Raw genomic sequence first — 113,422 nt, forward strand, 5'->3', positions numbered from 1 at the left:
CTCGCTCTCTTTGCCGACTATCGCTTCGGGTTCATCACCCGCGCTGTCGCCGTTGAGCAAGGCGTCGATCTCTGCCTGTGAAAGAATGCTATCGCCCATAGTGATTACCGCAGTATGAAGGCGGTGAACAGCACGTCGCTGACCACCTGCTTCGGTTGTCCCTTAACCAGCGGCGGGCTGAGCACGTCCTTAATCTGCGCCACCAGCTGTTGCTTCCCTTGTTCATTGGCCAGCTGGCCCGCTTCCTGACGGGAGAGCAGCATCAGCAAGCGGCTGCGCACTTCCGGCAGAAAATCGTTCAGCTGACGGCGGGTACTTTCGTCCGGCAGACGCAGCGTGAGTCCGATATACAGCACGCGATCCGGGTTGTTGTCCGGCGTCACCAGGTTGACGGTAAAGGTGTCGAGCGGCATGAACACCGGCGCGGCCGGCGGTTGCTGTTTGACGGCGGCCGGTTCGGCGCCGTTTTTATGCTGTTGCAGCAGCCACCAGCTGTAGCCCGCGGCGCCACAGGCGACGACGCTGATCAATACCAGCAGGATGACCAGAAGGGAGCGTTTCGGTGCTGCCGGAAGGGTGTTCTGAGACATAGCCAAATCTAATTCCTGTTGTTCCACCCGCAGCCTGCGAGGCGGCGGGCATGGCGCGCGGCAAAGCCGCACGCATGACATGTAAAGGTATTATCGCGTCTATCACGGCGTGCAATAGCCTGAATAGACGCGCAAATGGGTGCCAGCTTGGGCGTTTGCGGCGGCTCAGGCGAAAATATCGACGCCGTTGACCGCACTGGCCATGCGCTGCAGCGCCACCGGCGCGCTGACGCCGTCGGCGGCCGCAGCCTCACCGCCAGCATGTTCAGCATAGCTGGAACGCCCCTGGCCGTTGGACGCCTGCTGCTGCCCCTGTTGCCATTGCGGGGTGGACTCGCCGCCCACGCTGCTTTGCCCCAGGTTGATGCCGCTCTCCGCCAGCGCGTGACGCAGCTGCGGCATCGCTGCTTCCACCGCCGCGCGCACCTGACCGTGGGCGGAGGCAATGTGCAATTGCGCCTGCTGATCGTCCAGTTTCAGCGTGATCTGCAAGGCGCCCAGCTCCTGCGGGTGCAGGCGCAGCTCGGCACTTTGCTGGCCGTTGCGGTGGAACATCAGCACCTGTTGGTTCAACGCCTGCTGCCATTCCGGGCTGCCCAGCTGCGCGTTGAGCTGCGGCGTAGGCGGTGCGGTCACCAGTGCGCTGGCCGGTGCGGCCGTTTGCGTTGGGCTGGCGGCGGCCAGGGCGACGGCATGGTTGAGCGTCGGTTGCTGCTGCGCATCGCTCGCCGGCAGCGGCTGTGCGGTACTTGCGCGCTCACCGCTGGTCGGTTGCGGGAGCGCCGCCTTGGCATTATCGTCGCCGGTGGCCGGCGTTTTCGCGCCTATCAGCGACGGAGCAGGGGATGCCGATGAACGCGCGGCGGTTTTATCACCGGCCGCCGCAATGTTCAGCAGGCCATTGCCGGGCTGCAGTGCAGTCGCCTCGTCAGCGTTTTCCACCGGCAGCGAACGTTGGCCTTCGGTCGGTTGCGCCTGGGCGACGAGCGCGGCCGGCAGCATGGCGTACAGCGCCTGCAGCGTTGCGGCATCCAGCTCTTTGGCGGCGGCGATCGGTGGTTGCGCCGGTTTGTCGCCGGCGGTGGGTGCCTCGGCTTCGGCGCCTTCAGGTGAAAGCGCATCGGCTGGGGTGGCCGGGTTCTGCAGCAGGCCGCCGCGCTCGCCGAAGGTGGCTAGCAGTTGATTGAGCTGGTTGCGGCTCAGGGCCGGGGCGCGTTCCTCGTCCGCGCTCAGCGCGACCGGCGGCTGTTTGCCATCGGCGGCGGGCGCGAAACGTGCGCCGAGCAGCTGGGCGAAGGCCGATGACAACTGGCTCTCATCCAGCGCCGACGTCAGTTCGGCCAGGCCGCCGGCGTCGCCGGGTAAGGCCAGGCCGGGCAGGGCGTTCAGATTCATGGGTTGATATTCCTTTGTGCACTGCGTTGAGCGAACTCATCCATCAGTTTTTGATCCCGTTTGTTCTCCTGCTGCTGCTCCGCATTTAAGGCGCGGGTATGCAGGGTCTCGAAAGCGTTCAGCCGCTGTTGTTTGTCTTGCCATTGCTTCACCGCATGATCCACTTTCTGCCCCCACTGCAGCAGCTGCTGGCGGTGCTGGTCGATGGCCTGTTCCAGCGTGCCGATAAACTGCTGGTAGTTTTGCCAGCTAGAGCTGTCCATGCCGTCGCAAAGCGTATGATTCAGCTTCTGGCGGTATTCGTCCTGATAGTTGAGCAGCATCGACAGCTGTTGCTCTGCCGCCTGCTGCGCCTGCCGTACCTGGCCCAGCTGTTGCGCGGCCTGTTCCACCGCATCCTGCGCCAGATCTCGCAGGGTAATCAGGGGAGATTGTGATTTCATCGCTGTGCGCCTCTGGTGACGTTAAACAATCAACTGCTGCAGCTGTTGACAGGCTTCATCGTAGCCGCTGCGTTCAAAGATGCCCTGTTGCAGGTACGCTTCCATCTGCGGGTACAGCGTCATCGCTTTGTCCAGCAACGGATCGCTGCCGGCCGCGTAGGCGCCGACGCTGATCAGATCGCGGTTGCGCTGATAGCTGGCCAGCATCTGCTTGAAGGTGCGTACCCGGCGATAATGCTCTTCGTCGATCAGCGACGTCATGGCGCGGCTGATTGACGCTTCGATGTCGATAGCCGGGTAATGGCCGGCTTCCGCCAGGCGCCGGGACAGCACCACGTGGCCGTCGAGGATGGCGCGCGCCGAGTCGGCGATCGGGTCTTGCTGATCGTCCCCTTCGGTCAATACGGTGTAGAAGGCGGTAATGGAACCGCCGCCGCTGATGCCGTTACCCGCGCGTTCCACCAGCGCAGGCAGTTTGGCGAAGACCGAAGGCGGATAGCCTTTGGTCGCCGGCGGTTCGCCGATGGCCAGGGCGATCTCACGCTGCGCCATGGCGTAGCGGGTAAGGGAGTCCATGATCAGCAACACGTGCTGCCCGCGATCGCGGAAATCTTCGGCGATGCGGGTGGCGTAGGCCGCCCCCTGCATGCGCAGCAACGGCGATACGTCCGCCGGCGCAGCGATCACCACCGAGCGCGCCCGGCCTTCGGCACCGAGAATGTTCTCGATAAAGTCTTTGACCTCGCGGCCGCGCTCGCCGATCAGGCCAACGACGATCACATCCGCCTGGGTATAACGGGCCATCATGCCGAGCAACACGCTCTTGCCGACGCCGGAGCCGGCGAACAGGCCCATGCGCTGGCCGCGACCGACGGTCAGCAGACCGTTGATGGTGCGCACCCCCACGTCCAGCACCTGCTCGATCGGCGTGCGCTGCAAGGGGTTGAACGGCGCGGTGATCAGCGGCGCGCGGTAACCGGTTTCCGGTGAAGGCAGGCCGTCGAGCGGTTTGGCGCTGCCGTCCAGCACCCGTCCCAACAGGGCTGGGCCGAGCGGCAGCTGTTTGCCGGCGCTTTGGCCTTCCGGCGCGATGCGGGCGTAAACCCGCGCGCCCGGCACGATGCCTTCGACTTCTTCCAGCGGCATCAGGAACAGCCGCTGGCCGTTGAAGCCGACCACTTCGCTTTCCACTTCCTGCACTTCACCGGCGTCGTGCCGTTCGATGAGGCAGGTCGCGCCGAGCGGCAGCTGCAGGCCGGTAGCCTCCAGCACCAGCCCGGTCGCGCGGGTCAGGCGGCCGTAGCGGCGCACCGTCGGCGCGCGGGCGATGCGTTTTTCCAGCGTATCCAGAGAACTCAGCCAGCGGCCGAGACGCGCGGTCATCAGACTTCTCCCGGTGCCGCCAGGCGGCACAGTTCATGCCAGCGCGTCGCCAGGCTGGCGTCGAGATCGCCTTCCTCTGCGCTGACTTTGCAGCCGCCCGGATGCAGTTCGCCGTCCGCCAACAGGCGCCAGCCGTGCAGGCTGAGGGTAACCCCCAACTGTTGCTCGACGCGGGGGTAGTCGTCCGGGTGGACCCGCAGCTGCGGCTTGCCGTTGAACATCGGCTCCTGCTGGATCAGCTGTTGGATCTGCGCGAGCAGGGCGGTGCCGTCGCACACCGGCGGCTGGCCCAGCACCTGTTTGGCGGCGGTCAACGCCAGCTGCATCAACCGTGAAGCGATCACGCTGTCGAGCGCGTCCAGCGTGTGCTGGAATTCGGTAACCAACTGCTGCCAGTGGGCGGTCAGCGGCTGTTGCTGCTGCTGCGCTTCCAGCAGCCCTTGCTGACGGCCTTCTTCCAGACCGGACTGAAAACCGGCTTCATAGCCTTTTTGCTGGCCGTCGGCATAGCCCAACTGCTGGCCCTGTTGCTCAGCCTGCAGCCGCAGCGTCGCCAGCTGCTGTTGCAATTCGGCCTGCGCGTCCGGCGACGGATCGCTTTGTTCGAGATCCGGCAGCGGCGGCAGGTCGAACGCCGGTTTCTGTTCGCCCAAATCGTTGAGCGACCAGGGCTGCCAGGGCAGGGTGTTAATGCGATCAGACATAGGTGTCCTCGCCGCCGCCAATGATCATTTCGCCGGTTTCCGCCAGGCGTCTTACCACCAACAGGATGGCTTTCTGCTCGTTCTCCACCTGCGACATGCGCACCGGCCCACGGTTGGCCAGATCGTCGCGCAGGATGTCGGCGGCGCGTTGCGACATGTTCTTGAGGAACTTCTCGCGCAGCGGTTGTTCGGCGCCTTTCAACGCGATCAGCAGCGACTCGCCTTCCACTTCCTGCAGCAGGCGCTGGATGCTGCGATCGTCGACTTCCACCAGGTTTTCGAACAGGAACATCTCGTCGATGATCTTCTGCGCCAGCTCGCCGTCGTATTCGCGCATCGCGTCGATGACCGCTTCTTCCTGCTGGGTTTTCATCAGGTTGATGATCTCGGCGGCGGTGCGCACCCCGCCCATTTTGCTGCGCTTGAGGTTCTGGCCGTCGAGCAGGTTGTTCAGCACTTCGGTCAGCTCCGCCAACGCCGCCGGCTGCACGCCGCCGAAGGTGGCGATACGCAGCATCACGTCGTTGCGCAGACGTTCGTCGAACAGGGCCAGGATATCCGCCGCCTGGCCGCGTTTGAGGTGCACCAGAATAGTGGCGATGATCTGCGGGTGTTCGTCGCGGATCAGATCGGCAGCGCTCTGCGGCTCCATAAAGTTGAGCGTTTCCATGCCGGTGGTGGTCTCGCGCGATTCGAGAATGTCTTCCAGCAGGCTGGCGGCGCGCTCTTCGCCCAGGGCCTTGACCAGCACCGAGCGCAGATAGTCGCTGGCGTTGACGCTCAGCGCCGCGTATTGCTCGGCGTCGTCTTCAAACTCGGTCAGTACTTCGCCGAGCTGTTTGTGCGAAACCTGGCTCATGCCGGCCATGGTGCCGCTCAGCAGCTGTACTTCGCGCGAGGAGAGGTGCTTGAACACCTCCGCCGCGCGATCTTCACCCAGCGTCATCAGCAAGATGGCGCTTTTGTCGGTTCCGGTCAGGCTCATATCTCGTTACTCATCCATTGGCGGATTACCAGAGCGACCACGCGTGGGTCTTTATCAGCCAGATCGCGGATCCGCTGGCTCTGGACTTCTGCGCTGACGCGCTGCTGCGATTTACGACGCTGCGCCAGCTCCTCGTTGCTCGGTTTGCCGCTGTCGGCCGGTTTGGCGGCAGGGGCATTGGCGGCGGCGATGGCGGCCTGTTGCGCCGCCTGGCGCTGTTGCAGCTGTGGCCGCACCAGTTTGCGCCACAGCAGCCAGGCCACCAGCAGCACCAGCAGATAGCGGCCCGCGTCGATCAGGCGATCGATAAACGACTGGCTTTGCCAGAACGGCAGTTCGCCACCGGTCACCTGACTGTCGGTAAACGGCGTGTTGACCACGTTCAGGGTATCGCCACGGCTGCTGGAGTAGCCCATCGCTTCACGCACCAGCGCTTCGATCTGCGCCAACTGCTCTTTGCTCATTGGCTGCGGTTTGCCGTCTTTATCTACGCCGAGGTAGTTGACTACCACGGCGACCGACAGGCGCTGCACGGTGCCGGCCTTTTGCTGGGTGTGGCGAATGGTGCGGTCGAGTTCGTAGTTGGTAGTCGCGTCGCGACGGGTGTTTTGCGGTACGCCGTTGGCCGCCGCGCTGCGGGTGGTTGCGGCGTTTTGCGCGGTGGCATTGGCATTGTTGCCTGCGGCGTTGGCCGGCTTGACGGTCTCAATCGGCGCGGTGGCCGGTGCGCTTGGCTGATTGGACAGCGCGCCTGGCACGCCGCCCACCTGTGGCCCGCCGATCTGCTCGCTCAGGCTGGTTTGCTGAGAGCGAATAGCGGCTTTGTCAGGCTGTTGGTTAGGTTGGTACTGTTCATCGGTTTGCTCGCGCGTGGCGAAGTCGATCTGCGCCGTGACCTGCGCGCGCACGTTGGCGCTGCCGACCACCGGGGCGAGGATCGCCTCGATGCGGCGCTGGAAGCCGTTTTCCACTTCGTTGGCGTATTTCAGCTGCGAGGCGTTGAGATCGCGCCCGGTGCCGTCGGACTGCGTCAGCAGGCGGCCAGCCTGGTCGACCACGGTCACGTTGCCCGGCGGCAGGCCGGCGACGCTGCTCGACACCATATAAACGATGGCGTTGATCTGGCCGTCGTCCAGCGCACGGCCGGGTTGCAGGGTCAGCGTCACCGACGCGGAAGGGGATTTCTGTTCGCGTACGAACAGCGAAGGTTTCGGCAACGCCAGGTGAACGCGGGCGTTTTGCACCGGCCCCAGCGACTCGATGGTGCGCGACAGCTCGCCTTCAAGGGCGCGCTGATAGTTGATCTGCTCGCTGAACTGGCTGATGCCGAATTTTTCCTGATCCAGCAGTTCGAAACCGACGGCGCCGCCTTTCGGCAGCCCTTGCTGCGCGAGGCGCAGACGGGTTTCATGCACTTTTTCCGCCGGGATCAGCAGCGCTGCGCCATTTTCGGCAAAGCGATAAGGGATATTCATCTGCGTCAGCTGGGTGACGATGGCGCCGCCGTCGCGGTCGTTCAGATTGCTGTACAGCACGCGGTAGTCGGGGCTTTTCACCCACAACAGCAGCGCGACGACGATCGCGATCGCGGCGGAAGCGGCGACCAGCAACGGAATTTTCGGGTTGGCGCGCAGACGATTCCAGATGGCTTGCAGGCCGTTGTCGCGGCTTTCGCCGGCGGTTATCGAAGCACTCATTTTAGGTCTCGTCCTTCAATGGCGCTCACGATCCCGTATGGGCCGCTGAGCAGCTCCCTGCCAGGCTGATGAACGGTATGGTTAGCGTTGTGTGACAAAACAGACTCCCTGATACACATATCTTCTAAATAGCGGCGCTCCCATTTCTGGGCAGGCCATTATTCGCCTTATCAGACGATTCCGATTGCCCGATAAGCCGGGTTTTTTGCAGTTAATTAACCGCTTTAGGTCTCAAAACGCTGTGCTAGGGTGTGCATCATTGGAGAAGTGCAGGGTGAAAACGTCACCCGGCGAGACGAGATGATTGAGGATCAGATGGCGATTCAGGGCATTGAAGGGGTACTGCAGCAGATGCAGACCATGGCGGTTCAGGCCGGCAAGATGGGGCAGAATGCGGCGCCGCAGGGCGTCAGCTTCGCCAGCGAACTGACCGCGGCGCTCGGCAAGATCAGCGAGACCCAGCAAACGGCGCGCAAACAGGCGCAGGATTTCGAACTGGGCGTGCCGGGCATCAGCCTGAACGATGTGATGGTCGATCTGCAGAAATCGTCGGTGTCTTTACAGCTGGGCGTACAGGTGCGCAACAAGCTGGTGGCGGCCTACCAGGATATTATGAATATGCCGGTGTGATGAACGTGCCGATCATTTTTCAGTGAAATTTGGGTCGGCGCTGTTACCCTATAGCGACGGTCATTTATCGGGATAGGATGATGTACAAATCGCTGTATCTTGCTCTGGGTATCATGGCGTTGTCTGGATGCGCCGGGCAAAACGATGACTATTCATCGGCACAAAAAAATGCGGCTCATCAGGACGCCGGCAAAGAATGGAAAGCGTTTGTCGCGCCACTGTCGGTGAAAACGCAGTCGCCCGGCGAGCGAGAAATGAAACGCGCTGCCCGGCAATACTGAAGTCACGACTTCAGCCAATAGGCAAAAAAAACCAGCTATCGAAATAGCTGGCTGAAGGTGCGATAAAACATTTATGTATGTGATGTAGGAGCGTCGACGCCCGCTCGAAATGGTGCCGACGTGGTTATCATATTTGTTATGTTATAACAAATCAATGCTGCTGTGCGTTTGCTTCAGCCTGCCAATTCTGCGATCCGCTCGCGGGCGTTCGCCAACCCCTGAGCGAGGCCGTGCGGTTTCATATCCAGCCCTTCGGCATAGATAAACTGCACGTCGCCGATCCCCATCAGCCCCATCACCGAGCGCAGGTACGGCGTCACGGCGTCAGTCGGCTGGCCGGCGTGTATGCCGCCGCGTGAACTGAATACCAGCGCATTGACGCCTTCTACCAGCCCCACTGGGTAAGTGGCGGTATAGTTGAACGTCACCCGGGCGCGGGCCACCAGATCGAACCAGTTTTTCAGCTGGGTTGGAACGTTGAGGTTATACATCGGCGCGCCGATCAGCAGCAGATCGCTCCCTTTCAGTTCGGCAATCAGCCGGTCGGAGAGCGCTACCGTCGCTTTGGCGCGTGGGCTGATGTTTTCTGCGCCTCGCAGCGCATCGAACAGCTCGCCGTCCAATGCCGGCAGATCCAAGGCCGCCAAATCGTGTTCGACGATCTGATCTTCATATCCTTTGGCCCGACGCGCCGCCAGATAGTGGTCAATCAGGTTATTGGTCTGCGAGTCGTTTCCCATAATGCTGGATTTGAGTACCAGTATTTTTTTCATGCTGTTGTCCTCTGACGGTAATCTGTGGTTTTCACCGGGACTCCGGAATGACTGCAGGTTACCATTGCCTGATGCTCACCAGTGGTGATAGGTTTTCACTTAATTGATTCCAATTTGGAAGCAGTAAAATGAAAAGCGATCTCAGCGCACTGCCGGCGTTTGTTGCCGTAGCGGAAGGCGGCAGTTTTGCCGCCGCCGCAGAAAAACTGCATCTGACACGTTCTGCGGTCAGCAAAATCGTGTCGCGTCTGGAGGCGCGGCTCGGCGTGATGTTGTTTATGCGCACGACGCGCAGCCTGAGCCTGACGGATGAAGGGGCGTTGTACTACGAGCACTGCCGGCAGGCGTTGGCGAACGTTCAGGCGGCGGAAAACCAGTTGGACAGTGGCAAGATGCAGGTCCGAGGCCGGCTCAGGATCTCGATGCCGGTGTTGTTCGGCCATCTGTGCATTGCACCCTTGATGACGGCACTGGCGAATGAGCATCCCTTACTGACGCTGGAAATTTCGTTCAACGACCGCAGGATCGATCTGATCGATGAGGGGTTCGATCTGGCGGTTCGCATCGGCGAACTGGCGGACAGCGGCAGTTTGGTTGCCCGGCGCTTGGGCGAACACGGCATGCTGCTGTGCGCCTCGCCCGACTACCTGCGGCGCAGTGGTGAACCGAGCACGCTGGACGCGTTAAGCCAACACCAGGCGGTGGGGTATCTGCACGCCGGCGCCGTGTTGCCCTGGCAACTTCGCGGCGAAAACGGTGAGCTGCAGTCGTTCAGGCCACCGGCCAAGATGATGATGGATGACATGCAGGGGATCGTCGATGCCGTTTCCGCCGGAGCCGGTATTGCCTGGCTGCCGGAGTGGCTGGTACGCGAGCGGCTGATGGCAGGGACGCTGGTGGAAATCATGCGCGGTGGATCCAGCCTCAGTTTTCCGGTGAATGCCGTGTGGCCCTATATGCCTTACCAGCCGCTCAAGGTGCGGCTGGCGGTGGAAAAACTGGTGGCGGAGCTACCGGGGAAATTGGCGCTTGTGGCACCACCGGTATTGCCGTGCTAATGGCCGGTGTCGCAACCGACAAGGAATGGGCGCTAATCTACCGAATAGAGGGGCGAAAACGGTGCTGTCAGGCTTATTGAATACGCAGGTGACCGTTTATTATAGCCTGATTAGTAGGGTTATTATTCGAGGCAGGTCAATGAGCACGAAAAGCGAATCCAGATGGCGTCTGATCAGTATTTTAATGCTGACGGTACTTGCCGTATTAATTGGCGTTCTGGTTAAACTGGACTGAAGTCTGACCAGGCGATAAAAAGCCTGGCCGTTTTATTGTGCGGCAAGTAAACGCATCATGTCTTCTTCATACAACAATACCAACAGCCACAGCCCCAACAACGTGATTGCTAGAGAAAATAATCGCTTTTCATTACGCATCATTTATTTCGCTCTTCGGCGGATGAACGTTGCGTAGCGTATCTCGGCGGTGTGACAATCGTTAGGGATCTGTGTCAAATAAAGCCATTTTGTTACGCGTCTATTTAGGTTTCTCCGGCGACCAGCGACTCAATGCCTTGAGAGCCGGGTTCCATAATCCTTTGATGACCGCGAATAGCGGTAGGGGCGAAACCGAAACGTTTGCGAAAACGTTCGGCGAAACGTGATGCGCTTTCATAGCCGACATGTTGCGCAATGGCGGAGATCGGCCAGTCGGTCGACTGCAGCAGGGCCAGCGCGCTACTCATGCGCACGTCGATCATCAGATTACGCAATGCGGTATTTTCCATCGACAGTTTGCGGCGCAGCATCACTTCACTCATCGACAGGCTTTCCGCCACTTTGGCCGCCGTCCAAATGCTGTGCGGATCGGTTGCCAGGCAGCGACGCACGCGTTGGGTGAGGTCTTTGGCTTCGTTGTGGATGAAGCGAATGCCGAACTGGGCCAGCCACAGCAGAATTTCCAGCATTTTGTGCCGCACGATGATGGTGGGAAACCGCTGCCGGAGCGCCAGCGCCAGGCTGGTCGTCTCAAAACTGTGCTTCAGGGCGCAGGGCAGGTTGCGCAGCGCCAGGACGGCATCGAACGGCATTGGCGTCGGCGCTTCCTCAGCCGGAGGCTGAATCGTGAGCAGCCGTGGATCGCAGGTCAGCAACTGGCAGCTGAAAACACCTTCTGCGGATGGGCCATTAATAATATCCACCGTTTGCCCCCCGTCGATAATCAACAGCTCGCCGGCATGAGCCACCACCTCGTGTTGTTGCCAGCGTACGCGCTTATGGCCTTGTTGTATCAGATACAGATGTGGTTGCTCAAAATAGACTGAAGGGAATAATAATTCAGTATGCTGAATGATGTGCGCTGAGGCGCCAATTCCTGGACAGAGATTAATTGTACGTTCCATCGATATTCATTTCGCAGCCATTATCTGAGAATATCTTTACGCTTTGATCCGCGTTGGAGCAACATTTTTCCATGGGCCGTGAAACACAGCGGCGTGTTTTATCTATCAAAAATCAATTTCCTGCTGAACAGAAAACGTCCGTGTCGGGATAATGTTTATCCATTAAAGTGAGAGCCAGGCTCGAAGCGCGCATTTTACCAATTACCCATAAACTGAATAATTCAAATGCCATAGATTAATATCCTAACGTAACCCGAGAGTAATAGCGCATAGTGCTATTTAATCCATTTTCGTCAGTATTGTCGATCTTATCGGACCTGTGGTTCCCCCAGCAACAGCGCACGATCATGAAACTGGCCGTAGGTATTGTTGACCACGTTCTGGCGCGTGGACTGTTCGATCAGCATCTTCAGCTCATCCATCCGCTGCTGTAACAGACGTTTGAGCTCGGTTTCGTTGTCGAGGATCTGTTGCAGCTTATTGCGCAGCATCTCCTGCAAGGCCATTGACGGGCCGGCTTGCCCGGTGAAGGCGGCGGTTTTTTCCACCGCCGTCACGTAAGCGAATTCGAGCTCGACGAGCTCCTCCCAGCGCCCGGTTTGCGCCAGCGCGATCATCTGGCTGCTCAGGCTATAAATTTGTTGATAAGCGGCTAACAGCTGCTGTTGACGTTCCATTACATGGCGTCCTGCGAAGGTTGGTAGTTAGGGCCAATCTGGCGCCAGGCGTCGGCGATGTTTTCCAGCAGTTTGACCACTTCGGCGATCGCCGCTTCGTCGTTGTGCAGGTTGGCCTGCATCAGCCGACGCTTCATATAGTCGTACAACGCCGCCAGGTTTTCGGCGATCTCGCCGCCCTGCTGAGGGTCGAGGCCGCTTTTCAGACCGTTGTCGATGATATTGATGGCTTTGGACAGCGCCATACCTTTGCCGGCGATATCGCCCTGGTTCATCAGGATGCGTGCGCGAAGCAGGGCGCTGAGCGCCCCGTCGAACAACATCACGATTAACTGGTGCGGGCTGGCGCTCATGGCGCCGCTTTCCAGACTGACCTGCGCATAGGCCTGAGTGCCGCTTCTGTTATACATGTTGTTTCTTTACCTGTTACCTGGTTAAGGGATCACTTTGCCGAGAACTGCTGTTGTAAATAGTTACCTGTGCTGCTCAATTTGGACATCATGGTATCCAACTGAACGAACTGCTGCTTATAGCGGTCGATGGTGTTCTGAATGCTGGCCGTGACCGTGGTGATCTGGATGTTCAGGCGATCGAGATTGGTGTTGATGCTCTTGGTCGAGTTCTCGATGATGCCGCCGGCCTTGATGTAATTTTGGATATCGTTGTGGATCTGGGTGGCCATACCGGTGTCTTTGCCGTTACCGGCGAAGAAGTTGGCGACCTGCTCCGGTTTTTCGTCGATGGCTTTGTTCAGCTTGGTGCTGTCGATTTCCAGCTTGCCGGTTTTGACGTTGGTGGTGATGCCGAGGTTGCCCAGGCCTTTCAACTCCGGGTTGTCTTGAGCCGAGCTGAGAGCGCTTTTGATCGAGGACTGGATACCGCGCAGGGTGTTGTCGCCCAGCAGCGCGCCGTTTTTGGCGTTCTGCGCTTCACCGGGTTTGACCGGGGTGTATTTGGTCAGTGAGTTGAAAGTGTCCAGCAGTGTGTTGTAGTTATCCACCCACTCTTTAATCTTGTCGGCGCTGCCGCTCTTGTCGATGCCGATCACCAGGTTTTGCGGTTCACCGGCCTTGGTGGTGGTTTTCAGGTCGAGCGTTACGCCCTGCAGGGCATCGGCGATCGAGTTGGTGCTGCGCTTGATTTTCGTGCCGTTGACGACGATTTCCGCATCCTGACCGGGCACGGTTTGCTTCATCGCGGTGCTGCCATCTTTCGGTGGATTTTTAGGATCGAAGTTGAGGATGGCGCCGAGCTTGTCATCGTTATTAACCTGCACCGCAATGGTGTTTTTTTCGCCGGGCGTGGTGGAGCTCAGTGCCAATTGATAGTCGTTGTCGCCGACGCGCATGATGCTGGCGGTGACGCCGGATTTCGATTTATTGATGGCGTCGCGCATCTCGACCAGCGAGGTCTGATCGTCGCTGAGCGGGATTTTTGTTTCTTTCGGCGGGTTGCCTGCTGTGATGCTAATCGAACGATCGCTGCTGCCCGGATTACCCAACTTGGCCTGCTGGTCGGCGATTGGCGCCTGTGTGGTCAGCGTTTGCGGCTGTGCCAGTTTCAGCACTTCGATTGAATAGTTGCCCGGCACCGATTTATCGGTGGTAGTCACGGTAAACTGATCGTGCTTGGTGGCGGTGGTGTTGTTGAAGAATTCCGGCTTAGCCAAATCTTTGCTCAGATTGTCAAACTTCTCCAGCGAGCTTTTCAGCGTGCCGTAAGCGGTCAATTGGGCGTTATAGCTGGTTTGCTGGGTGGTATAGGGCGTCAGGCGCTGTTGTTCCGCTTTGGTCAGCTTGTCCAGCAAACCGTTGAGGTCGAGTCCTGAGCCGATGCCTAATGAACTGATCGATGCCATTCGTGCTTCTCCTTGGTAATGACTTTATTCGCTTTACGCGTTATCGGCCCAGCGGTGAAAAAGTTTACCGAAAAAAATAAAAAACCGATGGCGCAATAGAAGAGGGAAAAGCTGCGTTATTTCTGCCATTGCCGCAAGCGCAAAAATTTTTAAAAAATTGCTAAAGGTTGTTAGGGGAGGGCCGATACCTGAGGGGACGGTGGTTGACGCCGTGGGCAAACAAGCCCGAACCTTTTAACTGTGTTGCGAAGAACGCAACTGACTCGTAAGGAAAGCAAACAATGGCACAAGTAATCAACACTAACAGCCTGTCGCTGATGGCGCAGAACAACCTGAACAAATCTCAGTCTTCTCTGGGTACTGCGATTGAGCGTCTGTCTTCCGGTCTGCGTATCAACAGCGCGAAAGACGACGCTGCGGGTCAGGCGATCTCCAACCGTTTCACCGCTAACATCAAAGGCCTGACTCAGGCTTCTCGCAACGCCAACGACGGTATCTCTCTGGCGCAGACCACTGAAGGCGCACTGAACGAAGTTAACGACAACCTGCAGAACATCCGTCGTCTGACCGTACAGGCGCAGAACGGGTCCAACTCTTCCAGCGACCTGCAGTCCATCCAGGATGAGATCTCTCAGCGTCTGTCTGAAATCAACCGTATCTCTGAGCAGACCGATTTCAACGGCGTGAAAGTATTGAGCAGCGATCAGAAACTGACCATCCAGGTTGGTGCTAACGATAACGAAACCATCGATATCGAACTGAAAGACATCAACGCCAAAACCCTGGGCCTGGAAACCTTTAGCGTTGCCGGTGGCGTGGATAAAGGTAAGATTGGAGCAAATGTTACTGAGGTTTCTACCGGTAAAAGCATTGCTATCGACACCAACGGTAAGAAAGCGGGTGGTGATGATCCGGCAAAATACGTTAAAGATGATGCAACCGGCGACATCTACGCAGCAGATACCAAAGGCGATTTCTATAAAGCCACTATTGGCACCGATGGCAAAGTTACCACCATCGACACTACTGCAGCTGGTGCAACTCTGAAAGGTACTTTGAGTACTGCCGCATCCGTTTCCAGCATTCAGGAAAAAGTGGCTGTGTCTGGCGACAAAGCTGACACCGACAACCTGAAATCTTACGACAACGGTAAGTCTTACATCATCGAAGACGCCGGTAAATACTTCAAAGCTGAAGTGGCCAAAGACGGTAAAGTCACTCGTGGCGCAGAACTGAGTTCCGAGCCAAAAACTGCCGATCCGCTGGCAACCCTGGACAAAGCGCTGTCTCAGGTTGACTCCCTGCGTTCTTCTCTGGGTGCGGTACAGAACCGTTTCGATTCTGTTATCAACAACCTGAACAGCACCGTGAACAACCTGTCCGCTTCTCAGTCCCGTATCCAGGATGCTGACTACGCGACCGAAGTGTCCAACATGAGCCGTGCCAACATCCTGCAACAGGCTGGTACCTCTGTTCTGGCACAGGCTAACCAGTCTACTCAGAACGTTCTGTCCCTGCTGCGTTAATCGTCTCTCCCGATTAACTGTCGCAAAGAAACCCCGCTTCGGCGGGGTTTTTTTATGCTCGCGCACCGCGCGGTTATTACATGGCGCAAATAAAGCCTGTTTTGTGCGACTGTTCAGCCGATTGGCATTTCGCCCCCTACGCATAATAGCGCTGACTCTCTTATCCGCAGGTTTAAGACATAGTGAGCGATCTGTATACCGCCGAAGGCGTGATGGACAAAAATTCTCTCTGGCTGCGCTACGTGCCGTTAGTGCGCCACGAGGCGTTGCGCCTGCAGGTCAGGCTGCCCGCCAGCGTGGAGCTTGACGACCTGCTGCAGGCCGGGGGAATCGGGCTATTGAACGCCGTTGAGCGTTATGACGCCCTACAGGGAACCGCCTTTACCACCTATGCGGTGCAGCGCATTCGCGGCGCGATGCTCGACGAGCTGCGCAGCCGCGACTGGGTGCCGCGCAGCGTGCGGCGCCATGCGCGCGAGGTCGCGCAGGTGATGCGGCAACTGGAACAGCGTTACGGCCGCCCGGCGAGCGAGACGGAAGTGGCGCAGACGCTGAATATCTCGCTGGATGAGTACCGTCAAATTCTGTTGGACACCAATAACAGCCAGCTTTTCTCCTACGACGAATGGCGCGAGGAGCATGGCGAAAACGCGGAACCGATGCTGGAAGGGCATGAAGAGGCCAACCCGCTGCATCACCTGTTGGAAGGCAGCCTGCGCCAGCGGGTGATCGACGCCATCGAGGCGTTGCCGGAGCGCGAAAAAATGGTGCTGACGCTGTATTACCAGGAAGAGTTGAATCTCAAAGAGATCGGCGCCGTGCTGGACGTCGGGGAATCCCGCGTCAGCCAACTGCACAGTCAGGCGATCAAACGGCTGCGTGCGCGGCTGGCGAACGATACCTGACGGCGGCCCGCCGCCCCTCAACTTGATGACCCATGCGACAACCGGACTGCCCCTTATGCCAGGAATACTGTTAAAGAAACGGCCGCTTAGCCGTTACCTGAAAGACTACAAGCACAGCCAGACCCATTGCTCCCAGTGCGGCAAACTGTTGGACCGCATGGCGCTGGTGTTTCGCGGCAAGATTATCAATAAAGAAGCCATCGCGCGCATGGATCAGCCGATCGACGATGCGGTCTGGCAAAACGTGCAGCACGAGCTGACCGCGCTGTGCCGCTTTTGCAGCGAGATCTCCTGTAACAGCCACCCGAGCTATTTCGACATCATGGCGTTCAAGCAGTATCTGTTCGAACAGACCGAGATGAGCCACAGCACCATCCGCGAGTATGTGGTGCGGCTGCGTCGGCTGGACGAAATGCTGGTGGCGCGCAACTATCCGGCGGATAAATTCGCCAGCAGCGCCAGCCATCAGCGCATTATCGACGATCTGCCTACCGCGGCGCACAACAACTACCGCATTGCGCTGCGCAAATACGATCAGTATCTCGCCTGGCAGCGCAGCTACTGAGATTTTCCCCGGCCGCTGGGCCGGGGTCTGCGGATCCCCCCGTGATAAAGGATGATTATTCAGTTCACATCTGCTAAATCTATCGGTTATCAGATGTTGATATTCGATTCCCTGGGGGGAAGTAGTGAACCTGCAACAACGACTGGCGCAATTTCCGCGTCTGGATCTGGTTGGCACCGCCACACCGCTCGAAAAGCTGTCCCGTCTCTCCGATTACCTCGGCCGCGAAATCTACCTTAAACGTGACGATGTCACTCCAATGGCCATGGGCGGCAACAAGCTGAGAAAGCTCGAGTTTCTGGCCGCCGATGCGCTGAGGCAAGGCGCCGATACGCTGGTCACCGCCGGCGCCATTCAATCCAACCACGTGCGCCAGACGGCGGCGGTGGCGGCGAAGCTGGGCCTGCACTGCGTCGCGCTGCTGGAAAACCCTATCGACACCCGCGCGGAAAACTACCTGACCAACGGCAACCGCCTGTTGCTCGGCCTGTTCAACGCCGAGGTGGTGATGTGCGAAGCGCTGCACGATCCGCAGCAACAGCTGGCAGAACTGGCGACGCGCCTTGAGGCGCAGGGGTTCCGGCCTTACGTGGTGCCGGTGGGCGGCTCCAATGCCCTGGGCGCGCTGGGATATGTGCAGTGCGCATTGGAAATCGCCGAACAGAGCCAACGCAGCAACGTGGCGTTCAGTTCTGTGGTGGTGGCGTCCGGCAGCGCCGGCACTCACGCCGGGCTGGCGGTGGGGTTGCAACAGCTGCTGCCGGAAACCGAGTTGATCGGCGTGACGGTCTCGCGCACCGTGATCGATCAACTGCCTAAGGTGGAGCAGATCCAGAAAGCCCTGGCTTGTTCGCTGAATATCGACGAGCTGGCGCCGATCGCGCTGTGGGACGATTATTTCGCGCCGCAGTACGGCATGCCGAACGAAGAGGGCATGGCGGCCGTGCAGCTGCTGGCGCAGCAAGAGGGCGTGTTGCTGGATCCGGTATACACCGGCAAAGCGATGGCCGGTTTGATCGACGGCATCGCCCAGCGGCGCTTCCGCGATGAGGGCCCTATTCTGTTCGTTCACACCGGTGGTGCGCCGGCGCTGTTCGCCTACCATCCGCAGGTGTAAAAAACGCTTGTTATTCCATTTTGAACTATATTTATAAAGTTATATTCCTTTATGCGGGCGGTCGCACTGTTAAAGTGCTGATATCAAAAAAGATAAATAACACACAGGGGTGTTTATGATGTTTGCGAAAGTTCGTCGTCAATGGTTGTTGGGCGTGGTGGGTATTGCGTTGGCCGCCGGTGTGACGACTCAAACCTACGCCGCTGATAACCTGCTGCAGCAGGTGAAACAGCGCGGCACGCTGATCGTCGGGCTGGAAGGCACCTATCCGCCGTTCAGCTTCCAGGGTGAAGACGGCAAGTTGACCGGTTTTGAAGTGGATTTCGCCAACGCGCTGGCGGAACATCTGGGCGTGAAAGCCAAGCTGAACCCGACCAAGTGGGACGGCATGCTGGCGTCGTTGGACTCGAAACGTATCGACGTGGTTATCAACCAGGTGACGCTCTCCGATGAGCGCAAGAAGAAATATGACTTCTCCACTCCGTATACCGTTTCCGGTATTCAGGCGCTGGTGAAAAAGGGTAACGAAGGCACCATCACCAAGCCGGAAGACCTGAAGGGCAAGAAGGTCGGCGTTGGCCTGGGCACCAACTATGAGCAATGGCTGCGCGAGAACGTGCAGGGCGTAGACGTGCGCACCTACGACGACGATCCGACCAAGTATCAGGATCTGCGCGTTGGCCGCATCAACGCCATTCTGGTGGATCGCCTGGCGGCGCTGGATCTGGTGAAGAAAACCGGCGATACGCTGGCGGTAGCCGGCCCGGCGTTCTCTCGCCAGGAATCCGGCGTGGCGCTGCGCAAGAACAACCCAGAGCTGCTGGCCGCGATTGACCAGGCGATCGCCGAGATGCAAAAAGACGGCACGCTGGCGAAGATCTCCGAGAAATGGTTTGGCGCGGACGTAACTAAATAATGCACGAAAGTATTCAACTGGCGCTGGATTCAGCGCCATTTTTATTGAAGGGCGCAATACTGACGCTTCAGCTCAGCCTGGGCGGTATGGCGCTAGGCTTGTTGCTCGGTTTTCTGCTGGCGCTGATGCGCCTTTCGCCGCTGTGGCCGCTGTCGTGGCTGTCGCGTATTTACGTGTCGCTGTTCCGCGGCACGCCGTTGATTGCCCAGCTGTTTATGATCTATTACGGTCTGCCGCAGTTCGGCATCGAATTCGACCCTTTCCCGGCGGCGCTGATTGGCCTGTCGCTCAATACCGCCGCCTACACCTCGGAAACGCTGCGCGCGGCGATTTCGTCGATCGATAAAGTGCAGTGGGAAGCCGCCGCCAGCATCGGCATGACCCGTTGGCAAACCCTGCGCCGGGTGATCCTGCCGCAGGCGGCGCGCACCGCCTTGCCGCCGCTGGGCAACAGCTTTATCGGCCTGGTGAAGGACACCTCGCTGGCCGCCACCATTCAGGTGCCGGAACTGTTCCGCCAGGCGCAGCTGATCACCTCGCGCACGCTGGAAGTGTTCACCATGTACCTGGCGGCATCGCTGATTTACTGGGTGATGGCGACCCTGCTTTCCGCACTGCAAAACCGTCTGGAAGCCCACGTTAATCGCCAGGATCAGGAGTAACGCATGAGTGCCATTGAAGTTAAGCAATTGACCAAGCAGTTCAAGGGTCAGACGGTGCTGCATGGGATCGATCTGGCGGTGGACGCCGGTGAAGTGGTGGCGATCATCGGGCCGAGCGGTTCGGGGAAAACCACCTTGTTGCGCTGCATCAATCTGCTGGAGGAGCCGGATTCCGGCACTATTCGCGTCGGCGATATTCAGATCGACGGCAGCAAGCCGCTGAGCAAACAGAAAAATCAGGTGCGCGCGCTGCGTCAGCAGGTCGGTTTCGTGTTCCAGAACTTCAACCTGTTTCCGCACCGTTCGGTGCTGGAAAACATCATCGAAGGGCCGGTTATCGTTAAAGGCGAGGCGAAAGCCAGCGCTGAACAGCGCGCCCGCGCATTGCTGGCCAAAGTGGGCCTGAGCGGCAAAGAGGCGGCTTATCCGCGTCGGCTGTCCGGCGGGCAGCAGCAGCGGGTGGCGATCGCGCGCGCGCTGGCGATGCAGCCGGAGGTGATTTTGTTCGACGAGCCGACGTCGGCGCTCGATCCCGAGCTGGTGGGGGAAGTGCTCAATACCATGCGCTCACTGGCGGAAGAGAAACGCACCATGGTGATCGTCACCCATGAGATGAGCTTCGCCCGCGACGTGGCCGACCGGGTTATCTTTATGGATCACGGCCGCATTGTTGAACAGGGCCCGGCCAAAGCGCTGTTCGCCAATCCGCAGCATCAGCGCACCCAGCAATTCCTCGACAAGTTCCGGAATCAATAAGGCGTCGGGGGCGTTTCCCCCGACCGCATTCACTCCGCTTTCAACCATTCGTTTCGCGCGGCGGCGGCGAGAAATCCGCTGCGACTGCCGTATTCCGAATATTGCCGATCCCGAAAGTCAATGCGTCTCGTAGCGCTCTGACGCGGCTTTCAAACAGAATAATCCGTCTATGTTGTTATCGTCCAAGAGCGACGCCCCACCCTGTAAGGATAATAAGGCGCTAACGGCTGATCGGCCTGCGGGCAATAAAAAACCCTGCACGAGTGCAGGGTTTGCGTAGCGGTGAGCCAATCAGGCGGCCATGCATGGCCGCCTTGGCGATGCGTTAACCGATGGTCATCAGGCTGGCGTTACCGCCGGCGGCGGCGGTGTTGACGCTCAGCGAACGTTCGATCAGCAGGCGTTCCAACAGGATGTTGGTTTCACCGTGGGCGAAGCCCTGCACCGAAACGATGGCGCCGCCGCGCTGCGCGATCTGCTCGCACAGGGTGCGCAGCTGGTCGGCATCGCCGTGGTAGATGGCGGCGTCGAACTCGACCTTATCCTGCTGCCAGTCTTTGCTGAAGGCGATGCGCGCCTGCACATCGTTCGGCAAGCGGCGGAACAGATTGCGCTGCAGTTCCGCTTCCGGCCACAGCACGCAGCTGCCAACCGCCAGCACGGCGGCCAGTTGGGTCAGCGCGTCGGTTTCGTTATCCGCCAGGCACAGCACGCGTTCACGCGGCAACAGGGCATAGGTATTGCGCTCGCCGGTTGGGCCCGGCAGCGGGCGTACGGTGCCGCCCTGGCCCAGTTCCGCATAGCGCTGCGCCAATGCCGCCAGTTCGCCGTGTTGGCTGGTGACCGCCCATTTCTCCAGCGATTGCAGCGCACCCAGCAGCTGCGGCCGTGCGGTGGCTTCCATCGGGCGCTCTTCGTCCTGACGGTGCAGCGTACGTTGCAGCGCGTCGTCTGGGCGGTTGGCCAGCAGACGGTACAGGTACAGCGGACCGCCGGCTTTCGGGCCGGTGCCCGACAGGCCTTCGCCGCCGAACGGCTGCACGCCGACCACTGCGCCGACCATGTTGCGGTTGACGTACAGGTTGCCGACCTTGGCGCGTTCGGTCACCCGGGCGATGGTTTCATCGATACGGGTGTGAATGCCCAGCGTCAGGCCATAACCGGCGGCGTTGATCTGATCGACCAGCGCGTCCAGATTGTTGCGCTGGAAGCGCACCACGTGCAACACCGGGCCGAAGATCTCTTTCTGCAGCTCGTCGAAGCTGTCGAGCTCGATCAGCGTCGGCTTGATGAAGGTGCCGCGCGCCCACTCTTTCTCATCCTGCGCGCTGCCTTTGGCGGCCTGGTACACCTTGCGGCCTTTGGCACGCATCGCTTGGATGTGGCGTTCGATGCCGGTTTTGGCTTCGGCGTCGATCACCGGGCCCACGTCGGTCGACAGGCGCTCCGGATTGCCCATGCGGCATTCGGCCATCGCGCCGCGCAGCATTTGCAGCGTGTGCTCGGCCACGTCTTCTTGAATGCACAGGATACGCAGCGCGGAGCAGCGTTGGCCGGCGCTGTCGAAGGCGGAGGCCACTACGTCAGTCACCACCTGTTCGGTCAGGGCGGAGGAGTCGACGATCATGGCGTTTAGGCCGCCGGTTTCGGCGATCAGCGGCGTCGGACGGCCTTGCGGATCCAGACGGCCGGCGATGCTGCGTTGCAGAATGCCGGCGACGTCGGTGGAGCCGGTAAACATCACGCCGCGGACGCGGGCGTCGTTAACCAGCGTTGAGCCGACGGTTTCACCCTGGCCCGGCAGCAGTTGCAGCACGCCTTGCGGAATGCCGGCCTCCAGCAGGATACGCACCGCCTGCGCGGCCACCAGCGGCGTTTGCTCGGCCGGTTTGGCCAGCACGCTGTTGCCCGCCGCCAGCGCGGCGGCGATTTGGCCGGTGAAGATCGCCAGCGGGAAGTTCCACGGGCTGATGCAGACCACCGGGCCCAGCGGGCGGTGGCTGTCGTTGGCGAAGTCGTCGCGCACCTGGCCGGCGTAGTAGTGCAGGAAGTCGACCGCTTCGCGCACTTCGGCGATGGCGTTGTTGAAGGTTTTACCCGCTTCACGCACCAGAATGCCCAGCAGGCTTTGCAGCTGGCTTTCCATCAGTTCGGCGGCGCGTTCGAGGATCGCGGCGCGCTCCGTCGGCGGCGTAGCGAACCAGATTGGGCCGGCGGCCGCGGCGGCGTCGAGCGCACGGCTGACTTCGCCTTCGGTGGCTTCACGCACGTAGCCGACCACATCGCCTGGCTCTGCCGGGTTGATCACCGGCTGCTCGACGCCCTGATCCAACTCGGCATCGATGATAGGTTCCGCGCGCCATGGATGGCTGGCGCTGGTGAGCAGGGCGCTGGACAGCGAAGCCAAACGCTGTTCGTTGGACAGATCCAGGCCGCTGGAGTTGGTACGTTTCTCGCCATACAGCTCGCGCGGCAGCGGAATGCGCGGATGCGGCAGACCAATCTGGCCTTCGCTGGCCGCCAGCGCTTCCACGGCGCTGACCGGATCGGCCACCAGCTCGTCGAGCGGCAGGGTGGCGTCGGCGATGCGGTTGACGAACGAGGTGTTGGCGCCGTTTTCCAGCAGGCGGCGCACCAGGTAAGCCAGCAGCGTTTCATGGGTGCCGACCGGTGCATAGATGCGGCAAGGGCGGTTCAGTTTGCCGTCGGCCACTTTGCCCACTACCTGTTCGTACAACGGTTCACCCATGCCGTGCAGGCATTGGAACTCATACTGGCCAGGGTAGTAGTTATTGCCGGCCAGGTGATAAATGGCGCTCAGCGTATGGGCGTTGTGGGTCGCGAACTGCGGATAAATCAGGTTCGGCACCGACAGCAGCTTGCGGGCGCAGGCCAGGTAGGATACGTCGGTGTACACCTTGCGGGTGTAAACCGGATAACCTTCCAGGCCATCCATTTGGGCGCGTTTGATTTCGCTGTCCCAGTAAGCGCCTTTCACCAGACGGATCATCAGGCGACGGCGGCTGCGCTGTGCCATGTCGATCACCGCGTCGATGGCGAACGGGCAACGTTTTTGGTAGGCCTGGATCACGAAGCCGATGCCGTTCCAGCCGGCCAACTGCGGCTCGAAGCACAGTTTCTCCAGCAGATCGAGCGAGATTTCCAGTCGGTCGGCCTCTTCGGCGTCGATGTTGATGCCGATATCATACTGGCGTGCCTGCAGGGTCAGCGACAGCAGGCGCGGGTAAAGCTCTTCCATCACGCGTTCGTACTGCGCGCGGCTGTAGCGCGGGTGCAGGGCGGACAATTTGATGGAGATGCCGGGACCTTCATAGATGCCGCGGCCGTTGGAGGCTTTGCCGATGGCGTGGATCGCCTGCTGGTAGGAAACCAGGTAGGCCTGGGCGTCGGCCTCGGTCAGGGCGGCTTCGCCCAGCATGTCGTAGGAGTAGCGGAAACCTTTTTCTTCCAGCTTGCGCGCGTTGGCCAGCGCCTCGGCGATGGTTTCGCCGGTCACGAACTGTTCGCCCATCAGGCGCATCGCCATGTCCACGCCTTTGCGGATCAGCGGCTCGCCGCTCTTGCCGATAATGCGGTTCAGCGAGCGGGACAGATTGGCTTCGTTATGGGTCGACACCAGCTTGCCGGTGAACAGCAGGCCCCAGGTGGCGGCGTTGACGAACAACGACGGGCTGCGCCCGAGGTGCGAATGCCAGTTGCCGTTGCTGATCTTGTCGCGGATCAGGGCATCGCGGGTCGGTTTGTCCGGAATGCGCAGCAGCGCTTCCGCCAGGCACATCAGCGCTACGCCTTCCTGCGAGGAGAGGGAGAACTCTTGCAGCAGGCCTTGCACCATGCCGGCGCGGCCGTTTGCACTTTTTTGGTTACGCAACTTCTCGGCGATGCCGTAGGCCATTTTGTGAGTAGCCTGAGCAAGATCGGCAGGTAATCGCGCCTGTTCGAGCAACATCGGCACCGCTTCGGTCTCCGGGCGACGATAGGCGGCGGTGATGGCGGCGCGGGTCACCGATTGCGGCAGAATTTGTTCGGCGAAATCGAGGAATGGCTGGTGTGACTCTTCCTGCGCTTGCGGCATAATGTCGTCCGCTTCAGGCTGGCCCACAGCGGCCAGCGCTGGAATTTCAGGAATATCGGTACCGCTCTCGAGACGCTCGAGGTAATTAAAGATGGCCTGCTTGATGAGCCAGTGCGGCGTGCGATCGATGCGCTGCGCGGCGCTCTTGATCCGGTCGCGTGTTGCCTCGTCGAGTTTCACGCCCATTGTGGTAGTGCCCATGCCTATCCAACTCCTGTGTTTAGAACCTATCCCATCAGGCTAGACAAACAGCAGGCTGGAAAGCCTGTTGGGATAGGTTCGTGTGATGTGTGGTGTCAAGAATGCAGACAATATCCTGCATGTTGCAACTTTGTGCAACCTTGTTAAATCAGGCGGATGAACGAAGTGTGAGTTTCATCGATTTTTTAACACAGGCAGTTGGCACGAATGTTGCGTTATTGAGCGAACGCGGCGGGGTTTATTACGCCGTAGGCGCTTTACCTTGCGGTATATGAGGGTAATAGCAGGGTGCAACTCATTTTGTTTGTCGTGAGTGCAACCTTTGAGCCCGGTAAATGTGACGCAGGGTAAACTTTGTGTAACTTTGTTGTTAAATATCTTGTTGGTTGATGAAAGGCTCATCTAGGATAACCGACGGTCAACAATTACGGGCAGAAACTATTTTACCTGCACTTGCTCGCAGGCTGCGCCACGTTCCGGCGCGGCGGCCAGTGAAATGCATTGCGCGTGGGTTTACCGGCGCCGGCTTGGCCGGAGCGAAACGCGAATAATAATGAAAGTGGAGAATTAAATGACAATGAGCACACCTATGCTGGTGACCTTCCTGGTGTACATTTTCGGGATGGTGCTGATCGGCCTGCTTGCCTACCGGGCAACCAACAACTTTGATGACTATATTCTCGGCGGTCGCAGTTTGGGCAGCGTGGTGACCGCGCTGTCCGCCGGCGCTTCCGACATGAGCGGCTGGTTGCTGATGGGCCTGCCGGGCGCCATCTTCCTCTCCGGCATCTCCGAAAGCTGGATCGCCATCGGCCTGACCATTGGCGCTTACCTGAACTGGAAGCTGGTGGCAGGAAGGCTGCGCGTACATACCGAAGCCAACAACAACGCCCTGACGCTGCCGGACTATTTCACCAGCCGCTTTGAAGACAACAGCAAGTTGCTGCGGGTGATCTCGGCCATCGTCATCCTGGTGTTCTTCACCATTTACTGCGCCTCCGGCATCGTGGCCGGCGCGCGCCTGTTCGAAAGCACCTTCGGCATGAGCTACGAAACCGCCCTGTGGGCCGGCGCCGCGGCGACCATCCTGTATACCTTCATCGGCGGTTTCCTGGCGGTGAGCTGGACCGACACCGTGCAGGCCAGCCTGATGATTTTCGCGCTGATCCTGACCCCGGTGATCGTGATCTTCGCCGTTGGCGGCATCGATACCTCGATGCTGGTGATCCAGGCACAGAACCCGGCCAACCTTGACATGCTGAAGGGGCTGAACTTCGTCGCCATCCTGTCGCTGCTGGGTTGGGGCCTGGGCTACTTCGGCCAGCCGCATATCCTGGCGCGTTTCATGGCGGCGGATTCTCACCGCACCATCCGCAGCGCGCGTCGCATCAGCATGACCTGGATGATCCTGTGCCTGGCCGGCACCATCGCCGTCGGTTTCTTCGGCATTGCTTACTTCGCCAATAACCCGGATCAAGCCGGTAACGTGTCGCAGAACGGCGAACGCGTGTTCATTGAACTGGCGATGTTGTTGTTCAACCCATGGGTGGCGGGCGTGCTGCTGTCGGCGATTCTGGCGGCGGTCATGAGTACCCTGAGCTGCCAGCTGCTGGTGTGCTCTAGTGCGATCACTGAAGACCTGTACAAGGCATTTCTGCGCAAAGGCGCCAGCCAGCGTGAGCTGGTATGGGTCGGCCGCGTGATGGTGCTGGTGGTGGCGTTGATCGCCATCGCGCTGGCGGCCAACCCGGAAAACCGCGTACTGGGCCTGGTGAGCTATGCCTGGGCCGGTTTCGGCGCCGCCTTTGGCCCGGTGGTGCTGATTTCGGTGATGTGGTCGCGCATGACCCGCAACGGCGCGCTGGCCGGGATGCTGGTCGGTGCGGTGACGGTGATCGTCTGGAAACAGTATGAATGGCTGGGCCTGTATGAAATCATCCCGGGCTTTATTCTGGGCTGTTTCGCCATCGTGGTTGTGAGCCTGATGGGCCGCCAACCTTCCGCCACCATGACCGAACGTTTCGATCAGGCGGAAGCCGAGTACAAAACGGTATAACGCTGTTCGATGTCAGTCAGCAAGGGGCGCGCAGAGCGCCCCTTCTTTTTGCCTGTTCGCCACTGTCACTCAGCTGTAACACCTGGCGACATTTGATTAGAAAAAATCACGCTTGCGCCTCTTGTATTTCTTCTTGGCAGAATGATAATCACTCTCGTTGTATTTTACGTTTCTTTACAGAGTTGCCGCCGCTCATTTCGAGTCAGTTTTCTCTGCCGCCGCGGTCTTTTCAGGGGTGTTTATTTATGTTCGTTCCCTTTCTTATCATGTTCCGCGAGGGGCTGGAGGCTGCGTTGATCGTCAGCCTGATCGCCAGCTACCTGAAACGCACGCAGCGCAGCCAATGGCTCGGTGCGGTGTGGATCGGCGTGATTGTCGCCGCGGCGCTGTGTCTGGCGCTCGGCATCTTCATCAATGAGACCACCGGCGAGTTCCCGCAAAAACAGCAGGAGCTGTTTGAAGGCATCGTGGCGGTGGTGGCGGTGCTGATCCTCACCTATATGGTGTTCTGGATGCGTAAGGTGTCCAAATCGGTCAAGGTGCATCTGGAAGGCGCGATCGATCAGGCGCTTAACGCCGGTAAAGGGCAGGGTTGGGCGCTGGTGGCGATGGTGTTCTTCGCCGTAGCGCGAGAAGGGCTGGAGTCAGTGTTCTTCCTGTTGGCGGCGTTTCAGCAAGACGTGGGCGCCGCGGCGCCGATCGGTGCGGTGCTCGGGCTGGTTGCCGCCATCGTGCTGGGCATGATGATTTACTGGGGCGGGGTGAAGCTGCACCTGGCCAAATTCTTCAAATGGACCAGCCTGTTCATTCTGTTCGTCGCCGCCGGCCTGGCCGCCGGGGCGATCCGCGCCTTCCACGAAGCCGGTCTGTGGAACCATTTCCAGGACATCGCCTTCGATTTCAGCGGCACCCTGTCGACCCATTCGCTGTTCGGCACCCTGCTGGAAGGCATTCTCGGCTATCAGGAAGCCCCAACGGTCAGCGAAGTGGCGGTCTACTTCCTGTATCTGATCCCGGCGCTGATTTTCTTTTTCCTGCCGCAGCGCTCGGAGCCGGCAGCGGCCCCGGCGCAACGTAAAATCAATCATTAATGTTTAATAGGGAATCTCGTATGTCTACTCCGTTATTTCGCCGCAAGGCGTTGCACGCAGCATTACTGGCTATCCCGGCGTTTGCGCTGAGCATCGACGCCTTGGCGGCGGACGTGCCGCAGGTCAAGGTCACGGTCAACGACAAGCAGTGCGAACCGATGCAGCTGACGGTGCCAGCCGGCAAAACGCAATTTGTGGTGCATAACACCAGCCAGAAAAATGTCGAATGGGAAATCCTGAAAGGGGTGATGGTGGTGGAAGAGCGCGAAAACATCGCGCCGGGCTTCACCCAGAAAATGACCGCCACGCTGGAAGCGGGCGAATATGACATGACCTGCGGGCTGCTGAGCAATCCGAAAGGCAAACTGATTGTCACTGCGGCGGCCAACGGCGCTACCGACGGCAAGCCGAGCGCGCTGGATCTGGTTGGCCCGATCGCCGAATACAAAGTCTACGTCACCAAAGAAGTCGATGGGCTGGTGAAACAGACCAAGCTGTTCACCGACGCGGTGAAGGCCGGTAACGTGGAGCAAGCGCGCAAGCTGTACGCGCCGACCCGCCAGCACTATGAGCGCATCGAGCCGATCGCCGAGCTGTTCTCCGATCTGGACGGCAGCATCGACGCCCGCGAAGACGACTACGAGAAGAAATCGGCGGATCCGAACTTCACCGGTTTCCACCGTCTGGAGAAGGCGCTGTTTGCCGACAACTCCACCAAAGACATGGGCGCCTACGCCGATCGCCTGTACCACGACACCGTCGAGCTGCAAAAGCGCGTGAGTGAACTGACCTTCCCGCCGAGCAAAGTGGTGGGCGGCGCAGCCGGGCTGATCGAAGAGGTGGCGGCCAGCAAGATCAGCGGTGAAGAAGACCGCTACAGCCGCACCGACCTGTGGGACTTCCAGGCCAACGTCGACGGCGCACAGAAGATAGTCAACCTGCTGCGTCCTTTGCTGGTCAAGGCCAATAAGCCGCTGCTGGACAAGATCGACGCCAACTTCAAAACCGTGGACACCATCTTGGCGAAGTACCAAACCAAAGACGGCTATGAGTCCTATGAGAAGCTGACCGATGCCGATCGCAATGCGTTGAAAGGGCCGATCACCACGCTGGCGGAAGATCTTTCCCAACTGCGCGGCGTGTTGGGTCTGGACTGAGGCATAAGGTTATGAGCAACAAGGTAGGCCCGAATAACGGGCCTCATCCGCACTCTCAGGGGGCGGCATCGCCTTCGCGGCGCCGTTTGCTGCAAGGGCTGGGGCTGGGCGCACTGGCACTGGGCGGCACCCGTCTGGTGCAGGCGGCGGACAAAGCGGCGGAGCCGTTGGCGACGCCGCAGGATGAGCGCTGGCAGAAGCAGCCGTTTTATGGCCGCCATCAGGCCGGGGTGCTGACGCCGCAACAGGCGGCGATGATGCTGGTGGCGTTCGATGTGCTGGCGACCGACAAAGCGGGGCTGGAGCGCCTGTTTCGGCTACTGACCGATCGCATCGCCTTCCTGACTCACGGCGGCAAGGCGCCGGAGGTGGACGCCAAACTACCACCGCTCGATTCCGGCATCATGGGGCCGGAGATTTACCCGGACAACCTGACCATCACCGTCTCGGTCGGCGCATCGCTGTTCGACGAACGCTTTGGTCTGCAGGCGCACAAACCGCTGAAATTGCAGAAAATGACCCGCTTCCCCAACGATGCGTTGGACGCCGGGCTTTGCCACGGCGACCTGCTGCTGCAGATCTGCGCCAACACCAACGAAACCGCTCTCCACGCGCTGCGTGACATCATCAAGCACTCGCCGGATCTGCTCAGCGTGCGCTGGAAGCGGGAAGGGTTCATCTCCGCGCACGCGGCGCGCAGCAAAGGCAAAGAGACGCCGATTAACCTGTTGGGGTTCAAAGACGGCACCGCCAACCCGAAAACCGACGACAAACCGCTGATGGATAAGGTGGTGTGGGTCGGCGACAGCGTCGGCGAACCGGCGTGGACGGCGGGCGGCAGCTATCAGGCGGCGCGTATTATTCGTTTCCGCGTCGAGTTTTGGGATCGCACGCCGCTGCAGGAGCAGGAAACCATTTTCGGCCGCGAGAAGCACAGCGGTGCGCCGCTCGGCATGAAGCATGAACATGACGAGCCGAATTACGCGAACGATCCCGACGGTAAGGTGATCCCGATGGACGCGCACATTCGATTGGCTAACCCCCGTACGCCGGAAAGCCAAAGCAACCTGATGCTGCGGCGTGGCTACAGCTATTCGCTGGGGGTATCCAATGCCGGGCAGTTGGAAATGGGGCTGCTGTTTGTCTGTTATCAGGCCGATCTGGAGAAAGGCTTCCTGACGGTGCAAAAAAGGCTGAACGGCGAAGCGTTGGAGGAATACATCAAGCCGATTGGCGGCGGGTATTTCTTCGTGCTGCCGGGCGCGAAAGAGAACGGTGACTATCTGGCCAGCGGCCTGCTCAAGGCCTGAACCCGAAATGACGAGGCGGGATCGCCTGCCTCGTTTTACTTTGTTTTGCCTGCCGTACGGAAGATTGAGCGTCGAAACTCAATTCAACACCTGGCCTATGGATTAAAAAGCACGCACCGCGTGCGCTTTTGTGGTGTGCAAAATTTAATCAGGAAACCAAAGTGTCATTCGCACTGTTTAATTATAATTTATTGATATTTATAGATTATAAATTCTTGTGGAATGACGTGTCGTGCGTGATATAGTGTTTTAGCGATAACTAAAAACAAAAAATATAAATTTTTTTACATTTTAGTAACGCGACAGGATTGAATGTCATTATACTGTAATCATCTGGCGGTAGTTTTCACACGGTGCACAGCTTGAAGCTGTAAATATCACTGCGGGGATCGCTAATGGTAAAGTCCTTGGTTGGGCTGGAAAGAAAAAATAACACATCTCCCCTGATTTCTCGTTGTAACGAGGGTTCTCTCTCCGACTCTCTTTTACCGGCAACTCCGCACTCTTATCGCTACCGAATCTCACCACTTTTTACTCCACGTTTATTGATGCAGTCCGCGTTGTCCCGTGAAAAAACGGCGCTTAAGCGTTGCCGTCAATTCACATTGTCCCTTGGCTCTTATTGGCTCGGAGGAGGCCAAAACCTAATACGTGTGTGAAACATAATCGCACGGCCTGGCCGTTGCGGTAGGTGAAACAAACTGTAAGGTGCCACTATGGGTAGACAGAAAGCAGTGATCAAAGCACGTCGTGAAGCGAAACGCGTTATTCGTCGTGACGCTCGTAGTCATCGCCAGCTGGAAGAAGAGTCTGTGACCTCGCTGGTGCAAATGGGGGGAGTCGAGTCTATCGGCATGGCGCGAGACAAGCGCGATAGCTCACCCATCGAGGCTAGAACCGAAGCTCAGGGTCATTACTTATCAGCCATAGAGAATAAGCAGCTGATCTTCGCCACCGGCGAAGCGGGCTGTGGCAAAACATTTATCAGCGCCGCCAAGGCGGCGGAGGCGCTGATCCATAAAGAGGTGGATCGGATTATCGTTACCCGTCCTGTTTTGCAGGCGGATGAAGACCTCGGTTTCTTGCCGGGGGATATCTCCGAGAAGTTCGCCCCTTATTTCCGCCCGGTGTATGACATTCTGGTACGTCGTTTAGGATCTTCCTTTATGCAGTACTGCCTGCGCCCGGAAATCGGCAAGGTAGAGATTGCACCGTTTGCTTACATGCGCGGACGCACCTTCGAAAATGCGGTCGTTATCCTGGATGAAGCCCAGAACGTGACCGCCAGCCAGATGAAAATGTTCCTGACCCGCCTGGGGGAAAACGTGACGGTTATCGTTAACGGCGACGTGACCCAGTGCGACCTGCCGCGCGGCGTGAAATCCGGCCTCAGCGATGCCCTGGAACGCTTCGAAGAGGACGAGATGATCGGCGTTATCCGCTTTGAAAAACAGGACTGCGTGCGTTCCGCTTTGTGCCAGCGCACGCTCAACGCTTACAGTTAACCTATCCGCTAATGGAAAGGCCGCTTCGGCGGCCTTTTTTATCTCCGCAATTTCCTCTCTCGTTTAACCTTTGTGTAAATTATTGTGGTTTTCTGTATAGATTTTCGTTGAGTTAGCGTTAATGATTAATGGGTTCCAGATTGGCGCGCAATTTGCCTGTGCCGCCAAAAGGACATTATCTGGGGTGTGCGCCGCGCGGCGCATAGCGTGTGGGTTCCTTGATGCGATTCAAACATGAAATACATCATTCTGATTTTGCTTATTTTATGCGTCGTCTATGTGCATTACCGCGGACGGGTGCGCTACAACGTGTGGCGACAGCTGTCTGACCATTCCACTTTTACCGCACCGTTGAACGTTTTCATGTATCTGTTTTCCCGTGTGCCGACCACGCCGTACCTGAAGCCGGAGCAGTTCCCTGAGCTGGCGGTACTGCGGGAGAACTGGGAAACCATCCGCGACGAAGGACAGAAGCTGATGGAGATCCAGCAGATCAAGGCGTCCGATCAATTCAACGACGCCGGTTTCAACTCGTTCTTCAAGACCGGTTGGAAGCGCTTTTACCTGAAATGGTATGAAGACAGCCATCCTTCCGCTATGACCCTGTGCCCGCAGACCACGGAACTGCTGCGCAGCCTGCCTTCGGTCAAGGCGGCGATGTTCGCCGAACTGCCGGACGGCAGCCGTTTGCCGCGTCACCGCGACCCTTATGCCGGTTCGCTGCGTTATCACCTGGGGTTGATTACCCCCAACGATGACCGCTGCTTCATTGAGGTGGACGGTGAGCGCTACAGCTGGCGCGACGGTGAAGGGGTGATGTTCGATGAAACCTATCTGCACTACGCGGAAAACCAGAGCGGGCAGAATCGTCTGATCCTGTTCTGCGACATCGAACGGCCGATGCGCTACCGCTGGGCGCAGGCGGTGAATCACTGGCTGGGGCGCAACCTGATGAGCGCCGCCACCGCGCCGAATGAAGAGGGCGATCGCACCGGCGGCGTCAACAAGATGTTCAAATACATCTATGCGATACGCCGGGTGGGGAAACGCCTGAAGGCCTGGAACCGCACCGGTTATTACATCATCAAGTGGATTTTGTTCGGGGGGATCGCCGCGGCGATATTCTTCTCGGTATAACGAAGGCAGGGGCGCACAGAGTGCGCCCCTTTTTGATCAGGCGAAGATAGTCATCATGTAGGCGGCGAACAGCGCCAGGTGGGCGGTGCCGTTCAGCACGTTGGTGCGGCCGGTCGAGAACGACAGCTGGCACAGCAGCAGCACCGTCAGCATCACCACGATATGCGGCGTTTGCAGGCCGAAGATCAGCGTCTGCCCGGTCAGGGTGGCGATGATGGTCACCGCCGGCACGGTCAGGGAGATGGTCGCCAGCACCGAACCGAAGAACAGGTTCATGGCGCGTTGCACCTGATTGTTCAACACGGCGCGCAGCGCGCCCAGACCTTCCGGCGACAGGATCAACAGCGCCACCAGGAAACCGGTGAACTGCGCCGGTGCATTCATCTTGGTCAGCAGGCCTTCCAGCGGATTGGCGTTGAACTTGGTGACGGCGATCACTGCGATCAGGTGCACGATGAGCCAGGCGGCGTGCCAGGCGCTGCTGTGCGAAGAGGGCTTGCCGTGATGCGGATCGCCATCGTCGTCTTCATGCTCGTACACGAACAGGCTCTGGTGGGTTTTGGTCTGGATCACCAGGAACACGCCATACATGGCGGCGGAGATCAGTGCCACCAACAGCGCTTGTCCGGTGCTGAAGTTGCCGCCCGGCAGCGCGCTCGGGAACACCAGCACGATCACCGCCAACGGGAAAATCGCCATCAGGTACTGTTTGATGCCGCCGAGGTTGACGTACTGGGTGGCGAACTTGCGCCCGCCGAGGAGCAGCGCGAAACCGACCAGGCCGGCGGAAACGATCATAATGATGGAATACAGCGTGTCGCGCATCAGCGCCGGTGCGGCGTCGCCGGTGGCCATCAGCGCGGAAATCAGGCTGACCTCGAGGATCACCACCGACAAACTGAGGATCAGCGAGCCGTAGGGTTCGCCCAATCGGTGGGCCAGCACGTCGGCGTGGCGCACCACGCTGAAGGCGCTGCTGAGGATCCCCACCAGCGCGAGAATATTGATGCCGACGATTAGCGGAAAGTTATCGGTGCTACCCCATAGATTTAGCACTACCAACGCGGCGATAGGGAAGATCAGAGAGTATTCGGTGTGGCGAGATTTGGTGGATCGGCCAGGATCGTGTTGCGACTTCATGAGGGTGGCACTCCTTCTCAAACAGCGTAGCCCGTCAGCGCCGGTTGCCGTGATACGGCAACTCTGCGTTTCCAGTAGGTATTTTATATTAGGATACACCCACGGCGCCGGTGTGATGTTGTTTTTATCTGAGAAAGCAATTGCTTGCTTTATGTGATCAGGGTAGCAAAAAAACCGCACGGGGTGCGGTTTTATTTACTTACTTTTACGCAATAACGCCAAGTTTTAACGTTAGATTTGAGAAAAGTGATGTTTACTTGTTTAGTACTCGGTTAATCAAGGATGATGAGACGATCAGTCGTCAATATTATCCATGATTTCATGCCGTTTATTGTGGTAACCCTCTTCATTTAGCCCCTCACGCCAGTAAGGCACAGCATAAAGACGATTACGATCGCATTGACGTTCACGGCGTAGGTAGCGGCGCAGCTCTACCACCAGGCGATCTTCACCGGCGAGCCAGAAGTGGGTATCGCTCTGCGGCACGGATTGCGCGCGGAACCGAGCGACCAATTCGTCGGTTTTCTCTGTGCCGCCGACAACCCAATTCACCTCAACGCCGGCAGGCTTTTTCAGGTCAATGACGTCAGCGTTGCTGTCGACGCGGACGAAAGCGCGTCCGGCGCTGTGCGGCGGCAGGTTTTCCAACAGCGCGGCCAGCGCAGGCAGTGAGGAAGGATCGCCCGCCAGGGAGTAGAAATCGGCGGCCGGCAGCATCGGTTTGGGGCCGCCTGGGTTGCTGATGCCGATTTTATCGCCGGCTTTCGCCTGGCGCGCAAAGTCGACCGCCGGGCCCTGATGGTCATGAATGGCGAACTCGATGTCCACTTCCGCCAGTTCCGGGCGCACGGCGCGGATGGAATAGGTGCGCACGATCGGGCGTACGGCATCTGCGGCCCAACGCGGGCCGTTTTCGGTCAGCGTCGGCAGGTCCGGCTGCGTCTGGCCGGCGAGCGGCAAAAAGACTTTGATGTGTGCAGCGGCGGCATTGGCCGGGTAGTAACGCAGATCGGGGGCGGTAAAGGTAATGCGGCGCAGGTGCGGCGTAATGTCCTGTACGCGGCTGACGGCGATCAGGTAGGGGGCGCGTGAGCGAGGGGCTTCGGTAGTCACGGGGATCTCCTTATAGTTCGTTTGGCGGTGAGTATAACATGTCGTTTGATAATGAGAATTGTTTGCTAATTGAGACGAAACCGCATGTGGGCTAGGCTTAAGGTTCACTCATCCTGAAAGGGGAGGCCATATGCCCTACCACAGCACGAACGACTTGCCGGACAATGTGAAGCATGTGCTGCCGGAACATGCGCAGGCGATCTATAAAGAAGCGTTCAACAGCGCCTGGCAACAATACCGCGATCCCGATGACCGGCGCGGTGACGACAGCCGTGAAGAGGCGGCGCATAAGGTGGCTTGGGCGGCGGTCAAGCAAAGCTATCGTAAGGGCGATGACGAACGTTGGCATAAAAAGTAACGAATTATCACGCAGCAAAAATCGCGCAGACATTATGTGGAGCCCGGCAATTAATATTATTGCTGCTCAGTACAAATACTTTTTCACTTTAACGCCGCTTTGTAACTTGATTGCACGTCAGGAAAAGAATAAGGTCATTCTTATAAGGCGCGGTGATTGAATTAATAAAAATCCGCAGCCGAAAATAAAACATCAAAGGTTCAGCAGTGGCGAGGGAAGGCGAGAAATCGTATTCCCGGGAGGTAATATCAGTGTTAACGCGAGATTTTCTGCAAAAAGCGGATTGCAAAACTGCATTCGGCGCTATTGAGGAGTCGTTGTTGCTGACGCCTGAACAGCGTGCAGCCTCGTTGGATTGCACCTTATCGCGCCGGCCGGGTCACAGCCCCGTATGGATATTCGGTTACGGTTCGCTGATGTGGAACCCGGTTTTCGAATCGGAAGAAGTGCGGCCGGCCAAACTGCAGGGTTGGCACCGGGCGTTCTGTATGCGCTTGACCGCCGGGCGCGGCACGCTGCATCAGCCGGGGCGCATGCTGGCGTTGAAGGCCGGCGGTCACACTACGGGCCTGGCCTTTCGCTTGCCGGAAAGCAAACTGCGTGAAGAGTTGGAGCTGCTTTGGAAGCGCGAAATGGTGACCGATTGCTACGTGCCGACCTGGTGCGAGCTGCAGTTGGATGGCGGCGAGAAGGTTACTGCGTTGGTATTCGTGATGAACCCGCAGCATCCGCTGTTTGAAGAAGACACCAGCTACCAGGTGATCGCGCCATTGATCGCCAGCGCCAGCGGCCCGCTGGGCACCAACGCGCAATATCTGTTTGCGCTGGATAACGAGTTGAAGCACCACGGCATGCAGGATGATTGCATCGGCGATCTGGTGCGCTGCGTGCAGCAATGGCTGCAGCAGAACCGCACCGGCGGCATCGGCAGTGGGGCCACCGCCTGAGGCTGCTGCGGGAATGCGAACGGTGAGGGGCTCAGCATGCTGAGCCCTTTTTTTATATCTAATGCCTATATTTAATAACTTTAATTTGCACAGTGATTGAAGGCATGTTTTTATTGTGGTTATCTATCCCTTTATTTTTAAAGTCATTCGCTGTTTTTTGTCAGTTTCCCATCCCCTATGCGAAGCAGAATGATCGACTTAGTATTAAATTGCATAAGTAAAGGTTATTTCTTATTTGTTCAGCCCCGCGGGACTCCGTATCAATATGGCTAACGCTACTGGAAGAAACAGGGAGACGGGGATGAACTTTCAACAATTAAAAATTATTCGTGAATCGGCGCGCTGCAACTACAACCTGACCGAGGTCGCCAATACGTTATTTACCTCGCAGTCCGGCGTCAGTCGGCATATTCGCGAGCTGGAAGAAGAGCTGGGCATCGAAATATTCATTCGCCGGGGCAAACGGCTGCTGGGCATGACCGAGCCCGGCAAAGAGCTGCTGGTGGTGGCGGAGCGCATTCTCAACGACGCCAATAACATCCGTCGCCTGGCGGATGTCTTCAGCAGCAACGACTCGGGCCAGCTGCATATCGCGACGACGCACACCCAGGCGCGCTATAGCCTGCCGGGGGTGATCAAAGAGTTTCGCGCGCTTTATCCGCGGGTGCGGGTGGTGCTCAATCAGGGCAGCCCTGAGGAGATCGTCTCGATGTTGGCCGCCGGCGAAGCCGACATCGGCATCGCCAGCGAACGGCTGATGAGTGACGAATCGCTGGCGGCGTTCCCTTACTACCGCTGGCATCACACCATCCTGGTGCCGGAAGGGCACGAGTTGACGCGTCAGCCGCAGGTGACGCTGGAGATGCTCAGCACTTTGCCGCTGATCACTTACCGGCAGGGCATTACCGGGCGCGCGAAGCTGGATGCGGCGTTCAAAGCGGCGGGCCTGACCCCGGACATCGCGCTCAGCGCACAAGACTCCGACGTGATTAAAACCTATGTCGAACTGGGATTGGGCGTGGGCGTGCTGGCGGACATGTCGTATGAAAAAGAGCGCGATCGCGGGTTGGTCAGCCTCAACGCCGAGCATTTGTTTGAACCCAATACGGTATGGCTGGGCCTGAAACGCAGCCAGCTGCAGCGCAACTATGCCTGGCGCTTTATCCAACTGTGCAACCCAACGCTGTCGCTGACCGAAATCAAAGACAAGGTCTTCTCGTCGCAGCTGGACGCGGTGATTGATTACCAGATTTAACCGATAAGCGGCAGGCAATTCCTGCCGCGCATTCTGCATTGCCCGCCTAATAATCAAAACCCCATCTATATACATAAAAAGAATATCTATAGTGATTTAAGTACCTTCAGCTGCCGATCGCGCTCGCATACACTCGCAAAATTATTATAAATTCCATCCGCTTGGAGAGTTTCAGATGAAAGCGCTCGTTCCTTCTTTGCTGTTTTTGGCCGTGGCGGCCAGCGTTAACGCACAGGCGGCGACGCCGGCCAACACGTTGGTGATCGCACAGTCTATCGATGACGTGGTCAGCTTTGACCCGGCCCAGGGATTTGAGTTAACCACGGTGCAGTCGTTCAACAGCCTGTATCAACGTTTGATCCAGTCCGATCCGCACAACCCCATCGATCTCAAGCCGACTCTGGCCAGCAGCTGGCAGGCCGGCGCCGATAACCGCAGCCTAACTTTCAGCCTGCGCACGGACGCTAAATTCGCCAGCGGTAACCCGCTGCGGCCGGAGGACGTGATCTTTTCGCTTTCACGGGTGGTGAAATTGAATCTGGAGCCGTCGTTTATCCTGACGCAGCTGGGCTGGAACGCGAAGAACGTGGATCAACACCTGACCAAGGTGGATGACCATACGGTAAAAATCAGCTGGGATGAAAACGTCAGCCCGGCCTTCGTGCTCAGCCTGCTGTCGGCGCCGGTATCCTCGATTGTCGACGCCAAAGAGGCGCTGGCGCACCAGCAGGGCGACGATCTGGGGCACCAATGGTTGAACAGCCACTCCGCCGGCAGCGGCCCTTACAAAATTCGCACCTATGTGCCGCACGAAGTGGTGGTGCTGGACGCGAACCCCGGCTCGCCGGAAGGGGCGCCGACGTTGAAAACCATCCTGATCAAAAACGTGCCCGATCCGGCCGCGCGCCGTTTGCTGATTGAGCAGGGCGATGCCGATATCGCGCGCAACCTGGGGGCGGACCAGATGGCGGCCCTGAAGGGTAAGGCGGGCGTCAAACCGTTGGCCATTCCTTACGCCTCGCTTTATTACCTGCAGTTCAACGCCAAGGCGTCGCCGGCGCTCGGCAACCCGGCGTTTTGGGAGGCGGCGCGCTGGCTGTTCGATTACCAAGGCATCGCCGACGATCTGCTGAAAGGGCAGTTCCAGAGCCATCAGGCATTCCTGCCGGACGGTTATCTGGGCGCGCTCAAGGATCAGCCGTACAGCTTCAATCCACAGAAAGCCAAAGAAATACTGGCCAAAGCGGGGCTGAGCAACGTCAGTTTCCGTCTGGACGTCAACAACCAGCCGCCGTACCTGGATATCGCTCAGGCGCTGCAGGCCAGTTTTGCTCAGGGCGGCGTGAAGGTCGAACTGGTACCGGGCATCAGCTCACAGGTCTCCACCAAGGTGAAAACGCTTAACTACGATGCGACGCTGACTTCCTGGGGACCGGATTACTTCGATCCTAACACCAACGCGGCCGCCTTTGCCTACAACCCGGAGGACGGCAGCAAGACGCTGGCCTGGCGAGCCAACTGGCAGATCCCGGCGCTGAGCAAGTTGACGCTGGCCGCCACTGCAGAAAACGACACCGCCAAACGGGTGGCCGACTACCAGCAACTGCAGAAAGAGGTGCAGCAAAGCTCGCCGTTTGTCATCGGCCTGCAGGCGCGCAGCCTGATCGCAGTGCGTGACAACCTTAAGGGCTATGTGCAGGGCATCAACCCTGACATGGTGTTCTACAGCAAGGTCAGCAAGTAATGGCTGCTGACCTGTCCGCCAGCGCCGGGGCGGCCCGGCGGTATTGGCGCAGGGGCGGGCGGCTGCTCGGCGGCGCGCTGTCGCTGGCGTTAACGCTGCTCGGTCTGCTGCTGTTCACCTTCATGCTGTCGCACCTGGCGCCGATCGATCCGGCGCTGCAGGTGGCGGGCGATCACGCCAGCGAAGCCACCTATGCGCAGGTGCGGCACGAGCTGGGGCTGGATCAGCCTCTGCCGGTGCAATTTTGGCGCTATCTGGTGCACCTGGCGCATGGCGATCTGGGCATTTCGCGCATCACCGCCCAGCCGGTGTTGAGCGATCTGCTGCGTACCTTCCCGGCGACGGTGGAACTGGCCACCTGCGCCATTATCCTCGGCGCTCTCGGCGGCATTACGCTGGCGTTTCTGGCGGTGCTCAAACCGGGCAGTTGGCTGGATAACGCGGCGCGCTTGCTGTCGCTGATCGGTTATTCGGTGCCGATTTTCTGGTTGAGCCTGCTCGGGCTACTGCTGTTCTACGCCACGCTGCACTGGTCGGCGGGGCCGGGGCGGCTGGATGACATTTACTTGTACAGCATGGAGCCGCGTACGGGTTTCGTGTTGATTGACAGCTGGCTGTCCGGCGATCGCGAAATGTTCTACAACGCCATCAGCCACCTGTGGCTGCCGGTGGTGGCGCTGGCGCTGCTGTCGATGGCGGGTATCACCCGGCTGCTGCGCGCGGCGATGCTGGAAGAATGCAACAAGGAATACGTGACGTTGGCGCGCTCCAAGGGCGCCGGCCGCCTGCGCATTCTGCTGCGCCATGTGTTCCCCAACGTGCTGGGCACGCTGATCACCGTACTGTCTCTCTCCTACGCCAGCCTGCTCGAGGGCGCGGTATTGACCGAAACGGTGTTCGCCTGGCCCGGCGTCGGGCGTTACCTGACCTCGGCGCTGTTTGCCGCCGACACGCCGGCGATCCTCGGCGCCACGCTGCTGATCGGCACCTGTTTCGTGCTGTTGAATGCGCTGGCTGACGCCTTGACCTATTTAGTGGATCCGCGAACCCGATGAGCCAATATCTCTCTGAACACGAACCGCAAAGCGAGCCGGCCGTCGGTTACCGCCGCGGTCGGCGCCTGACCACGCTGACGCTGGGCGCGGCGCTGGTGGCGATCCTGATCGTCACCGCGCTGCTGGCTCCGTGGCTGGCGCCTTTCGATCCCAATCTGCAGCATATCGAGCTGCGGTTACTGCCGCCTTCCGCCGCACATTGGCTGGGCACCGACGGCTTCGGCCGCGACTTGCTCTCCCGCGTGATTTACGGCGCACGGCCGACGCTGATCCTGGTGTCGTTGATTCTGGTGTTGACCATTCCTATTGGTCTGCTGGTCGGCATTTGCGCCGGTTATCTCGGCGGCTGGGTAGAGCGTATTTTGATGCGTCTGACCGACATTTTCCTGTCGTTGCCGAGCCTGGTGATCGCGCTGGCGTTCGTGGCGGTCATGGGGCCGGGGCTGATGAACGGCGCGCTGGCGTTGGCATTGACCAGCTGGCCGGCCTTTGCCCGCCAAGCGCGGGCCGAAACCCTGGCGCTGCGCCGCAGCGACTACCTGGCGGCAGCGCGCATGCAGGGCATCAACGGGCTGCGGCTGATGGTCGGCCACATTTTGCCTTTATGCCTGCCGAGCGCGGTGGTGCGCGCGGCGCTGAGTCTGGGCGGCATCATCTTGTCCGCCGCCGGTCTGGGGTTCCTCGGCATGGGCGTCGCGCCGCCGACCGCCGAATGGGGATCGATGGTGGCCGAAGGCAGTAAAGTGATTTTCGACCAATGGTGGGTCGCCGCCGCACCGGGCGGGGCGATCCTGTTCGCCAGCCTGGCGTTTAACCTGCTGGGCGATGGCCTGCGCGACAAAATGGATCCTCGTCATGGGCACTGATAACACCTTATTGACCGTTGAACGTTTGGCGATCGGCGTGCCGGGGCCGCAGCCGGTGGCGCTGGTGAAGAATATTTCGTTCAGCATGGGGCGGGAGCGACTGGCGCTGGTCGGTGAGTCCGGCTCCGGCAAATCGTTGACCGCGCGTGCGCTGATGGGGCTATTGCCGCCGCCGTTGCAGCTGCAGGCGCAGCGCCTGACGTTGGGCGATGAAGACTTGACGCGCCTGAGCGAACGCCAGTGGAGCCGCCTGCGCGGCGACCGGGTGGCGATGGTGATGCAAGATCCCAAACATGCGCTGAATCCCAATCAGCCGATCGGCCGTCAGGTGGAGGAACCGCTGGTGCTGCATGCCAAGCTAAGCCGCGCCGAGCGGCGTGAAAAAGTGCTGGATATGTTGGCGGCGGTGGGTTTGCCCGATCCGGCGGCGCTGTGCGGCCGTTATCCGCATCAGCTCTCCGGCGGGATGGGGCAGCGGGTGATGCTGGCCATTGCGTTGATCAACGATCCGCAGCTGTTGATTGCCGATGAACCCACGTCGGCGCTGGATCACCAGATGCGCGATCAGGTGCTGCAACTGATAGACAATCTGGTGGCGCAACGCAACATGGGGCTGATCCTGATCAGCCACGATTTGCAGCAGGTGGCGCACCACTGCGAGCGGGTGCTGGTGATGTACAAAGGCGAGCTGTTGGATCAACTGCCGGCAGCAGAGCTGGCGCAGGCCACGCACCCTTATACTCGCACGCTGTGGGCGTGTCGGCCGAGCCGCGAGACGCGCGGCAAACCGCTGCCGGTACTGGACCGCGCGCTGTTGGAGACGTTGAAATGAGCGTAATTGCACTGGAGAACCTCAGCGTCAGTCACCGTCAGGGCTATGAACAGCGCACCGTGGTGCACGACGTTAACCTGCGCATCGAACCGGGCGAGTGTTTCGGCCTGGTGGGGCCTTCCGGCTGCGGCAAGTCCTCGTTGCTGTGGGTGCTGGCCGGGCTGAACGACAGCTGGCGCGGCGGTTTTGAACTGCTCGGGCGGCAGCTACAACCGGGGCAGGCATTTACCGGCGAACTGCGGCGCGAGGTGCAGATGGTGTTTCAAGATCCCTATGCTTCGCTACACCCTAAACACCGGCTGTTGCGTACGCTGTCGGAACCGCTAAAACTGCTGCAGGAAAGCGACATCGAACGCAAAATCGGCGCGGGCTTTCGCCAGGTGGGGTTGGATCCGCGCCTGCTGGATCGCTATCCGCATCAGCTGTCGGGCGGGCAGCGGCAGCGCGTGGCGATCGTGCGCGCATTGTTGCTGCGGCCGAAGCTGTTGCTGCTGGATGAGCCGACCTCGGCGCTGGACATGTCGGTGCAGGCGGAAATCCTTAACCTGCTTAACGAGCTGAAACAGGCGGGCGATCTGACTATGGTGCTGGTCAGCCACGATGCGGACGTGATTGACCACATGTGCGATCGTTCGGTGGCAATGGCGCACGGCCGCATCATCGTTTGACCCTATGCCCGCCAACGTGGCGGGCATATCCATCTTGGTCATAAATAAAGCAATTTATCGTCGTTCTTCTGTTAATTCTTACCCTCTACACTCGTCAAACAGCGCAACCGCGTGATTGTGGAGAGTGTATCGATGAAACGGTTAATCCCAACCTTGTTGTATGGCGCGCTGGCGGCCGCTTTCGGTGCGCAGGCCGCCACCCCGCAGGATACCTTGGTGGTGGTCAGTTCGCTGGAGGGCATTATCAGCCTCGATCCGGCGGAGAGCTTTGAAACCGTCAGCTCGGCCAATCTGGTCAACCTCTATCAGCGCCTGGTGGCGCCGGATCGCGCCGCGCCGCAAAAGCTGGCGCCGGACGCCGCAGGCAGTTGGCAGGCGGGCGCCGATGGCCACAGCCTGACCTTTACCCTGAAACCGCAGCAACGTTTTGCTTCCGGCAATCCGCTGCGGCCTGAAGACGTGATTTTCTCGCTGGTGCGTGCGGTAAAGCTGAACAAGGCGCCGTCGTTTATTCTCGGTGAGTTTGGCTGGACGCCGGATAACGTTGAGCAGCAGCTGAAGAAGGTGGGGGATAACCAGGTGCAACTCACTTGGCCCGCCAACATCGGCAGCGAGCTGGCGCTGCGGCTGCTGACGGCGAACGTGGCTTCGATCGTGGATGAGAAGCTGCTGAACGAGCACGCGCAGCAGGGGGACTACGGTAACGCCTGGCTGCGCAGCCATTCCGCCGGCGGCGGCCCGTATCGGGTAAATAACTATGTGCCGCATGAGGCGCTGCTGTTTGGCCGCAACGATTACGCGCCGTCGCCGGCAAGGTTGAAAACGGTGCTATTCAAGAACGTCAGCGACGCCGGCACCCGCCGTTTGCTGTTGCTGAAGGGGGATGCCGACGTGGCCTACGATCTGGGCGCCGACCAATTCGACTCGCTGCGCAACGCGCCGGGCGTGCGCATCGAACAGGCCGATGCGCCCCGGATCTATTACCTCGGTTTCAACACCGGCAGCAAAGACAATCCGGCGCTGGGCAATCCGGCGTTGTGGCAGGCCGCGCGCTGGCTGGTGGATTATCAGAGCATCGCCGAGCAGCTGCTGAAAGGGCAATATCGCGTGCATCAGGCCTTCTTGCCGCAGGGATTGGACGGCGCGCTCGACGATCGGCCATTTAAGCTCGACGTAGACAAAGCCAAACAGATCCTGCGCGATGCCGGCATCGCTGAAGGTACGCGCATCGATCTTATCGTCATCAACCAACCGCCGTATACCGACATCGCGCAGGCGCTGCAGGCCAGTTTTGCGCAGGCCGGACTGCGGTTGGATATTCATCCGGTGGTGGAAAGCGATCTGTGGGGCAAGATGCGCGGCCGCGATTTTCAGGCGATCTTCACCTACTGGGGCGCCGACTACCTGGATCCGAACACCAACGCCAGTGCCTTTGCTTACAACGTGTCAGGCGGGCCGAAAACCTTGGCCTGGCGCACCCAGTGGGGCATTCCCGCCATCAGCGCGGAAACGCGTGCCGCGGCTGCGGAAGGGAATAGCGCCGCGCGCAGCGCACGCTACGTCACGTTGCAACGGGAATTACAGGCCAGTTCGCCCTATGTGGTGGCGCTGCAGGGGCAAACGCTGGTGGCATTGCGGGACAATGTCGAAGGTGCCCGGCTGGATATCGCCAACAGCATGTTGTATCTGGATCGGGTCAGTAAGTGACGGCAACGCCGTGCGCCTGGCCGAGCTTTCTGTCGCGCCATAGGCCGACAGCGCGTGAAATCGTTTGCTGTTGCCACCACGAATCGTGAAATGTTGTGTCAGGGTGAAATAAAATGAAATTTCATAACGTGCTCATATGACGGTGATAGATTGGCTTCGAAAGGCGGCGTTGTTTACGCCTTTCACCGCGGTCGTCCGCAATGATGCGGACACATCACGTCAGGAGAGATTATGGACAATAACGAAAAGGCTTCAGCAGCGCGCGCAGCAACCTTGCTTGCCACCGGTGAGGTGGTTACGCCGGAACAGTTTTATCAGGACAGCGACGGAAGCAACTGGGGGCCGGCGATCAACAAAGCGGCGGCGGCGGCGCTGCAAGCCGGCGGTACGTTGTCCCTGGGGAAGCGGGTGTATACGGTCGCCGGACACGTACTCATTCAGACGACAACGGACATCTACGGCGGCATCGGTTTACGGGTGGTCGGATTGGGGCGGGCGACCAAAATTGTCAAGACGGCAGACAGCAGTTACACCAACGAACAGGGCGAAACGAAGAAAGCGGTGATCGTGGTAAAAGGCTTCGCCAATCTGACGCTGCACGGCTTGACGTTGCGGGATGATACCGGCGTAGACGACACCCACGGCGTGTGGTTCAGCGACCGCAATATGACGAAGTTTGATATTCGCGACATTTACACCAAGGTCGGCGGTTATTCGCTGTTTGTCTCGGGCGACATGTTCATCAACTGGCTGGTGAACGTGCAGATGGAGGCAAACGCCAATCGCCCGGGCGATGGGGTGCTGTGGATGGACAAGTCTGGCACCACCAATTTTATAGACGGCCTCTACGCCGCTCGCGCCAAGGGTACGGCGTTCAGAATTTCAGGGTTTTACTCTACTATCGGCTCGTTGGCTGCGGATGACTGCATCGGCGATATCTACTCTTTCAAAGATTTTAACGGCACGATCAATTCGTTGGGTTGCGAGAACCGCAACACGCAGCGCGCCGCCAATGTCAGCGTGCTGTCCACCAACTTTGCCCAAGGCACGATAGGCAATATCAATATCCAGGACGCGCAGAATGTGGAGAGCGGGGGCGTGTTGTGCCGATTCATCAACGAATCTCGTTGGGATATCGGTCAGTTGACTCTTTACAGCGGTTCTAAGACGCCTTTCCCGGTGGCGATCGCCGCCTGCAGCAACAATACCGAGGTAACCTTCAGTAACGTATACAACGGCGGCGTCCCAGTGGCCGGCAAAAGCACCGTCGATGTGACGTCGTTTTTAAGCGGGGTTGAAGCGATGTACAGTCTGGGCGAGCGGGGTATTACCCCTTCCGCCTCCAGCAACCATTTGCCGCGCAATATATCGAAACAGCCATCGTGGACTTTTTTAGGCACCCTGACTGCGCCGGATCGGCAACCTACAACGCGCATTACTCTTCAACAGGGCGTAAGCACCAAGGTGCTGGCGTGCGATTTATATATCACGTTCGATCTGACCTCGCAGGCGACCGCCTTTGTCGTCAATAAAGGCAGCTATAGCGCGAAAGGCGCCTTTATGTTGCGGCGCACTGGGCCGTTGAGCTGCGAAATATATTACCGTGTCGAGAAAGATTTCGGTTTTGGCAGTTATCAGGTGCAGACTACACGCGGCAGCTACTGGCGGCCGGACGGCGTTTCGTTGAGCACGCCGCCCTCCGATGCGTTGGAAATCCGCAGCGATGAGGTGTTATCCACGACCAGACTCGCGGTGATCCAACCACTGGCCAATCCGACAACGGCCAGCACGGCGGAAGTGGCCGGATTGCTCAATCGGCTGATCGAGACACTGAAGAATTAACCGAATAACGCCGGCGCGTTCTGGCCGGCGTCCATCAAGAGCAGCAACCAGCCGGCGGCCGCCAAGGCGATGCCGAAAGGCTGCGGCGTTCGCCAGGCGCGACGGTTGCGTCGGCCGCGCGCCAATGCCATGCCTAATCCGAACATTGCCGCCAGGCAGACCAGCAGCGGCAATATTGTCCAACCGAGCCAGGCGCCCAGCGCGGCCAACAGTTTGAAATCGCCCTGTCCGATGCCGTTACGCCGCCGCACCTGCCGATAAAGCGCGTTGAGCAGCCACAATGCCCCGTAACCGGCCACGGCGCCGAGAACCGCGTCGTCAAGCGTTGCCCAGCGAGCGTCAAGATTGCACAGCAGCCCGCCCCACAGCAGCGGCTGGGTTAGCCGGTCCGGCAGCCACCGGTGACGTCCGTCTAGCCAGGCCAGGGCGATCAGCAGTGCCGCGGCCGGCGGTAACCACAGCCGGTGTGCTGCCGGCAGGTCGAAGGGCAACGCCGTCAACGCCAAACCCAGGGCCGTTAGCAGCAGGCTGCGGCGGCGCAATCTCGGCGGGCTGGCGCGCACGGCCGCCGTTCGCTCCAAGCGGGTGATGAGCGCGAAGGCGACCAGACCCGCCGACAGCAGCGCGGTGAAAAACAGCGCGTGCCACAGTGAGGAAATAAACATCAAGGCTCCGCCATTCGTGAAACAGATGTTTAAAATAACGGCAAAATGCATATTTCATCGGGGTGAAATGCGGTGGATTGTGAGGAATGCGCAGTCGTACGCATCGCCACTTTACGTATTGCAGAGTGATACAATGCCTTGCGCGGTGGCGCTCAGCAGTGGTGTGCTGTGCTTTTTATCGGCAAAATCGACGCTAAAATGCGGTGAATTCATTTGGCGGCGGGAATGGATCGGTAAATGGTGCAAGTGACGCTGTCACTGAAGAGCGATTGGGGTTTATCCTATTGTTTCTGCTCGTCAAGCCGTTAGGCTTTAAGAGAGAGGCGTCCCCGCCAGGCCGGGACGTAAGGTTTTTCAGATCTGCCGTGGGAAAGGCGGCAGCAAAGCAGTGGGTTGGCATGCTCCAGGAGGGAGGGAGGCCAACGGTGTCATGAAAGACGTGATTCAGGCAATACTTATCAAGACCAAAAAACGATTCTGGCGCCGACGCCAGACGGCGTGGCTGGCCGGGCCACTGGTGTGGCTGGCCGGCGCAGCGGCCGCGTGCGCCGAATCCCCGCCGGCGCCGGACAGCGTCATCTCTTCTGAACAGGCCGCCGCGGACCCGGCCGCGAATTTGCCGGAGTTGGGCGGTGCGCCCGACGATGCCGCGCGCGAGAAGCAGTGGGCCGAGATGGCCAAGCAACTCGGCGAAAAAGAGTTGAACAACGTTTCACGTCAACAGATGCGCAGCCGCGCCGAAGATTATTTGCTGGGCCAGGCGACCGGTGCGCTGCAGCAACAGGCGCAGGAGCTGTTGTCGCCGTTGGGTACCGCCAGGCTATCGCTGAAGATGAGCGGCGAGGGGGACTTTACCGGCAGCAACGGGCAGTTATTCAGCCCGCTGTACGACGTCGACGGATTGTTGACCTACAGCCAGATCGGCTGGCTGCAGCAAAGCGCCGGGGCGCTTGGCAATTTCGCGCTGGGGCAACGCTGGATCGCCGGCGACTGGCTGCTGGGGTACAACACGGCGCTCGACAGCGATTTTGCTCGGCAGCGCAATAGAGGCAGCGTCGGTGCGGAAGCCTGGGGGGATTATCTGCGTTTCTCCACCAACTATTACTACCCGCTGTCGGCGTTGTCGCAACAGCCCGGCGATGGGGTATTTTTCAGCCGTCCGGCGCGCGGTTACGACATCACGACGCAAGGTTATCTGCCGTTTTATCGCCAGATCGGCGGTTCGCTCAGTTATGAGCAGTATCTGGGCGATAATGTCGATCTGTTCGGCAGCGGCAAAAAACAAAACGATCCGCGCGCGATGCAGCTGGGGCTCAATTACACTCCGGTGCCGCTGGTGACGATGAAGGCACTGCATAAGATTGGCGCGGGCGGGCAGAGCCAGGATCAGGTCGAACTGGCGCTGAGCTATCGGCTCGGGGTACCGCTGGTGAAGCAGATTTCGCCGGAGTATGTGGCGCAGGCCAAGTCGCTGCGCGGCAGCCGCTACGATCCTATCGAACGCAAGAACGTGCCGGTGCTGGAGTTCCGTCAGCGCAAGTCGCTGCAGGTGTTCCTGGCTACGCCGCCCTGGAGCCTGCAGGCGGGGGAAACCGTGCCGCTGGTGCTGGAAATCAAGGCGCTGAACGGCATCACTCACGTCAGTTGGCAGGGGGATACGCAGGCGCTGAGCCTGACGCCGCCGCACAACGCCAACGATCCGCAGGGCTGGACAGCGATCGTGCCGCCGTGGGACGACGCGCCGGGCGCCGCCAACAGCTACCGCCTATCGGTCACGCTGGAGGATGATAAACAGCAGCGCGTGACGTCCAACTGGATAGAGCTGAAAGTGGCGCCGCCGCTGACGGCAACCGCCGGCGATGACGCGGGCCTGCCGCCGATCAAAACCCTGACGCCACCGCCGATCCCGGCGCAAACCGGGCCGCTGTACGGCGGCGATTAACCGTTTTTGCCCTGCAGCACCCATACGGCGGCCTCAACGCGGGATTTTAGCTTCATCTTTTTCAGCAGGTGTTTGACGTGTACCTTGACGGTGCTTTCAGTGATGGTCAGGCGACGGGCGATCAGCTTGTTTGGCAGCCCTTGGGCGATCAGCTTCAGGATATCTCGTTCCCGCGGCGTTAGTTGCTGAATATCACGATCGGCGCTGGGGCGGTTTTCCCGCAGGCTGGCGGCGAGGATCGGCGTCAGCGCTTCGCTCAGTACCATCTGCCCGGCTGCCGCCTGATGCAGCGCCTTCAGCAGATCCTCCGGCTCCATGTCTTTCAACAGATAGCCGTCGGCGCCGCGTTTGAGCGCGCTGACGACGTCATCTTCATGGTTGGACACGCTGAACACCACGATGCGCCCTGACAGGTCGGTTTGGCGCAGACGATCCAGCGTTTCCAGCCCGTTGATGCCGGGCATGTTCAGGTCGAGCAGGATCAGATCCGGATCGTGCTGCTCCGCCAGCGTGACCCCTTGTTCACCGTTGCTGGCTTCGGCAATGACCTGCAGACGAGCGTCCATGCCAATCAGCTGTTTTACGCCGTTGCGCAGCATCGGGTGGTCGTCGATCAGTAAGATGGTGGCGGCGGTTTCTGTCGTCATGGTGTCTCCGTTAGTCGATGGCGTGGTTATCTGGCGTGAAGCTGACCCGCACCTCAGTGCCGCCGCCGCTGCGCGGTAAAATGTCGCAGCGGCCGTGCAGGCTCTTGGCGCGATCGCGCATGATGATCAAGCCGTAATGGTCGGGGCGAGACGTCTCGGCCGGCAGGCCGCGTCCGTTGTCGCAGACGCTTAGGGTCACTTCGCCCCGTTTATTGATGACCTGAATGCTCACCTCACTGGCGGCGGCATGCTTAAGGATGTTGCTGAGCGCCTCGCGGGCGATCTGCAGCAGGTGAATGGCCTGATAGGCCGGAACCGTGCGTGGCCCCAGCTGGTAATCGAGGCTGATGGTCAGGCCCAGCTTGGGATTGAACTCCGCCACCGTCGATTGCAGCGCCGCCAGCAGGCCCGGTTCGGTCAGCTGCAGGCGGAAGGTGGTCAATAACTCGCGCAGCTGGCGATAGGCGCCGTTCAGCTCTTCACGCATCTGTTGCACCAGCGCCTGGCTGGCCGAAGAGAGCGTTTCGCCCTGCATCTGCAGACAGGCGATCTGCATTTTCAGGCAGGAGAGCGATTGGGCGATGGAGTCGTGCAGCTCGCGGGCGATCGCCGCCCGCTCCTCCATCAGCATCAGCTGCTGTTGGTGGTCGACCTGACGCTCGATGGCCAGCACGCTGGTCAGCTGTTCCACCAGGGTATTGATCAGTTGGCGATGTTCATCGTTCAGCGGTTGCTGCGGCGCATGCTGTGCCACGATCACGCCGTAGTCGCCGAGCTTGTCGCTCAGGCTCCAGCTCAGCGACGGATTGTCGGGATGCTGGCGGTGGCTGTCGTTCAGGCAGGCGCTGCACACCGGGTTATGGCAATGCTCCGGCCTTAGCGGTTGGTTGCCGCTCAGCTGCAGCAGCGGTTCCCGGCTGTCGTTTTCATACAGCCGCACCTGAATGGCGCGCAACGGCGTCAGGGTTTGCAGTTGGTTGAGCAGCGGCGTCAGGCGGCTGCACAACGGCTCGCTGGCGTGCAGCTGGCGGCTGGCGCGGTAGAGGAAGCTCAGCACCTGATTTTTCTGCTGCAGGTCGGCGGTCTTCTCGGCCACGCGCTGCTCCAGCCCACTGTAGGTCGCCGACAGCTCATCGGACATGGTGTTCAATGCGCCGCCAAGCGACGCCATTTCATCCTGGTGGCCGCGTTGTGCATAGCGGCGGCTAAAATCGCCGCGGCCTACCGCCAAGGCCATCTCCACCAGTTGCCGCCACGGATGCAGCAACCGGCGCCGCAGGTAGCAGGTGGTGCCGATCAACAGCAGCAGGGTCAGCGCGATGAAGCCGGCCTGCACCAGCGTCACCATCAGCAGGCGGCGCTCGGTTTGCCTGTCGATATCCGAGACCAGCTTGTCCAGCAGCTGCACGAAGTGCGCCACCTGCGGGGCGGCATCGGCCGGGCGCTGCGCGCTGCGCAGGCGAGGTTGCAGAGTCTGTTGCCAGTAATCACGCAAGGCGTCGAACGGTTGGGTCAACCCTTCCTGCTCCACCGAACGCTGCAGATCGGGGCTGTTTTCGTCGCGCTCCAGTTCGCGGATCAACGTTTCATGCCGTTCATCCAGCGGTACCTGCGCCAGCAGTCGGTAGCTTTGCATACGCAGCGAGCCGGCTTTGTTGATGGCATGCGCGTTGCCCTGAATGCTTTGCGACATCCAGGCGGAAATCCCCATGCCGGCCACGCCCAGAATGCCCGACAGCAACATCAGCAGGGCGACCTGATTCACGATCGAAAGCGGGGTCAACAGGCGTTTCATAAGCGCGGGTTCCTGGCATTTGGCACCGCTGAAGCTCAGGGGCGAAGGCGGCGACGAGGTAAATAAGTAACGATTCAGCCGTATTTTTGATTATCCCTGAGCATAACCCCATACCTCGAATGAAGTACCCATTAGTTTCCAGCAGGACGGTGAAGCGGTAAAAATGACGGAGTGATGCTTTCTAATGCATTGATTAAAAGTGATTTAATTTTTATTCGGGGTGTACCCCTAAGGGGATGAAGGCGCTATTTGTGCCGCCAACTACTTGCATTCGGGTTGATATACATCAACTTTGCCGCCGGGGCCGCCCCCTAGGGTGTGCGGAATGATCCCCCGTGTCTGAGGTTTTTATGTCGCAACTTGCAACGCCTTCATCAAAGAAAACCGGTGCGCTGATTCAGGACTGGCGTCCTGAAGACAGCGCCTTTTGGCAGCAGCGTGGCCATCGCATCGCCACCCGCAACCTGTGGATTTCCATTCCCTGCCTGCTGCTGGCCTTCTGCGTCTGGATGCTGTTCAGCGCCGTTGCGGTCAACCTGAACAAGGTCGGTTTCAACTTCACCACCGACCAACTGTTCCTGTTGACCGCGCTGCCGTCGGTCTCGGGCGCTATTTTACGCGTGCCGTATTCCTTCGTGATCCCGCTGTTTGGTGGCCGTCGCTGGACCGCCATCAGCACCTGCTTCCTGCTGGTGCCGTGCCTGTGGCTGGGGTTCGCGGTGCAGGACAGCAGCACGCCGTACAGCGTGTTCGTCATTATTTCCCTGCTGTGCGGTTTCGCCGGGGCGAACTTTGCCTCCAGCATGGCCAATATCAGCTTCTTCTTCCCGAAAGCGCGTCAGGGCGGTGCGTTGGGGCTCAACGGCGGTCTGGGAAATCTGGGCGTCAGCGTCATGCAACTGGTCGCGCCGCTGGCGATTTCTTTCAGCCTGTTTGGCCTGTTTGGCGGCACGGCGCAAAATCAGGCAGAGGGGGGGCAGCTGTGGCTGGAAAACGCCGCCTGGATCTGGGTACCGTTCCTGCTGGTTGCCACCCTGGCGGCCTGGTTCGGCATGAACGATCTGGCCGCGGCCAAGGCATCGCTGCGCCAGCAACTGCCGGTGCTCAAGCGTGGGCATTTATGGATGCTGAGTTTGCTGTACCTCGCGACCTTTGGTTCTTTCATCGGTTTCTCCGCCGGTTTCGCCATGCTGTCGAAGACGCAATTTCCGGACGTAGTGATCCTGCATTACGCCTTCTTCGGGCCATTCCTCGGTGCGCTGGCACGGCCAGTCGGCGGCGCGCTGTCTGACCGTTTCGGCGGCGTGCGGGTGACGTTGATCAACTTTGTAGTGATGGCCGTGTTCGCCGCGCTGTTGTTCCTGACCTTGCCGATGGCGGGTGAGGGCGGTTCGTTCATCGCCTTCTACGGTATCTTTATGGTGCTGTTTCTCACGGCGGGGCTGGGCAGCGGGTCGACTTTCCAAATGATCGCCGTCATTTTCCGTAAAATCACTGTCGATCGCGTGAAAGCGGCCGGCGGCAGCGACGAGAGCGCGCAGCGTGAAGCGGTGACGGACTCCGCCGCCGCATTGGGTTTTATCTCGGCGATCGGTGCCGCAGGCGGCTTCTTCATTCCCCAGGCATTCGGCACTTCGCTGGCGCTGACCGGTTCCCCGGCGGGGGCAATGAAAGTATTCCTGGTGTTCTATATCTTGTGTGTGGTCATCACTTGGGTGGTGTATGGCCGCAAGAAAAAGGCCTGAGTATCAAACGATTTTCTCAATCCCTCCCGACAGGGGAGGGATATTTCGCTCATTCCGAGTCATCTCTCCACGCTCTCTCAGTGAAATTTTCTGCCTTTAGGTAAAATTCTCATCTCCGCTTGCCGTTTTTTTCTTTTTTTATAGTTATATCTCTCAATATGGGAATGTCTTCTCCCAAGCGTATTATATTATTTGCACGGTTTTTTCGTTTTGTTGAGAGTATTCTTACATTAAAAGATTAATGTCTTTCCCGCAGGTTAAATGAAATTTCTGGGAGGGTAAGGCATAATTAGTGCGATTGTTATAAAATCAGCAATAGGGTTTTGTCTTAGATGCTGCACGCGCCGTGTGGAATGTGTGACAGGGTTAAATCAGATAACTCTCATTCTGTTTTTTCCGGCTTTTTGTAGTCTATCTGACAATCCGATTAGGTGGAAAAACACAATGAACTCACGGAGAAGAATGAAATTTCACAATTTCATTCGGTTAACAACTGAACAGGGTTGTTATTTTTTTCTTTTTAAATCAATGAGGTGATCATTTGAACTTTACGGTAGTCATGAAGGAAATCCATGTTGCCAACAGGGAAAAAGAGTCATTTGGATAAACGGAACATCCTTAATAAGGCCTAATGTAAAAAATGAAATCAGAAAATTTTTATAAAGGCCAATATCCGATGAATGCAACCTGTTGAGTTTACATTTAATTTCTTGAACATTTTTTGATATTTCTATACAAAGTGTGCAGGACAGGCACGCTAAGGAAATTAAAAGTGAATCTTGATAGAAGAATAAAGATTAGGAATCTCGATGTTCTGACTCCTGCCGGGGAGAAATTTCGTCTGCGTTGGAAGGAGTATCAAATTCTTTCGCTGCTTGTCGCCAGATCACCAGAACTGGTAACCCGAACGGAAATTATAGAAAATATCTGGAAAGGAACTTACTGCTCAGATTCAACGATAAATCAAACAATTAAATCTATTCGCCAAAAAATCAGCGACTCGGAACATACGCTTATCAGAACCATTCCTCGGCTGGGTTACAAGGTGGAAAATCAAGCGGCTTTTCACTTTATATCCGAGGATGAAGACTACGCTGATGATGATATATTAAATAGCGGTGAGGATATTGGTGTTAATATTCAAGCGGAACTTTCTGAAAGTGAAAGTGAGTCCCCTGAGGCACACGATGAAAAAATAGATAAGCCGCGTAAAACGACGCTTGTTGCAGCGCCTGTTGCAACGGTAGAACCCTCCCAGGAACCCACTCGTGATAAAAAGTCGGCGACGGTGCGCCGATTTTTCAGCATGCCCGCCAGTCGCGTAGTGAAATACCTGACGGCATTTGCTTCTTTGCTGGTTATTTCACATTTTTCATATGTGCTCGGCAACCAAACTCGCCCGCCGGTGATCAATGATATTCAGAACAATACGCGCGTCGTGTTGACGCTGACGTTGAATAACCCCCATACCAACAGCCCACAAACCCTGTTCTGCCTGTACCAGGGGGAGAGCATGGAGCAGGCGACCATCGAATGTGTCGACCCTAAGCAGGGGCAGCTTAAATTACCGGTAAAATATGAGACCTCTTCTACGCCGGGTAAAGGTCGGATTAATCTCATATTGCCGAATAAAACCTTGCAATATCAAGTTGCTTACGATGTTAAAAATTAGTGCTAAATGAGGTTTTATCTTTAGCGATAATTTTACATTTGATGAAATATTTTATTTCATTATTTGTTATTTGAAAGCCGGGTTCGATTTGTCCAGTCTGGAACTCATTACCTAACGCATATTAGCGTCCTGTTTCCATCGAGGTGACAGGAATAATGAGAACCTGCTGAGTGACAAATTATGGATAAGCGTAAAGTAGCTATTATCGGGGGTTCCGGTTTTATCGGAACACGCCTGGCGAAACGTCTCAGTGTGCGCGATGATCTGACGTTGGTCATCGTTGATAAACAACCTAGCGCACATTTTCCGGCGCTCTATCAGTATGGCGACGTGACGCAACCCGAGACCCTGCAAGAGCCGCTGGCGGGCTGCGACGCCATCATTAATCTGGCGGCGGAACATCAGGACAACGTCGATCCCATTTCGCTCTATTATCAGGTCAATGTAGAAGGTGCACGGCATGTCTGCATGACCGCCTTCGCGTTGAATATCCACCAAGTCATTTTCACTTCCTCGGTTGCCGTTTATGGGTTCGTCGAGCAGGAAACCGATGAAGGAGGGCGTTTCGATCCTTTCAATCATTACGGCAAATCCAAGCTCGAAGCGGAATACGTTTATGAAGCGTGGCGCAAGGCGGATAGCGCCAACAAATTGACCATCATTCGCCCGACGGTGGTATTCGGTGAAGGCAACCGCGGCAATGTGTATAACCTGTTCCGCCAGATCGCCAGCGGCCGATTCGTGATGATTGGCAGTGGCAATAATATGAAGTCGATGGCTTACGTTGAAAATATTGCCGCGCGGCTGGAGCATGCGTTGGACCAGCAGTCAAGTTATCAGGTCAGCAACTACGTCGATAAACCGGACTTTACGATGAATCAATTGGTCGACGTTATTTCCTCCTCGCTGGGCAGAGAAAATAAGACGATTCGCATTCCTTATGTGGTGGGAATATGCGGGGCGACCGCCTTGGATGTCGTGAGTAAAATAAGTCGTAAAAAATTCCCAATCAGTCGCGTCAGAGTGCAGAAATTCTGCGCCAGAACGCAATTTAAAAGTAATGTGCAAAATAATTTCGTGGCGCCGGTTGAACTTGATTCGGCAATCGAAAGAACCATTAAACATGAGTTTTCTGATAGATAACTTAACCGCACGCTGACGTTATTTACTTATTTCCGCCGACAAGCGGATAAATCTGTATTTTTCAGGATTAATTCATGCTGACTTATATCCTGGCAGGATCAATTTTGTTTTTGTTAATAGCGCATTGGGAGCTGTAACTCAAGGGCGGTAGCGTGCTTATTCGCTGGAGGAACGATGTTATATCAACTGAGCGTGATATTTGTGCTGGCGGTAGCGTGGGTCCTTATTGCCCGCCGGGCCGCCTTAACGGTGGGATTAGTGGATAAGCCCAATGCGCGTAAGCAACATCTGGGACACATTCCGCTGGTCGGCGGTATCGCCGTGTACCTGACGCTGATGCTGATGACGCTGTGGCAACCCGCCTGGCTGCCTGACAGCACCGTCTATCTGCTGTGCATTACGGCGCTGGTGGTGTTGGGCGTGCTGGATGACCGCTTTGATCTGCCCGTGGCGCCACGCGTCATGGTGCAGGGAGGGATCGCGCTGGCGATGATGCTGGCGGCAGGGATGCAGCTTTCCTCATTGGGCTATGTTTGGGGGCATCAGGAAGTGATGCTCGGTTATGGCGCGTTGCTGCTCACGCCGCTGGCGGTATGGGGAGCGATCAACGCCTACAACATGGTGGATGGCATCGATGGGCAACTGGGCGCCTTGTCCTGCGTGACCTTCGTCGCGTTGGCTATCGTGTTCGGATTGGGCGGCAGGGAAGATCTGGCGCTGTGGTGCCTGGGCCTGATCGTCGCGCTGGCGGCCTATCTGTTGTTCAACCTGAGCCTGTTCGGCGCGCGCAACAAGATCTTTATGGGGGACGCCGGCAGCATGGTGATCGGCTTCAGCGTGCTGTGGCTGGTGTTGCTGGCGACGCAGGGGCCACAGGCGGTAATGCGTCCGGTCACCGCGCTGTGGCTGATCGCCATTCCTCTGATGGACATGGTGACTGTGATGGTGCGTCGCCTGTTGCGTCGCCAAAGCCCCTTCAAAGCGGGCCGCGATCATTTGCACCATATTCTGATGCGTCGTGGGCTCAATGCGCGTCAGGCGCTGGCGATGAGCACCATGCTGGCGGTGACGTTGGCCTGCATTGGCATTTGCAGTGAAGTGTTGCAGCTGCAGGAAAGCCAAATGTTGGTGGCGTTTCTGTTCTGTTTTTGCGGTTATTTCGTCATGTTGCGCGAACCGCGTCAGGCGACGGTGTTCAGCGATAATCCGACCGTCGGCCGTTAATCCCCTCACGGGCTGCGGCAGCAGCCCGTTTATCACGGTACTTCCATGAATTTTCATTTGCCTCTTTTGATGCCATTGGCCTTCACCTCCGCGCTGTTGAGTGGATGTACGGTGGTTCCCGGTTCACATTTACCGACCAGCGGAAAAGCCATCGTCGTGCAACAGGACGACGATTTCGATTTGAATGACCAGGTACAGGTTTATCGCATGTCGCCGATGCTGCTGCAGAAAATGCGGCGCGTAGAACCGGTCGCCCGGCCGAACCCGGCGCTGGATCAGCGATTGCAGAGCTATCAATACCGCATCGGCGTCGGCGACGTGTTGAACGTCACCGTCTGGGATCACCCCGAGTTGACCACGCCGGCCGGGCAATACCGCAGCGCCAGCGACACCGGCAACTGGGTGCATGCGGATGGCACGATTTTTTATCCCTATATCGGGCGAGTGGCGGTGGTGGGCAAGACCGTCACCGAAGTGCGCAGCCTGATCGCCGGCCGTCTGGCGCAGTATGTGGAAAGCCCTCAGGTAGACGTCAGTATTGCCGCTTTCCGTTCGCAGAAGGCTTACGTGACCGGCGAAGTGAAAACCTCCGGCCAACAGGCGATCACCAACGTGCCGTTGACCATTCTGGATGCGATTAACGCCGCCGGCGGCCTGACGGACAACGCCGATTGGCGCAACGTCGTGCTGACCCATCAGGGCAAAGAGCGGGCTATCTCGCTGCAGGCGCTGATGCAGCGCGGCGACATCAGCCAGAACGCGCTGCTGCAGCCGGGCGACATCCTCTACATCCCGCGCAATGACGAATTGAAAGTGTTCGTGATGGGCGAGGTGGGCAAGCAAGCGACGCTGAAGATGGATCGCAGCGGCATGACCCTGACCGAGGCCCTCGGATCTTCCGAAGGGATCAGCCAGACGGTGGCGGATGCGACCGGGGTGTTCGTGATCCGGCCGAGCGGCGGTAAAACACCGCAGCGACTGGCGACGCTGTATCAGTTCGATCTCTCCGACGCCAGCGCGCTGGCGATGGGCGCTGAATTTCAGCTGCAACCTTACGACGTCGTGTACGTCACTGCGGCGCCGGTCGCGCGCTGGAACCGTTTGATCAGCCAGCTGGTGCCGACCATCAGCAGCTTTAACGATCTCAGCGAGGCGACCTTGCGCGTGCGCAACTGGTAACTCCGCAGGGTGAATAAGGAACAGAAGATGAAAAATAATGCGCTGTCCGTGATGGTGGCCGAACAAGACGAAAAGCTGGAGTGGGAACGCCTGATTGGGCCGCTGTGGGATAACCGCTGGCGGATCGCCGTCGTGACCGGCGTGGCAGGCATGTTGGGCGTCGCCTACGCCCTGTTGGCCACCCCGGTGTACCAGGCTACGGCGGTGGTGCAGGTGGAGAAGCAGCTGTCCGGCGATTCGCTGCTGCGTGAAACGTTGGACAGTTCAATGATGGGGCAAAATTCGGCGACACAGGATGAGGTGACGCTGGCTAAGTCGCGCTACGTGCTGGGAAAAACGGTGGACACCCTCGGTCTGACGGTGCGCGTCAGCCCGGACTATTTCCCGGTGTTCGGCAAAGGCTTTGCCCGCTTGAGCGGTGAAAAGACGCCGGTGCTGAGTATTGCCACGCTGACGACGCCGGCGGACATGGAGGGCGAAGCGCTGACGCTGACGGTGCGCGATGGGCAGCATTACGAGCTGAGTTATGACGGCAGCAAACTGTTCAGCGGCGTGGTCGGGCAGCCGGTGGCGCAAGGCGGTTGGAACATGACCGTCTCGGCGCTGGACGCTTCGCCGGGCGCCAGCTTTACCGTGGTCAAAGTCGCGCGTCAAGAAGCGGTGGACGATCTGCGTAAATACCTGGACGTGGTGCCGAGTGGCAAGGACAGCGGCATCATGACCTTTACGCTGCCGAGCGAAGATCCGCAGAGCGCCGAGGCAATGCTGAAGAACATCACCGACAACTACCTGCAGCAGAACGTGGACCGCAAAACGGAAGAAGCTCAGCGAATGCTGGCGTTCCTGCAAGAGCAGCTGCCGCAAACGCAAACCTCGTTGAACAACGCCGAAACCCAACTTAATCAGTTCCGCCAGCAAAATGACTCGGTGGATCTGTCGCTTGAAGCCAAATCGGTGCTGGATACTCAAGTGCAGCTCGAGGCCCAGCTCAACGAGCTGACCTTCAAGGAAGCGGAAATCTCCAAACTCTACACCCGCGCGCACCCGGCTTACCGGGCGCTGCTGGAGAAGCGCGCCACGCTGGAGGCGGAAAAGGCACGGCTGGGTAAACAGGTGCAGACGTTGCCGAAAATGCAGCAGGAGATCCTGCGTCTTACCCGCGACGTGCAGGTGGATCAGCAGGTTTACATGCAGCTGATGAACAAGCAGCAGGAACTGAGCATCAGCAAGGCCGGCACGGTGGGCAATGTGCGCATCATCGACGAAGCGGAAACCGCGCTGCGGCCGATTAAGCCGCAAAAGATGCTGATCGTATTGTTGGCGCTGCTGCTTGGCGCCGGGGGCGGCGCCATCGTAGTGCTGCTGCGTGCGGCCTTCCATCGCGGCATCAATGACATCGATACCCTGGAGAAGCGGGGCATCAACGTCTACGCCACCGTGCCGCTGTCGCCGTGGCAGGTGAAGCGCAACCGCGAGCAACGTCAGCTGCTGCCAAGGTCCGGGGGGCGGCGCTTGCCGATCCTGGCGGTGGCCGAACCGACGGACCTGTCGGTGGAAGCGATCCGCAGCCTGCGCACCAGCCTGCATTTCGCCATGATGGAGGCCAAGAACAACATTCTGATGGTCTCCGGCGCCAGCCCGGAAAGCGGCAAGAGCTTTACCAGCACCAACCTGGCGGTGGTGGTGGCGCAGGCCGGGCAGCGGGTGCTGTTGATCGACGCCGATATGCGCAAAGGCTTCCTGCACCGCTGGCTGGCGGATGATGGGCATCAGGGGCTGTCCGACATGCTGGTGGGCAACGTGATGGCGGAACAGGCGGTGCGGAAAACCGCCATCGCCAATCTGGACTTCGTGCCGCGCGGTCAGGTGCCGCCGAACCCGTCCGAACTGCTGATGCACCGCCGATTCGCCGACTTCCTGCGCTGGGCCGGGCAGAACTACGATCTGGTGCTGATCGACACGCCGCCGATTCTGGCGGTGACGGACGCGGCGATCGTCGGCAATCACGCGGGTACCTCACTGCTGGTGGTGCGCTTTGAGGTGAATACCGTCAAGCAGATCGAAACCAGCATGCGTCGTTTCGAACAGAATGGCGTGGCGATCAAGGGCGTGATCCTCAACGGGGTGGTGAAGAAGGCGGCAACCGACATGAGCTATTACAACTTCGCCTACCCAAGCCATCGGGAAGATCACCCGCAGGCAGGGGAATAAGCGGGTGAAGGCCATTATCACCAATGCCCTGTGGCTGATGCTTGAACGCGTTTCGCTCAGCCTGTCCGGCATCTTCGTCTCCATTTACGTTGCGCGCTATCTGGGGCCCGCGCAGTTTGGCACCCTCAACTATCTGTTGGCGACGATCGCCATCGTAGTGCCACTGGTGCAGTTGGGCGCCGACAGCATCATTTTCAACCGCGTCGCCCGCCGACAGCCGAGCGGCATTCGCCTGATGCTGGCGTCAATACGCCTGCGTCGTTGGCTGTTCCTGGTGGTGGCGCTGCCGATGCTGATATGGAGCTATTTCAGCCAATCGCCCGCCAGCCAACTGATGACGCTGTTGCTGCTTATCAGCGCCTATTTCTCGATTCAGGACGTGTACAAAATTTATTACGATGCCCGCCTGCAGTCGAAACGCAATACGCTGATCAACAACCTGGCGCTGCTGCTGTCGATCGGGCTGCGGCTGGCGCTGGTGAGCGCGGCGCTGCCGCTGGTGTGGTTCGCGGTACCCTACATCCTCAGCAGCGCCGTACCTTACCTGGCGCGCCTCTGGTTATTCCGTGCGGAAGCGGCGGCCTCGCCGCGGGTTACGCCGCGCCAGGCCAGGCGCTATGGCCGTTATTTGCTAAAGGTGGGCCTGCCGTTGGCCATCTCCAGCCTGTCGATAGTGATCTATACCCGCATCGATCAAATCATGCTGGGCAATCTGGTCGGCGAGCAGGCGGTAGGCTGGTTCAGTGCCGCCACCACCCTCAGCCAAGGCTGGGTTTTCGTGCCGATGGCGCTGATCACTTCGTTGATGCCGGGCATTGCCAGCTGTCGCGATCCGTTGGAGCAGGAGTACCGTATTCGGGTGCTTTATCTGGTGGTCTTGGGCCTGTCGTTGCCGGTGTTGCTGGGCCTATGGTGGTTCGCCCACCCAGCGATTGCGCTGCTGTACGGCGCCGCTTTCCAACCGGCCGCCAATATCCTGGCTATTTGCACGCTGACCTCGCTGTTCTCGGTAATGGGGACGGTTTCGTACCGCAGCATCGTGCTGTTCGCCGGCTATCGTTTTATCGCCATCAAGATGCCGTTGGTGGCGGTGGCGAACGTGGTGATGAATCTGCTGCTGATCCCGCGCTACGGCCTGATCGGTGCGGCGGTATCTACGCTGTTGGCGGAGTTCATTTCGTTCTTCGTGCTGAACAGTTTATTCCGTGGCGGAAAAATTACCCGACTGCAGCTGACCTGTTTTTACTGCCTGCCGCGTCTTGTCAGCAAATTAAGGAGAGAGCATGTTAAACATCCTGGTTAAAAATATTTCCAAGCGCCTGCCCGATGCCTGGCACCATCAGGTTAAATACGCGCTCTATTTCAAGAAGCTGCCGCACCTGTCAAAACCGACCGGCTTCAGCGAAAAGATCATGCGCCGCAAAATTTATCCGCGCAGCATCTACACCACTTTGTCGGACAAGTTCAAGGTGCGTGAATTTATCGCCGGCCTGTGGGGCGAGGAGTATCTGGTGGAGCTGTATGCGCATGGCACTGAACTTAGCTACGACATGTTCAGGCAATTGCCTAACGCCTTTGTGCTGAAGGCCAACCACGGCAGCGGCTATAACCGCTTGGTGTTCGACAAGCAGCAGATTAGCTACGCGGAGTTGTACGATCTCAGCAACGCGTGGATGCGCAGCAACTTTTATGAGCAGAGCCGCGAAAAGCATTATCTGGATATCGAACCCTGCATCATGGTGGAGCGCCTGTTGCTGGATGGCGAACAGGTGCCGAACGATATCAAGTTTCATTGTTTCAACGACAATCATGAAATTCGTATGTTCATCCAGGTGGATTACCAGCGTTTCGGCACCCATCGGCGCGATATTTTTGATATCGACTGGAACCGCACCGAAATTCGTATCAACTTGCCGAATGCAGACGAACCGATGCCGCGTCCTACACGGCTGGAGGAAATGATACGTTTGGCTCGCCAGACCGCGCAGCAGTTCTCTTATGTCCGTGTGGATTTCTACCAGGTCGGTGAGAAGGTGTATTTCGGTGAGTTGACGTTTACGCCTGGCGCGGGGTTAAGCAAGCTGATGCCGAAAAACATTGAGCAGGAATGGGGCAGTTATTTTACTGAGTAAACGCTTATGCAAAGAGTCGCCTCCAATTTTCAAATGCATGCCAATGCGGGTTATAATCAGTCGCGAGATTTAGTCAATCAATCAATTGTATTGACCTTCCTGCTGATGTTTTTCGTGAAAACGTTCCTGACCTCGGGATCGTTCAATAGCGAGCTGATTAATAAAGCGGTCATGGGGCTTAATGGCTTGATGTTGCTCTATGTTGGCTATGCATTTTTTATCGCTACGCTGGCGGAAAAGGCGGTTGCGGGTTTTTTGGTTCTGCTGTTTCTTGTTAATATTGCCACCGGTCATGGTGATTATCTGTTTGGTGCGGTATTCAGCACGGCGGTGATCATTTTATTTCGTCGCATCGAAATGGGGCGTGGCGCTGGAATGTTTGCCATCACCTTTGTGGTGGCAGGGTTACTGGTGGTTATTCCCTATATCTTTTACACCGATGGGTTTGTTTACCTTGATGAGCGTTACGGCAATCGATTAACGCTGGGGTTCGATAATCCGAATACCCTGGCGTATTATTCTTTTGCCTTGTTCGCCACATTGCTGTGCCTGATCGACCATGCGAAATTAACGCGAGGAATGAAAAATATCGCTTCGCTGGCGGTATCGGCGTTAATTCTCCCGGTGCTGATGTATTCCTATTCTCGCACCTGTTTTATGTTGGCGCTGTTGATGTTGTTGCTGTTTTGGCTGGCGCCGCTGCTGCGTGTCGCGCCGAACAGAAAAGTCTGCATCGCGCTGACGTTGGCCATTGTAGGCTTTCAATTCGCCAGCGTTATACGCTGGGGGAGTAATCCGGCCTTGGACGTCCTCTTGAACCAGGCGTTGACCGGGCGAATCTGGTTCTCCTGGCAGATGTTTCAGGCGGTGGGGCTACCCAATCCGCTGTTCGGCATGAATATAGAGCCTTATAAGCCCGTCGATTTCTTCTTCATCGCCATGTTTTATTCGGCCGGTGGCATCGCTTCTGTCGTCATGCTTTTTTGTTATTTTCACCTGTTGGGCAATATGCGCAGGCTGAGTCGGTTCATGCGCTGGGTGGTGGTTGTTTTCCTGCTGACAACCTTTACGGAAACCTATTTTTTGGTCCCGGTATTTAACGTGTCGTTATTGTTGCTTTGCCGTGGAAAAGAAATGATAAATTCTAAGTTGGAGGGTTAAGAAATGGATTTCTCGATCGTTATCCCTATTTATAATAGTGCACGCTACCTGCCGAAAACGCTGAAGCGGATTTTCAACGCTTGCCAAGGATTCGACTATCAGGTGATTTTGGTTGATGATTGCTCTGACGAGGATGATATCAAGTATATTCGTCAGATAGCGGCGACGAATAGCAATGTGATGCTGCATGAGAAAAAACAGAAGAGCAATGCGGCGGTGTCGCGCAACTTAGGTACCAAGTTAGCGCAATCGGAGATCGTGTTTTTCCTCGACTCTGATGATTACTTCACGACCAACTATATTATTCGTCGCATGAATAAACATGAGGATCGCCATATTGATATTATCTTCGGCAACTATGCGGAGGTGAGCGGCGATTCGGTGCGTGATTTCAACTTCCATTATAAATCCGGTTCCTCCGGCGAGGATTTTCTTTTTCTGGAAATGGGCGATATTCGTTCATCCACCATCAGCATCCGTAAAAAAAGCGATCGCCGCTTTTTATTTCCCGAGTTCCTCAATAAGCATCAGGACTGGGGTTTTTTGGTCAATGCCACCAATTTGGGCGCGCATGTGGCGCACGACGCCGGCGGAGGGGTGTTTCTCGACGTAGGGCGCTATGGGCGCATGACGGCGAAGCTCAATCTGGAGGCCAGCGACCGCTTTATCAATACCTTCCTCAGCCCCAGCGATCGCCATATCAGCGGATTCGCCTGCAAGCATCTGCTGGCCTCGCTGTATTCGGAAAACGCCCAGGCGTTCAATTATTACTCGTCGCGCATCGTGCGGCACAGCCTGAGCGGCAAGTTCAAGGTGATCAAATGGTATGGCGATTGTCTGGCGCGGTTGGGATTGTTCTCGGTTGGCGGCCGGCTGCTGCGCAATGTGCGCCAGGGATTCAGGAGATGATATGCAAGCACGCAAGGTAATCATCGTTATCGAAAATATCGCGGGCAAGGGCGGTACTGAACGGGTCGCCAGCGGTTTGGCCAACGCGCTGGCGCGTCTGCCGGGTTATGAGGTGGCGGTGTTTTCGCTGTTTGGCGAGCGGAGCTTCTTTCCGCTGGCGAGTGACGTCCGGTTGCGCTGCGGCGGTGGCGATTCGCTGTTCTGGCCATGGCGGCTGGCATTGGCGCTGCGGCGTGAACGCGCGGACGTGATCATTACCGTTTCTATGGGAAAACTGTCGGTGGTGATGACGCCTTTTCTGCGTTTGTTCTGTGCCCGCAGCCGGTTGCTATTAAGTGAGCACGTCAGCTTTCACCAGTATCCGCGCGTATTTAAGTGGCTGAAGTTGCTGGTTTACCGGCTGAGCGATCGCGTGATTTTCCTGACGCGGCAAGATAGCGACGCCATCGCTCGCTGGGTGGGGGCCGGAAAATGTCGGGTGATCGAGAACGTTTCGCCATTCGGCGCACAGGCGCCGACGCCGGCGCTGCAAAAAAAGGTGGCGCTGGCGGTGGGGCGATTGAGCAATCAGAAAGGCTTCGATCGACTGATCGCACTGTGGCGAGGGGTGGTGGCGCAGGCGCCGGATTGGCGTCTGCTGATTATTGGCGACGGTCCGGAGCGCGACGCATTGCGGCGACAGATTGAAGACGCCGGGCTGGAGCGGCAGGTGAGTCTGCTGCCGGCCACCGCTGACGTGGCGGACTATTATCGCCAGGCCAGCCTGTATTTGATGACCTCTCGCTATGAGGGATTGCCGATGGTGTTGATCGAAGCCATGAGTTTCGGCCTGCCGCTGGTGGCCTACGACTGCAAGACCGGCCCGGCCGAGTTGATAGACGATGGCGTCAACGGCTATCTGGTGCCCGATGACGACGCCGCCGCCTTCAGCGAAGGGGTGATCAAACTGATGCTCGATCCGGGTTTGCGCGAGCACTTCTCTATCGCCGCGTTAGAGAAGTCTCGTCGTTTTTCTCCCGAACGTATTTATCCCCAGTGGCAACAGCTCACCGAGTGAGGACAGAATGGAAAAGATATCCGTGATAATGCCGGCCTACAATGCTGCGAACTCTATTAAAGAGTCGATTCTAGGCGTGCTGAATCAGCGATTTACCGATTATCACCTGTATGTGATCGATGATGCGTCTACCGACGATACTGCCGAGGTGGTACGGCCGTTTATCCACGATCGCCTCACCTATATCCGTAATGAGCATAACCAGGGCGTGGCGGAAACGCGCAACATCGGCATTGAGGCGGCGAAAGGCGACTATATCGCCTTCTGCGACAGTGATGACGTATGGCTGCCCAACAAGCTGTCGCGGCAGGCGAGCATTTTGCAAACCCGCCGCTACGACGTGGTGTGCTCACATTATTACACCTTCGAAGACGACCTGAAATTGATCAAAAACACCCGTGGTGCGGATGAGCTTATTGGTTATCAGGATATGTTGAAAAGCAACTGGATTGGCAATCTCACCGGCATCTACAACCAGAGGCGCATCGGTAAGGTGTATCAGCAAAAAGTGGGCCATGAGGACTATTTGATGTGGCTGGCGGTGCTGCAGAAGGCGCGTAACGGCCTGGCCTACTGCATTCCCGAACCGCTGGCCTGTTACCGATTGTCTACCCATTCGCTGTCGGGCAACAAAATCCGCGCCGCGGACTGGCAATGGCGGATTTACCGTCAGCATTTGGGGCTGTCTTACCAGAAATCTTGCTATCTGTTCGCCACCTATCTGTTCAATGCCGTGGTGAAAAGGAAGTGACCATGAGGGGGATGTATCAGAGGGTGGCTCTGGGCTGTTGCGCCTTGTGGAGCGCTTCGGCTCTGGCGCAGAGCTGCCAACCCAATCTGTTGGCCAACCCCGGCTTTGAGCAGGGGCTCAGCGGCTGGCGCGCGCAGGGCGCACAGGGCGACGGCGATACGCACAGCGGCCGTGGCAGTCTGCGTTATGACAATGCAGATGCAGCGCAGTACCGTACCTTCAACCAGGCGCTGCAGGTTGTGCCCGGGCAGACGATCGATTTCGGCGTCTGGCTCAAGACCCGCGGCGTACGCGGGCAAAGCCGCGACGGCGGCGCCGGGGTTTATCTGCAAAGCTTTGATGCGCAGGGGCGCTTTCTGGAAGGCAGCTATCCGGCTGGCGTGACCGGCGACAGCGGTTGGCGGCAGGTGAACGCCAGCTATACCGTGCCGCCGCAGGCGGCGCGAATCACTTTTGGCGTTTACCTGCGTAAGGGGACCACCGGTACCGTCTGGTTTGACGACGCCTATGCGTGTACTCGAGCGCCTAAGCCGGCATTGTATCAGCTCGGCGCGTCGGCGCAGGGAAAGGTCGACACGCTGATAGTCACTGCGCAGCCGCAGCATTTGCAGGTCGATAGCGAATTGCTTAATGCCGAGGGGCAGGTTGTTCACCGTAGCCGCGACCGTTATCAAGTTGAAGGGCAGCGCCGTATCGAATACCCACTGCCGACCGGTCTGGCCCAGGGGGAGTACCGCCTGCGTCAGCAGGTCACCGGTCAGCAATCCCAGCCGGCACAGGGCAGCGAGCTGTCTTTTCGCGTTGGCCAGCCTGCGGCCAAAGTGGCGATCGACAGCAAAGGCTTTACCCTGCGCGATGGTCAACGGCTTTTCCCGTTGGGCATTTACGCCAACGTGGCTACCGATGAACATTTGGCGCGCATCGCCTCGGCGGGATTCAACACGGTGCTGAACTATGATTATGGGGAAAAGAAAGATCCTTACGCCTTTTTCCGCAACGCACGCAAGCGCGGGCTGCTGGTCATTTACTCCGTCAAAGATCAGTACCGCGGCAGCCGTTTCGCGCCGGCCGTGCGCGGTGGCGACTACGCGGCGATGACGGCCTGGTACGTGCAGCGCTTGCGCTCTCAGCCCAACCTGCTCGCCTGGTACATCAACGATGAACTGGGGCCGGAATATCTCGATAAGATCGAGGAAAAAAACCTGCAAATAAAGCGGCTTGACGGCGATCACCCCACCTTCCAGGTGTTGAACAAAACCGGGGAGTTGGACGCCTACTTTAACAGCAGCGACATTTTGGCGACCGACCCTTACCCGGTGGGGAACGATCGCGATCTGACGCGCACTACGCGTTATACCGAACTGACGGTGCAGGCCGCCCGCCAGGCACGCGGGGCCTGGGTGGTGATGCAAATCATGGATCACGCCGCTTATGACGCCCGCCGCAAGCCACATCCGCCGTCAGAGGCGGAAATCCGCAACCAGGCCTGGCAGGCGCTGATCGGCGGCGCTAAGGGGCTGTTGTTTTATTCTTATACCGATCTGTTTTACAAGCGTAAAACCGGCCGCTTCGACCAACGGGAGTTTGACGCCACCTGGCGTGGCGTGGCTGCCGTGTCGCAGCAAATTGCCGCTTTCACCCCTTATCTGCTGACGGGAAAATCGACGCCGCTGGCGGGAAGCGACCCGCAAATGCCGGCGCGGATGTTTATTCTGGGCGATCGCGCCTTGCTGCTGGTAGCCAACCCCTACTATCGAGAGGGAAGCACCCGCTTGCGCCTTCCGGCGGGCTGGCGGCAGCAGGGAGAGGGCACGGAGGTCAAGCTGGCGTTGCCCGCAGTGGGCACCGCGACGCTGTGGCTTCAACGCTGAAAGCGACGAGTTAGCATCACGCGGGAGGTTTCTCCCGCGTCCTACCCCCAAATACCCCACCTTGCCCCCCGCCCGTCAGTCTCTGTCATGAATTCCTGATTTATTCATTCAAATTCAATTAATTAAAGTTAAGTCTCGCACCTATACTTTGGTGGTATTTCATCCTCGACGCGCGCGTCGCCTCCCGCTTTCTCTTGATCGCAATCAATTTGCCGCCGGTTGGCCGTCAGTAGGCTGGCGGCAGATTGAGCATGTCTTCTTATAACGACAAGAGCCTTCAGGAGCATTCCGGATGAGCAAATTTTTAGACCGTTTCCGCTATTTCAAGCAGTTGGCGGAGCCTTTTTCTGGCGATCACGGCCAGACCTTGAACACCAACCGCGACTGGGAAGACGGCTACCGCAGCCGTTGGCAACACGACAAAGTGGTGCGTTCCACCCACGGCGTGAACTGTACCGGTTCCTGCAGTTGGAAGATCTACGTGAAGAATGGTCTGGTGACCTGGGAAACCCAGCAAACCGACTATCCGCGCACCCGTCCCGATCTGCCTAACCATGAACCGCGCGGCTGCCCGCGCGGCGCCAGCTACTCCTGGTACCTGTACAGCGCCAACCGGCTGAAATACCCGCTGATGCGCAAGCGTCTGCTCAAACTGTGGCGCGAAGCGAAAGCGCAGCACAGCGATCCGGTCGCGGCCTGGGGCTCTATCGTCGGCGATGCGGAAAAAGCCAAAAGCTACAAGGTGGCGCGCGGCCGCGGCGGTTTCGTCCGCTCCAGCTGGCAAGAGGTCAATGAACTGATCGCCGCCGCCAACGTCTATACCGCCAAAACCTTCGGCCCGGACCGCATTATCGGCTTCTCGCCGATCCCGGCGATGTCGATGGTGTCCTACGCCGCCGGCGCCCGCTACCTGTCGCTGATCGGCGGCGCCTGCCTGAGCTTCTACGATTGGTACTGCGATCTGCCGCCGGCCTCGCCGATGACCTGGGGCGAGCAGACCGACGTGCCGGAATCCGCCGACTGGTACAACTCCTCCTACATTATCGCCTGGGGCTCCAACGTGCCGCAGACGCGTACCCCGGACGCCCACTTCTTTACCGAAGTGCGTTACAAGGGCACCAAAACCGTGGCGGTGACGCCGGACTATGCCGAAGTCGCCAAGCTGTGCGACCACTGGCTGAATCCGAAGCAGGGCACCGACAGCGCGATGGCGCTGGCGATGGGCCACGTAATGCTGAAAGAGTTCCATCTCGACCGCGAAGTTGGCTACTTCCGCGACTATGTGCGCCGCTATACCGACATGCCGATGCTGGTGCTGCTGGAGCCGCGTGAAGGCGGCCACTACGCCGCCGGCCGCCTGCTGCGCGCCGCCGATCTGGTGGACGGATTGGGCCAGGAAAACAACCCTGAGTGGAAAACCGTCGCCATCGACAGCCACAGCGGCGATCTGGTGGCGCCGCAGGGTTCCATCGGTTTCCGCTGGGGCGAGAAGGGCAAGTGGAACCTGGAACAGCGCGAGGGCAAATCGCAACAGGAAGTCGAGCTGCAGCTCAGCCTGTTGGGCATGCATGACGACGTCGCCGAGGTGGGCTTCCCGTACTTCGGCGGCGCCGACAGCGAGCATTTCAACAGCGTGGCGCTGGACGAGATCCTGCTGCACAAGCTGCCGGTGAAACGCCTGCGGCTGGCGGACGGCAGCGAAGCGCTGGTGACCAGCGTGTATGACCTGACGCTGGCCAATTACGGCCTGGAACGCGGGCTGGACGACGCCAACTGCGCCGCCGACTATGACGAGGTCAAGGCCTACAGCCCGGCCTGGGCCGAACAGATCACCGGCGTGTCGCGCCACAACATCATCCGCATTGCCCGCGAGTTCGCGGAAAACGCCGAGAAGACCCACGGCCGTTCGATGATCATCGTCGGCGCCGGTGTCAACCACTGGTATCACATGGACATGACCTACCGCGGCCTGATCAATATGCTGATCTTCTGCGGTTGCGTCGGCCAGAGCGGCGGCGGCTGGGCGCACTACGTCGGCCAGGAAAAACTGCGGCCGCAAACCGGCTGGCTGCCGCTGGCGTTTGGCCTCGACTGGCAGCGCCCGCCGCGCCACATGAACAGCACCTCGTTCTTCTACAACCATTCCAGCCAATGGCGCTATGAAACTGTCGGCACCGACGAGCTGCTGTCGCCGCTGGCGGACAAGTCGCGCTTCGGCGGCAGCCTGATCGACTTCAACGTGCGCGCCGAGCGCATGGGCTGGCTGCCGTCGGCGCCGCAGTTGGGCACCAACCCGCTGCGCCTGGCGGAGCAGGCCCGCGCCGCCGGCCAGTCACCGGTCGAGTTCACCGTCGACGGCCTGAAAAACGGCACGCTGGGCTTCGCCGCCGAGCAGCCGGACAATCCGCAGAACTTCCCGCGCAACCTGTTCGTCTGGCGCTCCAACCTGCTGGGGTCTTCCGGCAAGGGCCATGAGTACATGCTCAAATACCTGTTGGGCACCGAAAACGGCATCCAGGGGAAAGATCTCGGCCAGCAGGGCGGCGTGAAGCCACAGGAAGTGGAATGGCGCGAGCAGGGCGGCGAAGGCAAGCTGGATCTGGTGGTGACGCTCGATTTCCGCATGTCGAGCACCTGCCTGTACTCCGACGTGGTGCTGCCGACCGCCACCTGGTACGAAAAAGACGATATGAACACCTCCGACATGCACCCGTTCATCCATCCGCTGTCGGCGGCGGTCGATCCGGCCTGGGATTCGAAGAGCGACTGGGAGATTTACAAGGGCATCGCCAAGGCCTTCTCCGAAGTGTGCGTCGGCCATCTGGGCCAGGAAACCGACGTGGTGACCTTGCCTATCCAGCACGACTCCGCCGCCGAACTGGCACAGCCTTACGGCGTGCAGGACTGGAAGAAAGGCGAATGCGATCTGATCCCCGGCAAAACCGCGCCGCACATCATCGCGGTGGAACGCGATTACCCGGCCACCTACGAGCGCTTCACCTCGCTGGGGCCGCTGCTGGACAAACTGGGCAACGGCGGCAAGGGCATCAGCTGGAACACCCAAACCGAGGTCGACTTCCTCAAGCAGCTTAACTACGTCAAGGCCGACGGCCCGGCGGTAGGGCGGCCGAAGATCGAGAGCGCGATTGACGCGGCGGAAGTGATCCTGTCGCTGGCGCCGGAAACCAACGGCCAGGTGGCGGTAAAAGCCTGGGAGGCCCTGAGCAACGTCACCGGCCGCGATCACCGGCATCTGGCGCTGAACAAGGAAGACGAGAAAATTCGCTTCCGCGACATTCAGGCGCAGCCGCGCAAAATTATCTCCAGCCCGACCTGGTCCGGTCTGGAGGATGAACATGTTTCCTATAACGCCTGCTACACCAACGTGCACGAGTTGATCCCGTGGCGCACCCTCAGCGGCCGTCAACAGCTGTATCAGGACCATGAGTGGATGCGCGCCTTCGGTGAAAGCCTGCTGGTATACCGGCCGCCGATCGACACCCGTGCCGCGCAGCCGCTGCTGAACAGCAAGCCGAACGGCAACAAGGAGAAGGCGCTGAACTTCCTGACGCCGCACCAGAAGTGGGGCATTCACTCCACCTACAGCGACAACCTGTTGATGCTGACGCTGTCGCGCGGCGGCCCGATCGTCTGGCTGAGCGAAGACGACGCCAAAGATCTGGGCATCGCGGACAACGACTGGATCGAGGCCTTCAACGCCAACGGCGCGCTGACGGCGCGCGCGGTGGTCAGCCAGCGTATCCCGGCCGGCATGACCATGATGTACCACGCGCAGGAGCGCATCGTGAACCTGCCGGGCTCGGAGATCACCAGCCAACGCGGCGGCATCCACAACTCGGTGACCCGCGCCTGTCCGAAGCCGACCCACATGATCGGCGGCTATGCGCAGTTGGCCTACGGCTTCAACTACTACGGCACCGTCGGCTCCAACCGCGACGAGTTCGTGGTGGTGCGCAAGATGAACCGCATTGATTGGTTGGACGACGAAGGCAACGACTACGCGCAGGGCAGTCAGCAGGAGAACAGCAAATGAAAATTCGTTCGCAAGTCGGCATGGTGTTGAATCTGGACAAGTGCATCGGTTGCCACACCTGTTCGGTCACCTGCAAAAACGTCTGGACCAGCCGTGAAGGTATGGAATACGCCTGGTTCAACAACGTGGAAAGCAAGCCTGGCGTCGGGTATCCGCACGCCTGGGAAGATCAGGAAAAATGGAAGGGCGGCTGGATCCGCAAAATCAACGGCAAGCTGGAGCCGCGCATGGGCAGCCGCGTCGGCGTGTTGGCGAAAATCTTCGCCAACCCGGACGTGCCGGCGCTGGACGACTACTACGAGCCGTTCGATTACGACTACCAGCATCTGCACACCGCCAAACAGGGCAAGCACCAGCCGGTGGCCCGCCCGCGCTCGCTGATTACCGGCCAGCGCATGAACAAGATCGAAAGCGGCCCGAACTGGGAGGAGATCCTCGGCGGGGAATTCGAAAAACGCTCGCAGGACAAGAACTTCGATAACCTGCAGAAGGCGATGTACGGCCAGTTCGAAAACACCTTCATGATGTACCTGCCGCGCCTGTGCGAGCACTGCCTCAACCCGGCCTGCGTCGCCACCTGCCCGAGCGGGGCGATCTACAAACGCGGCGAAGATGGCATCGTGCTGATCGACCAGGACAAGTGCCGCGGCTGGCGCATGTGCCTGACCGGCTGCCCGTACAAGAAAATCTATTTCAACTGGAAAAGCGGCAAGTCCGAGAAGTGCATCTTCTGTTACCCGCGTATCGAAGCCGGGCAGCCGACGGTCTGTTCGGAGACCTGCGTGGGCCGCATCCGCTATCTCGGCGTGCTGCTGTACGACGCCGATCGCATCGAGCAGGCGGCGGCGGTGGAGAACGACAAAGATCTGTATCAGAGCCAGCTCGATATCTTCCTCGATCCGCATGATCCTAAGGTGATTGCTCAGGCGCTGGCGGACGGCGTGCCGCAGGGCGTCATTGAAGCCGCCCAGCAGTCGCCGGTGTACAAAATGGCGATGGACTGGAAGCTGGCGCTGCCGCTGCACCCGGAATACCGCACGCTGCCGATGGTGTGGTACGTGCCGCCGTTGTCGCCGATTCAGTCCGCCGCCGACGCCGGCGAGCTGGCGCACAACGGCGTATTGCCGGACGTCGAGAGCCTGCGCATTCCGGTGCAGTATCTGGCGAATCTGCTGACCGCCGGCGATACCGAACCGGTACTGCTGGCGCTGAAGCGCATGCTGGCGATGCGCCACTACAAACGGGCGGAAACCGTCGACGGCGTGGTGGACACCAGCGCGCTGGAGCAGGTTGGCCTGAGCGAAGCGCAGGCGCAGGAGATGTATCGCTACCTGGCGATCGCCAACTATGAAGATCGCTTTGTGGTGCCGTCGAGCCACCGCGAACTGGCGCGCGAAGCCTTCCCGGAAAGCAAGGGGTGCGGCTTCAGCTTCGGCGACGGCTGCCACGGCAGCGATGGCAAGTTCAATCTGTTCAACAGCCGCCGTATCGACGCCATCGACGTGACCGCGAAAACCGCGCGGCCGGAGGATGCCTCATGATCAGCCTGAAAGTGATCGCCCGCCTGCTGGATTATCCGGAGCAGGTGCTGTTTGACCATCAGCAGGCGCTGATCGAAGCGCTGGAGCCGGCCAGCGAGCTGGATCTGCACCACAGCGCGCAGCTGATTCTGTTTATCCGCCGCCTGTGCGCGCGCCCGTTGCTGGATGCTCAGGCTGACTATTGCGAGCTGTTCGATCGCGGCCGCGCCACCTCGCTGCTGCTGTTTGAGCACGTGCACGGTGAGTCGCGCGATCGCGGCCAGGCGATGGTTGACCTGATGGCGCAGTACCGCACCGCCGGGCTGGAGATCGACAGCCGCGAGCTGCCGGACTTCCTGCCGCTGTACCTGGAGTATTTGGCCAGCCGCAGCGCGGCGCAGGCGCGGGAAGGGCTGCAGGACATCGCGCCGATCCTGGCGCTGCTGGGCGCGCGCTTGCAACAGCGTGAAAGCCCGTACGCGGTGCTGTTCGATCTGCTGCTGGCGCTGTCCGGCAGCGAGGTGCAGGCCCAGGCGCTGGAGACCCAGGTGGCGCAAGAGGCGCGCGACGATACGCCGCAGGCGCTGGATGCGGTGTGGGAAGAGGAGCAGGTCAAGTTTCTCGGCGAACAGGGCTGCGCCTCCGCCCAGCAGACGGCGCACCAGCGGCGCTTCGCCGGCGCGGTGGCGCTACAGTATCTGGATCTGACGGATGCGTTAACCGGAACCAAAGGACGCTAATCATGCAATTTTTGAATCAGTTCTTCTTCGATATCTACCCTTATCTGGCCGGCGCGGTATTCCTGATCGGCAGCTGGTTGCGTTATGACTACGGTCAGTACAGCTGGCGCGCCGGCTCCAGCCAGATGCTGGATAAAAAGGGTATGCGGCTGGCGTCCAACCTGTTCCACATCGGGATTATCGGCATCTTCGCGGGCCACTTCCTCGGCATGCTGACGCCGCACTGGATGTATGAGGCCTTCCTGCCGATCGACGTGAAGCAGAAGCTGGCGATGATCGCCGGCGGCGCCTGCGGCCTGATGACGCTGATCGGCGGCGCGCTGTTGCTGAAGCGCCGGTTGACCAACCCACGGGTGCGCGCCACCAGCAGCTTCGCCGACATCATGATCCTGACGTTGCTGGTGGTGCAGGTGTGTCTGGGGCTGCTGACCATTCCGTTCTCCGCCCAGCATATGGACGGCAGCGAAATGATGAAGCTGGTGGCCTGGGCGCAGGCGGTAGTGACCTTCCACGCCGGCGCCTCTGCGCACCTGGAAGGGGTGGCGATTATCTTCAAACTGCACATGGTGCTGGGCATGACGCTGTTCGTGCTGTTCCCGTTCTGCCGCCTGGTGCATATCTGGAGTGCGCCGGTAGAGTACCTGACCCGCCGTTATCAGCTGGTGCGCAACCGCCGCTGAGCCTGACCCCGCCGCCGCCGATCGCCAGCGGCGGCGCTATTCCGATAATTCCCCCGCCGTCTGCCCATTCTCGCCGCCTTGTCGTAAACTAATTATCTCAGTCATGTTACGCTTATGCTTCCGCCGACGGACGTCGGCCCGTGGTAGCCGATAACAAGAGATACCGCCTTGATGAAAGGCATTTTGGGACATAAAAACCGGGGATGATCCGCGTGGCCTTCGTGCCGTGCGGGAGAATCGCTTTATGGATAGTCAGGTTAATCAATAACAATAATGACCACACAATGTCGCTCACCCGAGCTGTTGCCTCTGAAAATCATTGCCACCGGGGCCGCGTTGCCGCCCAACCGCGTGGCGTCTTCTACGCTTGACGCTCGCCTGGGGAAACCGGCCGGCTACGTTGAAAAACGCTCGGGCATCGTTTGCCGCTATCACGCCGCCGACGATGCCAGCCAGGCCGAACTCGCTGCCGCTGCGCTGCAAGATGCGCTGGCTCGCCACGCCATCCCGGCAGCTTCCATTGACCTGCTGATCTCCGCCTCGGCGATATCGGTGCAGGCGCTGCCATGCACCGCCGCGCACATTCTCAAGGTGGCGGGGCTGGCGGCGGGCACGCCGGGCTTCGACATCAACAGCAGCTGCGTCAGCTTTATCTCTGCGCTGCAGGTAGCGGCGGGGCTGTTGAACGCCGGGACGTATCGGCGTATCGCCATCGTTTCGGCGGATCTCGCTTCACGTGGCATCGACTGGCAGCACGAAGAGTCGTCGCTGATTTTCGGCGATGGTGCCGCCTGTGCCATTGTGGAGCGCGGCACAGGCGCTAGCGGCATCCTCGCCAGCCTGGTGGAAACCTATCCCGCCGGGAGCGAACTGTGCGAGATCCGCGCCGGCGGTACGCGTCGTAACCCGCGCGCCGGCATGTGTGAGCAAGACTTCCTGTTTCATATGCAGGGCAAGCCGCTGTTCCGTCAGGCGTCGGCGCTGATTGAGGGCTACCTCGACCGGCTGCTGAACGCCAGCGGCCTGACCCTGGCCCAGATCGCCACCGTGGTGCCGCATCAGGCCAGCCATCTGTCGCTCGAACATATGCGCAAGCGGCTGCACGTCTCCAGCGAGGCGCTGGTCGACATCTACCGCCATCATGGCAATCAGGTGGCGGCGTCCATCCCGACGGCGCTGCATGCCGCTGCGACCACCGGGCGCTTCAATCCCGGTCAGCCGGTGATGCTGATCGGCACCGCCGCCGGGCTGGCGCTGGCCGGCATGGTGTTGCTGCCATGAGGGTGCTGGTCACCGGGGCGACCAGCGGGCTGGGACGCAACGCGGCGCAGTGGTTGCTGGAGGCCGGACATCAGGTGCGCACCACCGGCCGCGATGAGCGGGCCGGCGCAACGCTGCGCCGGCTGGGCGCCGAGTTTTGCGCGCTCGATCTGGCGCAGGCCACGCCGCAGCAGTGCCGGGAGCTGGTGACCGACTGCGAGTGGGTGTGGCACTGTGCGGCCAAGTCTTCGCCCTGGGGCAGCAAGGCGGAATTTCACCGCATCAACGCCGCGGCGACGGAGAAGCTGGCGGAGGCGGCGGGGCGCTGCGGCGTGCGGCGCTTCGTGCATATCTCCACGCCGGCAATCTACTTCGATTTTCAGCCGCATTACGATCTTGACGAGGGTTACCGCGCCCGGCGCTTCGCCAATCACTATGCCGCCAGCAAGTATGCGGCCGAACAGCGCCTGTTGGCGCAGGCGAAGATCTATCCGCAAACCACCTACATTATGCTGCGGCCGCGCGGCCTGTTTGGCCCGCACGATCGGGTGATCGTGCCGCGGCTGTTGCAGCAGCTCGAACGCGATCGCGGCGTATTGCGATTGCCCGGCGGCGGACAGGCATTGCTGGATCTGACCTTTGCCCCCAATGTGGTGCACGCCATGGAGCTGGCCAGCCGGCAGCGCGGATTGCCGTCCGGCGCCGTGTACAACATCACCAATCACCAACCGCAGCGGCTGGCGGACATGCTGGATGCGCTGCTGCGTCAGGCGCTGGGGCTGAGTTACCGGCTGCAGGCCGTGCCCTATCCGCTGCTGCATTCGCTGGCCGGCGGCATGGAGCTGTGGGCAAGCCTGAGCGGCAAGGAACCGATGCTGACGCGCTACAGCGTGGCGGCGGTGCACTTCGACATGACCCTGAGCCAGACCCGCGCGATCGAAGAACTGGGCTATCGGCCGCGTTACTCGATGGAAGAGGGGATCCGCCTGACCGGCGAGTGGCTGCGGCAGCAAGGAGGCGGACAACATGGCTAAAGTCACCGTTTTTGAAGTGGGCTATTGCACGCATATCGGCTGCATGGCGCTGCGCGGTGCCGGGTTCCGGGTGTGCAAATTCCCGGCGCGCGCCTATCTGCTGGAGGTAGGGGAGCGCCGCTGGCTGTGGGATACCGGCTACGCGCATTATTTTCAGCAGCACACGCAGTCGGGGCTGTTCAGCCTTTACCGCCGCATGACGCCGGTCTATTTCGATCCCGCCGAGTCGTTGGCGCACCAGCTGCGCGAAGCCGGTTACACCGAAGGTGACATCCAGGCGCTGATCGTCTCGCATTTTCACGCGGATCACATCGCCGGGCTGCAGGATTTCAGCCAACTCGACTTTATTTGCTCTGGCGAAGGCTGGCAGCAAACCCGTGGGCTGCGCGGTTTTGCGGCGCTGAAGCGCGCCTTTATTCCCGGCCTGATCCCGGCGGACTTCGAGAGCCGCCTGCAGTTTATGGAGGCTTTTCCCTCGGTGGCGTTGCCCGCGCTGCTGGCGCCGTTCGATCGCGGTTACGTGCTGCCGGGCAGCGAAGGGCAGATCGTGCTGGTGCCGCTGCCGGGGCATGCGGCCGGCCATATCGGCGCCTTTATCCTCACCGATGCCGGTTGGACACTGCTGGCCAGCGACGCCGCCTGGTCGCCGCAGAGCTACCAGACGCTGCGCGGGCCTTCGCGCCTGGCCAATCTGGTGATGGACGACGCGGCGGCGTACACCCGCACGCTGGAGCGGCTCAACCAGTTGTGGGCGGGCGGCCAGGTCAACATTTTGCTGTGTCATGAGGGGGACCTGTGATCCCCTTCATGACCCTTTGGCACTATTTTCGCGCCCGACGCCTGCGCTTTGGCGATCGTGCGGCGCTGGAGGCGTATCAGGCCCGGCAGCTCACGGGCTTTGCCCGCCGGGTGCTGAGCAAGAGCCCCTATTTTCAGTGTTTCAGCCGCCGGCCGTTCGCCGAATGGCCGCAGATGGACAAGGCGCTGATGATGGCGCAGTTCGACCGGATGAATACCGCCGGGCTGCAGCGCGATGCGGTGCTGGCCTGCGCGCAGCGCAGCGAGGCGGATCGCGATTTCACGCCGAAGATCGGGCGCTACAGCGTCGGATTGTCGTCCGGCACCTCCGGGCAGCGCGGCGTGTTTGTCGTCAGCCCGCGCGAACAGCAGGTGTGGGCCGGCGGCATGCTGGCGAAAATGCTGCCGGACGGGCTGTTGGCCGGCGAGCGCGTTGCGCTGTTTCTGCGGGCGGACAATAACCTCTATCACAGCGTGAACAACCGTTGGCTGAGCCTGGCGTTTTACGATCTGCTCGCGCCGTTCAATGCGCATCTGCCCGCCTTGGAACGGCAGGCGCCCAGCATCATCGTGGCGCCGGCGCAGGTGCTGCGCGCCCTGGCGCTGGCGGTGCTGGCCGGGCAGGTGACGCTGCCGGTCAAAAAAGCGATCTCGGTCGCCGAGGTGTTGGAAGAGCAGGATCGCCGCCTGCTGCTGCAGGTGTTTCCGGCGGTTGGCGAAGTGTATCAGGCCACCGAGGGGTTCCTGGCCGCCACCTGCGCGCACGGCACGCTACATCTGAACGAAGAGTTTTTGCATATCGAACCGCAGTGGATCGACGAACTGCGCTTCACGCCGCTGATCACCGACTTTACCCGCAGTACGCAGCCGATCGTGCGCTATCGGCTGGATGATGTATTGGTGCTGCGCCAGGAACCCTGCCCATGCGGGCAATCGACGCGGGCGATTGCGCGTATCGAAGGGCGGCGCGACGATCAGCTGATGTTACCCGATGCGCAGCGGCAACCGCAGGCGGTGTTCGCCGATGCCTGCAGCCGGACGATCGCCAATGCGTTGCCGCTGACCAGCGATTACCGCCTGATCCAGCGCGGCGAGCAGCGGCTGGAGCTGATTGCCGATTGCAGCCAAGCGGAATTGGCGCACTGCCAGGCGCAGCTGATCGCACTGTTCGCCCGTCAGGGCATCGCCACCGAGCGGCTCGAATGGCGGCTGACGACGCAGGCGGTGCTGCCGCAGTTCGATCGCAAGCGGCGGCGCATCGTGCGCCAGGCGGAGGAAGCATGAAAAATACGCTGTTCAGGCTAGGGCACATGTTGCTCGGCTGGGGGACGGTCGGGGTCGTGTATAGCCTGACCGATCGCCTGCAGGGGGCGGGAACCCTGTTGCCGCCGTCGGCGCTTGATCGGGCGATCCCGTTCAACCCGACGGCCATCTGGCTCTACCTGTCGTTCTTCCTCATCGTCCCGGCTGGCTATTTGCTGGCGCCGCTGCGGCGAATCAAATGGCTGACGCTGGCGATGCAGCTGACGGCGCTGGGCGCCGGAGCGGTTTACCTGCTGTGGCCGACCACCATGGCCTATCCGCAGAACGATGGCGTTGGGATCAGCGCGCAGCTGCTGGCGGCGTTAACGCAGGTGGATTCGGCGCAGAACTGCCTGCCGTCGTTGCACATGGCGCTGACGGTGCTGGCGGTGTGGGCGCTGAGCGACGGCGAGCGCAAAATGCGGACGGCGCTGTGGATGCTGTGGGGCGTGGCGATCGCGTTCTCCATTCTGCAGCTGCGCCGTCACTTGTTTGTCGATTTGGCAGGTGGCGCCTTGCTGGCGCTATGCGCCGGTGGGCTGGCGCTGCGTATAAAGGCCCTGCGCAGGCGCGTGGTTAAAGGAGAAATGGGATGAGCGATCTGGCGTTGCCGATAGTGTTCATGCTGTTCATCGTGGTGGCCGAGGCGGTGGCGCTGCAGTGGGGGCGCCGTGAGCCGGTCAACTGGCACGATCTGGTGTTCAACCTGAACTCCGGCCATATCATGCTGTGGCTGTTCCGCGGGCTGGAGATCACCTGCTACGGCTACGTGGCCGCGCATTTCAGCCTGGGGCTGCTGGACGCCTGGCCGCCGCTGCTGATGTGGCTGTTCGCCCTGCTGGCGTGGGACTTCGGTTTCTACTGGCTGCATCGCCTGCACCACCGCTTCCGCGTGCTGTGGGCGGTACACGTGGTGCACCACCAGGGGGAGCACTTCAACCTGTCGCTGGGGGTGCGCAACTCCTGGTATTCGTCGCTGACGTCGATCCCGTTCTTTTTGCTGCTGGCGCTGGCGGGCGTGCCGCTGTCGGTGTTCGTCGCGGTGTCGATTTTTCACTACAGCATTCAGCTGTTTAACCACAATGCGCTGACGCCGAAGCTGGGCGTGCTGGAAAAAATCCTGGTCACGCCAGCGCACCACCGGGTGCACCACATCAAGGACATGGCGTATTCCAATAAGAACTTCGGCGGCAGCTTTATCTTTTGGGACAAGCTGTTCGGCACCTTCTGCCCGGCGTTGCCGACCACGCCGTTCAGCTATGGCGTCAGCGGTGACAGGCCGTCTGCCAACCCGTTCTGGGCGAGTAATCTGCCGTTCCTGCGCTATTTGCGTCTGACATGGCGCCCGGCGCCGGGCCGACCACGCGACCGCCGTTCGGCACTCAGCGTATTCAGCGGCGCCATGCTGTTGTTCACGCTGGTGGTCGGCTACGTCTACCAATACGGCTATGGTTACGGCGACATCAGCTGGCCGCAAATGGCGCTGCTGGTGCTGCTGGCGTTGGGATCGGTAGCGCTGGGCGGCATGACGGAAGGGCGACCGTGGGCGAGCGCCGTCTGGCTGCTGATCGCGCTGGGCATGCCGCTGCTGTTTATCGGCTATCTTGGCTGGCCACAGCGCTATTGGCATATCACCATGGCCGCCGTGGCGCTGCATGCCCTGTGCATCGCGCTGGGCTGGGGGCGAGTGGCCGCATCGGCCGCCGTGGAGGAACCGCATGGCTGAGTCATTGCCGCCGCTGCGTTTTCCCGCCGATGGCGAGCAGGCGTTTCATCGCGATCTCAAGCGCGCGGCGCACGCCTGCCTGGCGGGCGATCATCGCTATGCCGATGCCGCGCGGCTGGTCAAGGCCGCGCTGTTGTTGGTGTTGTGCGCCGGGTTTTACGCGCTCAGCCTGATGCAGCATCAGCCATGGGCGTTTTTCCTTTGCTATTTCCTGTTCGTGACCATGGGTATGCTGCTCAACGTCAACGTCAACCACGATGCTTCGCATAACGCCTTCCTGCGTGCGCCCTGGGCCAATCGCCTGGTGGGGCGGGTGGTGACGCTGCCGCTGGGCGTCGATCCGGACTATTGGCGTACGCGGCACGTGGATTACCACCACGTTTACGCCAACGTGGAGCATTACGATCTGGACACCGAAGAGAACGGCTTTTTCCGCCAGACGCCTTTCCAGCGCTGGCGGCCCCATATGCGCTATCAGCATCTGTACTGGCCGCTGATCGCCGCGCTCTCCTTGCCCTATATCGCCTGGATTTTCGATTGGTCCGATCGGCTCGATAAAACGCCGCTGCGGGAAAAACGCGTGCTGGCGGGGCGCGGCGGTTGGACGCTGTTCGTGCTGTGCAAGCTCGCGCATCTGGCGCTGGTGCTGGTGGTGCCGCTGATCGTGGGCCACTTGCACGGCATCGGCTGGGGCTGGGTGTTGCTGGCTTACGCGCTCAGCCAGATGTGCGCCTCGCTGCTGGTGGTGTTCTTGCTGCTGGGCACCCATTGGGCGCAGGCCGAGTTTTACCCGGCGCCGACGGGCGACAGCATGCCGCAAGGCTGGTATCGGCACAATTTCGCCACCGCCTGCGACTGGCAGCCCGAACCGCGCTGGCTGGAGCATCTGACCGGCGGGCTGAACTATCACCTGACCCATCACCTGTTTCCCGGTTGGAATCACCGCCACTATCCGGCGCTGGCCGCCGCGGTGGCGGAAGTGGCACAGCGGCACGGCATGGCGTACCGCTGCATCGGCTATCGCGAACTGCTGGCGCAGCAACAGCGCTTCTTGCGGCGGATGGGGCAGCCATGAAACCGCTGCGTCCGTTAGCCTATCGGCGCGACGACAACGGGTTGCACCGCGCGCTGATGCAGGCCGCCCAGCATTATCTGGCGGCCAACGGCGATCACCGTTTCGCCGACGGCGGCATGCTGGCGAAGGTCGCGCTGCTGCTGGCGCTGTGCGGCCTGTGTTACGGGTTGAGCCTGCAGCAGCAAAACGGCTGGGCGTTTTTCGCCTGCTATTTCGGTTTTATCTTTATCGGCATGTTCCTGACGGTGAACGTGGTGCACGATGCTTCGCACAACGCGTTTTTCCGTCGGCCCTGGGCCAACCGTTGGCTGAACGCCCTGGTGAGCGTGCCGCTGGGACTGGACCCCGACTGCTGGCGCGTGCGGCACGTGCTGTTCCACCATGCCCATAACAATATCGAACATTACGATCCCGACATCGACGCCAACGGCGTGCTGCGGCAAACGCCGTTCCAGCGCTGGCGCCCCTTTATGCGCGCGCAGCGTTACTATTGGCCGCTGGTGGCGGCGCTGACGTTCCCGTACTACATCTGGTTGTTCGATTGGCTGGACAGGGCGGGCCGCACCCGCGTGGCGGCGCGCATGGCGCAGCAGGGCGTGCGTGGCTGGTGCGGGTTTCTGGCGGGTAAGGCGGCACACCTGCTGCTGGCGCTGGCGATCCCATGCTGGCTGTTGCCGCCGGCTATCGGCATCGGGCAAATTCTGCTGGTCTATTTGCTGAGCCAAATGCTTTCTTCCTTGCTGTTCGTGATGTTGATCATCGGCACCCACTGGGCCAAGGCCAACTTTTATCAGGCGCCAGCGCAGGGCACGATGCCGCACGGCTGGTATCACCACGTGTTCGCCACCACCTTCGACTGGCTGACCCGGCCGCGTTGGCTGGGGTACTGGCTCGGCGGGGCGAACCTGCATTTGACGCATCATCTGTTCCCGCACTGGAGCCACCGCCATTACCCGGCGCTGAGCCGCATCATCGGCGAGGTGGCGCCGCGTTTCGGCATCGACTACCGCCTGCTGGAACTGGAGGAGCTGTTGCGTCTGCAGCAACGCTTCCTCAGCGCGATGGGCCGCAAGCCGCACTAGCGTTGCATGCGGATTGTGCGAGGCGTTACGCAGTTCACTAATTGAACGATATTTGCCCTTCCAGTAGACTTTCCCTCTGTGAATCAACGGCCACAGGAGGTGGACTATGCGCAGCTTGCCGATTCGGTTATCGAACAAAATTGATGATGATCTGAACGATATCGCCCGGCGTCACGGGATGGAAAAAACCGAGGTAATCAAAATGGCGTTTGCACTGATTACCCTTGCCGATAAGTACTGGATGAAACAGGATGGTACTTCTCTTGGCATTGTACGGGAGAAGGGTGAACAGCTTGAAGCGGTGGGGCGGGTCGTGGAGATCTTCCCATGAACATCGAAAGCCGTAATCTGCGCGATGAGGCCAGCCAGGTTTATCTGGAGCAGGTCTTGGTCTTCGACGAAATGGAGCGGCTGCGCCTGGCACGCCAGGTGCTGTGCGGGATATTCGCCGTCAGCGTGGGCGTATTCGCCGCCCACGCGTATTGGGAGAAAAACGAAGCGCTGAATCAGGTGTTCGAGCTGGTGAAGATCGGCGCCTTGCCGCTGGTCACGCTGGTGGTCTCTTTTTACTTTCCCAACAGCGCGTCCAGATAAGGCGCCACGTCAATGCGACTTCATGCCCGCCGCGGTCATCAGCAGGCGGAACAGTGAGGCAACCACGAATAACCCCAGCACGCTGGCGCTCCAGATGATCACCAGCCAACCGATGCGTTTCCACCAGGGCGCCGGAGCGGCGGTTGCCGTTTTATCTTGCATAGCGTCCTCCCTTCTCAATGATAGCCGTGTTCATGGCTGATCTTGCCGCGGAACACGTAGTAGCTCCAGAAGGTGTAGACCAGAATGATTGGGATGATGAACAGCGCGCCCACCAGCATAAAGCCGAGGCTCTGCGGTGGTGCTGCGGCGTCCCACAGGCTGATGGCCGGCGGGATCAGGTGCGGCCAGATGCTGATGCCAAGTCCGCTCAGGCCGAGGAACACCAGCAGCAGCGTCAGCATAAACGGCGAGTAGTGCGCGCCGCGTTTCACTCCGCGTTGAATTCCCCAGGCGCTGAGCAGCACCAGCAGCGGTACCGGCAGCAGCCAGAACAGGTTAGGCAGCGTAAACCAGCGGGCGGCGATTTCCGGATGGGCGATCGGCGTCCAGACACTGACCGCAGCCAGCACCAGCAACAGGATGGCCAGCAGCGGCGTCGCCAGGTGATACATGCGTGCCTGCAGTTCACCGGCGGTTTTCATCACCAGCCAGGTACAGCCGAGCAGGGCATAGGTCACCACCAGCCCCAGCCCGCAGAACAGCGCGAACGGCGTTAGCCAGTCCAGCGCGCCGCCGGCGTAGGTGCGGCCTTCTACCGGGAAGCCGTTGATCACGGCGCCCACCACCACACCCTGGCTGAAGGTGGCGAACAGTGAGCCCCAAATAAACGCCTTGTCCCAGATATGGCGCTTCTCCGGCGTCGCCTTGAAGCGAAACTCGAAGGCCACGCCGCGGAAAATCAGCCCGATCAGCATCAGCGTCAGCGGGATCGCCAGCGCGTCGAGGATGACCGAATAGGCCAGCGGGAAGGCGCCGAACAGTGCGGCGCCGCCCAGCACCAGCCAGGTCTCATTGCCGTCCCACACCGGGGCGACGGTGTTCATCATCAGATCGCGGTCGCCGCTCTCTTTCACCCACGGAAACAGGATGCCGATGCCCAGGTCGAAACCGTCCATCACCACGTACATCATGGTGCTGAACACGATGATGACAAACCAAATCAGCGGAAGATCGATACCCATGTTCAGCTCCTGTCGTCCAGAGTGTCGTTGACCGCGGACAGCGGACGCGCCGGCCGGCCCTCGGTATTGTCTTCTTGGTGTCCATGCGGCTGCGGCCCTTTGCGGATCAGGCGCATCATGTAGGAGTAGCCCACGCCGAATACCGAGCAATAGACAATGATAAACGCCAGCAGGCTGATGCTCATGTGCAGGTCGCCGTGCGCGGAGACCGCATCCTTGGTGCGCAGCAGGCCGTACACCACCCACGGTTGGCGGCCGATCTCGGTGGTGAACCAGCCCGCCAGCAGCGCCAGCAGCCCGGAAGGGCCCATCCACAGAATGAAGTACAGGAACGGACGCGACTGATACAGCCCGCCGCGCCAGCGCAGCCACAGGCTCCACACCCCGGCCAGAATCATCAGCATGCCCAGCCCGACCATGATGCGGAACGACCAGAACACCACGGTGGAGTTGGGGCGATCTTCCGGCGGGAAGGATTTGAGCGCCGGTACCTGTTCGGTCAGGCTGTGCGTCAGGATTAGGCTGCCGAGGTAAGGCACCTCCAGCTTGAAGCGGGTTTCTTCGCGCTGCATGTCCGGCCAACCGACCAGGATCAGCGGCGTGGCTTCGCCCGGCGGATTTTCCCAGTGGCCTTCGATGGCGGCGATCTTCGCCGGCTGGTGTTTCAGCGTATTCAGGCCGTGCGCATCGCCGATCATCGCCTGCACCGGCGCGACGATCAGCGCCATCCACATCGCCATCGACAGCATTTTGCGCATCGCCGGGGTATCGCGGCCGCGCAGCAGATGCCAGGCGGCGGAGGCGCCGACGAAGAACGCCGAGGAGAGGAAGGCGGCGGTGGACATGTGCAGCAGGCGGTACGGGAAGGACGGGTTGAAGATCACCTTCAGCCAGTCGACCGGGACCACCTGGCCGTTGATGATTTCATGCCCCTGCGGGGTCTGCATCCAGCTGTTGGAGGCCAGGATCCAGAAGGTGGAGATCAGTGTGCCGAGCGCGACCATGCAGGTGGCGAAGAAGTGCAGCCCTGGGCCGACGCGGTTCCAGCCGAACAACATCACGCCGAGGAAACCGGCTTCGAGGAAGAAGGCGGTCAGCACTTCATAAGTCAGCAGCGGCCCGGTAATGCTGCCGGCGAACTCGGAGAAGAAGCTCCAGTTGGTGCCGAACTGATAGGCCATCACCAGCCCGGACACCACGCCCATGCCGAAGTTAACGGCGAAAATCTTTGACCAGAAATGGTAAAGCTCACGGTAGGCTTCATTGTGCGTTTTCAACCATAACCCTTCCAGCACCGCCAGATAACTGGCTAAACCGATGGTGATGGCGGGGAAGATGATATGGAAAGACACGGTGAAGGCGAACTGTATTCTGGCGAGTTCCAGTGCATCAAGACCCAGCATGGCGCCTCCTAGGGTTGAACATAAATTAACCTCTTGAGTATAGCTGTCATTTTTATGTGAAAAGCTTGGCGTTAAGTTAATCACGAAGTACAGTGACTATAATAGTGACAGTTATTTTACTTTTTCATATAACAGTTAATGGTTATGACCCGATACGAGCAGCTTGCGCAGCAGATTAGAGAACAGATCCAGAACCGGGTGTGGCGGGCGGGCGACAAGCTGCCTTCGCTGCGCGAGAGCGGCAAACGCGCCGGATTAAGCCTGATGACGGTGGTGCAGTCTTACCAACTGCTGGAGAGCCAGGGGTGGATCGTCGCCCGCCCGCAGTCGGGCTACTATGTGGCGGCGCGTCCGCAGCCGCTGCCTCAGCCTTCGCGCGGCGAGAAACTGTTGCTGAGCGAGCAGGTGGACATCAACGCCTTTATTTTTGACGTGCTGCAGGCCTGCAAGGATCCGGACATCGTGCCTTTCGGTTCGGCCTTTCCCGACGCCACGCTGTTCGCCCAGCCGAAGCTGGCGCGGGCGCTGAGCAGCGTAGCGCGCAAGTTCACGCCGCACAGTTCGCTGGCCAACCTGCCGCCGGGCAACGACGCGCTGCGGCGGCACATTGCCCAACGCTATGCGCTGAGCGGCATGCAGGTTGCCCCGGACGAAATCGTCATCACCGCCGGGGCGATGGAGTCGCTCAGCCTCAGCCTGCAGGCGGTGACCCAGCCGGGCGACTATGTGGCGATCGAATCGCCGGCGTTTTACGGCGCGCTGCAGGCGCTGGAACGGCTGCGGTTAAAGGCGGTGGCGATCGCCACGCATCCGCAGGACGGTATCGATCTGGACGCGTTGCAGCAGGCGGTGGAACAGTATCCGATCAAGGCCTGCTGGCTAATGACCCACTTCCAAAATCCGCAGGGCGCCACCCTGCCGGAGGCCAACAAGCAGCGCCTGGTGGAGCTGCTGCGCGAACGGCAGATTTCGCTGATCGAAGACGATGTCTACGGTGAGCTGTACTTCAGCGCCGAACGGCCGCTGCCGGCCAAGGCGCTCGACAGCGGCGGCCAGATCTTGCACTGCTCGTCGTTTTCCAAATGCCTGGCGCCGGGCTTTCGCGTCGGCTGGGTGGCGGCGGGGCGTTATGCGCAGCAGATCCAGCGTTTGCAGCTGATGAGCACCGTTTCCACCAGCGTGCCGACCCAGATGGCGCTGGCGGATTATCTGCTGCACGGCGGCTACGATACCCATCTGCGGCGGCTGCGGCGCCTGCTGGCTCAACGCCAAAGCGCGATGCGTCAGGCGATCGCCCACCATTTCCCGCCGACGGTGAAGGTCAGCCAGCCCGACGGCGGTTATTTCCTGTGGCTGGAGCTGGATCCGGCGCTGTCGTCGATGGAACTGTACCGGCGGGCCCTTTCCCGGGGCATCAGCATCGCGCCGGGGCGCATGTTCACGACCGGCGACCATTTCAACCACTGCTTCCGCCTCAACGCCTCTTTTGAATGGAATGACCGCTTTGAAGAGGCGATCAAAACCTTAGCCAAACTTATCCGGGGGCTGGCTGCGACCGGTTGAACCGCGATTTGCAGCGGGCTTTGCCCCAGAAAAATTCATAATGCTTTTTTCGGCAATGGAATGCCGGTTTCGTTGTTAGACAGCCCTCCAGCCGCCCATTACTCTGCGATAAATTTTGTCACATTTTTATCAACGGGAAGACGAGGGGCTGTGGGTGAGAAGAATAAAAAATAAGCTAAACAAACTGTTGCGATATCGCCTGACACCGCTGGCGTTGGTCTGCGCGCTGGGGCTGAGCGGCGTCGTTCAGGCGGAAACGCTGGCCGAAGGTATCACGCCGGCCAGCGACACCGCTCGGGTGCCGGCCGCCGCCAAACTGCGTAAAGACACCGTGGTGGCGGGCATCTCGGAACCGCAGGGGATTTTCAACCCGTATCTGTTCACCAACGGCTGGGACGAGAACGTAACCGACGTGATCTTCAGCCGCCTGATCGGCCTGGACAGCCAGGGCAAGCAAGAAGGGCGATTGGCGGAGTCCTGGCAGGTCAGCCCCGATAATCTGACCTACACCATTAAGCTGCGGCCGAATTTGGTCTACAGCGACGGCTCGCCGCTGAAAGCCGACGATATCGCCTTTACCCTGACGCTGCTGCACGATCCGGCCTATGACGGCGACACCGATATCACGCCGGCGCACATCCAGGGCGGCGCCGAGTATAAAAACGGTACCGCCGCCGGCATCAGCGGGCTGAAGGTGATCGACGATCGCACCATTCAGATCGTCACCACCCAGCCGGGCGCGACCACGTTGCAACTGATTGGCGGGCCGGTATTGTCGCGGGCTTACTACGGCAAAGACTATCAGCGCGGCAAGCTCGACAGCGTGCGCGCCTTGAACGGCAAGCCGCTCGGCAACGGCCCCTATATTTACGACAAGTACGTGCCGGGGCAGGAGATCCGCTTCCACGCCAACCCGAACTTCTACCTCGGCCCGCCGCCGATGGCGCGCTTTATCTACCGCGTCACCAACCCGGCCACCAACTTCCAGCTGTTCCAGACCGGTGAGACCGACTACGACGCCTTTACCGCCAAACCGGACGATATCGAACAGCTCAAGCTGCTCGGCTTCGCCAATATCAACCTTTACAGCTCAAGCGATTACAGCCGCGTTGATTTCAACCTCAGACGCCCGGCGCTGCAGGATAAACGGGTGCGCCAGGCGCTGATCTACGGCCTCGATCGGCAAAAGCTGATCGCCGTGGTGTACCAGGGGTACGGCAAGGTCGCCAACCAGCCGATTTCGCCGATCTCCTGGGCCTATGACGCGAACGGCATCAATCCCTACGCTTACGATCTCGATAAGGCCAAAAAGCTGTTGGACGAGGCCGGTTGGCAGATGGGCGCTGACGGTATCCGGCAGAAAGACGGTAAAAAGCTGGAGCTGACGCTGCTGGTAACCAAAAAGCTGATCAACGACGCGCTGGTGCCGATCGCCAAGGATAACTATCGCCGGCTCGGCGTGGTGCTGAAACCGCAGGTATTGGACTTCAACGCGCTGTTGGCGCAGCGCAAGGCGGGCAATTACGACCTGGCGTCCCTCAGCACCAGTACGCTGAACGATCCGCACGACGGCGTACGCGATTTCATCAGCAGCGAGAGCGAGACCGGTTATCACAACCCGCAGGTAGACGCGCTGATCGCCAGGGCCAATGCCACGCTGGATATCGCCCAGCGCAAGCCGCTGTATCACCAGCTGTATCAAGCGTTGGCGGACGATCCGCCGGTGATCCTGCTCGGCAACCGCGAGATTTTGAGCGCCAGCAGCGCGCGCGTCACCGGCTTTAAACCGGATATCTACAACGGATTGGTCGGCAGCCTGCCGAACGTCAAACCGGCGCCGTAACGCCCTGACGCCGCCGCGCCATTCCGGGCGGCGGCGATGGAACCCGCGATGAGAAACTTTATCCTGCGCCGTCTGTTGCAGACTATCCCGATGCTGTTGTTGGCTTCCTTGCTGATTTTTTGCATTTTCGCCCTGGCGCCCGGCGATTTTATCGACGGCAACATCAATTTGACCGCGCAACGCGCCGCCGAGCTGCGGGCGCTGTATGGGTTGGATCAGCCGTTGTTCAGCCGCTACCTGCACTGGCTCGGCCGCTTGCTGCAGGGCGATCTCGGTTTTTCGCTGCAGTATCAGATCCCGGTCAGCACGTTGCTGAATCAATACATCTGGAACTCGTTCCTGCTGGCGGCGGTGGCGATGGTGCTGTATTGGGGCATCGCGTTGGCGGTGGGGGTGATCTCGGCGATGAAACCCTATTCGCTGTTCGATCATCTGATCACCGTGGCGGTGTTCGCCGCTATGTCGTTTCCGACGTTCTTCCTGTGCCTGTTGCTGATCAAATGGTTCGCCGTCGACCTGCACTGGCTACCGGCGGGCGGCATGTTGCGTACCGGCAGCGAAGCGAGCGGACTGGCCTGGGCGCTGGAGGTGGCGGCGCACCTGCTGTTGCCGGTGCTGGCGCTGGTGATGCTGCAGGCCGGCAGCCTGACGCGCTATTTTCGCGCCAGCATGCTGGAGGTGATCCGCATGGACTATATCCGCACCGCGCGCGCCAAGGGGCTCAGGGAGAAAACGGTGATCCTCAAACACGCGCTGCGCAATGCGCTGTTGCCGATCATCACCCTGCTGGGGTTCGAGCTGCCGGGATTGTTCTCCGGCGCGCTGATCACCGAAAAAATCTTCAACTGGCCGGGCGCCGGACATATCCATATCGATTCGTTGGCGGCGCGTGATTACCCGGTATTGATGGGGTTCACGCTGTTTCTGGCCGCCTTGACCATTCTCGGCAATCTGCTGGCGGATATTCTGTACGCCTACGCCGACCCGCGCATTCGCTTGAGGTAACACGATGTTGGTTACGCTGTTTTTCGGCCGCCGTCGCCGTTGGCGACAGGCACAGCTGCCTGCGCTGGCGCAACTGTCGCCACCGCCCGCCGCTCAGGCCTGGCGACGTTTGCGCCGCCACCGACCGGCGATGATTTCGCTGGCGTTGCTGGTGCTGTTGGCGCTGCTGTGCCTGATTGGGCCGTCGCTTTCGCCGTGGCGCGACGATGCCGGCGACGTGCTGAATATCAACCAGGCGCCGAGCGGCGCGCACTGGCTGGGCACAGACTTTCTCGGCCGCGATATCTGCACCCGGCTGCTGCTGGCGGGGCGGATATCGCTGACCATCGGCCTGGTGTCGATGCTGCTGTCGGTAACGCTGGGCTATGTGCTGGGGGCGCTTTCCGGTTATCTGGGGGGCGTGGCGGACAGGCTGATCATGCGCTTCGCCGATCTGCTGATGACCATTCCCGGCCTGCCGCTGCTGATCATCATGGGGGCGATGCTGACCGAACTCGACGTGTCGCCGGACTACCGCATCTACATGGTGATGATCATGCTGAGCCTGCTGGGCTGGCCGTCGCTGGCGCGGCTGGTGCGCGGCCAGATCCTGTCGCTGCGCGAGCGGGATTTCATGTTGGCTACCGAGGTGCTGGGGCTCTCTACCCGGCGGCGTCTCTTCGGCCATCTGCTGCCCAACACCGTGCCGATTTTGGTGGTGGTCGCCACCATGGCGGTGGCCAACGCCATCCTCAGCGAGTCGGCGTTGAGCTACCTTGGGCTGGGCGTGGTGCCGCCGACGCCGTCGTGGGGCAACATGATGGACGCCGCCAATAGCCTGATCGACTTTCAGCGCCGCCCCTGGCTGTGGATGCCGCCCGGGCTGGCGATCTTCGTCACCGTGGTGGCGATCAATATTTTGGGCGACGGCCTGCGGGACGCGCTCGATCCGAAAATGAACGGGGTAACACGATGAGCCAACCGCTGGTGGCGTTCGAGCGACTGTCGGTGTCGTTTCAGGGGGAACAAGGGCCGGTGCGGGCGGTGCAGCAGGTCAGCCTTGAGCTGCAGGCCGGGCAAACGCTGGGGATCGTCGGTGAGTCGGGCTGCGGCAAAAGCGTGACCGCCATGGCGCTGATGGGGCTGTTGCCGCAGCCGCTGGCGCAGGTAGACGGCGGTAAAATTCGCTTTGAAGGGCAAAACCTGCTGTCGCTGCGGGCCTCCAAGATGGCCGATCTGCGCGGCAACCGACTGGCGATGATCTTTCAGGAACCGATGAGCGCGCTCAATCCGGTGTTGACCCTCGGCGAACAGCTGGTGGAGCCGCTGATTCGCCACCTGACCCTGTCGCCGAAAGCGGCCTGGCGTCAGGCGATTCAACTCTTGACTGAAGTGGGGTTAGCGCGCGCCGAGGCACTGATGCGCTGCTATCCGCATCAGCTTTCCGGCGGCATGCTGCAGCGCGTGATGATCGCTATGGCGATCGGGTGCCGTCCGGCGCTGCTGATTGCCGACGAACCGACCACGGCGCTCGACGTTACGGTGCAAGCGCAGATCCTGGCGCTGCTGCGTGAGCAGAGCCGGCGACACAACATGGCGATGATCTTGATCACCCACGATCTTGGGGTGATCGCCCAGATGGCGGATCGGCTGGCGGTGATGTACGCCGGGCGCGTCGTCGAGCAGGGCACGACGCGGGAAGTGCTGGCCGAACCGCGGCACCCTTATACTCAGGGGCTGATCGCCTCGCGGCCGGTGCCGGGCCAGCGGCTCCGCCGTTTGTACTCCATTCCCGGCCAGGTGCCGGATCTGGCGCGCTTGCCTGATCACTGTGCGTTTGCCGAGCGCTGTGCGCAGGCCACCGCGCGCTGCCGCGATGGCATTCCGCCGCTGTACGGCACGCCGCAGCGCCAGTCCGCCTGTTTCCTCAACGCCGGAGGGCGCCCGCATGTCGACTGAACCTTTGGTGGAAGTGAAAGGATTAAAGAAATATTTTCCGCTGCGCGACGGACTGTTCGGGCGCACCACCGGTCAACTGAAGGCGGTGGACGACGTCAGCTTCAGCATTCGCAAGGGGCGCATTTTCGGGCTGGTGGGTGAGTCAGGCAGCGGAAAAACCACCGTCGGCCGCACGCTGCTCGGCCTGCACGACAAAACCGCCGGTGAGGTAATGTTCAAAGGGCTGGCACTGGATAGCCTGAGTAAAGATGCGCTGCGCGCCCTGCGGCCGAAAATGCAGTTAGTGTTTCAAGATCCGTACAGTTCGCTGAACCCGCGCCTGCGCGTGGGCGACGCCATTGGGGAAGCGCTGTTGCAACACGGCCTGGCGAGCAAGGCGGAACTGCGCGAACGGGTGCTCGATACCCTGGCGATCTGCGGGCTGTCGCCGCAGCATTATGGGCGGTTTCCGCATGAGTTTTCCGGTGGCCAGCGCCAGCGCATCGGCATCGCGCGCGCGCTGATCCTGCAGCCGGAGTTTATCGTCGCAGACGAACCGATATCGGCGCTCGACGTGTCGATTCAGGCGCAGATCATCAATCTGTTCTCCGATTTGCAGGAACGGCAAGGGGTGACGCTGCTGTTTATCTCGCACGATCTCGGCGTGGTGGAGCATCTGTGCCAGGATGTGGCAGTGATGTATCTGGGGCAGATCGTTGAGAGCGCCGATCGCGACGCGCTGTTTCGCCAACCGCTGCATCCCTACACGCAGGCCTTGTTGGCAGCGGTGCCGACGCTGGATGCGCAACGCGCGCCGGCGTGGGTGGCCGGCGGCGAGCCACCGAACCCCGCCAACCCGCCGCGCGGCTGCCGTTTCCATCCCCGCTGCCCGCTGGCCACGGCGCAGTGCCGCGAACAGGCGCCGCAGCTGCGCAGCGTGGCGCCCGGCCATCAGGTGGCTTGCCACCTGGTCGGCTAGCGTCAGGACAGGTAGTGCTTCAACGCGCGCCCGGCCTGGTGGATCGCCGAATGCACCGCAGGGACGTGGGCGAGCGGATTCAACAGGCCGTAGTCGTGGATCAGCCCGTTGTAGCGGGTGGCGGTGACCTCGACGCCGGCGGCATCGAGCAGACGCGCGTAAGCTTCGCCTTCATCGCGCAGCACATCCAGCTCGGCGGTCTGCACTAGCGTCGGTGGCAAGCCCCGCAGCTGTTCCGGCGTGGCGTTGAGCGGCGAAGCGTAGATATCTTTGCGCTGCGCCTTATCGGGCGCGTAGCTGTCCCAAAACCACTTCATCATGTTGCGGGTCAGGAAATGGCCTTCGGCGAACTGATGATAGGAGTCGGTATCAAACTGGGCACGGGTGACGGGCCACAGCAGGATCTGGCAACGCAGCGCCGGTATGCCTTTCTCTTTGGCCATCAGGCTGACCACCGCCGCCATATTGCCGCCGGCGCTGTTGCCGACCACCGCCAGCCGTGAACCGTCGACGTTGATCTTCTCGCCGTACTCGGCCACCCATTCCGTGGCGGCGTAAGCCAGGTTGATCGCCTCGGGGTAGCGCACCTCCGGTGAGCGGGGATAGTTGACGAACACCGCCGCCGCGCCGGAGCTGTAAACCAGATCGCGCACCAGGCGCTCGTGGGTGGGGAAATCGCCCAGCACCCAGCCGCCGCCGTGAAAGAACATGAATACCGGCGGCGCCTCGTTGACCCTGGCCGGCCGCACCAGCTGCAGCAGAATATCCTGACCTTCTACGTGAATCGTTTTTTCGCTGATCTCGACCTCGCGCAGCGGCACCTCGACGCTGCGTTGCGCGTCCTCCAAGACCCTGCGTGCCTCTTTAGGCTTCATCTGTTCCATGGGTTTACCGCCGGCGGCATTCAGCGCGTCGAGAAATGCGCGGATGTCGTGCTGGGCGTGTGGCTGGCTGAGATCGACGGTTTTCTTGGGCATGGTGACTCCTTGGGCGCAGAAGAGAAGGGGCGGTCAGGATCACAGTGTAGCCGCTGGCAAACAAAGCGGGAGCGGAGGCTGACGGCGGTCAGCGCGGCCCGTGTTTTGGGGATGTTGCAGGTGGGATCTCCGCGTCACTGCCGTCTTGCACAATCCTGACGCACCGCTGCACCCAATTGGGGCAAAAAGTGTGAGGGCGAGCAAATTGGGTGAAATTATTTTTGCGAGCCCGATCAGAAATTCTAAAGTTTTTCGTAATTGAATAGTATTTCGCGCGCAATGATGATTTTAGGCCTTATTTTTTAATTTATGCATTACCAATGCATAGAAAATGAATAAATATTCAATATAAGCCGTTGTTTTAACGTAAAAAATAGCAAAATCCGGCAAAAATCCCGTTTTGGCACGATAGCTGCTCTACACTCTTTATCAAACGACATGTATTTTAACTGCTCGTTAACATTTACTCCCCGCTCAGGGACCGGATATACGCCATAAATAGTGAAAAATCGATTTTATGTAACAGATTTGTTTCTAAATCAGCGGTAAGGGACAGTATTTTCTCCGCCGCGAAAGTCGGTTTTGAACAACGGTTTTTTTGCATTGTGGCGGCCTAACCGGGCTTGAGCGACCCTTACAGTCAAAATTCAGCCTTTGCTGAGATTATGAGGTCACTATGGAACAGCCAATCGCAGTTACCCGCCAGTCTTTCGATGACTGGATGGTCCCGGTTTATGCCCCTGCCGATTTTATTCTGGTGCGGGGCGAAGGATCGCAGGTGTGGGATCAGCAGGGTAAGTCTTATATCGATTTCGCCGGCGGCATCGCGGTTAACGCGTTGGGGCATGCGCACCCGGCGGTCAAGGCGGCGCTGGTGGAGCAGGCAGGCAAGCTGTGGCATCTGGGCAATGGCTATACCAACGAACCGGTGCTGCGCCTGGCCAAAAAACTGATCGACGCCACCTTCGCCGACAAGGTGTTCTTCTGTAACTCGGGCGCCGAAGCTAACGAAGCGGCGCTGAAACTGGCACGCAAACATGCGCACGATCAGCACGGCGCTGGTAAAGATCAGATTGTGGCGTTCAACAACGCGTTCCACGGTCGCACGCTGTTTACCGTGTCCGCCGGCGGCCAGCCAAAATATTCGCAGGACTTTGCGCCGCTGCCGGGCGGCATCACTCATACGCCGTATAACGATCTGGCCGCAGCGGCCGAGCTTATCAACGATCGCACCTGCGCGGTGATCGTCGAGCCGATCCAGGGCGAAGGCGGCGTGCTGCCGGCGGAAGCCAGTTTCCTGCAGGGGCTGCGTGAACTGTGCGATCGTCATAACGCGCTGCTGATCTTCGACGAAGTACAGACCGGCGTCGGCCGCACCGGCCACCTGTATGCCTATATGCAGTACGGCGTGGTGCCGGACGTGTTGACCACCGCGAAAGCGCTGGGCGGCGGCTTCCCGATCGGCGCCATGCTGACCACCGATGCGTTGGCGAAAACGCTGGGCGTCGGCACCCACGGCACCACCTACGGCGGCAACCCGCTGGCGACGGCGGTGGCGGGGGAAGTGTTCTCCATCATCAACACGCCGGAAGTGCTGGAAGGCGTCAAACAGCGTCACCAGTGGTTCATCGACGGGTTGAACGACATCAATCGCCAGTACCCGATCTTCGCCGACATTCGCGGCGGCGGTTTGCTGATCGGCTGCCAATTGACGAAGGACTATGCCGGCAAAGCGAAGCAGATCACCCAACTGGCCAACGAAGAAGGCGTCATCGCGCTGATCGCCGGTCCGGACGTGGTGCGTTTCACGCCGTCGCTGATCATCCCTGAGCAGGATGTGAAAGAGGGGCTGGCGCGATTCGCGCGTGCCGTGGCGCGCATTTGCAGCTAATCAGCGGGCTGCGCCTTCACCGGCGCAGCCTGATTCAGAAGAGGTTCGCATTATGATGATTATTCGCCCTATAGAGCGTCGCGATCTGGCGGATTTGTTGACGCTTGCCGGTAAATCTGGCATCGGTCTCACTTCACTGCCGCAAAATGAAGATACCCTGTCGGCACGCATTGAGCGGGCGTTAAAAACCTGGCAAGGCGAACTTCCGCAAAGTGACCAGTGTTATCTGTTCGTGTTGGAGGACAGCGAGCGCCGGAAAGCAGTGGGGGTCTGCGCGATCGAAGTGGCCGTCGGCCTGGCAGAACCCTGGTACAGCTTCCGCGTCGGCACGCAGGTACATGCCTCCAAACAGCTGAATGTCTATAAATCGGTACCGACCCTGTTCCTCAGCAACGATCATACCGGCCATTCGGAGCTGTGCACGCTGTTCCTCGATCCGGACTATCGCCACGGTGAGAACGGCAAACTGCTGTCGAAGGTGCGTTTCCTGTTTATTGCCGCATTCCGCGAGCGTTTCTCCCGCCGTCTGATCGCCGAGATGCGCGGCTTCTCAGATGAAAACGGCCGTTCGCCGTTCTGGGAGAGCGTCGGCCACCGTTTCTTCTCCATCGAGTTCGCCAAGGCGGACTACCTGAGCGGCACCGGACAAAAGGCGTTTATCGCTGAACTGATGCCGAAACATCCGCTGTATGTCGATTTCCTGGCCGAAGACGCGCAGAAAGTGATCGGAGAAGTGCATCCGCAAACCCTGCCGGCACGCCGGTTGCTGGAGGCGGAAGGCCTGAGCTATCAGGGCTACGTCGATATCTTCGACGGCGGCCCGACGCTGGAAGCCGAGATCGACCATATCCGCGCGGTGAAGCAGAGCCGCCTGGTGAAAGTGGTGCTGGATGACACGCCGATGCGCGCCGATGCGCCGGTGCATCTGGTGGCCAACGACAACTATCAGAACTACCGCGCACTGTTGGTCAATGCCGAACTGTATGACGACCGCCTGCATATCAACGCCGCCACCGCTGCGGCGCTGGGCGTCGAGCAGGGCAGCCCGGTGCGGGTGCTCCCCCTTATTGCACAGGAGAAAGCATGATGTCCCATCCTGCTCTGTTGATTAATGGCGTCTGGCGGCAGGGCCGCGGCGCCGAGTTCGGCAAAGCCGATCCGGTCGGCAACCAGCCGCTGTGGCGCGCTAACGCCGCCGATACTGACGACGTCGCCGCCGCCTGCGAGGCCGCGCGTGCCGCGTTTCCCTCCTGGGCGCGTACGCCGTTTGAACAGCGCGAACAGCTGGTGAAACGCTTCGCCGCCTTGCTGGAAGAGCACAAACAGTCGCTGGCGGAAACCATCAGCCGTGAGACCGGTAAACCGCGTTGGGAAACGTTGACCGAAATTCAGGCGATGATCGGTAAAGTGGGCATTTCGCTGCAGGCCTACCAATCGCGCACCGGTTTTAGCCAGACGGCGATGGCCGACGGCGCTTCGGTGCTGCGTCATCGCCCGCACGGCGTGCTGGCGGTGTTTGGGCCTTACAACTTCCCCGGCCATCTGCCGAACGGCCATATCGTGCCGGCGCTGCTGGCCGGAAACTGCGTGGTGTTCAAACCGAGCGAGCTGACGCCGCTGACCGCCGAGGAAACCCTGAAGCTGTGGCAGCAGGCCGGCCTGTCGGACGGGGTGATCAATCTGGTGCAAGGCGGCCGGGAAACCGGCGAAGCGCTGGCGGCCAGTGCGGATATCGACGGCCTGCTGTTCACCGGCAGCGCCGGCACCGGCTATCACCTGCATCGCCAATTGGCGGGGCAGCCGGAGAAGATCCTGGCGCTGGAGATGGGCGGTAACAACGCGCTGATCGTCGATGGCTTCGAGGATCGCGACGCGGCGGTCAACCTGGCTATCCAATCGGCGTTTATCTCCGCCGGCCAACGCTGCACCTGTTCACGCCGCATTTTGGTGAAGCAGGGGGCGGAAGGCGACGCCTTTATCGCGCGTTTGGTTCAGGTCGCGGGCGAACTGCGCGTTGGCCGTTGGGATGCCGAACCGCAGCCGTTCATGGGCGGGGTGGTGTCGGCAGCCGCGGCGGAGAACATGCTGAAAGCGCAGCAAAACTTGCTGGCGCTGGGCGGCAAATCGCTGCTGACCATGCGCCTGCTGGAGCCGGGCAGTTCGCTGCTCAGCCCGGGCATCATCGAGCTGACCGGCGTGGCCGGCGTACCGGACGAAGAGTTCTTCGGGCCGTTGACCACGATTGTGCGTTACCGCGATTTCGACGAGGCGCTGCAGCTGGCCAACCGGACGCGCTACGGCCTGTCGGTGGGGCTGGTATCGCCGCAGCGTGAGCTGTTCGAGCGGTTGCTACTGGAAGCGCGTGCCGGCATCGTCAACTGGAACAAGCCGCTGACCGGAGCGTCCAGCGCGGCGCCGTTCGGTGGCGTGGGAGCCTCCGGCAACCATCGCCCAAGCGCCTTCTATGCGGCGGACTATTGCGCCTGGCCGATGGCGTCGCTGGAAAGCGAAAGCCTGTCGCTGCCGGCGACGCTCTCGCCGGGCTTGTCGTTCCGTTAATCGTCTGCGGCGGCGCGATGGCGCTGCCGCAGGCCATCCCCAGGGGATAGCCATGTCAGGATATGAAGTCAATTTCGACGGTTTGGTGGGGCCGACGCACCACTATGCCGGGCTGTCGTTCGGTAACGAGGCCTCTACGCAGCATCAAAACAGCGTATCGAACCCGAAGCTGGCGGCGAAGCAAGGTCTGCTGAAAATGAAGGCGCTGGCCGATCTCGGTTTCCAGCAAGGGGTATTGCCGCCGCAGGAGCGGCCGCATTTGCCGATGCTGCGTCGCCTGGGCTTCAGCGGCAGCGATGAGACGGTGCTGGCGCAGGTGATGCGTCAATCACCGCGTTTGCTGTCGGCGCTCAGCTCGGCGTCTTGCATGTGGACCGCCAATGCGGCCACCGTGTCGCCCTCGGCGGACAGCGCCGACGGCAAGGTGCACTTCACTGCCGCCAACCTGAACAATAAATTCCACCGCGCCATCGAGGCGGAAACCACCACCGCCGTATTGCGGGCGATGTTCAGCGACGATCGGCATTTTGCCCACCACGAGGCGCTGCCGCAGGTGGCGTTATTCGGCGACGAAGGGGCGGCCAACCATAACCGTCTGGGCGGCGACTACGCCAAGCGCAGCGTGCAGATGTTCGTCTACGGTCGTCAGGAATTCGGTGGCGAAACGGCGCCGACGCGTTATCCGGCGCGCCAAACGCGCGAAGCCAGCGAGGCAATCGCTCGCCTGCACCAACTGGACGAGCAGCATACGGTCTTCGTACAGCAAAACCCGGCGGTGATCGATCAGGGCGTATTCCATAACGACGTGATAGCGGTCAGTAACCAGAACGTGCTGTTCCACCACCAGCAGGCGTTTTACCGCCAGCAACAGGCGTTGGATGACGTGCGCCGCAAGATGGCGACGCTGGACAGCGAGCTGGTGGCAATCGAGGTGCCGACAGAGCGCGTCTCGGTGGCGGACGCGGTAGCGACCTATCTGTTCAACAGCCAAATTCTCACCAAGCCGAACGGCAAGATGATGATCGTGGTGCCAGAAGAGTCGCGCCAACATGTCGGCGTGTGGCGTTATCTGAACGACATGGTCGGCAGCGGCGGCCCGATCGATGAAATTCGCGTGTTTGACCTGCGCGAAAGCATGCGCAACGGCGGCGGCCCGGCCTGCCTGCGGTTGCGGGTGGCGCTCAACGAGCAGGAGCTGCGGGCGGTGAATCCACGCGTGATGATGAACGAGCGGCTGTTCGCGACGCTGAACGAGTGGGTGGATCGCCATTACCGCGATCGCCTGACGCAGGATGACCTGGCCGATCCGCTGCTGCTGCGCGAAGGGCGTGAGGCGCTGGATTCGCTGACGTCGATTCTCGGTCTCGGCGCCATTTATCCGTTCCAACGCTAAGGGAGGCGGCATGATCGATCTACTGCCCCTGACGCTGGAAGGGAACGAACCCGTCGAATGGCAAGGTGAAACGCCGCAGCTGCGCTGGCGTTGGCAGGGGGAAGGCGTGCTGGAGCTCATGCCGCGGCAGCCTTACCGCCAGGCGATGGTCATGTCGGCGGGCGTGCACGGCAACGAAACCGCGCCGATTGAACTGCTCAATCAGCTGGTTGGCGATCTGCTGATCGGCCGGTTGCCGCTGACGGTGCGGCTGTTGGTGGTGCTGGGCAACCCGGCGGCGATGCGGGCCGGCAAGCGTTATCTGCACAGCGACATGAACCGCATGTTCGGCGGCCGCTACCGCAACTTCGCCGCCAGCGGCGAGACCGTGCGTGCGCAGCAGTTGGAGCGTGCGCTCGCCGCCTTTTTCGATGGGGAACTGGCGGCGCGTTTCCATTACGATCTGCACACCGCCATCCGTGAATCGCGGTTGCCACGTTTCGGCATTCTGCCTTTCCAGAAACGCCCGTACAGTGAGCCGATGTTGAAGCTGCTGGATGCCGCCGATTTGGATGCGCTGGTGGTGCACAGCGCACCAGGCGGGACGTTTAGCCACTATTCCAGCGAGCATCTCAATGCGGCGAGCTGTACGCTCGAGCTGGGCAAGGCGCGACCGTTTGGCAGCAACGATCTACAGCAGTTTGCTGCCATCGATCGCGCTTTGCGGGCGGCGGTCAGCGAGGGGCCGTTGCCGGAGCGCGAGGGCGAGGCGATCCGGGTATTCCGTGTGATGCATTCGTTGATCAAACACAGCGAGGATTTCAAGCTGCACCTGGATGATGACACGGCCAACTTCACCGAGTTGAAACCGGGGATGTTGCTGTGCGAGCAGCCGCAGGAGGACTATCGCGTTGGCCAAGAGGGCGCGTGGATACTGTTCCCTAACCCCACTGTGGCGCTGGGCCTGCGCGCTGGCATGCTGTTGAGCGAAGTTTCCCGTTCTACGCTCTATTGATTTATCCTCGGCGGCGCCGTCAGCGCGCCGCCGTTATTCCGTTCATTATTTTGCTCTGCTATTTCCCGCTATTTTAATTGCCCTAAGGCGAATTTTATTCGTTCCTAATACCTCCTTTTATACGCGTGAATAAAAGGCTGTATCAGGTCGTTATCTGAAAGCCTTAATTGCCTGGTGAGATTGTTAAGATAAAAATGTGAAATAAGTAACGTTTTTAATAACCATGCTAATTTTGTTGTTACTTTTGAATCGCGCAGAAAGCACGCAAAACGAAACCAAAATGCACCAAAAGAGTGCGATGCACCATTTTGGTTATAAGTTATGTGATAAAAAATTCTTATATTCAATAGGTTATATGCTTTCTTCTTGGAAATATTTAGTTACAAATAAACATGCTTTCTCCTCGTTGTTTCATGAACTTTTTGATTTTAAGTTTTGATTCATGATGCTAATGTCACATCACCCCACATTAGGGGGGCTCATAAAATACCAAAAGATAAAATCACAGCCCAAACTATAAATTGGGCGTGACGGGCAGGGTTCTAATTATAATATCTAGGAAAATAAATGATGAAACGCAGTGTATTAGCCTTAGCTGTCGCCCTCGGGGCGATCACCTCCTTCGCCAACGCGGCTGAAATCTACAATAAGGATGGTAATAAACTCGACCTGTACGGCCGCGTTAACGCCAAGCATTATTTCAGCGACAGTAAGTCCAATGACGGCGATATGACCTATGTTCGCCTGGGCTTCAAAGGCGAAACGCAAATCAATGACCAGTTGACCGGTTACGGTCAGTGGGAATACAACGTCCAGGCCAATCACGACGAAGCGCAGGGCACCGCCGGCACCAAAACGCGTCTGGGCTTCGCGGGGCTGAAATTCGGCAACTACGGTTCTTTCGACTACGGCCGTAACTACGGTGTGGTGTATGACGCCGAGGCTTACACCGACATGCTGCCAGAATTCGGCGGCGACTCCTACAGCTATACCGATAACTTTATGACCGCCCGTTCCAACGGTTTGGCTACCTACCGTAACCGTGATTTCTTCGGTTTGGTGGAAGGCCTGAATCTGGCGGTGCAGTATCAGGGTAAAAACGACGGCGACGGTCGCAGCGTGACCAAGCAAAACGGCGACGGTTACGGCCTGTCCCTGGACTACCAGGACATCGGCGGTTCCGGCATCGGCGTAGCGGCGGCGTTCTCTGATTCTAACCGCACCAGCAAGCAAAAAGAGCTGCAGTATGGTAAGGGCGACAGCGCCACTGCATGGACCACCGCAGTGAAATACGACGCCAACCAGGTTTACCTGGCCGCGATGTATGCCGAAACCCGTAACATGACGCCGATCAGCGTCAATGGCACCTCCGGCTTCGCCAATAAAACGCAAAACTTCGAAGTGGTGGCCCAGTATCAGTTCGAAAACGGCCTGCGCCCTTCCTTGGGCTACGTGCAGTCCAAAGGCAAGGATATCGAAGGGATCGGTGATGCCGACCTGGTGAAATATGTGGAAGTGGGGGCGACTTACTACTTCAACAAAAATATGTACACCTACGTTGATTATCAAATCAACCAGCTGAGCGACAATAACAAACTGAAACTGGCCAACGATGATATCGTTGCCGTCAGCTTGACGTATCGCTTCTAAGCGGCAATTTCATTACCTTCATCCTGTGTCGGGAGTGGTAATCAGGCAGGGCGTAAGCCCTGCCTTAGCTTGCTGACAAAGGAGGAAAAAGCGTGGTTTTTCCTCCTTTGTGGTGAGCAGTCGAAAATCAATGAATTGATTTTCCTTATTTTAAAGGTTGTCTTCGGTAAACCTGGTAATGTCATCAGGTTTGTCATTAACCTCAGGCAGGGCGCAAGCCCTGCCTTTGTTTTATCGGGAACTCAGCCTTTGGGTGCCAACCCGACCAGCTCAATGGCGGAACGCAGCGCGGCGAAACGTTGCTGATCCTGCTCCCGCTCTATTTCGGTCACCAGCTGTGAAAGAATATTGCCGCCGGATACTTTTTTATGGTTTTTGATTAACTGCAACACTGCGTCGCCTAACGCCAGGCTGACGTCGCGCAGCAGAGTTTCATATTGCTCGTTGGAATGAGCTGATGCTGGCATGACCTTTCTCTGTCTCTCTCTTCTTCGGGAGCCGCAATTTAGCAAAACAGCGGCCTTATGCCTCGGAGGAAGGCGAAGTTTCTGATGAAATCAGAAATTCCTCAGCATCGCGCGGGGAGGGAATTAAAAATCCGAATATTCGCTGGCTGGCAACCAGAAGCCGTCAATGAACTCTTCCATGGGATAACAACCGGCGTGTCGCAAGTTCTGTTCCTTCATCGCGACCAGGCATTGTGGCTCGTCGCGCAATATGTCGACCACCATTTCACTGCAGCCACCATCCAGATAACAGACAAACATCACCAATGCGTACATCGTTGCACGCCTCCTTCGTCGAGTTGCCTTGTCTGCAACAGTGTAGGTAAAAAAGCACGATTTTTCAGCATCATTGCGCAATTAATCACCGTTGAAACGCCGCTGACGACACTTTCGGAATACTCTACCCGTTTCTGGCGCCGTGAGCGGATGGCATATCCTTTTGACGATGCTAAGCTTAACAAGCCTTACTTAAACGCATTAATGCAACCATCAAAAGGAGTGAATATGGGCTTGTTTAACTTCGTCAAAGAAGCGGGAGAAAAACTGTGGGACACAGTCACCGGCAATGCCTCCGCCGAAGATCAAGGCGCCAAACTCAAGGAGCATCTCGATAAGAGCGGCTTGCCGGGCACCGACAAAGTCGATGTGCAGGTGGTCGATGGTAAAGCCGTAGTGACCGGCGATGCCGTCAGCCAGGAGTTAAAAGAGAAGATCCTGGTGGCTATCGGCAACGTGGCGGGTATCAGCGGGGTGGAAGACAAGGTGGCGGTGACGCAACCCGACGCCGAGAGCCGCTTCTATACCGTGAAGAAGGGCGATACGCTGAGCGCGATCTCTAAAGAGATGTACGGCAACGCCAATCTGTACAACAAGATTTTTGAAGCCAACAAGCCGATGCTGTCGAGCCCGGACAAGATTTATCCGGGGCAGGTATTGCGTATCCCGCAATAACGCGTAGGTCTGCCATAGCCCGGTTGCGTACCGGGCTTTTTTTTGTCCTCTGCAATAGGCGTCTCTTATTTCCCTGCGATCTCCATGCCAGTTACATCTCCCCTGTGTCCCTGCTCGCTCGCCGGCAGGGGCGGTGTTGACCCTGATGGGGAAAATTGATAGCGTCATCTCCCGGTTGAGGCCGGAACGACCAAGGCGCCAACGTGCGTGCCTTATTCTGAGGGGATATTTTGCCCCGTCAAACAGCAATGCAGCAGTTGAACGAGTGAAAACCGATTTAGTGAAACAACAGCGTAACGCCTCAACGGATAAAAATTATCGAGAAACCTTGGGTGATGCGCAATTTGCGATCGTCGTGTTGGCGGTGGCGTCCTGCTCACTGATTATCTTTACGCTGGCGGTCACGCTGTGGGTGACCTGACGCGATTAACTAGGGGAGATAAAATGGAGCCTAATCTCCATGATGAAACCAAACTGCTGGCGATCATCGGCCTGTTGGTGTCCGTGCTGCTGGTGGTATCAATTCTCTTTGGCGTGACCTATTTCTCCGATCTCAGGCACGCGCATGACGATATAGACATCAAGAGCTGCTATATCAAAGCGTCCTGAATCGCGCGAACGCGCTGAGCGTCGCCGCTCTGTGGGGGCTACCCTGTGTTAAGATTGGGGGTACCCTTGGCGAATCGGCGCCATTCAGGAGGTCTTTGCGATGAGTCAGTCACGTCCTACGCTCTCTTCATCTTCACGCGAATGCCCTGTCGTTGACGGCGTGCGCCAGATACAACGTATTGCCGTGCGTAATGCCGAAGTGGGAGGTATCCCGATCAATCGTGCGTTGCCAACTCGGGAGCGGCGCACCGTCGGCGCCTGGTGTTTTCTCGATCACGCTGGACCGACGGTATTCAACGGCACCTCGCCCGGCATGGATGTGGGGCCGCATCCGCACATCGGGCTGCAAACGTTCACCTGGATGATAGAGGGTGAAGTGCTGCACCGTGACAGCCTCGGCAGTGAGCAAGTGATTCGCCCAGGGCAGGTTAATCTGATGACCGCAGGGCGTGGCATTGCGCATACGGAACAGTCGGTGGGCGAGCAGCGGCGATTGCATGCCGCACAATTATGGATCGCGCTGCCGGCCGAACATGCCGACATGGCGCCACGTTTCGATCACTATCCGGACTTGCCACAATGGCAGAATAACGGCGTGAATCACCGTTTGTTGGTCGGGGAATTTGGCGCTTATCGTTCACCGGTGTTTACTTTCTCGCCACTAATTGCCATTGATATGGAGTGGCAGGAAGCGGCGAGGATAGAATTGCCGCTGCGCGATGATTATGAAATCGGCTTTTTGCCCCTTATTGGTGCATTTGAACTTAATGGTGAAACTTTTTCACCTGATGAGTTTGCCTATTTGGGCATGAAGAATAACTCTATTGGGTTAAATGCACGGAAGGGCAGCCGGGGATTATTAATCGGTGGAGTGCCACTAAACGAAGAGATCCTTATCTGGTGGAATTTCGTTGGCCATACCAAAGCTGAAATTACTCAGGCTCAGCATGATTGGGAGCAAGAGGCGCCGCGTTTCCCGGCGGTTGACGGTTATTCTGGTGAGCGCATGACCGCGCCACGCCTGCCCTGGAGCGATGTTTGATAGCGTTAGGATATAATCGCCGCGGTTATTCGGCTTATTTCGCTCTAATAAGACGTAATTAATGTGATCGCGGCTCCAGCTTTAGGACAATATAAGGTTTCTCGGCGGAAAAGTGATCTGGCGCATATAATGACAACGAGAAGAAGTTTAGGATAATCCTCAGGAAGTCAGGTTGTCTCCCGTTAGTCAGATGTCAGTGAGGTCATTATGAGCCAGGTACTCTATCGTGCAAGACTGTCCCATGTCGTGGTTGCCACGGCGTTGTTTTGGGTCTCTGTCGCGGCATTGTTGGTCGCCGTATTAAACTAACCTCAAAAAATGACTCCTGCATAAACCCGCTTCGGCGGGTTTTTTTATCTCTATCGATGGGGAGGTGAGAGGCGGCGTTTATAATTGACGACATCTTCAATAAACGACAGGGATCATCATGAAGCTCTTTGCCGATATTTTGTTGCTGCTCATCGCAGCGCTCCATCTTTATATCCTGGTGTTGGAAATGTTCCTGTGGCGTACGCCACTCGGCAGACGCGCATTTGGCACGACGGCGGAGTTCGCTGCAGCCACGCGGGTGTTGGCCGCCAATCAGGGGTTGTACAACGGCTTTCTGGCGTTGGGGTTGGCATGGAGCTACTGGCGTGAGGATATGGCGCTGCAGCTGTTTTTTCTCGGGTGTGTGCTGGCGGCCGGCGTATTCGGCGGCCTGAGCGCCAGCTGTAAAATTCTCTGGGTGCAGGCTCTGCCGGCCGCGATCGCGATACTGGCGGTCTGGGGGACGCGTTAACCCGCCGGTTTACGGCGGGCTTCAGGCGGATTTTTGATGAATGACGTGCAGCGGCGGATCGATGTGCAGATCGACGCTCAAATCCTGGCGAAAATCATAGGGCGTGATATTAAAACGCTTTCTGAACATGTAGGTGAAGTGGGACTGTGAACCGAAGCCAAAGTCCAGGGCGATATCGAAGATCGACGCTTCACTGCTGCGCAGTTGATAGACCGCGCCGGCCAGACGGCGTTCGCGAATGTATTTGCCGAGCGAAATCCCTGTCGCTTCTTTGAACAGCTTCTGCATGTGCCACAGCGAGTAGCCGGAGTACTCGGCCAACTCTTCGAGATGGATCACTCGTCCGAGGTGAGTTTCGACCCATTTGCTGAGGGCGCAGACCAATGAGAGGTGGTGTTCTTGTATCATCAGTGCGTCAGTGTGAGACCTACATAGCGGTGAAGTATACACAACTTGCCGCCGTGGACAAAAACGCCACCGATGACCGGGGGGGATTATTCGGAAAAACCGTTGAACCGCCGCTTGTCAGCCGAAAGGAAAAACGGCTAATCTGAGACTGTCGCCGCCGCGGTGGGGGACGGAAAGAAGGCCACAGCAAGTAACCGCCAAAACAGAGTCAGCCGTAACAACTCAACGTTGATGGGGTGATCGCATGTTAATGACAGTGATTATTACTCTGGTTGTAATCGTGGGCGTCGGCGCTTTTATGGCGATGCCGGTGATGAGCATGAAAAATGCGGAAAGTGTGGGAGGTGAAGAGCCGTGAGAGCAAGAGACATTGCACGCCGCTGAGCGGGGCGTTCGCTAATCGGGAAAGCCTGGGTCAGAAACCCGGGCTTTTTGTTGCGCGGGCGCTCAAACGTTTTTCCGCTCGACGGTTTCCTCTCCCCAATAAAGCTGGTCGGCGGTGGTTTTGGCAAACGCCTTCTCCAGTGCTTCATCGCTGCCTTCTTCCCAGATTTTCTGCGCCAACACTTCGTCGTTCCCTGCCAGCTCAAAAATGGCTTCGGCGATTTCCACCGAAGTTTCACGCACTGTCGCCCAGGATTTCACATTGTGATTCGCCATAACTTTCTCCTGTTGGTTGTGGCTTATGGGTGGTTTTTGCCACCGTCATGCTGCAAGTATAGGCTAATCCGCCGCGGGCTTTTGCCCGGCGGTGCGCAGAAGGGGAAAAAAACGGGGAGAGCGGGCAATGGCGCGGACGCCGTGCTATTCTGTGCGGCGTTTGAATCAAGAGGGAAAGTTATTATGTCTGACATGCTGAGCAACGAGCAGGAACTGGCTTCCGATCTGGTCGCTTGCCAACTGGTCATCAAACAGATTTTGGACGTTATCGACGTGATTGCGCCGACCGAAGTGCGCGACAAGATGGCGGGTCAGCTAAAAAGCATTGATTTCTCCACGCACCCGGCAGGTGCCGATCCGGTGACACGCCGAGCGATTGACAAGGCGATTGCGCTGATCGAGATGAAATTCACCCGCAGCTGAGGCGGGGCCGCCGCAAAGCGACGGCGTCGGGCGGTGGCGGTTAATCCACCACCGTTTCGATTTTCTTGAACAACGGGCAGTCGGCTACGCCGATGAAACCGTTGTCGCCATTCACGTACTGGGCGATCGCCACGTTGCGCGCCGTCAGGTATTTGCACTGCAATCCCAACCCGCCAACGTTTTTGTTGCTGCCGATCAGCACGCCGTAACCCGAGATCAAAAAACCGCCGTAAATGACCGCTAGCACCAGTACCCACTTAATCAATTTGCTCATTGCGCTTCCTCATTATCCCTGAGGGTTCATCTAGCCATGACTGCCGCGCGACGACAAGGGTAACAGTCTGAAAACCGGGCAATAGCCAGAAATCTAAACGGAAAGTTAAACTTCGTTTAACTTCGCTGTGATAACATGCGCGATAGATTACCCAGATAACAATGAGGCTGCTAAATTTGTTGCGAAAAAAAATCCTCGTGATAATGACGGCCGTCGCTGCCTGCCTGTTTTTCTACCTGCTGGCGCTGGATAGCTATTGCGACGACGGTGGAAATTTTGCGTTGGGCATCTGTTCGGTGACCCGCTTCGTGCCCTGGTAAGCAATTTTCGGTAGGGATGTTCGCACGGCCGCCGCGAGTGCTAAGATGGCGGCCTGAATTTCGCAGTAGATAGGGTTGTCCATGTACGATTTAGGTTTTGGCCAGAACGGCCTGTTGTCGCTGGCGCTCGCCGTTGTGGCATTGTTGGCCGGGCTGTGGGTTTGGTTCCTGGTGAACCGCGCCAGCGTGCGCGCCAACGAGCAGATTCGCCTGCTGCAGGAAATTGCCGAGCAACAACGCCAGCAAACGGCGCTGTTGAAGCGTTTGGCGCACAGCGCAGGCGCTGACGGCGCCGCTGCGGCTGACGACGACGATCTCAGCCCCGCGCTGGATTTCAAAGGTTTTATCCCCGAACGTTGAACATGATGCTCCGGCCGGCGGCAGCGTCGCCGGGGCGTTTCAGTAAAACACCATGCCCTGATACGGTTTTTCCCGGCATGCCGCCAGGCGGCTGGCCAGATCGCCGGCATGGATCTCCAACTGATGCCCATCGGGATCGAGAAAGTAGAGCGATTCGCCTTCGCTGCGATTGCTTTTCCACTCTTCGACGCCGGCCTGGCGCAGCCGCTCGCTGACCCGTTCAATGTGTTCCGGCGCGACGCTGAAGGCGTAATGGGTGTAATCACGCTCCCGTGGTCGCATGCGGGCCTCATCCAATGACAGACACAGCCACAACGCCCCCAACGACAGATAGGCGCCGCCTTGCCAGCGGGCGTGAGGGGTAAACCCCAACAGATGACGATAAAAATCGAAGCTGCGATCGAGATCGCTGACGGCGAGCGTCAGGTGGTTGAGGCCGGTCAACATGCGTGCGTTTCCTGGGCGCTAAACAGAGGAAAAGTGTACGCAGAAGGGGAGAAAAGTTAAAGGGAGCAAAACATTAGTTCAGATAATGTGAAAACCGGCGGCACTGTCATAAAACTGTCTTACAGACATCGTAATGTAGCGCGAACCTTACGAAAGATGGATGAAGCCGATGATTAAATGGTACGAAGAAAGCGATGCCGAAGTGAACCGCAGCATCGCGCTGCTGACCGGAGAGAACCCGGACAAGTGGTATCCCTACGGTGGCGTGAAAGGTAAAGATTACTGCAAGAATCCCTCCGATGCCTGGCCGATCATTTGCGCCAACAAAATCAGTCTGAACCCCGACAACCAAAGCGACAGCCCGCAGTGGCAGGCGCGCATGAGCACCCAGGGCGGTGAATGGCAGGCGGACAGCGCCAGCCCGCTGCGCGCGGCGATGATCTGCTTCCTGATGAGCCGGCAGGCTAACTGAGTCGAACAATACCGGTGATTGGTAAGAGTTTCTCCTTTTTCTAATAACAGAGCTGTCGTTGGCGGAGGCTGTTTATGAAGCGCATTATCAAAGGTGATAAAAACTTGTCTCATCTGGTGATTGCCCATGCGGCGATCGATCGTCATGCCGAAAGCTTTGGCCAGCGTCGTCAGGGTTGGCCCTCGACCTACCTGATAAAATATCAAAACGATCGCGTGGCGGTGGAAGTGGTCACGCGTCGCCAATCTTATGTCGCCACGCTGATGATAGGCGCGCGCAACCTGACCAAACTGTGCGGCATGCCAGGCTGAACGCCGCCATTTCACGCTTTCTCACGGTTAAAAAATCGCGCTCCGCTACGCCGTCTCGGGGCGCTTCTCCTTGATGCTCACGGGGTTAAGTGTTAAAAAGCCGCCCGCAGATACATTTATTGATTGGTGAAATCTTGGCCGATAACGGCAAGGGTGTACGCCATATGAGGATAAGATGGGCGGTCAGCATCAGGATACTCCGCTAAAACGCGGCTTAAAAAACAGACATATACAGCTTATTGCCCTCGGGGGCGCCATTGGCACCGGTTTATTTCTCGGCATTGCGCAAACCATCAAGATGGCCGGCCCCGCCGTGCTGTTGGGCTACGCCATCGGCGGTTTTATCGCGTTTTTGATCATGCGCCAGCTGGGCGAAATGGTGGTGGAGGAGCCGGTCGCCGGATCTTTCAGCCACTTTGCCTATAAGTATTGGGGCGACTTCGCCGGCTTTCTTTCCGGCTGGAATTATTGGGCGATGTTCATTCTGGTCGGCATGGCGGAATTGACCGCCGTCGGCATCTACATTCAGTACTGGTGGCCGGAGATCCCCACCTGGGCCTCCGCCGCGCTGTTTTTCGTGCTGATCAACCTGATTAACCTGGTAAATGTGCGCCTGTATGGCGAAACCGAGTTCTGGTTCGCCATCATCAAGGTGGTGGCGATTGTCGGCATGATCGTGTTCGGCGCCTGGCTGTTGGCGAGCGGCAACGGCGGGCCACAGGCCAGCATCACCAACCTGTGGCAGCAGGGTGGCTTTATGCCGCACGGCTTCTCGGGGCTGGTGATGGCGATGGCGGTGATCATGTTCTCGTTCGGCGGCCTGGAAATGGTCGGCATCACCGCGGCGGAGGCCGCCGATCCGCGTCGCAGCATTCCTAAAGCCACCAATCAGGTGGTGTACCGCATTCTGATCTTCTATATCGGCTCGCTGACTGTGCTGCTGTCGCTCTATCCGTGGGGGCAAGTGGTGGAGGGCGGTAGCCCGTTCGTGTTGATCTTCCATGCGCTGAACAGCAATCTGGTGGCAACCGTGCTCAATGTGGTGGTATTGACCGCCGCGCTGTCGGTTTACAACAGCGGTGTCTACGCCAACAGCCGCATGCTGTTTGGGCTGGCCAGCCAAGGCAATGCACCGAAGGCGCTGACGCGCGTTAACAAGCGCGGCGTGCCGGTGCTGTCCATCGCGCTGTCGGCGTTGATTACTTCGATCGGCGTGCTGATTAACTACCTGATGCCCGGTAAGGCGTTCGAGTTACTGATGGCGCTGGTGGTTTCAACGTTGGTCATCAACTGGGTGATGATCTGCCTGGCGCACCTGAAATTCCGCGCTGCCAAGACCCGCCAGGGCGTCATTCCCAGCTTTAAGGCGCTGTGGTATCCGTTCGGCAACTACCTGTGTCTGGCGTTCCTCGGCCTGATTCTGGTGATTATGTATTTCAGCGAAGGGATCCGTATTTCGGTGCTTTTGATGCCGCTGTGGGTTGCGGTGCTGTGGTGCGGGTTTATGCTGACGCGCCGCAAAGACGCCAAGCGTTAATCTGTTTGCTGCGGAGGCGTATGGCGCGCCTCCGCTTCTCTTCTCGTTAGCCGCGCGGCATAAAGGCGCGCCCCTCTCCGTGCCCCCGCCCCAGCAGTTTCCGGCACAGCAACAGCAGAGTACTGATCACGTCGATGGCCACCACGCTGAGCATCAGCAGGGTCAACATGAAGAATCCGAGCAGCGAACCGCCCAGCAGCACCAGCGGTGCAGGTACGCGCAGACGGCGCAACTTCATGGCGAAATACATTTTCCAGTATAGCTTCTGCGCCAGCAGCGCGCTGCGAATACGGCGCCCCAGGCTTGAGCCTGATTTGCGGGATGTAGAACGACTCATAACTTCTCCTTTTCTGTATGCCCTACAAGTCAATCACAAAGATCTTAAGAGAGTCTTAACGGGCTCTTGGCGGCCCTGGCTGTCTCACCGGAGTGAGACAACAGCATACGGCAAAAGGTCCCGAGATGCAGCGCACGGCTGACAAAGTGCGAGCTTCATCGGGTTTGTTACACTGAAAGTCATGCCCGTGCAGGGCGCAGTGGTCGGGAGAAAAGGCTGGATGAAAAGAATCAACCGTTATTACGACGCGGCCAAGGCGCATCATACGCCGGAGGGATTTCGCAACCTGGAACCTTCGCGGCGTCAGGAGGGGGAC

The 113,422-nt window shown here is 59.2% G+C and carries 108 protein-coding genes (2 of these 108 cut by a window edge); 78 read left to right on the forward strand and 30 right to left on the reverse strand.

Going from position 1 to position 113,422, the window contains the following annotated elements:
• The 8 genes from fliM to fliF form a co-directional block, all read right to left on the reverse strand.
• Nucleotides 1-99, reverse strand: partial view of a flagellar motor switch protein FliM gene (gene fliM / locus N6G83_RS03240; protein WP_025303254.1) — the 5' portion only. The gene continues 906 nt to the left of window position 1, outside the view; the window shows 99 of its 1,005 coding nt (coding positions 1-99); it begins with the start codon at nt 97-99; the stop codon falls past the left edge of the window.
• Between the two features lie 5 nt (nt 100-104).
• Nucleotides 105-590: a flagellar basal body-associated protein FliL gene (gene fliL, locus N6G83_RS03245; RefSeq protein ID WP_025303253.1), complete on the reverse strand. Its 486-nt coding sequence runs from the start codon at nt 588-590 to the stop codon at nt 105-107.
• 165 nt (nt 591-755) lie between these two features.
• Complete coding sequence (locus tag N6G83_RS03250; protein WP_043138619.1) at nt 756-1,985, reverse strand: flagellar hook-length control protein FliK; 1,230 nt, start codon at nt 1,983-1,985, stop codon at nt 756-758.
• Nucleotides 1,982-2,428: a flagellar export protein FliJ gene (fliJ, locus tag N6G83_RS03255; protein WP_043138615.1), complete on the reverse strand. Its 447-nt coding sequence runs from the start codon at nt 2,426-2,428 to the stop codon at nt 1,982-1,984. The genes N6G83_RS03250 and fliJ overlap by 4 nt, the downstream gene beginning before the upstream one ends.
• A 21-nt stretch (nt 2,429-2,449) precedes the next feature.
• Nucleotides 2,450-3,811, reverse strand: coding sequence for a flagellar protein export ATPase FliI (fliI, locus tag N6G83_RS03260; RefSeq protein WP_004934781.1), 1,362 nt, complete (start codon nt 3,809-3,811; stop codon nt 2,450-2,452).
• Complete coding sequence (gene fliH, locus N6G83_RS03265; RefSeq protein WP_025303250.1) at nt 3,811-4,515, reverse strand: flagellar assembly protein FliH; 705 nt, start codon at nt 4,513-4,515, stop codon at nt 3,811-3,813. The genes fliI and fliH overlap by 1 nt, the downstream gene beginning before the upstream one ends.
• On the reverse strand, nt 4,508-5,500 hold the full coding sequence (fliG, locus tag N6G83_RS03270) for a flagellar motor switch protein FliG (RefSeq protein ID WP_025303249.1): 993 nt from the start codon (nt 5,498-5,500) through the stop codon (nt 4,508-4,510). Before fliG ends, fliH begins: the two co-directional genes overlap by 8 nt.
• Nucleotides 5,497-7,197 (reverse strand): flagellar basal-body MS-ring/collar protein FliF, encoded by a 1,701-nt coding sequence (gene fliF, locus N6G83_RS03275; protein ID WP_025303248.1) that lies wholly within the window; start codon nt 7,195-7,197, stop codon nt 5,497-5,499. Before fliF ends, fliG begins: the two co-directional genes overlap by 4 nt.
• 315 nt (nt 7,198-7,512) lie before the next feature.
• On the opposite strand from fliF, the gene fliE reads away from it, so the two are divergent.
• Together fliE and N6G83_RS03285 are read left to right on the forward strand one after the other, a co-directional pair.
• A complete protein-coding gene (gene fliE / locus N6G83_RS03280; RefSeq protein WP_025159836.1) occupies nt 7,513-7,827 on the forward strand; it encodes a flagellar hook-basal body complex protein FliE in 315 nt (104 codons plus the stop codon).
• Nucleotides 7,828-7,904: 77 nt separating this feature from the next.
• Nucleotides 7,905-8,108 (forward strand): hypothetical protein, encoded by a 204-nt coding sequence (locus tag N6G83_RS03285; RefSeq protein WP_141998313.1) that lies wholly within the window; start codon nt 7,905-7,907, stop codon nt 8,106-8,108.
• 173 nt (nt 8,109-8,281) lie between these two features.
• On the opposite strand, the gene N6G83_RS03290 is transcribed toward N6G83_RS03285, so the two are convergent.
• Complete coding sequence (locus N6G83_RS03290; protein ID WP_197770702.1) at nt 8,282-8,881, reverse strand: FMN-dependent NADH-azoreductase; 600 nt, start codon at nt 8,879-8,881, stop codon at nt 8,282-8,284.
• A gap of 128 nt (nt 8,882-9,009) precedes the next feature.
• Here N6G83_RS03290 and N6G83_RS03295 point away from each other — a divergent pair, with 128 nt between their 5' ends.
• The gene (locus N6G83_RS03295; RefSeq protein WP_025303245.1) at nt 9,010-9,939 is read left to right on the forward strand and encodes a LysR family transcriptional regulator; all 930 of its coding nucleotides are present in this window, start codon (nt 9,010-9,012) and stop codon (nt 9,937-9,939) included.
• Nucleotides 9,940-10,418: 479 nt separating this feature from the next.
• On the opposite strand, the gene N6G83_RS03300 is transcribed toward N6G83_RS03295, so the two are convergent.
• From N6G83_RS03300 to fliD, 4 genes are all read right to left on the reverse strand, one after another.
• Complete coding sequence (locus tag N6G83_RS03300) at nt 10,419-11,279, reverse strand: helix-turn-helix transcriptional regulator (RefSeq protein WP_025303244.1); 861 nt, start codon at nt 11,277-11,279, stop codon at nt 10,419-10,421.
• A gap of 308 nt (nt 11,280-11,587) precedes the next feature.
• Nucleotides 11,588-11,956: a flagella biosynthesis regulatory protein FliT gene (gene fliT, locus N6G83_RS03305; RefSeq protein WP_004934765.1), complete on the reverse strand. Its 369-nt coding sequence runs from the start codon at nt 11,954-11,956 to the stop codon at nt 11,588-11,590.
• Nucleotides 11,956-12,366, reverse strand: coding sequence for a flagellar export chaperone FliS (gene fliS, locus N6G83_RS03310; RefSeq protein WP_025303243.1), 411 nt, complete (start codon nt 12,364-12,366; stop codon nt 11,956-11,958). The genes fliT and fliS overlap by 1 nt, the downstream gene beginning before the upstream one ends.
• Before the next feature lie 32 nt (nt 12,367-12,398).
• On the reverse strand, nt 12,399-13,814 hold the full coding sequence (fliD, locus tag N6G83_RS03315) for a flagellar filament capping protein FliD (RefSeq protein WP_043138596.1): 1,416 nt from the start codon (nt 13,812-13,814) through the stop codon (nt 12,399-12,401).
• A gap of 281 nt (nt 13,815-14,095) precedes the next feature.
• On the opposite strand from fliD, the gene N6G83_RS03320 reads away from it, so the two are divergent.
• The 7 genes from N6G83_RS03320 to tcyN all read left to right on the forward strand — a co-directional run bounded on the left by N6G83_RS03320 (nt 14,096) and on the right by tcyN (nt 20,261).
• Nucleotides 14,096-15,340 carry a FliC/FljB family flagellin gene (locus N6G83_RS03320; protein ID WP_089195986.1) on the forward strand — a complete coding sequence of 415 codons (1,245 nt, stop codon included), beginning with the start codon at nt 14,096-14,098 and terminating at the stop codon, nt 15,338-15,340.
• A gap of 182 nt (nt 15,341-15,522) precedes the next feature.
• Entirely contained in the window at nt 15,523-16,245 is a 723-nt protein-coding gene (locus N6G83_RS03325) for an RNA polymerase sigma factor FliA (protein ID WP_004934752.1), read from the forward strand.
• Nucleotides 16,246-16,300: 55 nt separating this feature from the next.
• A complete protein-coding gene (gene fliZ, locus N6G83_RS03330; RefSeq protein WP_025303240.1) occupies nt 16,301-16,810 on the forward strand; it encodes a flagella biosynthesis regulatory protein FliZ in 510 nt (169 codons plus the stop codon).
• Between the two features lie 124 nt (nt 16,811-16,934).
• Nucleotides 16,935-17,927, forward strand: a complete 993-nt coding sequence (locus N6G83_RS03335; protein ID WP_049295850.1) for a D-cysteine desulfhydrase — start codon at nt 16,935-16,937, stop codon at nt 17,925-17,927.
• A 115-nt stretch (nt 17,928-18,042) separates the two neighbouring features.
• Nucleotides 18,043-18,843 (forward strand): cystine ABC transporter substrate-binding protein, encoded by an 801-nt coding sequence (gene tcyJ / locus N6G83_RS03340; protein ID WP_025303238.1) that lies wholly within the window; start codon nt 18,043-18,045, stop codon nt 18,841-18,843.
• Nucleotides 18,843-19,505: a cystine ABC transporter permease gene (gene tcyL, locus N6G83_RS03345; RefSeq protein WP_260514695.1), complete on the forward strand. Its 663-nt coding sequence runs from the start codon at nt 18,843-18,845 to the stop codon at nt 19,503-19,505. The genes tcyJ and tcyL overlap by 1 nt, the downstream gene beginning before the upstream one ends.
• Before the next feature lie 3 nt (nt 19,506-19,508).
• Nucleotides 19,509-20,261, forward strand: coding sequence for an L-cystine ABC transporter ATP-binding protein TcyN (gene tcyN, locus N6G83_RS03350; protein ID WP_025303236.1), 753 nt, complete (start codon nt 19,509-19,511; stop codon nt 20,259-20,261).
• 325 nt (nt 20,262-20,586) lie between these two features.
• Here tcyN and putA read toward each other — a convergent pair whose 3' ends face one another.
• Complete coding sequence (putA, locus tag N6G83_RS03355; protein ID WP_197812481.1) at nt 20,587-24,558, reverse strand: trifunctional transcriptional regulator/proline dehydrogenase/L-glutamate gamma-semialdehyde dehydrogenase; 3,972 nt, start codon at nt 24,556-24,558, stop codon at nt 20,587-20,589.
• Nucleotides 24,559-25,129: 571 nt separating this feature from the next.
• On the opposite strand from putA, the gene putP reads away from it, so the two are divergent.
• The 6 genes from putP (at nt 25,130) to lpxO (ending at nt 32,814) form a co-directional block, all read left to right on the forward strand.
• Entirely contained in the window at nt 25,130-26,614 is a 1,485-nt protein-coding gene (gene putP / locus N6G83_RS03360) for a sodium/proline symporter PutP (RefSeq protein WP_025303234.1), read from the forward strand.
• Nucleotides 26,615-26,859: 245 nt separating this feature from the next.
• Nucleotides 26,860-27,705: an iron uptake transporter permease EfeU gene (efeU, locus tag N6G83_RS03365; RefSeq protein WP_049204115.1), complete on the forward strand. Its 846-nt coding sequence runs from the start codon at nt 26,860-26,862 to the stop codon at nt 27,703-27,705.
• Nucleotides 27,706-27,725: 20 nt separating this feature from the next.
• Complete coding sequence (gene efeO, locus N6G83_RS03370) at nt 27,726-28,862, forward strand: iron uptake system protein EfeO (protein ID WP_043138585.1); 1,137 nt, start codon at nt 27,726-27,728, stop codon at nt 28,860-28,862.
• Nucleotides 28,863-28,873: 11 nt separating this feature from the next.
• On the forward strand, nt 28,874-30,172 hold the full coding sequence (efeB, locus tag N6G83_RS03375; protein ID WP_260514696.1) for an iron uptake transporter deferrochelatase/peroxidase subunit: 1,299 nt from the start codon (nt 28,874-28,876) through the stop codon (nt 30,170-30,172).
• A gap of 716 nt (nt 30,173-30,888) precedes the next feature.
• Nucleotides 30,889-31,677, forward strand: a complete 789-nt coding sequence (gene phoH, locus N6G83_RS03380; RefSeq protein ID WP_015378226.1) for a phosphate starvation-inducible protein PhoH — start codon at nt 30,889-30,891, stop codon at nt 31,675-31,677.
• A gap of 234 nt (nt 31,678-31,911) precedes the next feature.
• Nucleotides 31,912-32,814 carry a lipid A hydroxylase LpxO gene (gene lpxO, locus N6G83_RS03385; RefSeq protein WP_025303230.1) on the forward strand — a complete coding sequence of 301 codons (903 nt, stop codon included), beginning with the start codon at nt 31,912-31,914 and terminating at the stop codon, nt 32,812-32,814.
• 36 nt (nt 32,815-32,850) lie between these two features.
• Here the strand turns inward: lpxO and chaA are convergent, their stop codons facing one another.
• Both chaA and N6G83_RS03395 read right to left on the reverse strand, forming a co-directional pair.
• On the reverse strand, nt 32,851-33,954 hold the full coding sequence (gene chaA / locus N6G83_RS03390; protein ID WP_025303229.1) for a sodium-potassium/proton antiporter ChaA: 1,104 nt from the start codon (nt 33,952-33,954) through the stop codon (nt 32,851-32,853).
• A 294-nt stretch (nt 33,955-34,248) separates the two neighbouring features.
• Complete coding sequence (locus N6G83_RS03395) at nt 34,249-35,067, reverse strand: siderophore-interacting protein (RefSeq protein WP_025303228.1); 819 nt, start codon at nt 35,065-35,067, stop codon at nt 34,249-34,251.
• A 130-nt stretch (nt 35,068-35,197) separates the two neighbouring features.
• Between N6G83_RS03395 and chaB the strand changes: the two genes are divergently transcribed.
• The 10 genes from chaB (at nt 35,198) to N6G83_RS03445 (ending at nt 46,341) form a co-directional block, all read left to right on the forward strand.
• Nucleotides 35,198-35,425 carry a putative cation transport regulator ChaB gene (gene chaB, locus N6G83_RS03400; RefSeq protein ID WP_260514697.1) on the forward strand — a complete coding sequence of 76 codons (228 nt, stop codon included), beginning with the start codon at nt 35,198-35,200 and terminating at the stop codon, nt 35,423-35,425.
• A gap of 251 nt (nt 35,426-35,676) precedes the next feature.
• On the forward strand, nt 35,677-36,372 hold the full coding sequence (locus N6G83_RS03405) for a gamma-glutamylcyclotransferase (RefSeq protein WP_260514698.1): 696 nt from the start codon (nt 35,677-35,679) through the stop codon (nt 36,370-36,372).
• Between the two features lie 301 nt (nt 36,373-36,673).
• Nucleotides 36,674-37,627, forward strand: a complete 954-nt coding sequence (gene cbl, locus N6G83_RS03410) for an HTH-type transcriptional regulator Cbl (protein ID WP_033634950.1) — start codon at nt 36,674-36,676, stop codon at nt 37,625-37,627.
• A gap of 175 nt (nt 37,628-37,802) precedes the next feature.
• Nucleotides 37,803-39,371 carry an ABC transporter substrate-binding protein gene (locus N6G83_RS03415; RefSeq protein ID WP_260514704.1) on the forward strand — a complete coding sequence of 523 codons (1,569 nt, stop codon included), beginning with the start codon at nt 37,803-37,805 and terminating at the stop codon, nt 39,369-39,371.
• A complete protein-coding gene (locus N6G83_RS03420) occupies nt 39,371-40,426 on the forward strand; it encodes an ABC transporter permease (protein WP_049204111.1) in 1,056 nt (351 codons plus the stop codon). Before N6G83_RS03415 ends, N6G83_RS03420 begins: the two co-directional genes overlap by 1 nt.
• Nucleotides 40,423-41,292, forward strand: a complete 870-nt coding sequence (locus N6G83_RS03425; RefSeq protein WP_016927339.1) for an ABC transporter permease — start codon at nt 40,423-40,425, stop codon at nt 41,290-41,292. Before N6G83_RS03420 ends, N6G83_RS03425 begins: the two co-directional genes overlap by 4 nt.
• Complete coding sequence (locus N6G83_RS03430) at nt 41,282-42,124, forward strand: ABC transporter ATP-binding protein (protein WP_025303222.1); 843 nt, start codon at nt 41,282-41,284, stop codon at nt 42,122-42,124. Before N6G83_RS03425 ends, N6G83_RS03430 begins: the two co-directional genes overlap by 11 nt.
• On the forward strand, nt 42,121-42,792 hold the full coding sequence (locus tag N6G83_RS03435; RefSeq protein ID WP_043138574.1) for an ABC transporter ATP-binding protein: 672 nt from the start codon (nt 42,121-42,123) through the stop codon (nt 42,790-42,792). The genes N6G83_RS03430 and N6G83_RS03435 overlap by 4 nt, the downstream gene beginning before the upstream one ends.
• Nucleotides 42,793-42,924: 132 nt before the next feature.
• Nucleotides 42,925-44,499 carry an ABC transporter substrate-binding protein gene (locus N6G83_RS03440; RefSeq protein WP_025303220.1) on the forward strand — a complete coding sequence of 525 codons (1,575 nt, stop codon included), beginning with the start codon at nt 42,925-42,927 and terminating at the stop codon, nt 44,497-44,499.
• A gap of 231 nt (nt 44,500-44,730) precedes the next feature.
• Nucleotides 44,731-46,341 (forward strand): hypothetical protein, encoded by a 1,611-nt coding sequence (locus N6G83_RS03445; protein WP_089195979.1) that lies wholly within the window; start codon nt 44,731-44,733, stop codon nt 46,339-46,341.
• On the opposite strand, the gene N6G83_RS03450 is transcribed toward N6G83_RS03445, so the two are convergent.
• Nucleotides 46,338-47,006: a prepilin peptidase gene (locus N6G83_RS03450; protein ID WP_127146005.1), complete on the reverse strand. Its 669-nt coding sequence runs from the start codon at nt 47,004-47,006 to the stop codon at nt 46,338-46,340. The two genes, N6G83_RS03445 and N6G83_RS03450, sit on opposite strands and share 4 nt — an antisense overlap.
• Nucleotides 47,007-47,436: 430 nt before the next feature.
• Here N6G83_RS03450 and N6G83_RS03455 point away from each other — a divergent pair, with 430 nt between their 5' ends.
• Nucleotides 47,437-48,948 carry a YchO/YchP family invasin gene (locus N6G83_RS03455; RefSeq protein ID WP_025303217.1) on the forward strand — a complete coding sequence of 504 codons (1,512 nt, stop codon included), beginning with the start codon at nt 47,437-47,439 and terminating at the stop codon, nt 48,946-48,948.
• Here N6G83_RS03455 and narL read toward each other — a convergent pair.
• Nucleotides 48,945-49,595 (reverse strand): two-component system response regulator NarL, encoded by a 651-nt coding sequence (narL, locus tag N6G83_RS03460; protein WP_025303216.1) that lies wholly within the window; start codon nt 49,593-49,595, stop codon nt 48,945-48,947. The two genes, N6G83_RS03455 and narL, sit on opposite strands and share 4 nt — an antisense overlap.
• 10 nt (nt 49,596-49,605) lie before the next feature.
• On the reverse strand, nt 49,606-51,390 hold the full coding sequence (gene narX, locus N6G83_RS03465) for a nitrate/nitrite two-component system sensor histidine kinase NarX (RefSeq protein ID WP_260514708.1): 1,785 nt from the start codon (nt 51,388-51,390) through the stop codon (nt 49,606-49,608).
• 350 nt (nt 51,391-51,740) lie between these two features.
• Here narX and N6G83_RS03470 point away from each other — a divergent pair, with 350 nt between their 5' ends.
• The 27 genes from N6G83_RS03470 (at nt 51,741) to N6G83_RS03600 (ending at nt 84,310) form a co-directional block, all read left to right on the forward strand.
• Complete coding sequence (locus N6G83_RS03470; RefSeq protein ID WP_049204107.1) at nt 51,741-53,135, forward strand: NarK family nitrate/nitrite MFS transporter; 1,395 nt, start codon at nt 51,741-51,743, stop codon at nt 53,133-53,135.
• Nucleotides 53,136-53,907: 772 nt separating this feature from the next.
• Complete coding sequence (locus N6G83_RS03475; RefSeq protein ID WP_060433321.1) at nt 53,908-54,807, forward strand: transcriptional regulator; 900 nt, start codon at nt 53,908-53,910, stop codon at nt 54,805-54,807.
• A gap of 180 nt (nt 54,808-54,987) precedes the next feature.
• Nucleotides 54,988-55,950: an NAD-dependent epimerase/dehydratase family protein gene (locus N6G83_RS03480; RefSeq protein WP_260514710.1), complete on the forward strand. Its 963-nt coding sequence runs from the start codon at nt 54,988-54,990 to the stop codon at nt 55,948-55,950.
• A 174-nt stretch (nt 55,951-56,124) separates the two neighbouring features.
• Nucleotides 56,125-57,174, forward strand: coding sequence for a UDP-N-acetylglucosamine--undecaprenyl-phosphate N-acetylglucosaminephosphotransferase (gene wecA / locus N6G83_RS03485; protein WP_025303212.1), 1,050 nt, complete (start codon nt 56,125-56,127; stop codon nt 57,172-57,174).
• 45 nt (nt 57,175-57,219) lie between these two features.
• The gene (locus N6G83_RS03490; protein ID WP_025303211.1) at nt 57,220-58,353 is read left to right on the forward strand and encodes a polysaccharide export protein; all 1,134 of its coding nucleotides are present in this window, start codon (nt 57,220-57,222) and stop codon (nt 58,351-58,353) included.
• A gap of 27 nt (nt 58,354-58,380) precedes the next feature.
• On the forward strand, nt 58,381-60,564 hold the full coding sequence (locus tag N6G83_RS03495; protein ID WP_260514711.1) for a polysaccharide biosynthesis tyrosine autokinase: 2,184 nt from the start codon (nt 58,381-58,383) through the stop codon (nt 60,562-60,564).
• Between the two features lie 4 nt (nt 60,565-60,568).
• Nucleotides 60,569-61,867 carry a flippase gene (locus tag N6G83_RS03500; protein WP_049204106.1) on the forward strand — a complete coding sequence of 433 codons (1,299 nt, stop codon included), beginning with the start codon at nt 60,569-60,571 and terminating at the stop codon, nt 61,865-61,867.
• On the forward strand, nt 61,848-62,696 hold the full coding sequence (locus N6G83_RS03505) for an ATP-grasp fold amidoligase family protein (protein WP_025303208.1): 849 nt from the start codon (nt 61,848-61,850) through the stop codon (nt 62,694-62,696). The genes N6G83_RS03500 and N6G83_RS03505 overlap by 20 nt, the downstream gene beginning before the upstream one ends.
• 6 nt (nt 62,697-62,702) lie before the next feature.
• On the forward strand, nt 62,703-63,857 hold the full coding sequence (locus tag N6G83_RS03510; RefSeq protein WP_260514712.1) for a hypothetical protein: 1,155 nt from the start codon (nt 62,703-62,705) through the stop codon (nt 63,855-63,857).
• A gap of 3 nt (nt 63,858-63,860) precedes the next feature.
• A complete protein-coding gene (locus tag N6G83_RS03515; protein ID WP_025303206.1) occupies nt 63,861-64,766 on the forward strand; it encodes a glycosyltransferase family 2 protein in 906 nt (301 codons plus the stop codon).
• A 1-nt stretch (nt 64,767) separates the two neighbouring features.
• Nucleotides 64,768-65,823 (forward strand): glycosyltransferase family 4 protein, encoded by a 1,056-nt coding sequence (locus N6G83_RS03520; protein WP_049209033.1) that lies wholly within the window; start codon nt 64,768-64,770, stop codon nt 65,821-65,823.
• A 7-nt stretch (nt 65,824-65,830) separates the two neighbouring features.
• The gene (locus N6G83_RS03525) at nt 65,831-66,574 is read left to right on the forward strand and encodes a glycosyltransferase family 2 protein (protein ID WP_260514714.1); all 744 of its coding nucleotides are present in this window, start codon (nt 65,831-65,833) and stop codon (nt 66,572-66,574) included.
• An 11-nt stretch (nt 66,575-66,585) separates the two neighbouring features.
• A complete protein-coding gene (locus N6G83_RS03530; protein WP_053089862.1) occupies nt 66,586-68,445 on the forward strand; it encodes a carbohydrate-binding protein CenC in 1,860 nt (619 codons plus the stop codon).
• Between the two features lie 292 nt (nt 68,446-68,737).
• Complete coding sequence (locus N6G83_RS03535; protein WP_060433303.1) at nt 68,738-72,499, forward strand: nitrate reductase subunit alpha; 3,762 nt, start codon at nt 68,738-68,740, stop codon at nt 72,497-72,499.
• Nucleotides 72,496-74,040 (forward strand): nitrate reductase subunit beta, encoded by a 1,545-nt coding sequence (narH, locus tag N6G83_RS03540; RefSeq protein ID WP_025303201.1) that lies wholly within the window; start codon nt 72,496-72,498, stop codon nt 74,038-74,040. Before N6G83_RS03535 ends, narH begins: the two co-directional genes overlap by 4 nt.
• On the forward strand, nt 74,037-74,759 hold the full coding sequence (gene narJ, locus N6G83_RS03545; RefSeq protein WP_142590290.1) for a nitrate reductase molybdenum cofactor assembly chaperone: 723 nt from the start codon (nt 74,037-74,039) through the stop codon (nt 74,757-74,759). The genes narH and narJ overlap by 4 nt, the downstream gene beginning before the upstream one ends.
• A 2-nt stretch (nt 74,760-74,761) precedes the next feature.
• Nucleotides 74,762-75,439 (forward strand): respiratory nitrate reductase subunit gamma, encoded by a 678-nt coding sequence (gene narI, locus N6G83_RS03550; protein ID WP_025303199.1) that lies wholly within the window; start codon nt 74,762-74,764, stop codon nt 75,437-75,439.
• 273 nt (nt 75,440-75,712) lie between these two features.
• Complete coding sequence (locus tag N6G83_RS03555; protein ID WP_142590291.1) at nt 75,713-76,720, forward strand: 3-oxoacyl-[acyl-carrier-protein] synthase III C-terminal domain-containing protein; 1,008 nt, start codon at nt 75,713-75,715, stop codon at nt 76,718-76,720.
• Nucleotides 76,717-77,733 carry an NAD-dependent epimerase/dehydratase family protein gene (locus N6G83_RS03560; RefSeq protein ID WP_142590292.1) on the forward strand — a complete coding sequence of 339 codons (1,017 nt, stop codon included), beginning with the start codon at nt 76,717-76,719 and terminating at the stop codon, nt 77,731-77,733. The genes N6G83_RS03555 and N6G83_RS03560 overlap by 4 nt, the downstream gene beginning before the upstream one ends.
• Nucleotides 77,726-78,532 (forward strand): MBL fold metallo-hydrolase, encoded by an 807-nt coding sequence (locus N6G83_RS03565; protein WP_043138513.1) that lies wholly within the window; start codon nt 77,726-77,728, stop codon nt 78,530-78,532. The genes N6G83_RS03560 and N6G83_RS03565 overlap by 8 nt, the downstream gene beginning before the upstream one ends.
• Nucleotides 78,529-79,815, forward strand: a complete 1,287-nt coding sequence (locus tag N6G83_RS03570) for a F390 synthetase-related protein (protein ID WP_142590293.1) — start codon at nt 78,529-78,531, stop codon at nt 79,813-79,815. The genes N6G83_RS03565 and N6G83_RS03570 overlap by 4 nt, the downstream gene beginning before the upstream one ends.
• Nucleotides 79,812-80,429 carry a phosphatase PAP2 family protein gene (locus tag N6G83_RS03575; RefSeq protein WP_142590294.1) on the forward strand — a complete coding sequence of 206 codons (618 nt, stop codon included), beginning with the start codon at nt 79,812-79,814 and terminating at the stop codon, nt 80,427-80,429. The genes N6G83_RS03570 and N6G83_RS03575 overlap by 4 nt, the downstream gene beginning before the upstream one ends.
• Entirely contained in the window at nt 80,426-81,559 is a 1,134-nt protein-coding gene (locus tag N6G83_RS03580; protein ID WP_142590295.1) for a sterol desaturase family protein, read from the forward strand. The genes N6G83_RS03575 and N6G83_RS03580 overlap by 4 nt, the downstream gene beginning before the upstream one ends.
• Nucleotides 81,552-82,634 (forward strand): fatty acid desaturase family protein, encoded by a 1,083-nt coding sequence (locus N6G83_RS03585; RefSeq protein ID WP_025303192.1) that lies wholly within the window; start codon nt 81,552-81,554, stop codon nt 82,632-82,634. The genes N6G83_RS03580 and N6G83_RS03585 overlap by 8 nt, the downstream gene beginning before the upstream one ends.
• Entirely contained in the window at nt 82,631-83,716 is a 1,086-nt protein-coding gene (locus N6G83_RS03590; protein WP_043138502.1) for an acyl-CoA desaturase, read from the forward strand. Before N6G83_RS03585 ends, N6G83_RS03590 begins: the two co-directional genes overlap by 4 nt.
• A gap of 106 nt (nt 83,717-83,822) precedes the next feature.
• Nucleotides 83,823-84,047: a hypothetical protein gene (locus N6G83_RS03595; protein WP_025303190.1), complete on the forward strand. Its 225-nt coding sequence runs from the start codon at nt 83,823-83,825 to the stop codon at nt 84,045-84,047.
• Nucleotides 84,044-84,310 (forward strand): hypothetical protein, encoded by a 267-nt coding sequence (locus N6G83_RS03600; RefSeq protein WP_033643416.1) that lies wholly within the window; start codon nt 84,044-84,046, stop codon nt 84,308-84,310. The genes N6G83_RS03595 and N6G83_RS03600 overlap by 4 nt, the downstream gene beginning before the upstream one ends.
• Before the next feature lie 9 nt (nt 84,311-84,319).
• On the opposite strand, the gene N6G83_RS03605 is transcribed toward N6G83_RS03600, so the two are convergent.
• Genes N6G83_RS03605 through N6G83_RS03615 form a run of 3 tightly spaced genes read right to left on the reverse strand, consistent with a single transcriptional unit; the run spans nt 84,320 to nt 86,897 of the window.
• The gene (locus tag N6G83_RS03605) at nt 84,320-84,472 is read right to left on the reverse strand and encodes a DUF2474 domain-containing protein (protein WP_071605360.1); all 153 of its coding nucleotides are present in this window, start codon (nt 84,470-84,472) and stop codon (nt 84,320-84,322) included.
• 14 nt (nt 84,473-84,486) lie between these two features.
• Nucleotides 84,487-85,494: a cytochrome d ubiquinol oxidase subunit II gene (gene cydB / locus N6G83_RS03610; protein WP_025303188.1), complete on the reverse strand. Its 1,008-nt coding sequence runs from the start codon at nt 85,492-85,494 to the stop codon at nt 84,487-84,489.
• Between the two features lie 2 nt (nt 85,495-85,496).
• Nucleotides 85,497-86,897: a cytochrome ubiquinol oxidase subunit I gene (locus N6G83_RS03615; RefSeq protein WP_260514720.1), complete on the reverse strand. Its 1,401-nt coding sequence runs from the start codon at nt 86,895-86,897 to the stop codon at nt 85,497-85,499.
• Nucleotides 86,898-87,041: 144 nt separating this feature from the next.
• On the opposite strand from N6G83_RS03615, the gene N6G83_RS03620 reads away from it, so the two are divergent.
• The 6 genes from N6G83_RS03620 to N6G83_RS03645 all read left to right on the forward strand — a co-directional run bounded on the left by N6G83_RS03620 (nt 87,042) and on the right by N6G83_RS03645 (nt 94,204).
• Nucleotides 87,042-88,460, forward strand: coding sequence for a PLP-dependent aminotransferase family protein (locus tag N6G83_RS03620; RefSeq protein WP_025303187.1), 1,419 nt, complete (start codon nt 87,042-87,044; stop codon nt 88,458-88,460).
• Nucleotides 88,461-88,647: 187 nt separating this feature from the next.
• Nucleotides 88,648-90,303, forward strand: coding sequence for an ABC transporter substrate-binding protein (locus N6G83_RS03625; protein WP_409529436.1), 1,656 nt, complete (start codon nt 88,648-88,650; stop codon nt 90,301-90,303).
• 48 nt (nt 90,304-90,351) lie between these two features.
• A complete protein-coding gene (locus N6G83_RS03630) occupies nt 90,352-91,308 on the forward strand; it encodes an ABC transporter permease (protein ID WP_004934604.1) in 957 nt (318 codons plus the stop codon).
• 4 nt (nt 91,309-91,312) lie between these two features.
• Nucleotides 91,313-92,263, forward strand: coding sequence for an oligopeptide ABC transporter permease (gene opp4C / locus N6G83_RS03635; protein WP_043143878.1), 951 nt, complete (start codon nt 91,313-91,315; stop codon nt 92,261-92,263).
• A complete protein-coding gene (locus tag N6G83_RS03640) occupies nt 92,260-93,246 on the forward strand; it encodes an ABC transporter ATP-binding protein (protein ID WP_025303183.1) in 987 nt (328 codons plus the stop codon). The genes opp4C and N6G83_RS03640 overlap by 4 nt, the downstream gene beginning before the upstream one ends.
• Entirely contained in the window at nt 93,236-94,204 is a 969-nt protein-coding gene (locus tag N6G83_RS03645) for an ABC transporter ATP-binding protein (RefSeq protein WP_025303182.1), read from the forward strand. The genes N6G83_RS03640 and N6G83_RS03645 overlap by 11 nt, the downstream gene beginning before the upstream one ends.
• A 2-nt stretch (nt 94,205-94,206) precedes the next feature.
• On the opposite strand, the gene N6G83_RS03650 is transcribed toward N6G83_RS03645, so the two are convergent.
• Nucleotides 94,207-95,181, reverse strand: coding sequence for an alpha/beta hydrolase (locus tag N6G83_RS03650; RefSeq protein WP_197836163.1), 975 nt, complete (start codon nt 95,179-95,181; stop codon nt 94,207-94,209).
• Nucleotides 95,182-95,857: 676 nt separating this feature from the next.
• Between N6G83_RS03650 and N6G83_RS03655 the strand changes: the two genes are divergently transcribed.
• The 6 genes from N6G83_RS03655 to N6G83_RS03680 all read left to right on the forward strand — a co-directional run bounded on the left by N6G83_RS03655 (nt 95,858) and on the right by N6G83_RS03680 (nt 103,668).
• Entirely contained in the window at nt 95,858-97,072 is a 1,215-nt protein-coding gene (locus N6G83_RS03655; protein WP_025303180.1) for an aspartate aminotransferase family protein, read from the forward strand.
• 52 nt (nt 97,073-97,124) lie between these two features.
• Nucleotides 97,125-98,159: an arginine N-succinyltransferase gene (astA, locus tag N6G83_RS03660; RefSeq protein ID WP_025303179.1), complete on the forward strand. Its 1,035-nt coding sequence runs from the start codon at nt 97,125-97,127 to the stop codon at nt 98,157-98,159.
• Nucleotides 98,159-99,631: a succinylglutamate-semialdehyde dehydrogenase gene (gene astD / locus N6G83_RS03665; RefSeq protein WP_260514725.1), complete on the forward strand. Its 1,473-nt coding sequence runs from the start codon at nt 98,159-98,161 to the stop codon at nt 99,629-99,631. The genes astA and astD overlap by 1 nt, the downstream gene beginning before the upstream one ends.
• A gap of 52 nt (nt 99,632-99,683) precedes the next feature.
• Entirely contained in the window at nt 99,684-101,024 is a 1,341-nt protein-coding gene (gene astB / locus N6G83_RS03670) for an N-succinylarginine dihydrolase (protein ID WP_164067324.1), read from the forward strand.
• A 10-nt stretch (nt 101,025-101,034) separates the two neighbouring features.
• The gene (astE, locus tag N6G83_RS03675; RefSeq protein ID WP_043143868.1) at nt 101,035-102,018 is read left to right on the forward strand and encodes a succinylglutamate desuccinylase; all 984 of its coding nucleotides are present in this window, start codon (nt 101,035-101,037) and stop codon (nt 102,016-102,018) included.
• A 567-nt stretch (nt 102,019-102,585) separates the two neighbouring features.
• A complete protein-coding gene (locus N6G83_RS03680; RefSeq protein WP_025303175.1) occupies nt 102,586-103,668 on the forward strand; it encodes a porin in 1,083 nt (360 codons plus the stop codon).
• A gap of 242 nt (nt 103,669-103,910) precedes the next feature.
• Here N6G83_RS03680 and N6G83_RS03685 read toward each other — a convergent pair whose 3' ends face one another.
• Entirely contained in the window at nt 103,911-104,135 is a 225-nt protein-coding gene (locus N6G83_RS03685; protein WP_016927388.1) for a biofilm development regulator YmgB/AriR family protein, read from the reverse strand.
• A gap of 123 nt (nt 104,136-104,258) precedes the next feature.
• Nucleotides 104,259-104,450: a YebW family protein gene (locus N6G83_RS03690; protein WP_004934567.1), complete on the reverse strand. Its 192-nt coding sequence runs from the start codon at nt 104,448-104,450 to the stop codon at nt 104,259-104,261.
• 228 nt (nt 104,451-104,678) lie between these two features.
• Between N6G83_RS03690 and lysM the strand changes: the two genes are divergently transcribed.
• The 5 genes from lysM to N6G83_RS03715 all read left to right on the forward strand — a co-directional run bounded on the left by lysM (nt 104,679) and on the right by N6G83_RS03715 (nt 107,557).
• Complete coding sequence (gene lysM / locus N6G83_RS03695) at nt 104,679-105,125, forward strand: peptidoglycan-binding protein LysM (RefSeq protein ID WP_025303174.1); 447 nt, start codon at nt 104,679-104,681, stop codon at nt 105,123-105,125.
• 265 nt (nt 105,126-105,390) lie between these two features.
• Nucleotides 105,391-105,546, forward strand: coding sequence for a hypothetical protein (locus tag N6G83_RS03700; RefSeq protein WP_016927390.1), 156 nt, complete (start codon nt 105,391-105,393; stop codon nt 105,544-105,546).
• 23 nt (nt 105,547-105,569) lie between these two features.
• Complete coding sequence (locus tag N6G83_RS03705; RefSeq protein WP_162837923.1) at nt 105,570-105,734, forward strand: hypothetical protein; 165 nt, start codon at nt 105,570-105,572, stop codon at nt 105,732-105,734.
• Between the two features lie 100 nt (nt 105,735-105,834).
• Nucleotides 105,835-106,776 (forward strand): pirin family protein, encoded by a 942-nt coding sequence (locus tag N6G83_RS03710; protein ID WP_025303173.1) that lies wholly within the window; start codon nt 105,835-105,837, stop codon nt 106,774-106,776.
• A 427-nt stretch (nt 106,777-107,203) separates the two neighbouring features.
• A complete protein-coding gene (locus N6G83_RS03715; RefSeq protein WP_260514727.1) occupies nt 107,204-107,557 on the forward strand; it encodes a DUF1304 domain-containing protein in 354 nt (117 codons plus the stop codon).
• 21 nt (nt 107,558-107,578) lie between these two features.
• Here N6G83_RS03715 and N6G83_RS03720 read toward each other — a convergent pair whose 3' ends face one another.
• Together N6G83_RS03720 and N6G83_RS03725 are read right to left on the reverse strand one after the other, a co-directional pair.
• Complete coding sequence (locus tag N6G83_RS03720) at nt 107,579-107,965, reverse strand: helix-turn-helix domain-containing protein (RefSeq protein WP_004927697.1); 387 nt, start codon at nt 107,963-107,965, stop codon at nt 107,579-107,581.
• 447 nt (nt 107,966-108,412) lie between these two features.
• Nucleotides 108,413-108,625, reverse strand: coding sequence for a YccJ family protein (locus tag N6G83_RS03725; RefSeq protein WP_004927694.1), 213 nt, complete (start codon nt 108,623-108,625; stop codon nt 108,413-108,415).
• Between the two features lie 183 nt (nt 108,626-108,808).
• On the opposite strand from N6G83_RS03725, the gene N6G83_RS03730 reads away from it, so the two are divergent.
• Nucleotides 108,809-109,048 (forward strand): DUF2766 family protein, encoded by a 240-nt coding sequence (locus N6G83_RS03730; RefSeq protein ID WP_025303170.1) that lies wholly within the window; start codon nt 108,809-108,811, stop codon nt 109,046-109,048.
• A gap of 40 nt (nt 109,049-109,088) precedes the next feature.
• Here N6G83_RS03730 and N6G83_RS03735 read toward each other — a convergent pair whose 3' ends face one another.
• Nucleotides 109,089-109,322 carry a YobH family protein gene (locus N6G83_RS03735; RefSeq protein WP_004927690.1) on the reverse strand — a complete coding sequence of 78 codons (234 nt, stop codon included), beginning with the start codon at nt 109,320-109,322 and terminating at the stop codon, nt 109,089-109,091.
• Between the two features lie 161 nt (nt 109,323-109,483).
• On the opposite strand from N6G83_RS03735, the gene N6G83_RS03740 reads away from it, so the two are divergent.
• Nucleotides 109,484-109,642 carry a PhoP/PhoQ regulator MgrB gene (locus N6G83_RS03740; protein WP_004927688.1) on the forward strand — a complete coding sequence of 53 codons (159 nt, stop codon included), beginning with the start codon at nt 109,484-109,486 and terminating at the stop codon, nt 109,640-109,642.
• An 81-nt stretch (nt 109,643-109,723) separates the two neighbouring features.
• Nucleotides 109,724-110,002, forward strand: a complete 279-nt coding sequence (locus N6G83_RS03745) for a YebO family protein (RefSeq protein WP_025303169.1) — start codon at nt 109,724-109,726, stop codon at nt 110,000-110,002.
• 39 nt (nt 110,003-110,041) lie between these two features.
• Here the strand turns inward: N6G83_RS03745 and fos are convergent, their stop codons facing one another.
• Nucleotides 110,042-110,449 carry a fosfomycin resistance glutathione transferase gene (gene fos, locus N6G83_RS03750; protein WP_197770690.1) on the reverse strand — a complete coding sequence of 136 codons (408 nt, stop codon included), beginning with the start codon at nt 110,447-110,449 and terminating at the stop codon, nt 110,042-110,044.
• Nucleotides 110,450-110,618: 169 nt separating this feature from the next.
• Between fos and N6G83_RS03755 the strand changes: the two genes are divergently transcribed.
• The 3 genes from N6G83_RS03755 to N6G83_RS03765 all read left to right on the forward strand — a co-directional run bounded on the left by N6G83_RS03755 (nt 110,619) and on the right by N6G83_RS03765 (nt 112,769).
• On the forward strand, nt 110,619-110,921 hold the full coding sequence (locus N6G83_RS03755) for a phage protein NinX family protein (protein ID WP_004927682.1): 303 nt from the start codon (nt 110,619-110,621) through the stop codon (nt 110,919-110,921).
• 74 nt (nt 110,922-110,995) lie between these two features.
• Nucleotides 110,996-111,232 (forward strand): DUF4060 family protein, encoded by a 237-nt coding sequence (locus N6G83_RS03760; protein WP_025303167.1) that lies wholly within the window; start codon nt 110,996-110,998, stop codon nt 111,230-111,232.
• A gap of 175 nt (nt 111,233-111,407) precedes the next feature.
• The gene (locus N6G83_RS03765) at nt 111,408-112,769 is read left to right on the forward strand and encodes an amino acid permease (protein ID WP_049203952.1); all 1,362 of its coding nucleotides are present in this window, start codon (nt 111,408-111,410) and stop codon (nt 112,767-112,769) included.
• Between the two features lie 46 nt (nt 112,770-112,815).
• On the opposite strand, the gene N6G83_RS03770 is transcribed toward N6G83_RS03765, so the two are convergent.
• The gene (locus tag N6G83_RS03770; RefSeq protein WP_260514728.1) at nt 112,816-113,106 is read right to left on the reverse strand and encodes a hypothetical protein; all 291 of its coding nucleotides are present in this window, start codon (nt 113,104-113,106) and stop codon (nt 112,816-112,818) included.
• 220 nt (nt 113,107-113,326) lie between these two features.
• On the opposite strand from N6G83_RS03770, the gene N6G83_RS03775 reads away from it, so the two are divergent.
• A protein-coding gene (locus N6G83_RS03775) for an MBL fold metallo-hydrolase (RefSeq protein WP_197824830.1) crosses the window boundary here: on the forward strand, nt 113,327-113,422 show its 5' portion. The gene runs 939 nt beyond the window's last position; only the first 96 of its 1,035 coding nucleotides appear in the window; the start codon lies at nt 113,327-113,329; the stop codon falls past the right edge of the window.

It is taken from the genome of Serratia sp. PL7 (genome assembly GCF_945957435.1).

Excerpts from the sequence above, each read along its gene's own strand:
- N6G83_RS03445 (WP_089195979.1), top strand. The coding sequence starts at position 44,731 with ATGGACAATAACGAAAAGGCTTCAGCAGCGCGCGCAGCAACCTTGCTT.
- N6G83_RS03555 (WP_142590291.1), top strand. The coding sequence starts at position 75,713 with ATGACCACACAATGTCGCTCACCCGAGCTGTTGCCTCTGAAAATCATT.
- N6G83_RS03640 (WP_025303183.1), top strand. The coding sequence starts at position 92,260 with ATGAGCCAACCGCTGGTGGCGTTCGAGCGACTGTCGGTGTCGTTTCAG.
- N6G83_RS03580 (WP_142590295.1), top strand. The coding sequence starts at position 80,426 with ATGAGCGATCTGGCGTTGCCGATAGTGTTCATGCTGTTCATCGTGGTG.
- phoH (WP_015378226.1), top strand. The coding sequence starts at position 30,889 with ATGGGTAGACAGAAAGCAGTGATCAAAGCACGTCGTGAAGCGAAACGC.
- astB (WP_164067324.1), top strand. The coding sequence starts at position 99,684 with ATGTCAGGATATGAAGTCAATTTCGACGGTTTGGTGGGGCCGACGCAC.
- fliG (WP_025303249.1), bottom strand. The coding sequence starts at position 5,500 with ATGAGCCTGACCGGAACCGACAAAAGCGCCATCTTGCTGATGACGCTG.
- astA (WP_025303179.1), top strand. The coding sequence starts at position 97,125 with ATGATGATTATTCGCCCTATAGAGCGTCGCGATCTGGCGGATTTGTTG.
- N6G83_RS03560 (WP_142590292.1), top strand. The coding sequence starts at position 76,717 with ATGAGGGTGCTGGTCACCGGGGCGACCAGCGGGCTGGGACGCAACGCG.
- N6G83_RS03655 (WP_025303180.1), top strand. The coding sequence starts at position 95,858 with ATGGAACAGCCAATCGCAGTTACCCGCCAGTCTTTCGATGACTGGATG.
- N6G83_RS03470 (WP_049204107.1), top strand. The coding sequence starts at position 51,741 with ATGTCGCAACTTGCAACGCCTTCATCAAAGAAAACCGGTGCGCTGATT.
- fliJ (WP_043138615.1), bottom strand. The coding sequence starts at position 2,428 with ATGAAATCACAATCTCCCCTGATTACCCTGCGAGATCTGGCGCAGGAT.
- fliE (WP_025159836.1), top strand. The coding sequence starts at position 7,513 with ATGGCGATTCAGGGCATTGAAGGGGTACTGCAGCAGATGCAGACCATG.
- N6G83_RS03450 (WP_127146005.1), bottom strand. The coding sequence starts at position 47,006 with ATGTTTATTTCCTCACTGTGGCACGCGCTGTTTTTCACCGCGCTGCTG.
- N6G83_RS03455 (WP_025303217.1), top strand. The coding sequence starts at position 47,437 with ATGAAAGACGTGATTCAGGCAATACTTATCAAGACCAAAAAACGATTC.
- N6G83_RS03425 (WP_016927339.1), top strand. The coding sequence starts at position 40,423 with ATGAGCCAATATCTCTCTGAACACGAACCGCAAAGCGAGCCGGCCGTC.
- cydB (WP_025303188.1), bottom strand. The coding sequence starts at position 85,494 with ATGGGTATCGATCTTCCGCTGATTTGGTTTGTCATCATCGTGTTCAGC.
- fliL (WP_025303253.1), bottom strand. The coding sequence starts at position 590 with ATGTCTCAGAACACCCTTCCGGCAGCACCGAAACGCTCCCTTCTGGTC.
- fliI (WP_004934781.1), bottom strand. The coding sequence starts at position 3,811 with ATGACCGCGCGTCTCGGCCGCTGGCTGAGTTCTCTGGATACGCTGGAA.
- putA (WP_197812481.1), bottom strand. The coding sequence starts at position 24,558 with ATGGGCACTACCACAATGGGCGTGAAACTCGACGAGGCAACACGCGAC.
- N6G83_RS03715 (WP_260514727.1), top strand. The coding sequence starts at position 107,204 with ATGAAGCTCTTTGCCGATATTTTGTTGCTGCTCATCGCAGCGCTCCAT.
- N6G83_RS03440 (WP_025303220.1), top strand. The coding sequence starts at position 42,925 with ATGAAACGGTTAATCCCAACCTTGTTGTATGGCGCGCTGGCGGCCGCT.
- fliT (WP_004934765.1), bottom strand. The coding sequence starts at position 11,956 with ATGGAACGTCAACAGCAGCTGTTAGCCGCTTATCAACAAATTTATAGC.
- N6G83_RS03770 (WP_260514728.1), bottom strand. The coding sequence starts at position 113,106 with ATGAGTCGTTCTACATCCCGCAAATCAGGCTCAAGCCTGGGGCGCCGT.
- N6G83_RS03300 (WP_025303244.1), bottom strand. The coding sequence starts at position 11,279 with ATGGAACGTACAATTAATCTCTGTCCAGGAATTGGCGCCTCAGCGCAC.
- N6G83_RS03725 (WP_004927694.1), bottom strand. The coding sequence starts at position 108,625 with ATGGCGAATCACAATGTGAAATCCTGGGCGACAGTGCGTGAAACTTCG.
- N6G83_RS03510 (WP_260514712.1), top strand. The coding sequence starts at position 62,703 with ATGCAAAGAGTCGCCTCCAATTTTCAAATGCATGCCAATGCGGGTTAT.
- N6G83_RS03615 (WP_260514720.1), bottom strand. The coding sequence starts at position 86,897 with ATGCTGGGTCTTGATGCACTGGAACTCGCCAGAATACAGTTCGCCTTC.
- N6G83_RS03320 (WP_089195986.1), top strand. The coding sequence starts at position 14,096 with ATGGCACAAGTAATCAACACTAACAGCCTGTCGCTGATGGCGCAGAAC.
- N6G83_RS03760 (WP_025303167.1), top strand. The coding sequence starts at position 110,996 with ATGAAGCGCATTATCAAAGGTGATAAAAACTTGTCTCATCTGGTGATT.
- N6G83_RS03250 (WP_043138619.1), bottom strand. The coding sequence starts at position 1,985 with ATGAATCTGAACGCCCTGCCCGGCCTGGCCTTACCCGGCGACGCCGGC.
- N6G83_RS03650 (WP_197836163.1), bottom strand. The coding sequence starts at position 95,181 with ATGCCCAAGAAAACCGTCGATCTCAGCCAGCCACACGCCCAGCACGAC.
- N6G83_RS03690 (WP_004934567.1), bottom strand. The coding sequence starts at position 104,450 with ATGTACGCATTGGTGATGTTTGTCTGTTATCTGGATGGTGGCTGCAGT.
- opp4C (WP_043143878.1), top strand. The coding sequence starts at position 91,313 with ATGTTGGTTACGCTGTTTTTCGGCCGCCGTCGCCGTTGGCGACAGGCA.
- lpxO (WP_025303230.1), top strand. The coding sequence starts at position 31,912 with ATGAAATACATCATTCTGATTTTGCTTATTTTATGCGTCGTCTATGTG.
- N6G83_RS03730 (WP_025303170.1), top strand. The coding sequence starts at position 108,809 with ATGTCTGACATGCTGAGCAACGAGCAGGAACTGGCTTCCGATCTGGTC.
- N6G83_RS03735 (WP_004927690.1), bottom strand. The coding sequence starts at position 109,322 with ATGAGCAAATTGATTAAGTGGGTACTGGTGCTAGCGGTCATTTACGGC.
- N6G83_RS03605 (WP_071605360.1), bottom strand. The coding sequence starts at position 84,472 with ATGCAAGATAAAACGGCAACCGCCGCTCCGGCGCCCTGGTGGAAACGC.
- narH (WP_025303201.1), top strand. The coding sequence starts at position 72,496 with ATGAAAATTCGTTCGCAAGTCGGCATGGTGTTGAATCTGGACAAGTGC.
- N6G83_RS03710 (WP_025303173.1), top strand. The coding sequence starts at position 105,835 with ATGAGTCAGTCACGTCCTACGCTCTCTTCATCTTCACGCGAATGCCCT.
- N6G83_RS03575 (WP_142590294.1), top strand. The coding sequence starts at position 79,812 with ATGAAAAATACGCTGTTCAGGCTAGGGCACATGTTGCTCGGCTGGGGG.
- efeO (WP_043138585.1), top strand. The coding sequence starts at position 27,726 with ATGTCTACTCCGTTATTTCGCCGCAAGGCGTTGCACGCAGCATTACTG.
- N6G83_RS03435 (WP_043138574.1), top strand. The coding sequence starts at position 42,121 with ATGAGCGTAATTGCACTGGAGAACCTCAGCGTCAGTCACCGTCAGGGC.
- fliS (WP_025303243.1), bottom strand. The coding sequence starts at position 12,366 with ATGTATAACAGAAGCGGCACTCAGGCCTATGCGCAGGTCAGTCTGGAA.
- N6G83_RS03765 (WP_049203952.1), top strand. The coding sequence starts at position 111,408 with ATGGGCGGTCAGCATCAGGATACTCCGCTAAAACGCGGCTTAAAAAAC.
- tcyL (WP_260514695.1), top strand. The coding sequence starts at position 18,843 with ATGCACGAAAGTATTCAACTGGCGCTGGATTCAGCGCCATTTTTATTG.
- N6G83_RS03745 (WP_025303169.1), top strand. The coding sequence starts at position 109,724 with ATGTACGATTTAGGTTTTGGCCAGAACGGCCTGTTGTCGCTGGCGCTC.
- fliD (WP_043138596.1), bottom strand. The coding sequence starts at position 13,814 with ATGGCATCGATCAGTTCATTAGGCATCGGCTCAGGACTCGACCTCAAC.
- N6G83_RS03285 (WP_141998313.1), top strand. The coding sequence starts at position 7,905 with ATGATGTACAAATCGCTGTATCTTGCTCTGGGTATCATGGCGTTGTCT.
- N6G83_RS03295 (WP_025303245.1), top strand. The coding sequence starts at position 9,010 with ATGAAAAGCGATCTCAGCGCACTGCCGGCGTTTGTTGCCGTAGCGGAA.
- narL (WP_025303216.1), bottom strand. The coding sequence starts at position 49,595 with ATGACGACAGAAACCGCCGCCACCATCTTACTGATCGACGACCACCCG.
- N6G83_RS03645 (WP_025303182.1), top strand. The coding sequence starts at position 93,236 with ATGTCGACTGAACCTTTGGTGGAAGTGAAAGGATTAAAGAAATATTTT.
- N6G83_RS03685 (WP_016927388.1), bottom strand. The coding sequence starts at position 104,135 with ATGCCAGCATCAGCTCATTCCAACGAGCAATATGAAACTCTGCTGCGC.
- N6G83_RS03520 (WP_049209033.1), top strand. The coding sequence starts at position 64,768 with ATGCAAGCACGCAAGGTAATCATCGTTATCGAAAATATCGCGGGCAAG.
- N6G83_RS03420 (WP_049204111.1), top strand. The coding sequence starts at position 39,371 with ATGGCTGCTGACCTGTCCGCCAGCGCCGGGGCGGCCCGGCGGTATTGG.
- N6G83_RS03515 (WP_025303206.1), top strand. The coding sequence starts at position 63,861 with ATGGATTTCTCGATCGTTATCCCTATTTATAATAGTGCACGCTACCTG.
- tcyJ (WP_025303238.1), top strand. The coding sequence starts at position 18,043 with ATGATGTTTGCGAAAGTTCGTCGTCAATGGTTGTTGGGCGTGGTGGGT.
- N6G83_RS03680 (WP_025303175.1), top strand. The coding sequence starts at position 102,586 with ATGATGAAACGCAGTGTATTAGCCTTAGCTGTCGCCCTCGGGGCGATC.
- N6G83_RS03535 (WP_060433303.1), top strand. The coding sequence starts at position 68,738 with ATGAGCAAATTTTTAGACCGTTTCCGCTATTTCAAGCAGTTGGCGGAG.
- wecA (WP_025303212.1), top strand. The coding sequence starts at position 56,125 with ATGTTATATCAACTGAGCGTGATATTTGTGCTGGCGGTAGCGTGGGTC.
- fliH (WP_025303250.1), bottom strand. The coding sequence starts at position 4,515 with ATGTCTGATCGCATTAACACCCTGCCCTGGCAGCCCTGGTCGCTCAAC.
- N6G83_RS03620 (WP_025303187.1), top strand. The coding sequence starts at position 87,042 with ATGACCCGATACGAGCAGCTTGCGCAGCAGATTAGAGAACAGATCCAG.
- tcyN (WP_025303236.1), top strand. The coding sequence starts at position 19,509 with ATGAGTGCCATTGAAGTTAAGCAATTGACCAAGCAGTTCAAGGGTCAG.
- chaB (WP_260514697.1), top strand. The coding sequence starts at position 35,198 with ATGCCCTACCACAGCACGAACGACTTGCCGGACAATGTGAAGCATGTG.
- cbl (WP_033634950.1), top strand. The coding sequence starts at position 36,674 with ATGAACTTTCAACAATTAAAAATTATTCGTGAATCGGCGCGCTGCAAC.
- N6G83_RS03755 (WP_004927682.1), top strand. The coding sequence starts at position 110,619 with ATGATTAAATGGTACGAAGAAAGCGATGCCGAAGTGAACCGCAGCATC.
- narI (WP_025303199.1), top strand. The coding sequence starts at position 74,762 with ATGCAATTTTTGAATCAGTTCTTCTTCGATATCTACCCTTATCTGGCC.
- narX (WP_260514708.1), bottom strand. The coding sequence starts at position 51,390 with ATGAAACGCCTGTTGACCCCGCTTTCGATCGTGAATCAGGTCGCCCTG.
- N6G83_RS03585 (WP_025303192.1), top strand. The coding sequence starts at position 81,552 with ATGGCTGAGTCATTGCCGCCGCTGCGTTTTCCCGCCGATGGCGAGCAG.
- astE (WP_043143868.1), top strand. The coding sequence starts at position 101,035 with ATGATCGATCTACTGCCCCTGACGCTGGAAGGGAACGAACCCGTCGAA.
- N6G83_RS03600 (WP_033643416.1), top strand. The coding sequence starts at position 84,044 with ATGAACATCGAAAGCCGTAATCTGCGCGATGAGGCCAGCCAGGTTTAT.
- lysM (WP_025303174.1), top strand. The coding sequence starts at position 104,679 with ATGGGCTTGTTTAACTTCGTCAAAGAAGCGGGAGAAAAACTGTGGGAC.
- N6G83_RS03590 (WP_043138502.1), top strand. The coding sequence starts at position 82,631 with ATGAAACCGCTGCGTCCGTTAGCCTATCGGCGCGACGACAACGGGTTG.
- N6G83_RS03505 (WP_025303208.1), top strand. The coding sequence starts at position 61,848 with ATGTTAAACATCCTGGTTAAAAATATTTCCAAGCGCCTGCCCGATGCC.
- fliZ (WP_025303240.1), top strand. The coding sequence starts at position 16,301 with ATGCCAGGAATACTGTTAAAGAAACGGCCGCTTAGCCGTTACCTGAAA.
- N6G83_RS03430 (WP_025303222.1), top strand. The coding sequence starts at position 41,282 with ATGGGCACTGATAACACCTTATTGACCGTTGAACGTTTGGCGATCGGC.
- N6G83_RS03630 (WP_004934604.1), top strand. The coding sequence starts at position 90,352 with ATGAGAAACTTTATCCTGCGCCGTCTGTTGCAGACTATCCCGATGCTG.
- N6G83_RS03705 (WP_162837923.1), top strand. The coding sequence starts at position 105,570 with ATGGAGCCTAATCTCCATGATGAAACCAAACTGCTGGCGATCATCGGC.
- N6G83_RS03495 (WP_260514711.1), top strand. The coding sequence starts at position 58,381 with ATGAAAAATAATGCGCTGTCCGTGATGGTGGCCGAACAAGACGAAAAG.
- fos (WP_197770690.1), bottom strand. The coding sequence starts at position 110,449 with ATGTTGACCGGCCTCAACCACCTGACGCTCGCCGTCAGCGATCTCGAT.
- N6G83_RS03595 (WP_025303190.1), top strand. The coding sequence starts at position 83,823 with ATGCGCAGCTTGCCGATTCGGTTATCGAACAAAATTGATGATGATCTG.
- efeU (WP_049204115.1), top strand. The coding sequence starts at position 26,860 with ATGTTCGTTCCCTTTCTTATCATGTTCCGCGAGGGGCTGGAGGCTGCG.
- astD (WP_260514725.1), top strand. The coding sequence starts at position 98,159 with ATGTCCCATCCTGCTCTGTTGATTAATGGCGTCTGGCGGCAGGGCCGC.
- N6G83_RS03290 (WP_197770702.1), bottom strand. The coding sequence starts at position 8,881 with ATGAAAAAAATACTGGTACTCAAATCCAGCATTATGGGAAACGACTCG.
- N6G83_RS03480 (WP_260514710.1), top strand. The coding sequence starts at position 54,988 with ATGGATAAGCGTAAAGTAGCTATTATCGGGGGTTCCGGTTTTATCGGA.
- N6G83_RS03525 (WP_260514714.1), top strand. The coding sequence starts at position 65,831 with ATGGAAAAGATATCCGTGATAATGCCGGCCTACAATGCTGCGAACTCT.
- N6G83_RS03530 (WP_053089862.1), top strand. The coding sequence starts at position 66,586 with ATGTATCAGAGGGTGGCTCTGGGCTGTTGCGCCTTGTGGAGCGCTTCG.
- N6G83_RS03415 (WP_260514704.1), top strand. The coding sequence starts at position 37,803 with ATGAAAGCGCTCGTTCCTTCTTTGCTGTTTTTGGCCGTGGCGGCCAGC.
- efeB (WP_260514696.1), top strand. The coding sequence starts at position 28,874 with ATGAGCAACAAGGTAGGCCCGAATAACGGGCCTCATCCGCACTCTCAG.
- N6G83_RS03490 (WP_025303211.1), top strand. The coding sequence starts at position 57,220 with ATGAATTTTCATTTGCCTCTTTTGATGCCATTGGCCTTCACCTCCGCG.
- putP (WP_025303234.1), top strand. The coding sequence starts at position 25,130 with ATGACAATGAGCACACCTATGCTGGTGACCTTCCTGGTGTACATTTTC.
- N6G83_RS03720 (WP_004927697.1), bottom strand. The coding sequence starts at position 107,965 with ATGATACAAGAACACCACCTCTCATTGGTCTGCGCCCTCAGCAAATGG.
- chaA (WP_025303229.1), bottom strand. The coding sequence starts at position 33,954 with ATGAAGTCGCAACACGATCCTGGCCGATCCACCAAATCTCGCCACACC.
- N6G83_RS03565 (WP_043138513.1), top strand. The coding sequence starts at position 77,726 with ATGGCTAAAGTCACCGTTTTTGAAGTGGGCTATTGCACGCATATCGGC.
- fliF (WP_025303248.1), bottom strand. The coding sequence starts at position 7,197 with ATGAGTGCTTCGATAACCGCCGGCGAAAGCCGCGACAACGGCCTGCAA.
- N6G83_RS03740 (WP_004927688.1), top strand. The coding sequence starts at position 109,484 with ATGAGGCTGCTAAATTTGTTGCGAAAAAAAATCCTCGTGATAATGACG.
- narJ (WP_142590290.1), top strand. The coding sequence starts at position 74,037 with ATGATCAGCCTGAAAGTGATCGCCCGCCTGCTGGATTATCCGGAGCAG.